The organism is Hydrogenophaga bisanensis, from assembly GCF_042665135.1.
Lineage (GTDB): Bacteria > Pseudomonadota > Gammaproteobacteria > Burkholderiales > Burkholderiaceae_C > Hydrogenophaga > Hydrogenophaga bisanensis.
Genome location: NZ_JBHTBX010000002.1, coordinates 139,110 through 248,634 on the forward strand (window position 1 = coordinate 139,110; position 109,525 = coordinate 248,634).

Consider the following 109,525-nt stretch of genomic DNA (forward strand, 5'->3'; position numbering starts at 1 on the left):
CAGGTGTGCCGGACTCGACGTCGTCAGCGGTGACCGACACATCCGTGGAGGCATTGTCCAGCGCGGGAAGCTCGGTCGTGAGAGGTTCTTGAATCACAGGCTCCTGCACGACAGGCTCCAGCACGGCCACCGCCTCCACCACCCCCGCCCCGTCGATAGGTGTGCCGGACTCGACGTCGTCAGCGGTGACCGACACATCCGTGGAGGCATTGTCCAGCGCGGGAAGCTCGGTCGTGAGAGGTTCTTGAATCACAGGCTCCTGCACGACAGGCTCCAGCACGGCCGCTGCTTCCACGACAGCCGCACCGTCGAACATGAAGCGCTGTTCCAGCGCCATGGGTGAAGCCTTGCGCCGGACCAGGCGGCTGGCCTGTGCCACCGCAGACAGGGGCGAAGGGGCGTTGTCGTGGAGGTTCTTTTTCATGGCTGTCTCAGTTGTTCGTTGCGTTGGGGACGATCACGCGTCCGCTCATGCCGGCAATCAGTTCGGGGAATCGTCCGTCGATGGCGGCCGCCACCTTCACGGATTGGCTGACCGGATCCACGCGCGCGCCAATGCGGGTGAAGCGCGCGGGGTAGGTCTTCTGTGTCTCGTCGATCTGGACCTGCAGCGGTCCGCCCGCCTTGAGCCAGACCAGCCAGCGCGAAGGCACCAGGAACTCCAGCTCCAGCACGCTGTCGTCGATGATGTCCAGCAGGGCTTGGCCGGGCTGCACGTACTGCTGCTCTCGCACTTTCTGCTCGGTCACGCGGCCGGCAAAGGGTGCGCTCACGTTGCACTTGCTCAGCACCGCCTGGTTGGCGCCCACCTCGGCCCGGGCCTTGCCGCGTGCGGATCGGGCCAGCTCCACCTCCAGCTGTCCACCGGCATTGAGCTCCACCAGTCGCTCGTTGGTCTTGAGGGACTGCTCGGCCCCTTCAAGCTCGGCCTTGGCCTTGGCCAGCTGCGCCTGCTGCAGGGTGCAGTCAAAGCTCACCAGCAGCTGCCCCGCCTTGAAGGCGCTGCCTTCGGTCACCGGCAGGCGGCTGATCTTGGCGCCGATTTCCGCCGCCACCGTGGTGTAGCGGCGTGGCGTCAGCTGGGCGCGGATCTCGCGTTCGGCGCTGCCGCCACGGGCGGCGGCGTCGGCCGGGGCCACCACGGGCGCAGGGCCTTTGGGGGCCGCCGTGCTCTGGGCTTGCGCCGCACCGGCACCCAGCAGTGACAGCAGCAATGGCAGCAGGCTCAAGCGAACAGGAAGCTGGGTGTTCATTTATTTGCCCGCTTTCAGACTTTGCCAGGGGTTGCTCTGGCCTTTGACCTGGGTCGTCAGGTCTTTCAGGCTCAGCTCGTCGGTGCTGCCGATGCGAGGCTCAATGCCCAGTTGGGCCAGCAGGCGGTGCTCGGCCACCTGCACCTGGGCCATGGCCTGGTAGCGGCGCAGCAGGCTGAGAATGGCGGCGGTGTCGTTGCTCACGCGCTCGAGCTTGCTGCCGGCCTGCACGCTTTCGCGCACCCGCATCAGTTCGCTGATGCGTTTGTCGGTGGCATATACCTCTTCGGCGCGGTTGAACTGGCTGCGGGCATTGATCAGCTGCAGGCGCGCCAGGTGCAGCTGGGTCAGCACGGCCATCTGGGTGGCCATGCGGCGCTGATCGGCCAGCGCCACACCAGCCTCGGCCAGCTTGACCTGCATTGGCCCGGTCAGCAGGTTCATGAAGTTGAACGACAGCTGCAGGCCGGTTTCACGCCAGTTGTTGTTGACCAGGTACTTGTCCGAGTCGTAGTTGAAGCTGTAGTTGAAGCTCAGGTTGGGAAACATGCGCAGCATGGCTTTGCGCGTTTCTTCCTGGGCCACGCGGGCGTTGTAGTGCTGCTCGCGCAGCTCGGCGTTGTTGCGCAGCGCCACTTCTTCCAGCTTCTCGATGGGGGCACTGGTGGCGGTGCTGGAGTCGTTGCCGACGGGCGACTCGGCAATCGGGATCGGCTGGCCCAGTGGAGCGTTGATCAGCGAGGCCAGGTCCACCTGGGCCGACAGCAGCTCCTGGTTGATGGCTTCCAGCAGGCGCAGGTTTTCCAGCAGCTGGCGCTGATAGCGCAGGGCGTCCACGGGGTTGCGGGTGCGCTCCTGCTCCAGCTTGCGCGAGTCAGCCAGGGCTTCCTCGGCCATCTTGATGGTGTTGGCGACATCGTCCCGCAGCTTCTGGGCGCTGGCGGCACGCCAGTAGGCGGTGCGCACATCCTGCATCAGCAGGTGCATGGCGCGGCGACGCTTTTCCGCAGCGATGTAGACGCGGTTGGTCTGCTGGCGGGTGTTGTAGTAGCCCACCCCGAAGTCCAGCAGGTTGAAGGTCACACCCAGGTCGGACAGCTGGTGCGAACGCTCCTGGGAGATGAACCCCACCTCGGAAATCTCGCCGGTTTCCGGGTTCAGGCTCTGGCTGATCCGGTCATTGCTGCGCGATTGCGATTGCAGACGGGCCGCCAGCTGGGGCAACATGTCGTAGCGGGTGACGTCCAGCTGTTTGAGGGCCAGGGTCTCTTCCATCAGCCGGGCGCGACGGTCCAGGTTGTATTTCAGTGCCCGGGCCATGGCTTCGTCCAGGGTCAACGGTCCCTTGATGGGCTCGACGTCCTTGCGCATGGCGGCCTTGTCGGCCTGGTTGACCTGGTCGATGTCTGCCTCGGACATGGCTGGCGGCGTCATGGTGGAGCAGGCCGACAGGCTCAGGACCGCCGCAGCCAGCAGCGAAGAGGTCAGAAGCGTCAGGCGGGGGGTGCGTGCGGTGGTCATGGAAAGGTCCTTATGGATGCAGTGGCTGGATCGCCTCGGTGCGAGACTCAAGACAGGCGGATGGCGGTCGATGCTCAGGAGACTGCTTTTCAATACACGCAAGCAGCTGTTGTCGAACAACCATTGGTTTGGATATTAAAGTGACAGAACTAACAAAGATAATCAAAGCTAAAGAAATTCTATGAGATATGTGATTCGAATCACACTCCAGAAGAATTTGTTGCTTTGGCTGTGGCTGCTGCTCTGTCTGGTATCACCGACCGGGACATTGGCTGGCACGGTGGACCATGTGGTCGCCAGGCACCGTGTGCTGACCACAGAGCCCAGCTTCGATACCCGGGCGCTCGCTGATGCACCGGTCGTTCCCATGAACAAGGTGTTGTCGGCAGGCTACGGCGCAGAGCCCGTCTGGGTGCGGTTGAGCATCGACCCCGGACTGACGCCGGGCTTGATGAACGAGCGGTTGCTGTTGCGCGTGCGGCCTGGCTACCTCGATGAGATCCTGCTGTTTGATCCCGCCTCAGCCTCGCAGCCGACGGGCGTCACCGGCGACCGCCACCCGCTCGGCTGGCAGGCGGTGCCATCGGCGGTTTTCAATGTGGCCCTGGATGCCAGTCGGCAGCCGCGGGACGTGTGGGTGCGAGTGACCACCAAGACCGCGCGCACCGCGCATTTCGAGGTGGTGCGTGAAAGCGATCTGCACAAGCTCGATGCCCAGGCCATGCTCTGGTCGGGCCTGTACCTTGGCTGCCTGGTGATCTTTGCGATCTGGGGCGCCGCACAGCTGCTGGTGCGCCGCGATGCCCTGACCCTGAGCTTTGTGGGTTTCCAGCTGGCCTCTGCCGCTTATGGCGCGTGCATTCTGGGTTATGTGCGCCTGCTGGTGGACCTGGACGACGCGGCCGCGGTGGTGGATGTGGTGACGGTGATCATGGTGCTGGTGGCGGTTTTCATGTCGATTTTGTTCAACACGGTGCTGCTCAGGGAGATGCATGCCCCCCGAAGCGGCCTGCGGATCATGGAGGGCATCCTCGCGCTGTTCCCCGTGTTGCTCCTGATGCTGCTGGGAGGGCTGGGCATGCAGGCGCTGCAGGTCAACATGATGATTGTGCTGCTGGCGCCCGTGGTGGCGTGGGTGATTGCGCTCAAATCCCGGCGGGGCATCAGCGGTGTGTCGCGTGCGCAGGCGCCGGGCGAACGGTGGATCGCGGTCGGCTACTTCTCGGTCTCCATGGTGCTGACCAGCCTCGCGGCCTTGCCCGGGCTAGGGGTGATCGAAGGGCCGCTGATCTCCCTTCACGTGATCATGCTCCATGGGCTGGTGACGGGTTTTCTCATGCTGGCCATGCTCCTTTACCGTATCTACCGCTTGCTGCAGCAACGTGAGCTGCTGGCCGTGGAGGCGGCCTTCAACCGCCAGCGGGCCCAGCGCGAGCGGGCCCACCGGGAAGACCAGCAGAAGTTGCTGTCGATGCTGGCCCACGAACTCAAGACGCCTCTGGCCACCCTGCGGATGCTGATGGGCTCCATCGGTCTGCCGGCGCGTGGTCATCGCGCAGCCGAGCGGGCTGTACAGGACATGAACCAGGTGATCGAGCGTTGTCTGCAGGCGGGGCAGCTCGATGATGATGCGCTGCGGCCGCAGCGCCAGCCGGTCCAGGTGGATGCCCTCATCCGCGAGGTGGTGTCCAGCTTGCCGGAACGAGGGCTGGTTCGTGTCTCAGGCGAAGGCTCGGCGCCGGTGGTCAGCACCGACCCGCAGCTGCTGGCCGTGGTGATCCGAAACCTGCTGGACAACGCGCTGAAGTATGGCCCCTCTGATGCCCCTGTCGAAGTGTTCTGGCAGGCCAGCGCCGGGGACGAAGGACCGGCGATGCATGTCGATGTTCGCAACGAGGTCGGTTTGTCCGGCAAGCCGGTGGCGGACAAGGTCTTCACCAAATACTATCGGCATCCGCAAGCCCAGCGCCGGACTGGTTCAGGGCTCGGTCTTTATCTCGTCCAGGGACTGGTGTCGAATCTGGGGGGGGGTGTCAGTTACCGTGACGAGGGGACACACGTCAAATTCCGGGTAACGTTGCCCATGGTGGGCTCAGGAGCAGGGTCATGAGGGTGTTGCTGGTGGAAGACCACGACGATTTGCGCGAGGCCACGCTGGGGGTACTGGACGCCAACGGTTTTGTGGCCCAGGGCATTGCGTCGGCGGAAGAGTTCGATGACCTGCTGCAGCACCAGCGTCCGCAGCTGTACGTGATTGACCTGAACCTGCCCGGGGAGGATGGCCTTTCGTTGACGCGACGCATCCGCGCGGCCCAGCCTTTGGCCGGTATCGTCATGACCACCGCCCGTACCCAGGTCACGGATCGGGTTCTGGGTTATGAGTCGGGAGCCGACATCTACCTGCCCAAGCCAGTGCATCCGGCCGAGCTCGTGGCAGCGTTGCGGTCGCTGGCTGGGCGGCTGGTGCCCCGCGCCGGCGATCCGGAAGACGGCGCGGTGCTGGAGTCCCAGACCCGCATCCTGCGTGGCAGCCGTGGCGCGGTGCGGCTGTCGGAGTCCGAACAGCGCCTGCTTTCAGCCCTGGCGAGCGCCAAGCACGGCATGCTCGAGCGCTGGCAGGTGGCCATCCACATGGGCTCGGCAGAGGCCGACATCAGCAAGGACAGCCTGCAGAACCGGATTTCCCAGCTGCGCAAGAAGATGGTCCAGAGCCTGGGTGAGGGGGAGCACATCCGCTCGGTCCGCAAGGAAGGCTACAAGCTCTGCGTGAACCTGCAGCTGCGCTGACGGGCGAGGACCCAAAAAAAAGCGGACCCTGTTGCCAAGGTCCGCTTTCTTGTCTGGTGGCGATAGGTGGACTTGAACCACCGACATCAGCATTATGAATGCTGCGCTCTAACCAACTGAGCTATATCGCCGAAGACGCGCATTATAGCAGGAAAAATTACGGGGTATCAAGCATGCTTGAAGTTGGCCGCCCGCTTGTTGACGAAGGCGTCCATCCCTTCTTTCTGGTCTTCGGTGGCAAACAGCGCATGGAACAGGCGCCGCTCGAACATCACGCCGTCGGCCAGCGTGCCTTCGTAGGCGCGGTTGACGCATTCCTTGGCCGCCATCACGGCCATTTGCGAGAACTGGCTGATCTGCAGCGCGGCCCCCAGGGCTTCGTCCATCAGCTTGTCCAGGGGCACCACCCGGCTGACCAGGCCCGAACGCTCGGCCTCGGACGCGTCCATCATCCGGCCGGTCAGGGCCAGGTCCATGGCCTTGGCCTTGCCCACCGCGCGCGGCAGGCGCTGGGTGCCACCGGCGCCGGGGATGATGCCCAGCTTGATCTCGGGTTGGCCAAACTTGGCGTTGTCGGCGGCGATGATGAAGTCGCACATCATGGCCAGTTCGCAGCCACCGCCCAGGGCAAAGCCGCTGACGGCCGCGATGATGGGCTTGCGGATGCTGCGGATGGTTTCCCAGTTGCGGGTGATGTAGTCGCCCTTGTACACATCGGCAAAGCTGTAGGTGGCCATGGCGCCGATGTCGGCCCCGGCGGCAAACGCCTTCTCGCTGCCGGTGATGATCATGCAGCCGATGCCGTCATCGGCGTCGAAGGCCTTGAGCGCGGCCCCCAGCTCGTTCATCAGCTGGTCGTTGAGGGCATTGAGCTGCTTGGGTCGGTTGAGGGTCACGATGCCGACGCGGCCTTCGGTGCGCACCTGGATCAGTTCGGGGGTGGAGGTCTCGCTCATGGTGTGTCCTGCGTGGAGGGGATGAATTGACGTACACGTCAACTATAGCCGCAGCGGTGCCCCTGACGGCGACACCCAACCAAGGGAAAACATTAACCGACCCATCGGTCGGTTAATGGTAAATTGCGCCCATCACCCGAACACAGGCGCCACATCTTGATGGCCCGAGGAGACATTTGCCCATGAACGCCCCCGCTGCGGGCGGCACCGTGCTGTATGAAGAGCGCGGCGCTGTTGCCCTGGTCACCCTCAATCGCCCCGAGGCGCTCAACAGCTTCACCCGCCAGATGCACCGCGACATGTGGGCCGTGCTGGACCAGGCCGAAGCCAATCCGGTGATCCGGGCACTGGTCATTACCGGTGCCGGGCGCGGTTTTTGCGCCGGTGCCGACCTGGCCGAGTTTGACTTCGAGCCGGGGCCGGACCTGATCCAGCGTGCCGACCCCGGCCCGGTCATCGACCAGGCATTCAACCCGACGGCACGCCGCATCCAGTCGCTGCGCTTTCCGGTGCTTGCGGCCGTCAACGGCGTGGCCGCCGGTGCGGGCGCTTCGCTGGCCATGACCTGCGACATCGCCATCGCCGCACCGGGCGCCAGTTTCATTCAGGCATTCAGCAAGATCGGGCTGATTCCGGATGCCGGCGGCAGCTGGTTCCTGGTCGAGCGTCTGGGTCTGGCGCGCGCCATGGCCCTGGCCATGACGGGCGACAAGTTGCCCGCGGCGCAGGCCAAGGAGTGGGGCATGATCTGGGACGTGCAGGACGACCCGCTGGCGGCCGCGCTGGCCATGGCCGAGAAGCTGGCCGTCATGCCGACCAAAGCCCTGGTGGCCACGCGTGCGCTGCTGCGCGACGCGTCCACCCGCACGCTCAATGAACAGCTGGACGCCGAGCGAGACACCCAGTCGGCTCTGGGCCGTACGCATGATTACATTGAAGGTGTGATGGCTTTTCGCCAGAAGCGCCCGGCGCAGTTCAAGGGGGAATGAACGTGAGTCCTCAGGAGCGGGCCCAGCGCGTGGGCGAGACCATGTTTTCGGTGGACGTGGCCAGCAAGGACACCATGGGGATGGAGCTGGTGTCGGTGGCACCAGGCCGCGCGGTGCTGCGCATGATGGTCAAGCCGCTGCACCTCAATGGCCACCAGATTTGCCATGGCGGGTTCATCTTTACCCTGGCCGATTCCACCTTCGCGTTTGCCTGCAACAGCCACAACCGCAATGCGGTGGCCGCGGGCTGCAGCATCGAGTTCCTCAAGCCGGCACATGCCGGTGACGTTCTCACCTGCGAAGGCGTGGAGCAGACCCTTCAGGGTCGTCACGGCATCTACGACATGAAGGTCACCAACCAGAAGGGTGAGGTGGTGGCCATGTTCCGGGGCAAGAGCGCTGTCATTCCGGGGCAGATCTTTCCTGAAGAGGTGCAGGCATGAGCCACTTACCCCTGGAGCCGATCGAGAAGGCCAGCGTCGACGAACTGCGGGCGCTGCAGCTCAAGCGCCTGCAGGCGACGTTGCGCCACGCCTATCAGAACTCACCCGTGTACCGGCGCAAGTTCGACGAGGCTGGTGTACACCCTGACGAATGCAAGTCGCTGAGCGACCTTGCGAAGTTCCCGTTCACCACCAAGAAGGACCTGCGCGACAGCTACCCCTTCGGCATGTTTGCGGTGCCGAGGGAAAAGTGCGCGCGCATCCACGCCAGCAGCGGCACCACCGGCAAGCCGACGGTGGTGGGCTACACGCTCAGGGACATCGAGACCTGGTCCACGGTGGTGGCGCGCAGCATCCGTGCCAGTGGCGCCAAGCCCGGCGACATGGTGCATGTGAGCTACGGTTACGGCCTGTTCACCGGGGGCCTGGGTGCGCACTACGGCGCCGAGAAGCTGGGCCTGACGGTGGTGCCCTTTGGTGGCGGGCAGACCGAGCGTCAGGTGCAGCTGATCCAGGACTTTCGGCCCGACATCATCATGGTCACGCCCAGCTACATGCTGGCCATTGCCGACGAGTTCGAGCGTCAGGGCATCGATCCGCGCGAGAGCAGCCTGCGCATCGGCATCTTCGGGGCCGAGCCCTGGACCAACGACATGCGGGTGGCCATCGAGGCCCGGATGGACATCGACGCGGTGGACATCTACGGCCTGTCGGAGGTGATGGGGCCTGGTGTGGCCAACGAGTGCGTCGAGACCAAGGACGGCCCGACCATCTGGGAAGACCACTTCTACCCCGAGATCATCAACCCCGAGACTGGCGAGCCGGTGGCCGATGGCGAGCTCGGCGAACTGGTGTTCACCAGTCTGACCAAGGAAGCGCTGCCCATCATCCGCTACCGCACGCGCGACCTCACGCGCCTGCTGCCGGGCACCGCGCGCACCATGCGGCGCATGGAGAAGATCACCGGTCGCAGCGACGACATGATGATCGTGCGCGGCGTCAATGTATTCCCGACCCAGATTGAGGAGCTGATTCTCAAGCGGCCGGAACTGACGGCGCATTACCAGTGCATCCTGACCCGTGAAGGCCCGATGGACAACCTGACGGTGGCTATCGAGACCCGACCCGGCCTGGCGCCCGACAGCATCGAGGCGCGTGCGGCCGCTGAACTGCTGCGGCACGAGGTGAAGGTGTATGTGGGCAGCAGCGTCGAGGTGGAGCTGCGGGCCGAAGGCGGCGTCGAGCGCAGCCAGGGCAAGGCCAAGCGCGTCGTGGACCTGCGCCAGCGCTGAGAGGCCCACCCACCTGGGGTGCTGGCCTTCTGGTGTCAGTCGGAGGTGATTTCCTCCGAGGGTGCGCTGCGCCGCTGGCGCAGCCGCCGCTCGGCCACCATGGCCGAGAGGAAGCCATGCAGCCACTGCAGGTTCATCGGCTTGGGCGCGAGCACGGCGGTGTCGGGCAGGCCGCCGTGCTGCTCGATTTCCTCGGGGCCCAGGGCCGTCATGGCCACGATGACCAGTGACGAGAACCCAGGCTGGCCGCTGAGTGTGCGCAGCAGATCGAAGCCGTCCACGCCAGGCATGCGCAGATCGGTCAGAAGAAGGTGCGGCTTGATCTGACCGATGTCCAGCAAGGCTTTGACCGCCGAGGGCAGGCAGGTCACCTCAATCGGCAGCATCCATTTCTCGATCGCGGTCTGGATCACCTGAAGGGTCGCCAGATCGTCATCGACGACCAGCACACGCAGGGACTCTTCTTCATGGTCGCCCGAGGGCAACGTCTTGCCCTGGCGCTCCAGGTACTGCGTGATCGAGTCCACCGAAATCCGGCGGTGCCCACCGCTGGTTTTCCAGGCCTCGAGCTTGCCCTGCTCGACCAGGCTCTGGACGGTGCCCACCGATAGGCCGAGCAACCGGGCTGCTTCAAACGTGCCGCAATATCTTGTCATGCGATTCTCCAAACGCTCTGGAACCGCAATGTATCATCATTTTTAATAGTTTTGTCTTGAAAATGATGTGTCGTGTCGACAGCTGGCCTCGGCAGCCGCCAGCTCCTCCACCAGGGCCGAGTTCTGCTGCGTGACCGAGTCCATGTGGCTGACGGCCTGATTGATCTGGTGGATGCCTTGCGACTGCTCCCGGGCAGCGGTGGTGATTTCTCCGATCAGCGCATTGACCTGCTGGACGGTGCCGACCATGGTCCGGATGGTGTCGCCGGTCTGGTGCACCTGTTGCGTTCCGGCTTCCACTTTGTTGCGCGAGTCCTCGATCAGCGCCTTGATCTCCTGGGCGGCGGTCAGTGTGCGCTGGGCCAGGTGCCGCACCTCTCCCGCCACCACCGCAAAGCCTTTGCCTTACTCGCCCGCGCGGGCCGCCTCGACCGCCGCATTGAGGGCCAGGATGTTCGTCTGGAAGGAGATGCTGTCGATCACGCCAATGATCTCGCCGATGCGGTGCGAGGACTGGTTGATGCCGTCCATGGTGTGCACCAGGCGGGTGACGGCGGTGGCGCAGTCCGATGCCGCATCGCTGGCATGCACCGACAGCCGCGACGCCTCCTGGGCCGACTGGGCCGTGTTCTCGATGGTGCTGTTGATCTCGTCCATGGCGGCGGCCGTCTCCTCGAGGCTGCTGGCCTGGGCTTCGGTGCGTGCCGCCAGGTCCTGGTTACCCGAGGCGATCTGGCCCGAAGCCACCTGAACGTGGTCCACTTCGGCCTGTACGTCGGAGACGACCGCCCGGAGATTGACCTGCAACTGGTTGAGCGCCGCGGCCAGCTGGGCCAGTTCCCCCGCACGCGAGGTGTCGTAGGGTTCGGAGAGTTCGCCGGCCGCCATCCGGTGGGCCATATGAGTCAGTCCGGCCAGGCACTGGCCAGCTTGCCAATGCCCCATGAAGCGCCCATCAGGACCGCGCCCAAGGCCAGCAACTGGCGCCGCAGGTTGAAATGCAGACGCGCCTGCAACTGACCGCGCCAGCCGGTTCTGACCACCTCGCCACGGGCGAGGGCGATGCCCGGATGGTCGCTCTGGGCATCGGCCCGCATGCGCTCGTACAAGGCCTCGGCCGATTCGATCTGTTCGCGGCGTGGCTTGGTCCTCACCGACATGTAGCCGATGACCTGCCCGCGCTACATCACGGGGCTCGCATTGGCCTGCACCCAGTAGTGGTCACCGTTCTTGCGGCGGTTCTTGACGATGCCGGTCCAGGGGTGACCTTGCTGCAAGGTGTCCCACATGTCGCGGAATGCCTCGGCGGGCATGTCCGGATGACGGATCAGGTTGTGCAGTTCACCGACCAGTTCTTCCCGCGCGTAGCCGCTGACCGCGATGAATGCCGGGTTGCAATACGTGATCCGGCCTTGCAGGTCGGTGGTGGAGACGAGGGTGACCGAGTCGGGAAACTCGAACTCCTGCTGGGTCACGGGCAGGTTCAGGCGCATGGCGTCACGGATGTGGGGTGGCGGACAAAACCAGTGAGTGCATATCGGCCACGGAACCCGCATCTGAACGGATGCGACCAAAAAAAACGGCCCACCAAAGTGGGCCGGAAGCTTGTGTTGTGTACAAGCACAGGGGAACGAGATGCATGCATCCCGCACCCACAATGTAGTCGGATCTGGTGTTTGTGTCAACTATCTGAAAAAAATATTTGCCTGTTATTTTTGATGGTTGATGGATGGCGTGACGCCTGCCGACGTGGCAACCCGCTCAGTCACCGAGCCAGTGGCGCAGGCGGGCTGCGTCGGTTATCCCCAGTTTCAGGGCGGTCACCCCAGCCGTTCTCTCGACCGTACAGCGCAAAAGGCGGCGATCGCGGGCCACAAGCGCCACGAACCTCGACGCCTGACCGATCAGGCTGTTCAGTTCGTCCAGCTTGCTCAGGCGCCAGGCCTGGGCCGTCTGGCCCCGGCGCGCCGGCGTCAGTTCGACCCCGATCCATTCGTCGCCCGCTGCCAGTCCGGCGGCTTCGGCGGCTCCGCCGCGCAGGACGGTCTTGATCTGGATGCTGCCCCCGCTGTCGGTGGTCCTCAGTCCGAGCTGTTGCGCCAGGGGCGCCTGCTCCTCGTCGACCTTCGCACCGAAGGCCGCCAGCAGACTGCCCACCGGCAGGTCGTCCGTGCCGTGTACCCACTGGGTGAGTTCGTTCTCGAAGGAACGCCCGCCGACGCGCCGCATCGCGATCGCCATGTCCTTCTCGCGAATGGGGCCGCCATTCGACCGACGCCAGAGTTCGCGCATCACCTCGTCCAGGCTGCCATCACCCTCCAGCCGCAGCGTCAGGTCAAGGCACAGCGCCACCAGCGAACCCTTGGTGTAGTAGCTCACGGTGGCGTTGGGGGTGTTCTCGCCGACCCGGTAGTACTTGACCCAGGCGTCAAAGCTGGCCTGGGCCACGCTCTGAACCTGGCGCCCGGGCGTCTGCAGCACCTGGTTGGCCGTTCGTCCCACCAGTTGCAGGTAGGTGCCCGTGTCGATCAGCCCTGCCCGTCGCAGGAACAGGTCGTCGTAGTAGCTGGTGAATCCCTCGAAGAACCACAGCAGCTCGGTGTAGTTCTCACGGTCGTAGTCGTAGCGGGCGAACTCGGCCGGCCGCAGGCGTTTGACGTTCCAGGTGTGGAAGTACTCGTGGCTGATCAGTCCCAGCAGGGTGGTGTAGCCGTCGGTGGCCTTCAGGGGCGTCTGCTTGCTGCCTTTGGGCGTGGCCCGGGGCAGATCGCTGCGCTGGCAGATCAGGGCGGTGGAGTTCCGGTGCTCCAGTCCACCATAGCCATCGGCCGTCGCATGCAGCATGAACACGTAGCGCTCGAAGGGCGGGCGCTGCTCGCCGTGCCAGAAACGGATCTGTTCCTCGCAGATGCGACGGGTGTCCTGCAGCAGGCGCTGGCCGTCGAACGATGCCGGCGCCCCGCTGACCACGAAGCGGTGGGGCACACCACCCGCGGTGAACTCGCCGCTCCAGAACGGGCCCATCTCCACCGGGGCATCCACCAGTTCGTCGTAATGGGCCGCTGCGTAGCGTCCCCAGCCTCGGTCATCCACGTCTTGCGGCGTCAGGCCGGTGGCCACCTGCCAGGATGCGGGCAGGTCGCCGGCGTCCAGGGTCAGCGCGTGCGGCTGGTCTTCCTGACCGACCACCCGCAGGCACAGGCTGGTGCCGTTGAAAAAGCCGCGCTGGCTGTCCAGCCAGGCCGTGCGCACCGACGCATCCAGGGCATAGATCTCGTAATCCAGCTCCAGGGGCTGACCCGGGTCGGCCTCGACCACCCAGCTGTGTTTGTCGACCTGCTTCAGGGGGGCAGGCATCCCCGCCTGGGTGGCGCGCAGGTGCTGCAGGTGCTGGGAAAACTCGCGCACCAGGTAGCTGCCCGGAATCCACACCGGCAGGCTCAGGCGCTGGCGCCGGGCCGGTGCCGCCACCGACAGTCGCACGGTGAACAGGTGGTTCTGGGGCCGGGGCGCCTGGACCCGGTAGTGGACGGCTGCGGCAGCAGCCGCACGGTGGCGGCGGGGTCGGGTGGGGGTCATGATGGCGGGGCGGTGGGGGTCAGAGCGCACCAGCGCCCAGGAAGCAGCTGAGGCTGGCCACAGTGGTCAGGCGAAAGCGCATGGTCAGCCAGGGCGTGAGACCGGCGCGGACAAACAGCCGGCGGTCCACCAGGTAGCAGACGATGAGCACCAGGCCCAGCCAGACCAGACTGGCGTAGGGCGGCATCAGCACCCCGGGCCAGGCGAGCAGCGAGGGCATGACACCCCACAGGAAGTGCACACCGAGTCCATCGCGCCGGCCAGCCTGCAGCCAGCCAATGCCCCAGTGGATGCCACCCAGAAAGGACAGGATCAGTCCGGCGTAGGCCGCCAGGGCCACCGAGACGAAGACCTGCGGTTCACCCTGCAGCAACCAGAGCAGCAGGGCCAGTCCCACGAACGGGATCAGGCCGGCGTAGCCCAGACGCTGGATCAGGGTCGTGTCGGGGTGGACGGGATCTTCGGGCGAGGGGGTGTTCATGCGTCAGGGTTGGGCTTCGGCCAGCAGCTTCTCGATGCGCTCCTGCGGAATGGCGCCGGGGACGCGGTTGCCGTTGGCAAAAATCAGGGTAGGGGTGCCGGTGATGCGCATCTTCTTGCCGAACTCGACATTGCGGACCAGGGCCGAGGCGTCGCAGTTGGCCGCCGGCGGGGTAACGTCGCGCACCATCCAGTCCAGGAAAGCCTTGCCCTTGTCCTTGGCGCACCAGATGTGGCGCGACTTGTCGGCCGAATCCTGGCTGAGGATGGGGTAGAGGAACACATGCACCGTCACGTTGTCCACCTTGGCCAGGTCACGCTCAAAGCGCTTGCAGTAGCCACAGTTGGGGTCTTCGAACACCGCCACCTTGCGCTTGCCGTTGCCACGCACGATGGTGAACGCATCCTTGAGGGGCAGGTCCTTGAACTCGATGGCGGTGAGCTTTTCGACGCGCTGCTCGGTCAGGTCGACACGGGCCTTGGTATCGATCAAATTGCCCTGGATGATGAAGTTGCCGCCGGCATCGGTGTAGAAGATCTCGCTCTGGTTGATGCGGACCTCGTACAGGCCGTCCATCGGGGTCTTCGTGACCTCGTCGATCTTGGGCAAATTCGGCAGGCGTTCGGCCAGGTTCTTGCGGATGGCGGCTTCCTGGGCCAGGGCCCCCAGGGACAGGCTGGCGATCAGGGCCAGCAGGGAGCTTTTCAGGAGTCGTTTCATCGTGGGTTCATCCAAAAGGGATCAGGGGTTGGCAGAGGCGCGGCCCATGGCCTGACGCACCAGCCAGTGTTTGAGCGGGCCCAGGCGGTCCACACCGCTCATGCCCCAGTTGCGCAAGGTCTGCAGGCGGCTGTCACCGGGCTGGAACAGGCCGAACAGGGTGTCGGTCAGCCAACCCATGGACTGCACATCGGCCTGGCGGGCGCGCTCGTAGCGCCGCAACAGCTTCAGGTCGCCCACGCTGCGCCAGTATTCACGCTCGTGCAGCACGCGCGCCAGTTCGCCCACGTCGCCCAGCCCCACGTTCAGGCCCTGGCCCGCCAGTGGGTGCATGGCGTGCGCGGCGTCGCCGGCCAATGCCACGCCACCGCGATCGGTGGCTGCGATCCAGCGCCGGGCCCGGGCCAGTTCCAGCGGCCAGGCCTGGGCTGGACCCTGAAGGGTCATGGCGCCCAGGGCATGGCCACAGCGTTCCTGAACCGCCGTCGCCAGGGCCTGAGGTGGTTCGTTGAGCCACCGGTCGGCCTGCGCTGTCTCCAGTGACCACACCAGCGCCACCGAGTTCCCCTGCGCACCACCCAGCGGCAGCAGGGCCATGATTTCGCCCTGGCTGAACCATTGGCGGGCCACGCCGCCGTGCGGCTGCTCGCAGTCCAGGCGCGCCGCCAGGGCTTTGTGGGGGTAGGGGCGGGTGTCGTAGTCGATGCCCAGCTCCTGGCGCGTCTGGCTGCGCCGGCCTTCGCAGATGACGGTCAGGGGGGCTTGCGCGGGCGCTTCTTCCAGCAACTCGATACCGGCCTGGAAATGCACGGCATGGGCCAGGCGCTGCTCCAGGGCAGGGACGTCCACGATCCAGGTCAGCGCCTCGGTGCCCTGCTGGGCGGCCGAAAAATGCAGCGTGCCACCATGATCACCATGCACCTCCATCGCGGTCACTGGCGTGACCGAGGGAGTCAGCTCGGCATCGTGTCCGGGGTTCAGCCCCCCGTCGCCGGGCCAGGCACGCACCGATTGCAACAGAGCGCGGGCGTCGCTGTTGATGGCGTAGGCCCGGACGTCCGGTGTGCCTGGTGTCGCGCGCGGTGGTTTGACCAGGGCCACCTTCAGGCGGTCGCGCGCCAGCAGGAGGGCCAGGGTCTGGCCAACGATGCCGGCGCCACGCACGATGACGTCGGGCCGGCGGCCACTGCCGGAGCGGGAAGGACTGGGGTTCATGGGGGGATTTTAGGAGCAGGGCACAATCGGTCGGCTTGACCCGCGCCAAATACCGATCTGTGTGCGTGGGGCCATCCGCCGATTTCCCTCTTTCATCTTCTGTGCCATGTCCGCCGACCTGCAAGCCACCATCGCCCAGCTCTGGATCTACCCTGTCAAGTCCTGCGCCGGCGTGCCCATGACGGAGGCCGAACTGACCCCCACCGGCTTGGCCTGGGACCGCGCCTGGATGGTGGTCGACGATGAGGGCGAGTTTGTCACCCAGCGCGAGTTGCCGCGCATGGCCCTGGTCCAGCCGTCCTTCAAGCTCGGTCAGCTGGTGTTGCGGGCCCCGGGCATGCTGGCGCTTCACCTGTCGCTTGAGGCGGCCGAATGGCCCGTCAAGGTGCGGGTGTGGGACGACGTGGTCGAGGTCTGGGACATGGGTGATGTCGCGGCCCAGTGGTTCAGCGATTTTCTGGGTCCTGATGCGCCGGCCGACCTCAAACGCCTGCGCCTGGTCCGTTTCGATCCCGAGGTGCGCCGCCTGTGCAGCACGAAGTGGACCGGCGGGCGCGAGTCGGTCACGCAGTTTGCCGACGGCTTCGGTGTGCTGGTCACGAGCACCGCGTCGATCGACGATCTGAACAAACGCCTTTCCGCAGCCGGGCAGGCTGCGGTGGATCAACGGCGCTTCCGGCCCAACATCGTGCTGGGCGGTGTTGAGGCGCACGATGAGGACCGCATCGGCGCCTGGCGGATCGACACCGGGGATGGCGAGGCCCTGCTGGAGAACGTCAAACCCTGCGCCCGCTGTCCGATACCGAATGTCGATCCCGACACGGCGGCCTCGTCGCCGGTTGTCGGCGATGCCCTGCAGGCCTACCGCCAGGATGGCCGCGTGAATGGCGCGATCACCTTCGGCATGAACGCCATCGTGCTCGAGGGCGATGGTCTGATCCTTCGCGTGGGCCAGCAGGTGACGGCCGACTGGGCCTTCGACTGACCAATGGAACGAATGTGCGGCCAGTGTTGGCCCGGATCTAAAATGGTCGGTTAGCCATCAAAAATGTAGTCACCACCATGAGTCTCAAGTGCGGCATCGTCGGCCTGCCCAATGTCGGCAAATCCACCCTGTTCAACGCCCTGACCAAGGCGGGCATCGCGGCCGAGAACTATCCGTTCTGCACCATCGAGCCCAACGTGGGCGTGGTCGAGGTGCCCGATCCGCGGCTGCAGCAGCTGGCCGAGATCATCAAGCCCGAGCGCATCGTCCCGGCCATCGTCGAGTTCGTGGACATTGCCGGCCTGGTGGCGGGTGCTTCCAAGGGTGAAGGTCTGGGCAACCAGTTCCTGGCCCACATCCGCGAGACCGACGCCATCGTCAACGTGGTGCGTTGCTTCGAGGACCCGAACGTGATCCACGTGGCCAACAAGGTCGACCCCATCGCGGACATCGAGGTCATCCAGACCGAGCTGTGCCTGGCCGACCTGGGCACGGTCGACAAGGCCCTGCAGCGTTACACCAAGGCCGCCAAGAGCGGCAACGACAAGGAAGCCGCCGCGCTGGTGGTCCTGCTGACCAAGGTCCAGGCGGTGCTCAACGAAGGCAAGCCCGTGCGCACCCTGGCGCTGGGCGAGCAGGAACAGGCCTTGCTCAAGCCGCTGTGTCTGATCACCGCCAAGCCCGCCATGTTCGTCGGCAACGTGGCCGAGGACGGCTTCGAGAACAACCCCTTCCTCGACCGCCTGAAGGAATACGCCGCCGCGCAGAACGCGCCGGTGGTGGCCATCTGCGCCAAGATCGAGGCCGAACTGTCCGAAATGGACGACGCCGACCGGCTGGAATTCCTAAAGGAACTTGGCCAGGACGAACCGGGCCTGAACCGCCTGATCCGCGCCGGCTTCAAGCTGCTGGGCCTGCAGACCTATTTCACCGCCGGCGTGAAGGAAGTGCGCGCCTGGACCATCCACATTGGCGACACCGCGCCGCAGGCCGCAGGCGTCATCCATGGCGACTTCGAGCGCGGCTTCATCCGCGCCCAGACCATCGCCTTTGACGACTACATCGCATTCAAGGGCGAGCAGGGCGCCAAGGACGCGGGCAAGATGCGCGCCGAAGGCAAGGAATACGTCGTCAAGGATGGCGACGTGATGAACTTCCTGTTCAACGTCTGACCCATGAGCGAGCCCGCCGGTCAGGACCCCGAGCGCCTGGCGCGGCGTGTGGCCGCCCTGGTTCCCTGCTCCCGCGCCGAGGCCGAGCGTTTCATCACCGGCGGATGGGTGCGTGTCGATGGTGAGGTGGTGGACCGGCCCGAGGCCAGGGTTCATTCGTTCCAGCAGGTGGCGCTGGACCCCGATGCCTCGGCCGAGCCATTGCCCCCGGTCACGCTGCTGTGGCACAAACCCGCAGGCGTGGCCTTGCCTGAAGGTCTGCATCTGCCCACGGCCCTTGCCCTGACCTGGCTGGATGCCGGGCACCGCTGGCCTGCCGACCGGCCCGGCGGAGCATTGCCCCGTGCGCAGTTGCACCGCCTGCAACCCCTGATGCCCTTGGCCATGGACGCCTCGGGACTGATGGTCTTCAGCCAGCACCCGGCCATCTCCCGGCGCCTGGTCGAAGGCATGGCCGACCTGGAGCAGGAGTGGCTGATTGATCTGGCCGTGGATACCGCTTTGCCTTCGGCCGAACAGAAGCAGGACTGGCTGGCGCGCCTCAACCGGCCCCAGGGTCCGCAGGCTCTGCGCTTGCCGCCGCTGCGGGCCAGCTGGCAGAGCGACTCACGCCTGCGTCTGGCCCTCAAGGGCTGGACGTCGGCCAATTTGCTGCGGCACCTGCAGTTGCTGGCCCTGCCGCTGGCGGCGGTCCGTCGCCAGCGCATCGGCCGTGTCGGCATGGCCGGTCTGGCACCGGGTCAGTGGCGTCAGCTCGGCATGGGCGAGCGCTTCTGAAGGCGGGCCGCCCAGACGCTCAGCAGCATCGCTCCGATCATCAGCACCAGACCCCAGGCATGCAGCTGCTGCATGCCCCCTTGGGCAATGAGCACGCCACCCAGCGCCGCGCCCATGGCCTGACCGCCGTAGATGGCCGAGGTGTTCAGGGCGACCGTGGCGGGTGCCAGCACGGGTGACATCTGCACCAGCCGCGCCTGCTGGGCCGAGTTGGCCGAAAAGCAGCCCAGCGCCCACGGCACCACCACCAGCGCCTGAAGCCAGATGGCATGCGTGCCCAGGGGCCACAGCACCAGACTCAGCGCCATCAGGCCCAGGGTGATCAGCACGGCGCGTGGAGCGCCGATGCGGTCGATCCGCCGCGAGACCAGCATGTTGCCCGCCAGGCCGAATGCCCCGAACCACAGGAACAGCAGCGAGATCGGGTCCGCTCCCATCCCCAGCACCTGCTGCAGATAAGGGGCGAAGTAGGAGAACAGGGTGAACTGCCCGAAGGCCGATACCAGGGTGACCACCACCGCCAGCATCAGCGGTGCCGAGCCCAGGGCCCGCCCCCACGCCTGGCGGTTGAGCGGGGCGGGCCGGATGCCCCGGGGCAATGCCCGCCATACCCAGCCGGCGCACAGCAGGGCCAGCAGCGCCACCAGGCCGAAGGCCCAGCGCCATCCCAGGTGACCACCGATCCAGGCCGACATCGGCATGCCCAGCACCGAGGCCACCGACCAGCCCAGGAACACGAAGGTGATGGCACGCCCCCGCTGTTGCTCGGGCACCAGCAGGCCGATGCTGGCCGCCGCCTGCGGGGTGAAGATGGCTGGGGGAATCACCGCCAGCACGCGCAGGGCCAGCAGCCAGCCATAACTGGGGGCCAGTGCGCTCAGGCCCATGAACAGCGCATACCACAGCAGCGACAGGGTCAGCAGGCGCCGGCGGTCCCAGCCAGCCACCAGGGTGGCGAACAGCGGCGCGCCGATGCCCATGATGATGGCGGCCGCCGTGATCAGCTGACCCGCCTGCGGAATCGACACCGACAACGATGTGCTGATGTCATTGAGCGTGCCCGGCACCGCCATCACGCCGGTGCCGATGACGAAGTTGCCAGCCATCAGCGCCCAGAGCGGGCGGGGCAGGGGCTTGTGGGCATGTCGGTGTGGCATGCGCTGAGTATCAGCTTGGTCGGCCCGCGAGGCTCAGAACGGGAGTCCCCCAGGGAACACCCAGAGCAGTGCCGAGGTCATGGTCAGGTAGCGCAGAAATTTGCCGATGGCCATGTAGAGCACGCAGGGCCAGAACGGAAACTTCAGCCACCCGGCCACCGCGCAGAGCGGGTCGCCCACGGCGGGCAACCAGGACAGCAGGCAGGCCTTGGGGCCGAAACGCTCCAGCCATCGCAAGGCCCGAAGTTCCGTCGGCTTGCCGTGCCGGACGCGGTCCACCGCCCGGTGTGCGCCCACGCCCATCAGCCAGCTGATGGCACCACCCGCGGTGTTTCCCGCCGTCGCCACCAGAATGGCCGGCCAGAACAGCTCGGGATTGAGCTTGACCAGCCCGAAAACGGCAGGCTCCGATCCCATGGGCAGCAGTGTGGCCGACACCAGCGACACCACGAACACGGTGCTCAGGCCCACCTCGGGCAGGGCCAGGAGTTGCATCAGGGACGTGAACCAGTCGGGCATCGGGCAGGCAGTGGGGGCGAAGTCAAATGCAAGAGCATATCGTCTGCTGAAAAAACAGGCAGATACAATGCCCATCCCGCGCGGCCTCTTCGGGTCGCTCCCGCCACCCTCGTCGCCCACCCGAGTCCAACGCCGCGCCATGCAACTGGGTCCCTACACCCTGTCGAACGCCCTGTTTGTTGCGCCCATGGCGGGTGTGACCGATCGGCCGTTCCGCAAGCTGTGCAAGCGGTTGGGTGCCGGCTACGCGGTCAGCGAGATGGTGACCAGCCGGCCCGACCTGCAGGACAGCCTCAAGACCTCGCGCCGTGCCGATCACAGCGGTGAACCCGGGCCGATTGCGGTGCAGATCGCCGGCACCGACGCCGCGATGATGGCCGATGCCGCCCGCTACAACATCGACCGCGGCGCTCAGATCATCGACATCAACATGGGTTGCCCGGCCAAGAAGGTCTGCAACAAGTGGGCTGGCTCGGCCCTGATGCAGGACGAGGCGCTGGCCATCGGCATCGTCGAGGCGGTGGTGGCGGCCTGCGTCCCGCATGGGGTGCCGGTCACCCTCAAGATGCGCACGGGATGGTGCAACACCGGAAAAAACGCGCCGCTGCTCGCCCGGGCGGCCGAATCCGCCGGCATCCAGATGCTGACCATTCATGGGCGAACCCGCGAGCAGGGTTACAGCGGCGTGGCCGAGCACCAGACCGTGGCCCACATCAAGAGCCTGCTGCGCATTCCGGTGGTGGCCAACGGTGACATCGACTCGCCACGCAAAGCGGCCGAGGTGCTGCGTCAGACCGGTGCCGACGCGCTGATGATCGGGCGGGCCGCCCAGGGCCGTCCCTGGATCTTCCGCGAGATCTCGCATTTCCTGGCCACGGGCCGTGAGTTGCCCGCGCCTGGTCTGACCGATGTCAAGGCCTGGCTGCTCGATCACCTGGAAGATCATTACCACCTGTACGGCGAATACACCGGCGTGCGCAGCGCGCGAAAGCACCTGGCCTGGTATGCGCGGGCGCTGCCCGTGCCTGCCGCCGAAGCCGAGGCCTTCCGCCGGCGCATCAACCTGCTGACCCGTTGTGATGAGCAGCAGGCCTGCGTCCGCGACACGCTGGACGCCTGGGCTGCCGGGGAGCGGCTCGCTCCGACGAATCAACAAGAAGACCATTGGAAGCTCGCTGCATGAGCCAGACCAACAACCTGCACGACTGCGTGCGTGCCAGCCTGGAGGCGTATTTTCGCGACCTCGACGGCACCGATCCCGCCGATCTCCATGACATGCTGGTCAAGGCGGTCGAGCGCCCCTTGCTCGAAGTGGTGATGGAGCAATCCCAGCACAACCAGTCGCGCGCCGCGCAATGGTTGGGGCTCAACCGCAACACGTTGCGCAAGAAGCTGCTCGAGCACAAACTGATCGACTGATGCCGATCACCCGTTTTTCAAACCTCACGACCTTTTTCCATGCGCGCACTTCTCTCCGTCTCCGACAAGACCGGCATCGTCGAATTCGCCCAGGCCCTGCACGGCCTCGGTGTGACCCTTCTGTCCACCGGCGGCACCGCCAAGCTGCTGGCCGACAAGGGCTTGCCGGTCACCGAAGTGGCCGAGGTCACGAACTTTCCTGAAATGCTCGACGGCCGCGTCAAGACCCTGCATCCCAAGGTGCACGGCGGCCTGCTGGCCCGCCGCGATGTTCCTGAGCACATGGCCGCGCTGAAGGAACACGGCATTGAGACCATCGACCTGCTGGTGGTCAACCTCTACCCGTTCGAGGCAACGGTGGCCAAGGCCGGGTGCACGCTGGCTGACGCGATCGAGAACATCGACATCGGCGGCCCGGCCATGGTGCGCAGCGCCGCCAAGAACTGGAAGGACGTGGGTGTGGTCACCGACGCCGGCCAGTACGCCGCCGTGATCGCCGAACTCAAGGCCAGCGGCAAGCTGAGCGACAAGCTGCGCTTCGCGCTGTCGGTCGCCGCCTTCAACCGCATCGCCCAGTACGACGGCGCCATCAGCGACTACCTGTCGTCGGTGACGTTCGAGGAAGAGAAGCTGAGCGAGAGCTACGTGCCGTCGCGCAACCTGTTCCCCGGCCAGTCCAACGGCCAGTTCATCAAGGTGCAGGACCTGCGCTACGGCGAGAACAGCCACCAGCAGGCCGCGCTGTACCGCGACCTGTACCCGGCACCCGGCTCACTGGTTACGGGCGTTCAACTGCAGGGCAAGGAACTGTCCTACAACAACATCGCCGACGCCGATGCCGCCTGGGAGTGTGTCAAGAGCTTCGAGGCACCCGCCTGCGTGATCGTCAAGCACGCCAACCCTTGCGGTGTGGCGGTCGGCAAGGATGCGCACGAGGCCTATGCCAAGGCCTTCCAGACCGACCCGACCAGCGCCTTCGGAGGCATCATCGCCTTCAACCGCACGGTGGACAAAGCCGCGGCCGAGGCGGTGGTCAAGCAGTTCGTCGAGGTGCTGATGGCGCCCGACTTCACCGCCGAGGCGCTGGCCATCTTCCAGCCCAAGGTCAATGTGCGCCTGATGAAGATCGCGCTGCCCCAGGGCGGCGCCAGCGCCTGGGACCAGGGCCGCAACGCCATGGACGCCAAGCGCGTGGGCTCGGGCCTGCTGCTGCAGACCGCCGACAACCACGAGCTGGCGCTGGCCGACCTGAAGGTCGTCACCGTCAAGCAGCCGACACCGGAAGAACTGCAGGACCTGCTGTTCGCCTGGAAGGTGGCCAAGTACGTCAAGTCCAACGCCATCGTGTTTTGCAAGAACGGCATGACCATGGGCGTGGGCGCCGGCCAGATGAGCCGCCTGGACTCGGCCCGTATCGCCAGCATCAAGGCCGAGGCCGCCAAGCTGTCGCTGCAGGGCACGGTGGTGGCGAGCGATGCCTTCTTCCCGTTCCGTGACGGTCTGGACGTGGTGGTGGACGCAGGCGCCACCTGCGTGGCCCAGCCGGGCGGTTCGATGCGCGATCAGGAAGTCATCGACGCGGCCAACGAGCGCGGTGTGGCGATGGTGTTCACCGGTGTGCGCCACTTCCGCCACTGACCTTCTCGTTTCCTGCACAAAAGGGGCTCCTGGTGAGCCCCTTTCTTCTGACCTTCTGATGTGGGCGGGCGCGCAAACAAAAACGGCCGGAGGAAAACCCCGGCCGTTTCATGCAGGCAGGAGATGATCAGGCCAGCTGCCTGAACACCTCGCGCGCCGCCGCCACGGTGGCCGCAATGTCGTCCGCGGTGTGCGCCGCGCTCACGAACCCGGCTTCATACAAGGCCGGCGCGATGTATACGCCGCGGTCCAGCAGACCGTGGAACAGGGTGTTGAACTTCGCGCCCTCGGTCTTCATCACGGTGGCGTAGTTCTGCGGCAGTTCGGGCATCAGGAAGAAGCCGAACATGCCACCCTGGCAGTCCACGCTGAACGGCACTCCCTCGGCGTCCGCTGCGGCCTTCAGGCCATCGACCAGCGAACGCGTGCTGGCCGACAGGGCTTCAAAGAAACCGGGCTTCTGGATTTCCCTGAGCGTGGCCAGACCGCAGGCGGTGGCCACCGGGTTGCCGGACAGCGTTCCCGCCTGATAGACGCCACCCAGCGGTGCCAGCTGCTCCATCACCGCGCGCTTGCCACCGAAGGCCGCCAGCGGCATGCCACCGCCGATCACCTTGCCCATCACCGTCATGTCCGGCTCGAAGCCGGGAATCAGCGAGGCGTAGTGCCCTTGCGCGCTGCCCAGGCCGACGCGGAAGCCGGTCATCACTTCGTCGAACACGAACAGCGCGCCGTGCTGTGTGCACAGCTCGCGGATGCGTTTGACAAACGGCACGCTGGCGCGCACGAAATTCATGTTGCCGGCGATCGGCTCAATCATCACGCAGGCGATGTCCGAACCCTGCTGCGCGAACGCGGCTTCGATCTGCTCGACATTGTTGTATTCCAGAACCAGGGTGTGCTGCACCACCTCGGGCGGCACGCCAGCGCTGGTGGGGTTGCCGAAGGTCGCCAGACCCGAGCCGGCCTTCACCAGCAGTGCGTCGGCGTGGCCGTGGTAGCAGCCTTCAAACTTGATGATGGTCTTGCGGCCCGTGGCGCCTCGGGCCAGCCGGATGGCGCTCATGCCCGCTTCGGTGCCCGAGCTGACCAGGCGCACCATCTCCAGGCTGGGCACCAGCTTGATGATTTCCTCGGCCAGCTCGATCTCCCGTTCGGTGGGGGCGCCAAACGAGAAACCGTCCAGCGCGGCCTTCTGCACCGCCTCGAGCACCGCAGGATGGCCGTGGCCCAGAATCATCGGCCCCCAGGAGCCGATGTAGTCGATGTACTTCTGGCCGTTGGCATCCCAGAAATAGGCGCCCTGCGCGCGCTGCACGAAACGGGGTGTGCCGCCGACCGCGCGGAAGGCGCGCACCGGAGAGTTCACCCCGCCCGGGATGCGTTGCTTGGCTCGTTCAAACAGGTCGAGATTGCGATCACTCATGATGGGCTTGTTCAGTGCTTGGTGGTGTCCAGGGGAAAGTCGTTGGCGTCCAGCGTGCTGTCACCGGCATCGGGACTGCTTTCTGTCGAGGGGGGCTCGTCCTCCTCCTCGCCGTCATGCGCCCAGAACAGGCGGTCCGGCACGGCATGGCCCATGCCCGGCTGAAAACCCGCGTCCAGACACTGGTCCAGGTAGGTCAGCGCCTCGGCGCAGGCGGCCTGCAGGTCGCAGCCCCCGGCGATCAGCGCACACAGTGCGGCAGACAGGGTGTCGCCGGCACCACAGAAAGTGGCCTCAAAGCGCTCATAGCGCGCCGACGCAAGCACTTCCTCGGGGCTGGCCAGGTGGCTCTCCAGGTACTGGTCGGCGGCATTGAAGCCGGTCACCAGGGTATAGGGCACGCCGTGAACGGCTGCGGCACGGGCCACTTCCCGAGCGTTCGGCAGGCGATCCCCCTCCCAGTCGGGTAGCAGCCATCGGCACAGCGTGCTGTGATTGCCCACCAGCACGGTGGTCTGGGGGAGCAGCAGCTCGGTGACGGCGTCCAGGTAGTTGTCAATGGCCAGTTCGTCCCACCAGGACAGGTCGGGCATGTAGGTGATCACCGGCACTTCGCTGTAGTCGCTGGTGATGCCCGCGATGGCGCCCAGGTTCTCGGGGGTGCCGGCAAACCCCACCTTGAAGGCGCGCACCGGCATGTCCTCCAGCGCGCAGCGCGCCTGATCGGTCACCGCCTCCTCATCGAAGGCGATGTGATCATGCACTTCGGAGGTGTCGCGCACATAGCTGCCGGTGACCACCGACAGCACATGCACCGAGGCGCTGGACATGGCGGTCAGGTCGGCGCTCAGCCCGCCGGCGCCGCTGGGGTCGTTGGTGTTGAACACCATCACGCAGGGCAGCGACTCTCCGCGGGTGACGGAAGGCTCTGGGGGCAGAAGGGACGAAGGGGTGTCGGACATGGTCAGCCGGCGGGCTGGACGGCCCGGTTGGCGCAGCGCGGGAAGCCGAGCCGATGGATGAGGGTAAAACCGGTGGTGAACGGGCGCATTGACCCCACGGTCGCTCTATACAATCGCCGCATTCTATCTGTCAGAGACCCCTTTCAACATGAGCGAAAGCAAGACCTGGATGTGCCTGATCTGCGGCTGGATCTACGACGAGGCTGCCGGTGATCCCGAGCACGGCATTGCGCCAGGCACTGCCTGGGCCGATGTGCCCATGAACTGGACTTGTCCGGAATGTGGCGCCCGCAAGGACGACTTTGAAATGGTCCAGATCTGACCCTGGCGCACAGGCCTTGCGGATCGGGGCGGTGGTATCCTGCCGGTAATGAGTAATGAGCCGGTCTTACCCGGTGTCCATCGAAAGTGTGGAGGACGCATTCGTGAGCACAGCACCCACCCTCAAGGTACTGGTCGTCGATGACAGCAACACCATTCGCCGCAGTGCGGAGATTTTTCTCAAGCAGGGCGGTCACGATGTCCTGCTGGCCGATGACGGCTTCGATGCCCTGGCCAAGATCAACGACTACCAGCCCGATCTGGTGTTCTGCGACATCCTGATGCCCCGCCTCGACGGCTACCAGACCTGTGCAATCATCAAACGCAATTCGCGTTTCGCCGACATTCCCGTGGTGATGCTGTCTTCCAAGGATGGCGTGTTCGACAAGGCCCGCGGGCGCATGGTCGGCTCCCAGGAATACCTCACCAAACCCTTCACCAAGGACCAGCTGCTGCAGGCCGTGCAGCAGTTTGGCGTTCACCACCACCACGGAGCAGAGTGATGCCCATCCAGAAAGTGCTTGTTGTCGACGATTCCAAAACCGAACTCATGGTTTTGTCGGATCTGTTGGGAAAAAATGGCTACACCGTGCGCACCGCCGAGAATGCGGAAGAAGCCTTTCGTCGGCTCAGCGAGGAAAAGCCGGATCTGATCCTGATGGACGTGGTGATGCCCGGTCAGAATGGCTTTCAGTTGACCCGGGCGATTGCCAGGGACCCTCAGTATTCCAGCATCCCGATCGTCATGTGCACCAGCAAGAACCAGGAGACCGACCGCGTCTGGGGTATGCGTCAAGGTGCTCGCGACTACGTCACCAAACCGGTGGACGCCGAGGAGCTGAGTTCCAAGATCAAGGCATTGGGCTGACCATCCGGTCTGACCGAGCCCACCTCGCCCCAGCATGGCCAACCGACAATCACTCAAGGAACTGCAGGAACGCCTGGCCAGGCGGCTGACCGCCGCCCGGACCGAGGCGGCTACCGTGTCCTGGTTGGCGGTGGAAGCCGGCAATCACCGGTTTCTTCTGCCTCTCGTTCAATCCGGCGAGATCTTCCCCTGGTCGTCGGTCCAGGCGGTTCCCTATACCAAGACCTGGTACCTGGGGGTGGCGAACCTGCGTGGCGGCCTCAACGGGGTCATTGATCTGGCCGGACTGGTGACCGGGCAACCGTCTTCTGCCGACCGTGTCACCTCCGAATCGCGACTGGTCAGTTTGCACTCTGCGCTGGGTGTGAATGCCGTGCTCTGGATTGACCGCCTGCTGGGGCTGCGCAATCCGTCGAGTTTTTCGTCCGTGGGTGAGCGTCCCGCGGACGCTCCCGCTTACGTGACCCGTGTGCTGTTTGACGCGCAAGGCCTTGCCTGGCAGGAACTCGACCTGCAGCAACTGGCCGGCGAACCCGAGTTTCTGGCGATTGCCGCCTGATTCCCGGGGTCGGCTGGCGCGCATCAGTTTCGGGAGATCGTGGCGCGGGCCTGTCCATCGACATTCCCGTGCCACTTTTGGTTTTTCTGTTGGAAGGTAATTTCATGGCCATCTTCGATAGCATCCAGGCATTGATCAAGAAGAAGGATTCCCGCAGCGACGAGCTGGACATCACCCAGTCGTCCGAGCAGGACATTGCCCGGCTCGCTGCTGAACGCCTGGCGCCGGCGCCGGGAGAGGATGGCTACGCCGAAAGCCAGCTGTTGACCACCAACGAAGAGCACATGGCCAAGGCCGGGCTCGTCGACATTCCCTTGCTGGGTCGCAAGTCGGCCGCCCAGCACCAGCGGACCCTGACCCTGATGCTGGGTGCTGGCATCCTGGTGCTCGGTGGCACCACCCTTTATGTGCTGAGTCAGACCGACAAGGTGAGCCAGCAGGTGGCCGCCACCGGTCAGGCGCTGATGCAGTCGCAGCGACTGGCAAAGAGCGTGTCCCAGGCGCTGGTGGGCAGTCCCAGTGCCTTCCCCGAGGTGCGCGAGAGCTCCGATGTGCTGGCGCGCACGGCTCGCGGTCTCAAGAACGGAGATGACCAGCTGGGTATCGCTGCCTTGGGCGGTGGGCTGGTGGTCACGCTCGATGAGGTTCTGCCCAAGGCCGAGCAGGCCGAGGCCAACGCCAAGGCCGTGCTGGCCCAGGAAAAGATCCTGACCCAGGTGGGCGATGCCCTGCGAACCATCAACCGGCAGTCTTCCGACCTGCTGGAGATCGCCGAGACCGTGTCCTCGCTCAAGCTGCAGCAGAACGCGGCGGCGTCCGAGCTGTCCGCCGCCGGTCAGCTGGTGATGCTGACCCAGCGTATCGGTAAATCGGCCAACGAGTTCCTGACGATGGAAGGCGTGAGCCCCGAAGCGGTGTTCCTGCTGGGCAAGGACCTGAACACCTTCAAGGAAGTGGCCGAAGGTCTGCTCAAGGGCAGCGAGGAACTTCGCCTGTCACCTGCGCGTGACGAGCAGGTCAAGGAGCGCCTGGGTGCGCTGCTCGCCCTGTATGAACAGACCCGCACCGAAGCCGGTGCCATTCTGGGCAACCTCCAGGGTCTGGTGTCTGCCCGTGAAGCGCAGACCAACATCATTGCCGACAGCGAACCTCTGCGCCTGAGCCTGCAGAAGTTGCAGGGCGACCTGTCCCAGCAAACCGGCATTGGTGGCGGGCAGCTGGCCGTCCTGCTGCTGTCGGCCCTGTTCTCGCTGGTCTGTGGTGCCGGGTTGGCCTTCGTGCAGCTGCAGGACAGCCGCCAGCGTCAGCGGGTCGCCGAACTGCAGCGACTGGCCGCCGAGCAGCAGGAGCAGGATGCCAAGCGCGTCAATGATGCCAACCAGGCGGCCATTCTTCGCTTGATGAACGAACTGCAGATGGTGGCCGAAGGTGACCTGACCCAGGAAGCCACCGTGACCGAAGACATCACCGGTGCCATTGCCGACTCGGTGAACTACACGGTGGAAGAGCTTCGTTCTCTGGTGGGCAACGTGCAGGCGACGGCCACCCGCGTGGCTCAGACGACCTCTGCGGTGGAAAGCACCTCGACCGAGCTGCTGGCGGCCTCCAACGAACAGCTGCGCGAGATTCGCGAGACCGGCCAGTCGGTGGTGGACATGGCCCAACGCATCAACCAGGTGTCCTCGCAGGCGCAGGAATCTGCCCAGGTGGCCCGGGTCTCTCTGCAGGCCGCCGAGTCCGGTCTTCAGGCGGTGCAGGATGCCATCGGCGGTATGAATGCCATCCGTGACCAGATCCAGGAAACCTCCAAGCGGATCAAGCGTCTGGGTGAATCCTCGCAGGAGATCGGTGAAATCACCGAGCTGATTTCCGACATTACCGAGCAGACGAACGTGCTGGCTCTGAACGCCGCCATCCAGGCCGCTTCGGCCGGTGAAGCTGGCCGGGGCTTCTCGGTGGTGGCGGAAGAGGTGCAGCGACTGGCTGAACGCTCTGCCGACGCCACCCGGCAGATTGCCGCACTGGTGAAGGCCATTCAGACCGACACGCAGGACGCGGTGGCCGCCATGGAGCGGTCCACCCAGGGTGTGGTTGAGGGGGCCAAGCTGTCGGACAACGCCGGTACCGCACTGTCGGAAATCGACCGCGTGTCGCGCCGACTGGCTGAGCTGATTGAGCAGATTTCTGACGCTGCGCTCCGGGAAGCCGAGTCGGCCAACGAAGTGGCCGGCAACATCCAGCACATCTTTGCGGTGACCGAACAGACCGGTGAAGGTACCCGTTCCACCGCCCAGCAGGTGCGTGAACTCTCGGCCATGGCCGAGGAACTGCGCCAGTCGGTGTCGCGGTTCAAGATCGCCTGATTTCCACTGTCCGAGTTCTCACGTGCACAGATAGCGCTTCATCATGCTCGATACCACACCAGGCAGTTTGCAGCCGGAAGCTCCGCTCACCGACCTTGGTCCGCTGGCCTGGGTGTTCGACGAGTTGCGCAAGTCCCTCGAAGGCGCGAACAAGTCGATTCGTCGTTTTGTCCGGGAGTCCGACCAGTCGCGTCGCGATGACCTTGAGGCGGTCGATCCTGCTCCTTTGCGGGTGGCTCGCCAGCAGTTGCACCAGGCGGTAGGCGCCCTGGAGATGGTGGGCCTGGCCGCGCCCGCACAGGTGCTGCGCGCCATGGAGTCGGCGGTCAACCGGTTTGTGCAGAAGCCGCAGACCTGTACCGAAGAGACGGCCGCCAAGGTGGAGAAGGCGGGCTTTGCGCTGGTGGAGTACCTGGAACTGGTGCTCAGCAACAAGCCGGTGCATCCGGTCGCCCTGTTTGCTCAGTACCGGGATGTCCAGGAGATCACGGGCGCCGAACGCGTTCACCCGGCCGACCTCTGGCCCTTCGAAACCCGTGGCCTCGACATCGGCGCCCCAGCGTCGGGCAGTGCCTTGCAGGTCGATGCCCGTTTGCGCTCCCTGATGGACCGTCTGGTGCTGCTGGTGGTGAAGTCCCACAGCCCGGCAGCGGCCTTGCAGCTGGCGCGTTTGTCCGGCAACCTCGCCACCATGGCGGGCGGTGGGCGAGTGACCACCTTCTGGCGGGTGGCCGCTGCCTACTTCGAGGCGGTCGGACTGAATCTGCTGTCCGGCGATGTGTACGCCAAGCGGGCAGCGTCCCGCATTCTGCTGCAGTACGCCGCGTTCTCGCAGGGGCAGACCCAGGTCTCCGAGACGCTGTTGCACGATCTGCTGTTCTTCTGCTCACAGGCCGACCCCGGCGACAGGCCCACCCAGCATCTCAAGGCGGTGCGTGATGCATTCAACCTCGCGTCCCTGCGGCCCGTGGACTACACGCAGGCCACCTTGGGCCGCTACGACCCTGCGTTGCTGCTGCAGGCACGCAAGCGCATCAATGCCGCCAAGGAGTCGTGGTCGCTCTACGCGGGGGGAGATGCCAGCCGGGGTCGTCAGGTCACCGATCAGTTCGGGCTGATTGCCGACTCGCTGCTCAAGCTGCTGCCGGGCAGCACACTTCTGGCACAGACCCTGGTGCGTGCCGTCGAGCAGGGAGTCCGTGACACCAACGGCGTCCAGCCCGAGTTGGCGATGGAAGTGGCCACCACGACGCTGTACCTGGAGGCTGCCTTTGAGGATTTCGATCCCTCCGATCCCGAGTTGACGGAACGCACCAAGGCCCTGGCGATGCGTCTGGACCGACTTCTATCGGGTGGTGCGGCGCAGCCGCTGGAACCCTGGATGGAGCAGCTCTATCGCCGGGTGAGTGACCGCCAGACGCTTGGCAGCGTGGTCGGGGAGCTGAAGGTGTCTCTGGCAGAAGCCGAGAAGTCTCTCGATCAGTTCTTCCGCAACCCGGTGGAAAAAGCGGGGCTGCATGTCGCGCTCAACCAGCTCTCCCAGATGCGGGGTGTGCTGTCGGTGCTGGGCTTGGACCAGGCGGTGCAGGCTGTCGGCCGCATGCGCCAGGTCATCGATCAGATGATCGACACGGATGTGGACGAAACCCAGGCGCGGCAGGCCGGCACATTCGGCCAGCTGGGCGACAACCTCAGCGCCCTGAGTTTCCTGGTCGACATGCTGAACTATCAGCCGGCCCTGGCCAAGAAGGTGTTCACTTTCGACGAGGACAAGGGTGAGCTGATTCCCCTCATGGGTCGCAACCAGCCGGTCGCGACCGCCTTCGAACCGGCGCAGCAGGATGCCCAGGCGATCAGCGCTGGCGTGCAGCGTGTGGTCACCGAGGTTCAGGAAGGTGTGGATCTGGCGTTGCTCAGTGAGCAGTTGGAGCAGATCGCTGACCAGGCCTCGCTGGCTGAACAGCCAGGGGTTGCCAAGGCCGCCCGGGAGGCTGCCCAAGCCGTGGTGGGTGAGGATGGCGCTGCGGGTGCCCAGGCCTTGGTGGATCTGAGTCAGGCCATGGCCGCGCCCGTCCCTGTGCCTGCCCCCACCGCTGCAGCGGTGGCGACCGACGACGAACTCGACGGCGACCTGCTGGATGTTTTCCTGGAGGAGGCCGCCGAGGTGGTGGCCAACGGCAAGGAGGCGGTGACGTTGCTGAGGGACTCCCCCGCCGAGCTGGAGCACCAGACGACCTTGCGGCGTGCCTTCCACACGCTCAAGGGCAGTTCCCGCATGGTCGGGCTCAACGAGTTCGGCGAAGCTGCCTGGGCGATGGAACAGCTGCTCAATGCCTTGCTGGCCGAGCAGCGTCCGGCGGTCCCAGGGCTGCTGGATCTGGCGGCTGACGCGCTGGATGCCTTCGGTGCCTGGACGTCCGACATCGCTGCCGGCCAGGCGTCGGCCTGGAGGGCGCAGCCTTTCAAGGCCAGTGCCGAGGCCTGGCGGGATCAGGGCGTATGGCAACCTGTGGGACGGCCCGAACCTCAAGACACGGCGCCCGTTGCCGAGTCTCCGATGGTGCCGCCCGCGGAATCGCAGGACAGCCTGGTGTTGCCTCAGGAGACCGTGGAGCCCGCGTTCCCCGAGTTCGCCGACACCACCTCGCTGGAGGTTGGCGGACCGGTGGAGACGGTGGAACTCGATTTGCCCGCCGAGCCGTTGCTGGCGGACATCGATTTCTCCAGCCTGGGCGTCGCCTCCGACAAGGCACAGGATCTGGCCACGCCGTCGCAGGCTCTGGACGTGTCCGAGCAGGTGCCGGCCGAGCCCGACGAGTTGCCGTCCATGTTCGACGAACTCGCCATGGACATGGCGTTGCCCGTGGATGAAGCCGACCAGCCGCTTCCGCCGACGCCGGCCACTGCCGATGCGGTCGAGACACCGTTGCCGGAGGTGGCTGATCTGGCATCGCTGCTCGATGCCGATGAGGCACTGCCTGACGTGGCGTTGCCGGATGAGGTCATCGAGGAACCGGTCGTGCCTTTGCTGGCGGAGGAGGAGCCGCCTCTGCCGTCGATCGTGACGCAGGAAGCCGAGTTGCCGACGATCGATGAAACGGTTGCAGACACCGCCGCACCGGCAACCGATTTGCTTGAGTCTGCCGACGACGCGGTCAAGGTGATCGGTCCGCTGCGCATCGGCATCAAGCTCTACAACGTGTACCTCAACGAGGCGGACGAGTGGTCGCGCCGCCTGTGCACGGGACTGGCGGAGTGGGCGCTGGAATACCACGAACCCGTGCACGACCAGGCCGAAGCGCTGGCTCACTCGCTGGCCGGGAGTTCCGCCACGGTGGGCTTCCAGCCCCTGTCGGACATTGCACGGGCCCTGGAGCACGCCATTGGCGCGGTGTCCTCGCATCAGGAGGCCGGCTATCCGGCGACCGAGGCGCAGGCGCGCCTTTTCGTCGAGGCCTCAGAGGAAATCCGACGCCTGCTGCATCAGTTCGCCGCAGGCTTCTACAAGGAGCCCAGCGCAGAACTCCTGGCGGCGCTCTTCGAGGTGGTGCATGCGCCTTTGCCGGCAGAGCCACCGGCGGTGGCTGCGGACGAGGTGTCCGCCGAGTCCGAGGGTCTGGAGCTTGATGAGACGGACTTGCAGGCATTCGAGCCGGAGGCATCCTCTGAACCGGTGGTGGCCGACATCGCGCCCTTTGAGCCGGTGCGCGCCGCTCAGGATCCCATCACGGAATGGGCCACCCTGTCCGAAGCGTCGGCCGCGGGTGTGCAGGACATCGACGATGACATCGACGTGGTGGACACCATCGATGTCGATCTGTTCCCCATCTTCGAGGAAGAAGCGCTCGAGCTTCTGCCCCAGCTGGGCGGTGCTCTTCGGCAGTGGGCGGCACGACCCGACAATGCGGGGGCCCGCTCGGAAGTGCTGCGGGCCTTGCATACCCTCAAGGGCAGTGCGCGTCTGGCCGGTGCCCTGCGTCTGGGTGAAATGGTGCACCGCATGGAAACCGATGCGGAGCGACTGGGCAGTGAAGGGTTGACATCGGCCGCGATTGAGCCGTTGCTGCAGGCTTACGACGCCGTTCTGGTGCGTTTCGAGACGCTGCGCAACGCGGAACACCAGGCGCCCACTGACGTGGTCCAGCGTGCTCCCGAGGAGCCGGTGGCAGCGGAGGCGGCGGTGTCTGTCGATGCCACGGCTGGTTCGATCGAACCGGCCGCAGTCACCGAGTCTGCCACACCGGTCCCGGCACCTGTACAGCCTCTGACCGGCCTGTCTTTGCCTGCTGCGCCTGTGCTGATCCAGGGCAAGGCCGGCGCAGCGGTCAGGGTGCGGCCGGAGCTGCTGGACCGGCTGGTCACCCAGACCGGTGAAGTCATGATCAGCCGCTCGCGCATGGAAGCCGAGCTGCTGACGCTGCGGGGCTCATTGAAGGACCTCACGGGCAACCTGGACCGCCTGCGCCAGCAGCTGCGCGACATGGAACTGCAGGCCGAATCCCAGATGCAGTCGCGCTTGGCTCAAGCGAAGGACACGAACCAGGCGTTCGATCCGCTGGAGTTCGACCGGTTCACCCGGGTCCAGGAACTCACGCGCATGATGGCCGAGTCGGTCAACGACGTGGCCACGGTGCAGCGCAACCTCCAGCGGGCGGTGGAAGCCACTGAAGACAGTCTCGTGGCCCAGGCGCGCCAGACCCGGGAACTGCAGCGTGACCTGTTGCGCACCCGCATGGTGGAGTTCGAGGGCATCTCCGAGCGCCTGTACCGCGTGGTGCGTCAGGCGGCCAAGGAAACGGGCAAGCAGGTGCGGCTGGACATCATCGGCGGTGCCATTGAAATGGACCGCGGTGTGCTGGACCGGATGACCGGCGCCTTCGAGCACCTGCTGCGCAACTGCATCGTTCACGGGATTGAATCGCCGGATGTGCGTCTGGCTGCCGGCAAACCGGCCGAAGGTCATATCGAGGTCCGCCTGTCGCAGGAGCTCAATGACGTGTCGGTGGTGTTCCAGGACGACGGTGCAGGCCTGGATCTGGACCGCCTGAGGGAAAAGGCGGTGGCACAGGGGTACGTCACTGCGGGCACACCGATCAGCGACGAAGACGCTGCCCAGCTGATCTACATGCCAGGGCTCAGCACAGCTGGCGAAGTCACTTCTCTCGCCGGTCGGGGCGTCGGCATGGACGTGGTCCGCAACGACGTGGTGGCCTTGGGTGGCCGTGTGGAAACCGAAACGCATCGCGGTCAGGGTGTGCGCTTCACGCTGGTGCTGCCGCTGACCACCGCGGTCACGCAGGTGGTGATGCTGCGGGCGGGTGATCTGACCCTGGGCGTCCCCTCCAACCTGGTGGAACTGGTGCGCCGTGTATCGCCCGACGAGCTGGCCGCGGCCTATGCCAGCGGCATGCTGCGCGCCGGCAGTGAGGAAGTGCCTTTCTACTGGGCGGGCGCCTTGTTGCAGTCCTCCACGCAGTCGACCGAGTCCAAGAGCCGGACGCTGCCGGTGGTCATCTTCCGAAGCGCCGCACAGCGGGTGGCCATGCACGTCGACGAAGTGCTGGGCAACCAGGAAGTGGTGGTGAAGAACCTTGGCCCGCAACTGTCACGTTTGCCCGGCCTGGCTGGCATGTCTGTGCTGGCTTCCGGTGCCGTGGCGCTGATTTACAACCCGGTGGCGCTGGCGACCGTCTATGGAGCGCAAGTGCGCGAGTGGGTGGCGGCACATCAGCACCTACCCACGCCCGGTTCCGAGGCGCCCAGCGTCGAAGAGGTCGCGCCGGTGGTCAACAGCGTGCCGCTTGTGCTGGTGGTGGACGATTCGATCACCGTGCGCCGCGTGACCCAGCGTCTTCTGCAACGCGAAGGCTACCGGGTGATGCTGGCGGCCGATGGTCTGCAGGCGCTGGAGCGCCTGCAACAGGAGCGGCCGACGGTGGTTCTGTCCGACATCGAGATGCCCCGCATGGATGGTTTCGACCTGGTGCGCAACATCCGCAACGATGTCCGCCTGGCCGACCTGCCGGTGATCATGATCACATCGCGCATTGCCGAGAAGCACCGCGAACATGCGCGTGAGCTGGGGGTTGATCACTACCTGGGCAAGCCCTATTCGGAAGACGAACTGCTGGCGTTGATTGCCCACTACGCCAAGGCAGCCGCCGAGGTCTGACCGGCTTCCGGTTGACCACTTGACCGTCAAAAGACCCCGGCAGATTGCCGGGGTCTTTTCATTCCATGTTCAGCCGGGCAGGGCGCCGGGCTTCTTGACGACGGCGTAGCGCTGCAGTGTGCGCTCCCTGGCCTCGGCATGGTCGACCACAGGCCGCGGGTAGGTGCTCCCGAGGGTGACGCCCCCGGCCAGCAGTTCGAGTTCCCGCGCCTGCCAGGGGGCGTGAATGCAGTTGTCGGGCAGGCCGGCCAGCTGGGGCAGGTAGCGCCGGATGAAGCGGCCTTGCGGATCGAACTTCTCGCTCTGGCTGACCGGATTGAAGATACGGAAGTAGGGTTGGGCGTCACAACCGCTGGAGCTGGCCCACTGCCATCCCCCGTTGTTGGCCGCTAGGTCGTAGTCGATCAGATGGTCGGCGAAGTACTGCTCGCCCCAGTGCCAGTGCAGTCCCAGGTCTTTCACCAGGAAACTGGCCACCACCATGCGCAGACGGTTGTGCATGTAGCCGGTCTGGTTGATCTGGGCCATGGCAGCGTCCACGATGGGATAGCCGGTGCGGCCCTCACACCACGCCGCGAACAGTTCTTTGGCATGCTTGCCGTGCTCGAAGCGGATGCGGTCGTACTCGGGTTTGAAGGCCCGTTCGACCACGTGGGGGTGGTTGGCGAGGATCTGGTGATAGAAGTCCCGCCAGATCAGCTCAGACAGCCAGACACTGGCCCCCTGGATGCCCTGCAGATGCATCTGCCACGCCACGGCGGCGACCTGGCGTATCGAGATCGTGCCAAAGCGCAGGTGCACGCTCAGGTAGCTGGGCCCCTTGATGGCGGGGAAATCCCGTGCCTCATGGTAACGGTCGATGCGCTCGACAAAGCTCTCGAACAGGCGATGAGCTCCGCTGGCGCCAGTGGGCAGCGCCATGGCAGACAGGTTGGTCGGTTCGAAATCGATGTCCGATAACCGCGGCACCGGGTGATTCCATTCCCCGCCAGGCGGCCCAGGCAAGGGCGCCAGCGCAGCCCCCAATGCCTCGACGGGCCAAGGCTTGAGATGCTCTTCCCGGATCTGTTTGAGCCAGGCGTTCTTGTAGGGGGTGAACACGCCGAATACGCCCCCCGCCTGCGTCAGCACCTCGCGACGCTCGAACACGACATGGTCTTTGTGGCCGTGGAACATGATCCCGGCGTGCGCGAGGGCGCCCAGCACGTGGGCGTCCCGGTGTTTGGCAGCGGGATCGTCATCGTGGTTGGCGAAGACGGCCTGCACCCCCAGGCGGGCGGCCACCGCCGGAATCTCGTCCCGGGCCCGGGCGTGTCGCACGATCAAGCCGGTGTCAGGATGGCCGTGAGCCTGTCCGATGGCACGCAGGCGCTGGTCCAGTTCCACCAGGGACTCGCGGATGAACTCGACCCGGCGGTCGGCGGTCAGGCCGCGTTCGACCAGTGGATCCAGGATCTCGGTGTCGAAGACGAACACGCACCAGACCTGCCGGCAGGACTTGAGCGCGTGGTGCAGTGCCGCGTTGTCCTCGGCGCGCAGGTCACGCCGGAACCACATCAGGCCTCTGTCGTAGGTGTTCATGCGGGTGAGCCGGGGGCGGCGGCTTAAAATCAAAAGATGTCTGCCGATTTTGCTCCCACCAACCTGACCGATCATTTCCTGATAGCGATGCCCGGTCTCGGTGATGAGCTATTCGGACGCAGCGTGGTCTACATGTGCGAGCACAGCGACCGCGGCGCCCTGGGCCTGATCATCAACAAGCCGGCCGATATCCACCTGCCCGACCTGTTCGGCAAACTGGAACTTCCCTTCGAGCGCCAGGACCTCCAGCACACGCCGGTGTTCCAGGGCGGGCCGGTGCAGACCGAACGCGGTTTCGTCCTGCACGAAGCCGTGCCTGGCGCGGAAGGCGAATCGGTCTATGCCTCCACCATGACCATTCCCGGTGGCCTGGAGATGACCACCTCTCGCGATGTGCTCGAAGCCATGTCTGGTGGCGCCGGTCCACGCCGGGTCTTCATCACGCTGGGCTATTCCTCATGGGGCAAGGGCCAGCTGGAATCCGAGATCGGGGAAAACAGCTGGCTCACGGTGCAGGCCGACCATTCGTTGATCTTCGATATCCCGGTGGAAGAGCGTTACCAGAAGGCGATGGCCCTGCTGGGTCTTCAGCCCTGGATGCTGTCGCCCGACGCGGGGCATGCGTGAGCGCGATGCCTGCCATGACGGAACCACAGGACGTCGCCACAGGATGCGAGCGCTTTCTGGCCTTCGACTTCGGCCTGAAACGCACCGGCGTGGCCAGCGGCAACCGGCTGACCCGAACCGCCACCCCCCAGCCCACCATCGCGGCCGAGGGGGATGCCCGCTTTCTCCGCATCGCCGACCGGGTCCGTGAGTGGCAGCCGGATGCGCTGGTGGTCGGTGTGCCGTTTCATCCCGATGGGCAGGCGCACGAAAATACCCAGCGGGCCCGCAAGTTCGCCCGCCAGCTGCGCGGCCGTTTGGGTCTGCCCGTGTTCGAGGTGGACGAGCGATACAGCACCACCGAGGCCCACAGCCTGGGCGCGCGGGACGCGGACGCCGCGTCGGCCTGCATCATCCTAGAACAGTTCCTGAGGCAACTGCCATGACCATTGCGCAAACCCATTTCCAGGATGCCCTGCACATCGATGCGGAGCAGCTTTACCAGACCCTGCTGCGCGGTGTTCGCGGGCTGATGGCCAGCGCCGACGGCCCGCTTCAGCTGGCCGGTATCACCTCCGGTGGTGCGTGGCTGGTCGAACGCCTGCAGCGTGACCTGAATCTGGCGGGCGAGGCTGGCGTGATCTCCTCGTCCATGCACCGCGACGACTTTGCCCGGCGCGGGGTGGCCGTGACCGCGCAGACGCGCCTGCCTTTCGATGTCGACGGTGCCCATGTGCTGCTGGTGGACGACGTGCTCTACACCGGTCGTACCCTGCGGGCGGTGCTCAACGAGCTGTTCGACTACGGCCGCCCGGCTTCGGTGAAACTGGCGGTACTGGTCGATCGGGGTGGGCGGGAACTGCCCATCGAGGCCGATTTTGCGGCCGCCCGGGTGACGTTGCCGGCGAGCCAGTCGCTGGAGCTGGCCCGGGATGACGGCGGCCGCCTTCGTTTTGCGGTGGAGACCCGCTCATGATCAATCCCAAGAACCCCCAGCTCAACAAGAACGGTGAACTGGTTCACCTGCTCTCGACCGAGGGCCTGTCCCGCGCGATCCTGACGCAGATCCTGGACACGGCGTCGAACTTCGTGAGCGTGAGCGACCGTGAGGTCAAGAAGGTCCCCCTGCTGCGCGGCAAGAGCGTGTTCAACCTGTTCTTCGAGAACAGCACCCGCACCCGCACCACCTTCGACATCGCCGCGACCCGACTGTCCGCCGACGTCTACACGCTGGACATCGCGCGCAGCTCCACTGCGAAGGGCGAGTCGCTGCTGGACACCATCGCCAACCTCTCGGCCATGGCGGCCGACATCTTCGTGGTGCGCCACAGCGAATCGGGCGCGCCCTACCTGATCGCCCAGCACGTGGCGCCCCATGTGCATGTGGTCAACGCCGGCGACGGCCGCCACGCGCACCCGACGCAGGGTCTGCTGGACATGTACACCATCCGGCACTACAAGAAGGACTTCACCAACCTGTCGGTGGCCATCGTGGGCGACGTGCTGCACTCGCGGGTGGCCCGTTCGGACATCCATGCACTGACCACTCTGGGTTGCCCGGACGTGCGCGTGGTGGGGCCTCGCACCCTGGTGCCCAGCGACCTGTCCCACATGGGTGTTCGGGTCTGCCACACGCTGGAAGAGGGCATCAAGGATTGTGACGTGGTGATCACCTTGCGCCTGCAGAACGAGCGCATGAGTGGTGCCCTGCTGCCTTCCAGCCAGGAATACTTCAAGAGCTTCGGTCTGACGACCGAGCGCCTGCGCTGGGCCAAGCCCGATGCCATCGTGATGCACCCGGGGCCGATCAACCGAGGGGTCGAGATCGACTCCGCCGTGGCCGATGGCCCGCAGAGCGTGATCCTGCCGCAGGTGACCTTCGGGATTGCGGTGCGGATGGCAGTGATGAGCATTGTTGCGGGGAATGTGGCATGAAGATCCTGATCCAGAATGGTCGCGTGATGGACCCGGCGACGGGGCGCGACGAGCTGGCCGATGTGGCCATCGCGGCCGGGCGCATCATCGCGATTGGCAAGGTGGCCCATGATTTCCACCCCAACCGGACCATCGACGCGACCGGCTGTGTCGTGGCCCCGGGTCTGGTTGATCTGGCGGTGCGCCTGCGCGAGCCTGGTCAGGAGCATGCGGGCATGCTCGAGAGCGAGATGGCGGCGGCGGTGGCCGGTGGTGTGACATCGCTGGTCTGCCCGCCGGACACCGATCCGGTGCTGGATGAGCCCGGACTGGTCGATATGCTCAAGTTCCGGGCGGAAAAGCTGCACCAGGCGCGCGTGTTCCCGCTCGGAGCGCTGACCCGTGGCCTCAAGGGCGAAGTGCTGACCGAGATGGCCGAGCTGACCGAGTCGGGCTGCATCGGATTCGGGCAGGCCGAGGTGCCGATCGTCAACGTGCAGGTACTCCAGCGTGCGCTGCAGTATGCGGCGACCTTTGGCTACACCGTGTGGCTGCGGCCGCAGGATTTCTGGCTGGGCAAAGGGGTGGCGGCCAGCGGCGCGCTGGCCACGCGCCTGGGGCTCTCGGGCGTTCCGGTCGCCGCCGAGACGATTGCCTTGCACACCCTGTTCGAGTTGCTGCGTGGCATCCACGGCGCCAGCCGGGCGGCGGGTGAGAAGGGCGTGCGCGTTCACCTGTGCCGCATCAGCAGTGCCGCCGGACTCGACCTGGTCCGGCAGGCCAAGGCGGAAGGCCTGCCGGTCACCTGTGACGTGAGCGTGCACAACCTGCACCTGACCGAAATGGACATCGGCTACTACGACAGCCGCACGCGCCTGCAGCCGCCGTTGCGTCAGCAGCGCGACCGCCAGGCCCTGAGGCAGGGTTTGGCCGACGGCACCATCGATGCACTGGTGTCCGACCACAACCCGGTCGATGCGGATGCCAAGGTGCTGCCCTTCGCCGAGGCGGAGCCGGGAGCAACGGCGGTGGAGTTGTTGCTGGGGTTGGCCGCCAAGTGGGCACAGCAGGAGGGCCTGGGCCTGATGCAGGCGCTGGCGGCGGTCACCACGGGACCGCAGAAGGTACTGGGCAGCAGCCTGGGCACCCTTCAGGCCAGCGTCGGCCAGATCGCCGAGGGCGGTGTCGCGGACCTGTGCGTCTTCGATCCGAACGGCTCCTGGCAGGTGTTGCCCGCCGGACTGCGCAGCCAGGGCAAGCACACGCCTTTCGAGGGGCATGAACTGCCGGTCCGTGTGCGGACCACCCTGGTGGGCGGGCAGATTGCCTGGCAAGCCGCCCACGCGTGAAAGTTCTGCGTGCAGCCTGGCGTGCCCTGCGCGCCCTGGCCCATGTGCTGCGTGGCCTCTGGATCATCCGGACCGAGTTCGGCCGGCTGACGCCCGATGCTTGCGCGCTGCTGGTGCGTGAGTGGTCGCGCGGCATGCTGCGCATCATGGGGGTGGCGCTGGAGGTCAGGGGCTCGGCGCCCACCGGCGGTCCGATGCTGCTGCTGGCCAACCACATCTCCTGGCTGGATATCCTGGTCATGAATGCGGCCTGCCCGGTGCGCTTTGTCTCCAAGGCCGATGTGAAGCATTGGCCGGTGCTGGGCGCGCTCATCACCGGCGCGGGCACCATCCTGATCGAGCGCGAGAGCCGCCGGGACGCGATGCGGGTGGTGCACCAGATGGCCGAACACCTCAAGGCGCGGGATCTCATAGCTGTGTTTCCGGAGGGCACGACCGGGGATGGTCGCAGCCTCTTGCCCTTTCATGCCAACCTGCTGCAGGCCGCCATTTCCACCCATGCTCCGCTGCTGCCGGTCGCATTGCGTTTTGTCGATGGCGATGGCCGCATCAGTGATGCGCCGCTGTTTGTCGGAGACACCACCTTGCTGGCGTCCATCTGGTCCACCCTGCGTGCCGATGGCCTCACGGCGCGGGTGACCTACGGGCACCCCGAACTGGCTGAGGGCCGCGACCGTCGCAGCCTGGCCAGGGACATGCAGCAGGCGGTGCAGGCGCTGCTCGATCAGTCGGTCTCGTAGTCGGCTGCCCGTGGGGGCCAGACTGCCCGGACGTACTCGGCGGTGAAACCCGGGAACAGGGCGACGATCTTGCCTCCCTCCATCCGGTACCAGCTTCGGCATTGGGCCCAGACCGACCCTCCCAGGCGCTGCTGCAGCGCCCGGTTGTGCTCGGTCATGACCTCTGGTCTCACGGCGATCCAGCGCTGGCCTGCTTGCCTGACCCGCTGCATGCAGGCGATGGCGTGCCGCACTTCGGGTTCGATGTACAGCAGTGTGGAGGTGTGACCGGTGGCCGTGTTGGGGCCGAGCATCAGGAACAGGTTGGGGAAGCCCGCCACGCTGATGCCGTGGTAGGCCTGCGGTCCCTGCGACCACGCCTGGCGCAAAGTCTGGCCACCCAGGCCGGTGACCTGAACGGACGACAGCAGCTGTACCGTATCGAAGCCGGTGGCGCACACCAGCACGTCCACCGGTCGCTCGCGGCCGTCGGTGGTGACGATGCCGCGCGGGGTGATGCGCTCGATGCCGGTGGTCACCAGTTCCACATGGGGCCGGGTCAGCGCCGGATAGAAGTCGTTGGAATAGATGATGCGCTTGCACCCCAGCGGATAGGTCGGGGTGAGCGCGTCCCGCAGCGCCGGATCGGGCACCTGGCGGTCCCGGTGCAGCGCCGCGGTCTTGAGCATGCCGCGCCGCGCCACCGTGCCCTCGTCAAAGCCCCGTCGCCCCCACTCCAGGACCTGCGTCCAGGCCCAGCGTGTGAAGACGGCATAGGGCGGCAGCCGCGCCAGCAGGTGGTCGAGCCACCCGTAGCGGCGGTCCAACCGGGGCAGCACCCAGTTGGCGGTGCGCTGGAACACATGCAACCGCGCGGCCTGCGCGGCGATCGGCGGCACCAGCTGCGACGCGGTGGAGCCGGTGCCGATGACGGCGACTCGACGTCCCGCCAAGGGGGTGCGGTGGTTCCAGCGTGCCGAATGCAGGCGGTCACCGGCAAAGCTGTCCAGTCCGGGGATGCCGGGCCAGCGGGGCTGGTTCAGCGGGCCGGTGCTGCACACAAAGAACCGTGCGCGCAAGGTGTCACCGCGCGCGGTCCTCAGGTGCCAGTGGCCGGTGGTGTCGTCAAAGCGGGCTTCGGTCAGTTCTGTGCCCAGGCGCGTGCGTGCGCCCAGGTGGTGCCGGTCGGCCAGGGCTTGCGCATAGCGCTGGATTTCGGGTGCCGATGCAAATCGCCGTGACCAGCGCGGGTTGGGCGCGAACGAGAACGCGTACACCGGCGAGGGCACATCCACATGGGCGCCCGGGTAGGTGTTGTCCCACCAGGTGCCGCCCACCCCCGGCTGCTTCTCCAGCATGACCCAGTCGCGGATGCCTGCCCGGTTCAGGCCGATGCCCATGCACACGCCGGACATGCCGGCGCCCATGATGACCACCTCGTGCTCGCTATGGCGTGGGGCGGTCACTGCGTCCAGACGCTGGCGCGCGAAGTGGCACAGCCGCGCGATGGCCTCGTCGGCACTGCGCAGCGCCCCGCCGTGCAGCTGGAACACATGCCAGCGCCGTTCGGTGATCTCGCAGCGGCTGGTCACGCCGGCGGATTGCAGCGCTTCGTGAAGGGCCAGTGCCTGGCCGTGGAGCATCTCGTCGGTGGCGGCCTGGATCAGCACTGGTGGCAGGTCGCGCAGATCGGCCTTCAGCGGCGAGGTCACCCAGACGCGTTGATCCGGTGGGCTCGCCAGGTAGTACGCCGCACAGGCCTGCGCCCAGGCAGCGCTGAGCATGGCTTCTCCCGGTGGCTCTGGCGGCAGCGTGTCCGGTGCCATGTCGGCCCATGGGGACAGCAGCATCAGGCCGGCAGGCTGCTCCTCACCCGCCTCACGCAGGGCCAAGGTCAGCGACAGGGCCAGTCCGCCACCGGCCGAATCCCCGGCAACCACGACCGGTCCCCGTTGGCGCAGGGCCCGGTAGGCGGCCAGGGCATCGTCCAGCGCCGCAGGGAAAGGGTGTTCCGGCGCCAGGCGGTAGTCGGCCGCAAAGACAGGCACACCCGTGCCCTGTGCCAGCCGCGCCGTGAGCGCGCGGTGGGTGGCCGGGCTGCCCACGCAGTAGGCTCCGCCATGCAGATACAGCAGGGTGCCGGCGCGCACCGCCGGCACATCGCCATGGCGCAACCATTGACCGGGCACGCCGCCAGCGTCACCCGGGTTGATGCTCACCGAACGCGGCACCAGCGAGATGCGGGCCAGCGCGGACAGCCAGCGGCGTTGAAAGACGATGGACCAGCGCGGCGAGAACACAGGCTTGAGCAGGGTGCGCAAGGTGGTGCGCAACGCGGCGGCCACCAGGGCTTCCAGCCAGCCGGCGGGGCGATAGGTCTCCATGGGCGACGACTCCTGCGGTGAACGCTGCGGCGATGGTGCCACAGGAAGCCGGGGGCCGGTATCAGCCCTTGGCCGCCCGTGCGCGCTGCATCAGCAGATCGGTGTTGGTCTTGCGGTCGGCATTGACCTTGACCACGCTGGGCCGCTCCCCGACCGCCTTGAGATAGTCGCGCACCGGCAGATCGACCAGGAAGTCGCGGCCATAGATGATCTTGGTGGCTCCCGATACCAGTGGCAGGTGGACGATGGCGGCGCAGTCCGCCAGGGTGAAGTGGTCACCGGCCACGTACGGTGAGAACTTGGCCAGCTTCGCAAACGCCGCGATGTTCTTTTCTAGCTGCTGGGCCGTTTTCTCCTTGGCGCTGTCGCTGACCTTGCCGCCGAAAAAGGCCTCAGGGTAGAGGTTGCGTGCCACCAGTTCCAGGTGCAGCTCAAGGTAGCGCAGCAGCTCGCGTACCTTGGCGGCCGCAAACGGGTCGGCGGGCAGCAAGGCCGGCTGCGGGTACTTGGCCTCGATGTACTCCAGCATGACGGTGGACTCGCACAGCGCGCCCTCGTCGGTCTTGAGATACGGCACCTTGCCCAGCGGGCTGGCCGCCAGGTCGGTCTCGCCGACCCAGGCCAGCTCCTCGCTGAACGGCACGTCCTTTTCGAGCAGGGCGAGCTTGACCTTGTTGTAGTAGTTGCTGGCAGCGAAACCGCAAAGGGTGATCATGGGTGTCTCCTGAGGAATGATCGGCCAATGTTAGGTCGTGCGGCGTGCATCCGGTGGTCGCAAAGATGACGCGCTGCTACACTGCGGGGATGACGTTCCTGCGCCTGTACCGACGCTTCGGTGCCTGGCTGGCCATCCTGGCCTTGCTGGCAGGTGCGCTGTCGCCCACGCTGGCACAGGCCATGGTGACCGGATCCGACCGCGCCGACTGGCTCGAAGTCTGCAGCGTCAGCGGCATGGTGTGGGTCAAGGCCGATACCGGCGAGGTGTCCGATCACCAGCCCGACGACGGGCAGCCCGTCGGCAGTGCGGTCCAGCACTGTCCCTGGTGCACCCTGCACGGAGCGGGCGCTGGCCTTCCCCCCGTGGATCCTCCTGCGCTCACCCTGGGCGAGCGAGCCACCGATCTCCCCCCGGCCTTCTACCGCGCCCCCGTGGGCGCCACCGTCTGGGCGAGCGCCCACTCACGCGCACCACCGCTGACCGCCTGAAACCCCGCCGTGGAGCGTCCTTTCGAGGGCGCTCCGTTTCTGGTCCTGTTTCAGGAGGCGTCGTGCCTCATTCACCGATTCATCCCTTTGCATCTGCCTGTGCGGCACGCGGGCCGTCGCGCAGGCGTTTGCTGATGGCCCTGGCGGCCGCCAGCAGCCTGTCACTGATGGCCTGTGATGGCCCGGTCAGCAGCGGGTCGTCCTTCAAGGGCATCGACATCACCGGCGCCGACTACGCGCGCGGCTTTACCCTGACCGACTTTCATGGGCAGGCTCGATCGCTGGCGGACTTCCGCGGCAAGGTGGTGATGCTGTATTTCGGCTTCGTCCAGTGCCCGGACGTCTGTCCGACGGCGCTGACCCGTGCCGCCGCCGTGATGCAACAGCTTGGCCCCCTGGCGACCGATTTGCAGGTCATCTTCATCACGGTCGATCCGGAGCGGGACACCCCGGACCTGCTGCGCGAGTACCTGGCGTCCTTTCATCCCTCGTTTCTGGCGCTGACGGGCAGCGCCGACCAGATCAAGGCCGCGGCCGACGAGTTCAGGGTCTATTTCAAGAAGGTCCCTACCGGCAGCAGCTACACCATGGACCACACCGCGCTGTCCTATCTGTTTGACCGGCAGGGGCGCATCCGCGTCGTCTTGCGTCACGAACAGACCGCCGACGACTACGCCGCCGACATTCGCCAGCTGCTGGCGATGCCGTCTGCCTGATTTTTTTACCAACCCAAGGAGTTCATCATGAAAAAACTGATCATCACCGGCCTGCTGGCCATGACCACCGCCGCCTGGGCACAGACCACCGTGAAAGTTGAGGATGCCTGGGTGCGCGGCACCGTGTCCACCCAGAAGGCCACCGGCGCGTTCATGCGCCTGACCCCGTCGGCCAATGCCCGTCTGGTGGAGGCCCAGTCCCCGGTGGCCGGCGTCGTCGAGATCCATGAAATGGCCATGGAGAAGGACGTGATGAAGATGCGCCAGATTCCGGGGCTGGACCTGGCCGCAGGTCGCACGATGGAGCTCAAGCCCGGTGGCTACCACGTGATGCTGATGGACCTCAAGCAGCAGCTCAAGGGCGGTGACACCGTGCCCCTGACCCTGGTGTTCGAGGACGACGCCAAGAAGCGTTTCACCCAGGAACTCAAGGTGCCCGTGACGGCCCTGGGCGGTGGCAACGCGCCGGCGCCCATGAAACACGACATGGGTCATGGTGCCCACAAGCATTGATCCGCGATCACCGAAGCAGGAGCACCGCATGAAATTCATTGGACTCACCCGCGTATCGACGCTGCTGTTGGCCCTGGCGCTGACGACCGGCCACAGCCTGGCCAAAGGCGTTCCCGGCGACGGTGCCATTCCCGTCGTGGAACTGATGCCTCTGACCATGAAGCACGAGGCCGACCTGCAGTTGTCGGACCAACAGATCCAGGCGCTGGCCGACTACCGCAAGCAGGCCATGCCTGGCCGTGTGGCGATCCAGAAGAAGATCATCGACCTGCGCGGCCAGTTGCGCCTGGCCATGCTGGAGAACCGGCCTCAGGCCGATCGTGAGGCCTTGATGGCGCAGATTGCCGAGGCCGAGGTGGCCCATTTCGAAGGTCGCAACCGATGCGTGGAGCAGCTGCGAAAGACCTTGAGTGCCGAGCAGTTCGCGCAGCTGACCAAGCTGTATCTGCAAGGCCTTCGCTGAGGCAAGGCTACGTCCCAGGTCGCCTGTTCCACGAGCCCGTGCGGGGCCGACGGTTCAGTTTGTGATGAGGAGAGGGTGGTGAATACGAGTTTGATGGTGGAATGGAATGCCTGCGAAGAGCAGGCCGGTATCTTCAAGTCCGGCGACTTCGGGGGCGTCTGGCGGGTACTGGATGGCGTCGTGCGCATGGACCGGGAGTCGGGACCCTTGCGCCTGCCCGTGCAGCTGGCGTTGCCCGGTGATCTGGTGGGTGTGGAGGCCCTGTGCGACATGCCTTACCAGTTCTCTGCCTCGGCCTTCACCCCCTGTCGGCTGGAGCGGGTCGTGGTGCGGGACGAGGCCCATCGTCAGGCCCTGCTGCGCCAGGCCCTGCTCCAGCAGCAGAGCCGGAGCCAGGACATGGTCAACCTGCGCACCGGCAGCGTGGCGCAGCGCATGGGGCATCTGCTTGGATTGCTCGGGCTGCCGTGGCAGGGTTTGAAGCAGGAGTCGGTGGGCGCCAGCGACGCCGTCCGCAACGCGTTGCCCTCGTTGCTGGAGTTGTCCGAGATGGTTGATGCCAAGCGGGAGACCGTGTGCCGGGCCTTGGCCCAGTTGCTTCCGCCCAGAACCCGCCGGGGTGCTGCGTCGCCGCAGCTTCGCATCGCCGCCTGAGCCCTCTGCGCTTTCATCCGGGATGCCCCGCAGGGCAACCCGCTGCCCTGCGGGCAGCAGACCTGTCTCAGCGCACCGCCACGCCCGGTGCAGGCGGCGCGCTGCGGCTGCCGCCCCGCTCGAAGGTAACCACGTGGTCCACCTCGGCGCGGATGCCGATCCATTCGCCCACCTCGTGGTTGTGGTGGGACGGCACGTGGGTCATCAGGGTCTCGCCGCTGCCCAGGCGCAGCGTGTAGAGGAACTCCGAACCACGGAATGCCTTGCGCACGATCTGCGCCTTCACCGGCGCGTTGTCGTCGTGGACGATGTCATCGGCCCGCAGCAGCACATCGCACAGGCCGGAGTCGTAGGCGGAGGGCAGGGGGCATTCCTCGATGTCCTGCAGCGCCCCCAGCGGTGTCTGCACCGAGACCTCGCCACCATCCAACCGGATCTGGGCCGGGGCGAACACGCCGTGCCCGATAAACTCGGCCACAAAGCGGGTGGCCGGGCGGTGGTAGAGGGCGTAGGCGTCATCCCACTGGTGCAGTCGGCCCTCGTGCATCACGCCGATCAGGTCGCCGATGGCAAAGGCTTCCAGCTGGTCGTGCGTCACGAACAGGGCGGTGGCGTTGGCGGCCTTCAGAATGGCGCGCACCTCGTGCGCCAGGCGTTCCCGCAGATCGACATCGAGGTTGGAGAAGGGCTCGTCGAGCAGGAGCAGGCGCGGCTGGGGTGCCAGTGCGCGCGCCAGCGCCACGCGCTGCTGCTGACCGCCCGAGAGTTCGTGGGGGTAGCGCCGCTGCAGACCGTCCAGCCCCACCAGGCGAAGCACCTCGGCGATGCGGGCCTCGCGCTGGTTGCGCGGCAGCTGCGCGATCCCGAAGCCCACATTGCGGCCGACATCCAGATGGGGAAACAGCGCGTAGTCCTGGAACACCATGCCGATGCGCCGGCGCTCGGCGGGCAGGTGGTGCTGGCCGTCACTGACCGTTTCACCCCCCAGGACGATGCGCCCTGCGCTGGCGCGCTCCAGTCCGGCGACCGCGCGAAGCAGTGTGGTCTTGCCGCAGCCCGACGGCCCGATGAGCACGCCGATCTCGCCCGCGCGCAGGCCCAGGGTGACATCGTCCACGGCCGCCTGGGCCTGTCCGGGGTAGCGAACGCTGAGCTTGGAGACGTCGAGGAACATAACTGCCATTGTAGATAACTACAATTCTCATTTCATGCCTTTGTCCCACGTCCGTTTTTCATGCCCGCCCGCCTGTTCCAGTCGCTGCTGATCCTGCTGGCGCTGCTGCTGGTGCTGCCCGTGCTGGCCTTGGCCGGGGCGTGGCTGCAGTTCGATCACACATCGGCGCAGGTCTTGCGCGAGATGGCAGACACGGTCCTGCCCGCCTACACCGGTACCTCGCTGATCCTGTGCCTGAGCGTGGCCGCGGGCGTCGCGGTCGTGGGCATGGGCACCGCCAGTGCGGTGACCCTGTTCGATTTTCCCGGGCGGCGGCATTTCGAATGGGCGCTGCTGCTGCCCCTGGCCATGCCCGCCTACGTCGTGGCCTATGCCTACACCGACTTCCTGCAGTTCAGCGGTCCGCTGCAGACCTGGATCCGCGAGGCCTTCGGTGTCCGGGGACGCGTGTTCCCCGAAATCCGCAACACGCCCGGTGCCGTCTGGGTCTTCACCTTCTCGCTGTACCCGTACGTCTACCTGCTGGCCCGTACCGCGCTGGCCGAACGGGCGTCGCAGCTGATGGAGGCCGCCCGGCTGCTGGGCGCTCCCATGGGACGACGCATCCGCGAAGTCGCGCTGCCGCTGGCCCGGCCGGCCGTGGCCGCCGGTGTGGCCCTGGCGCTGATGGAGACGCTGGCCGATTTCGGTGTGGCCAGCTATTTCGGCGTCCAGACCTTCACGGCCGGGATCTACAAGGCCTGGCTGGTGATGGACAACCGGGTGGCAGCGGCCCAGCTGGCCACCATGCTGCTGGCTCTGGTCGCCCTGCTTTTGTGGCTGGAACACCGGGCGCAACAGCGCATGCGCTTTGCCGCCCTGCGGGGGCAACGGGCTGGCAGCGCCGAGGCCCAGCCTGTCCGGCTGCATGGCCGTCGGGCCTGGCTGGCCTGGCTGGTGTGTGCGGTGCCCATCCTGGCTGGATTTGTCCTGCCGGTGGCGTTCATGGTGCGCCCCCTGGTGGGCGGCTGGGACGAACTGCCCTGGACCATGTTCGTGCAATGGTCGGTCAACAGTGTCCGGCTGGCGGGCCTGTCCGCACTGCTGGCCACGCTGCTGGCCTTGGCCATGGCTTATGCCCTGCGCATGCGGCCGGGCTGGATCACGCGGGGCGTGGTGCAGCTCACCGGGCTGGGTTATGCGGTGCCTGGGGCGGTGATCGTCGTCGGCCTGCTCCTGCCGGTGGGCTGGGTTCAGGCGGTGCAGCCGGATTCTTCGCTGGGCTACTGGATCACCGCCACCGCCATCGGGATCGTCTGGGCCTACCTGGTGCGCTTCACGGCGGTGGCCCTGCAGTCTGTCCAGAGCGGCTACGCGCGCGTGCCGGTCAGCCTGGACGATTCCGCCCGCATGCTGGGCAGCACCGGGCTGGCCTTGGCCAGGCGGGTGCACTGGCCGCTGCTGCGCCGCTCGACCGCCGCCGCGGCACTGCTGGTGTTCGTCGACGTGATGAAAGAACTGCCCGCCACGCTGGTGCTGCGGCCGTTCAACAGCGACACCCTGGCCGTCGTGGCCTACCAGCTGGCACGCGATGAACGGCTGGGCGAGGCCGCGCTGCCTGCGTTGACCCTGGTGGTCGTGGGGCTGGTGCCGGTGATCCTGCTCTCGCGCACCTTGCGTCAGCGCTGACGCCTTCGTGACAAAGTAGTAGGAAATCCGAAATCTGGGTGGCCGAAACCCTGCTTTTTGCCTCAAGCCCATGGGACTTGCGCCGATATCTTTAACAAATACTAACGATATCTGGAGCGTTCGATGGCGGTGGCACGTAAAGGCATGCGGGTGGTGAATTGGGGAATCTGGCGGCCCGCAGCCCGCCTGATGCAGCGGGTCCGGTTTCCGGGCAAGATGGCCTTGACCACCGTGCCGGCCGCCTTGGCCATGCTCTTTTTGCTGGGGCTGTTCGTCTCGGCAGAGCGTGAGGATCTGGTGTTCACCGCCCGGGAACGGCAGGGCGCTGCCTATGCGGGCGCGGTCCTGTCGGCCATGGAGGCGTCGGACCGTTGGCGTTACGAAGCCCGCATGGCCGCGTTTGGCGAACCCGGCACGCAGGCCGACAGCGCCCGGCAGGCGTACGAGCAGGCCCATCAGCGCATCGCGGCCTTGCAGGCGGTTCATGGGCAGGACCTGAGCACCGCTGCGGCTTGGGCACGGGTGGAGGAGTCTGCTGCCGCCTCCCGCACCAGTACCGCGGCATCCGCGGAGCAGGTCTACGCGTCCATGAACGCATTGGCTGAGCATCTCACGGTATTGCTGGGCGTGGTGACGGATCACTCGGGGTTGTCGGTGGACCCGGAACTCGATACCCATCACCTGATCAGTCTGGCTCTGGAGCGTCTGCCGGACGTCACCCGACGCACGGGTGAGCTGCGGGGCCTGGCCGGGACGGCATTGCGCGCTGGACGGGCCGAATCTGCGCTCTTCCAGCGGCTGACCGAAGCTCGGGCACTGCTGGCGGCGGATCTGGATCGGGCTCAGGATGATCTGGAGAAGATTGCCTCGCATCGTGGTGCCAGCATCGTGGCCGTTCCGGCTGCTGCCTTGGCCGAAACCCGCACCTATCTCTCGACGCTGCGCCAGACGGTTCCTGCTGCCGACGCGGTTCAGGGCGATGCGCGCGCCTTCATCGAGCAGGCCAACAGGACGCTCGGACAGCAGTACGCCGCCATGACAGATGGTCTGGCCAAACTCGATGGCTTGCTGGCCGCCCGTGAACAGCGGCTGATGCGGGAGTTGTGGTCTGCCCTGGCGGCCGTGGCGATCTGCATGGTGCTCATCGTGTTCCTGGCCATGGGTTTCTACCGGGCCATGCACGGTGGATTCAAGTCGCTGCGTCGTCACCTGATGCGGGTGGCCATGGGTGATCTGCGCGAGGACATCGACGCACGCGGCAGGGACGAGATCAGCGACCTGATGCGGGAAATCGCCTTCATGCAGGACTCGCTGCGCCAGACCGTGAGTCAAGTGCAGGAGGCCAGCGACACCGTGGTGCAGGCCAGTGTCGAAATTGCCAGCGGCACGCAGGATCTGTCGACACGCACCGAAGCCACCGCGGCGGCGCTGGAGGAATCCTCCGCGGCGCTGGAGCAGACCAGTTCGTCGGTGGCGCACACCGCCGCGTCGGCCCGTCAGGCGTCGGAAATTGCGGTCGACAACGCTTCCGTGGCCCAGCGTGGTGGCCAGGTCATGCAGGACGTGGTGAAGACCATGGAACGCATCCAGCATTCGTCGCGCAAGATCCACGACATCATCGGCGTGATCGACGGCATTGCCTTCCAGACCAACATCCTGGCCCTGAATGCGGCCGTCGAGGCTGCGCGTGCGGGTGAGCAGGGACGCGGTTTCGCTGTGGTCGCGGGCGAGGTGCGCAGCCTGGCGCAGCGCAGCGCCGAGGCCGCCAAGGAGATCAAGGGCTTGATTGCCGGCAGCGTCACCGAGGTGGAAGGTGGCATGGCCGTGGTGCAGAGCGCCGGCAAGACCATGACCGAAATTGTCAGCCACGCCGACCAGGTTCGACAGCTTCTGCAGCAGGTGGCCGATGGCACCCACGAACAGAGCATGGGCATCGGACAGGTGGGGCAGGCGGTGCAGGACCTGGACCGCAACACCCAGGCCAACGCCGCCCTGGTGGAAGAAACGGCCGCTGCCGCCACGTCGCAGCGGCAGGCGGCGGTGCGCATGGCGGCCCAGGTCGACGAGTTTCGCCTGCCAGGTCAACGAAATGGTGGTGCCAGCCTGGTGGAGGGCGTTGATGTGGACGCTTTCATTGATGCACACCGCCTCTGGAAGGTCAAGTTGCGAGACGCCATCGAAGCTCACGAAAAGGTCGACGTGGGTACCCTGTCCCGAGATGACTGCTGCGCGCTGGGTAAGTGGATCTACGGGGAGGGTCAGAGCCTGGCCTCGCGGCCGAGCTTCTCGGAGCTGATCGAGCGCCACAAGCGATTCCATCAGGTCGCGGGGCAGGTGGGTGAGCTGGTGAACCGTCGCGCCTACCGCGAAGCCACCGATGCGCTGGCGCCCGGCACACCGTTCTCGAACGCCACCACGGATGTCGTCATGGTGCTGTCGTCGGCCAAACGCCTGGGTTTCTGAGTTCAGCGGATCTCGTCGATCGACACCTTCTTGTCGGTGACCACCGGTGTGATCAGGCCATACCCCTGGTTCTGCCAGTGGACCAGTTCGGTCATGGCCGACGGCGTGACCTCGACGAAGGGCTGCATGTCGGCCGGGGTGTAGCCGTAGTCCTTGAGGGCCAGGCCACAGACCTTGAACTTCACGCCCTGATCGGCGTAGAAGCGCATCCGCTGGACGATGTCCTCATACCGGCTCTCGTTCTTGCGGGCCACGGTCACCAGTTCGGTGCCGTGCAGCACGACGATGACGCTCATGTCCTCGTTGAAGAGGCTGTACGGTGCTTCCATCAGCGGGTTCACAAAGGAACGCAGCCAGTACAGGGCGGCACCCATCTTCGCCGGGTGGTCCAGATAGATGTCGAACAGCGCTTTGGGTCGCTGGTAGGGGGTCTGCACCACCGCGGCCTGCGCCAGCGCCACCGTGGGCGCACCGGCCAGCGTCAGAAGCAGCAACAGGCTGGGTGCAGATGTCAGGCGCATGGCATGTCTCCTGTGATCGGGATGAACGTGCCGCCTGCAGGTGGACCAACAGGAACCGCACGTCTTGGGCTAGAGCGTTGATTTACAAAGGGTGTCAGCTGTGGGCAAAATGATTGTGCCCCCAAAAATGCCCCCAGACTTGCAAGGATGCCCCGCCATGAAGCTGACAGACGCCAAGCTGAGAACACTCACCACCGCCGGCAAGCATTTTGACGGCGGGGGCCTGTACCTGGAAGTGACCCTGGCCGGTGGCCGGTACTGGCGCCTGAAGTACCGCCACGGCGGAAAAGAGAAGCGGCTGGCCCTGGGGGTGTACCCCGAGGTGACGCTGGCCGACGCCCGCAAGGGGCGCGATCGGGCACGCGAAGAGCTGGCGGCCGGCAATGACCCGGGCGAGCTGCGCAAGGCGGCGAAGGTGAAGGCCACACACGAGGCCGTCAACACCCTGCAGGCCGTGGCCGAAGCATGGATGCAGCACCAGGCGCAACGCTGGGACGCTGTGACGGCCGAACGCATCCGGGCATCGCTGGCGGCCGATGTGTTCACCGTCCTGGGGGCACGCCCGCTGGCCAGCATCCGGCCGGGCGAGGTCATGGCCGTGGTGAAAAAGATTGAGGCACGCGGGGCAGGCGACCAGGCCGGCCGCGTCCTGCAGCGCATCAAGGCTGTGTACCGATGGGCCGTGACGCATGAGCGGATCGAATCGAATCCCATGCTCGACCTGGTGCCATCGGAGATCCTCAAGCCGCGGCAGGTGAACCACCGTGCGGCCTTGTCAGATCGCGACCTACCCGAGTTCCTGGGCAAGCTGGACGCATACGAGGGCGACCCGCACACAGTTAACGCCTTGCGCCTGCTGATGTTGACCGCCACCCGGCCCGGTGAAGTGCGCGGCGCCCGCTGGGCTGAGTTTGACCAGGACGCGGCCCTGTGGATCATCCCGGCCGAACGCATGAAGATGCGCACCGAACACCGGGTGCCCTTGAGCCGGCAGGCCCTGGACGTGCTGCGCACCATGCAGGGCTTGAGCGGTGGCCGTGACCTGGTGTTCCCTTCGCCCTTCTACCCGTCCAAGCCACTGAGCGAAAACACCTTCAATTCGGCGCTGGCCCGCATGGGGTTCAAGAACGCCGCTACCGCCCACGGCTTTCGCGCCCTGTTCTCGACCGTAGCCAATGAGACCGGGTGGAACCCGGATGTGATCGAGCGCCAGCTGGCACACAAGGAACGCAACGGGGTGCGGGCGGCCTACCACCGCAGCACCTACATGCAGGACCGTGAACGCCTGATGCAGTGGTGGGCGGACTACCTGGACGGGCGCAAGGCCGGCAATGTGGTCAAGCTTCCTCAGCGGGCCGCCTGAACCACGGCCGTGCGGCTTTCGGCGCCACCATTCCCGGCCGAACACCGGGAACACCGGGAACAGATCGGCGAAACCCAGCATTCATGCGGGTTTGCGTGGGATAGGGTACCGGGAACAGACCGGGAACACATAGGGAACAGAACGGGAACACTCACACATCCACACAGTCCGGCCCACTTCGTCCCCGCACCTTGCCCACCGGCTGCGCCCGCCTGCACACTTCGCCGGAAAGCGGCGCGATGGCATTTCCCCTGGTGCCACCTATCGAGGCGCGGGACACGTGAAAACCGCCACACCCAGCGGCGCACGAGCTGGTCATACAAGGAGTACCAAGGATGAACGGAATGACACCCACACACTTTGAACTAGCAAGCCGGGCAAACGCCCGTGCATTAGCACAGGAGGGCGTTGCATGCCTGGCGATGGCTTTCAACCACTTGGAACGGGCTGACGTGGCGCACCGCTACAGCGACGCTGTGCAGTCACGTTTTCGTGAGCTGGCTACCGAACTGGTGAGGCTTGTAGAGCTTGGAGAAATCGAAGCGAACCCGGCCCACGCGCTGCATTTGAAAGTGAGGGCAGCGCACGGCGACGAGGCGCTGCAGGCTGTGATTCGACGGGTATCCAGAAAAACCCCCGTAAAAGGGCGATGAAAACCGCCACACCCAGCGGCGGCAAGAGCTGGGGAAAAAAAGGCGGCGGGGCCTGGTGTTGCGACCACCGGCCCCGCCTGACCACAATCAAAACGGAGCTTTGACAATGGCTATTGCCGAATCTACCCGACCCCGAGGCGGTCGGCGCATTTCATCCAAGGCACGAGAGCTGGTGCCCTGCTACCGGGCAGGCGACGGGCCGGCATCCTTTCGTCATGGTGTGCCCGAGCATGAGCGCAGCGTGATTGATGCGGCCTTGGCGATCTTGAGCCGCTACCGCCCACGGCTTTCGCGCCCTGTTCGACAGCCCGCACGCGATTCGCGATTTCCTGCGGTTACACCTGGGGATGGAAAAAATCGAGGTGTTCGCGGTGCTGTACCTTGACAGCCAAAACCGCGCCATTGCCTTTGAAACGCCCTTCAATGGAACCCTGGCGCAAACCAGCGTGTACCCGCGTGAAATCGCGCGGGCCGCCCTTGAACACAATGCGGCGGCTGTGATCCTGGCGCATAACCACCCCAGCGGGGCAGCCCGTCCGAGCCGGGCCGATGAAGCCCTGACGCGGAGCCTCAAGGCCGCACTGTCGCTGGTTGATGTGCGCGTGTTGGATCATTTCATTGTGACGGGCCGGGAATGTGTATCCATGGCCGAAATGGGGCTTGTCTAGCCCACCCAACCAAGTTTTGCCACGCCTAGCCCGAGGCTGATCCCCGAGGGCGAAAAGCCGGAATCCTTCACCGGCCTGGCGCTGGCACCCCATGAAGGCCGCACCTTGAAGGGGGCGCGATGAAAAAAATGAAACATCGAGTTGCGCAAGAGTTCGCCGATCCAACCATCACCGAAGAATTCGACACACTAGATCGATGGCGGACGTTTGCCGCTGAGGCCGTCGAAGCAATGAAAGGCTTTGAGGTTCCGAGGTTTTCAGCGGACTCCATGGAGGTTCGGCGCGACGACCATGATGCGCGTGTTTCAGCACTCAAGCTTGCCGCCGAGAGGGTGAGCAACCAAGCAACAAAGGCACTCACATCAGAAATCAACCAACATGTCGTCGATGAATGGAGCGACGCTGTTCGCGACTTTGTCTCAGCTTCCGAGGCTGTTTTTTGTGCTGAAACGTGGGCGTGGATAGCGCTTCGCATGAAGCTGGAAGATATCTTGAAGGACCCACGTATTGAGTTCAATCCTGAGGTTGTGAGGTTCGTGGGTTCAATGCTTGACCTAGTGAAATCGGCTTCTGGACACTCGGACTACCGTACGGTGCTGCTGCCTCTGGAAACTCAATTCAAGAGGGAGCAGGCAAGCCGCAGTGCGTCAAGTAAGAATGCAGCCGAGAGAGAGTGGGTCAGACGCGAATGGAGAAACAGAAGCGACAAGGGCCAAAGCAAAGCGTCCTTTGCCCGCCAGCACGCGCAGCTTGTCAAGGCCAAATTTGGTACTGATGTGACCTCTGAGCAGATCGCACGGGAATGGTTACCCAAGGGTCGAGTGAATGCCTGACATGTGGTTTGCACGCAAGCCCAGGAGTTAGCGAGCAGAGCACCGGCCTTGCTAGCTGGCCACATTTACCGTAACGCACCAAACGGGAAACATCAGGACTCCAACAAACAACGGAGTCCCGAGCATGACCCAAATTGCAACCGCAAAGCCTGAAAAGCTGTTGCGTCTCCCCGAGGTCGAGAACCTGACCGGCCTCAAAAAATCCAGCATCTATGCCGGCATGAAGGCCGGCACCTTCCCGCACTGCATTCGCCTGTCCACTCGTGCAGTGGCTTGGCCGGAATCGAGGATTGCCACCTGGCAAGCTCAACGGCAGCAAGCGGGGGGCGGCCGTGATTGATGCCTTGACAGCATTCCGATTGAGACGTCAGTGTCAAGCGTCTGGCAGTGAACCCCTGGAACTCAACTGCCATGACTGAGCCTGGCTCTCAAATTGCGGCTTTGCAGCGGCATTCTGAAGAACAGCAGCGTGCCTTCGTGCTTTCGCACCTCCGTAGCTACGGACCGGCGTTTGGGCATGAGTTGGCCTCCCACTGCCTGACGACGAATCCAGCTGCACGAGTTGCTGAGTTGAATGCGGAAGGCTACCGCATTGAAACCTTGCGGAGCTATCGCCGACTTCCTGATGGTTCAGATGGGTGGGCGATGTTGTACGTGCTGAGGGTCAAGTGCATCAAGACCGGGGCAGAGATCACTGCGCCAGTTCCCTTTGGTGCTGGGCCGGTACTCGAGAGGTGGAACTCATGAAGGAGACCCAACCCGTACCTCTTCCAGACGACCGGGCTACACAGGCAGCACGTGTGGCGGACTACCTTGAAGCCTACCCGTACAGCACACAGAAGGAAATCGACACAGCCTGCGACACCGGATGCATATCCAAGGTGCTGTCTGACATGCCGCGTGCTGAGCTTCCTGGTATGGGCTATTTGCTTGCCTACGGCTGGCGTGAGCAACTGTGTGCCTCCGGCAGTCGAAAGCGAAAGGTGCGCACTTATGCACTTCTGACTCGGCCCCAAAGCCGACAGCAAGACCTGTTCGACCGAACATGACTCAACGGGTGCAGATATGAGCCAACAAGCCAATCGCGAAAAAAAAGAGCATCTGATGTGGGCTGTTCGCAGGCTTACAGACAAGGACTGCAAGGGCCACCGGACGAGTCTTCTCCCGACTGGACTTCTAGATACGGGGTTCCAGGTGATCGTGCTGAGGAAGGTGGTCGACGGTAAGGAAATCGAGATGTCCCTGCCAGGCGTCCTTCGAGTCCGAGACTGGTTTTCAGGCCGCCTTTTAGCCATGTCCTGCGCACCAAATTGGCTGCACCCATTGGATGAGCCTGATCTGGTCAGCATCAGTCCCTTCTTGATTGATGACACAGCCAATCGCCTTGAGTCGATGGCGTCGGCGTTGGCTTGCGTCTCAAGTCGCTCGGGAGCCAATGCGTTGAAAGGATCAAGGTGGCTGCGCACTGCTGGACCGGCCGTGTTTTCTGCTCTGAAGGGCAGGCGAGATGGCCTGCTTGAACTTGACGAGCAGACATTGCGGCAGATCTCCAAAGGTGGGGATGCGATGTAGGAGCAATCCCTACTCCGTCGTGCTTTTCGCAGCGGTTGCGAATAGCGCAAGAACAAAACGATTGAGGTGAAAAAATGGGTATCAAGCCAGTAGAAATTCAGATCAATGCCATTGATGAGACGAAGAAGGGCTTCGACTCTGCATCAAAGAGGCTGGACGATCTGGCGAGCAAGCTTGAAGGCGGGCTCAAGGGTGAGGCTCTCAGCGCAGGTGAGGCGCTCAGGGCTCTTGGTGATCAACTTCAGACCGTTCAGCGAGTGGCTATCGCAGCTCTGGGAGGGGGATTCGCAGGTCAGCTGATTGCTGACCTGAACGAAACAGCAGAAGCATTCGCCGCGGTGTCGGATCGGGTCAAGCTGGCCGTCGGGGATACCGGATCATTTGACCAGGCATTGGAGGGGGTGCAGGAGGTCGCGCTGGCCACCAACAGCGAGCTTCAGGCAACAGGTGACCTGTTTGCAAAGCTTAACCAGGTTGGACAGCAACTCGGCCGAACTCAGGAACAGGCGTTGGCGCTGACCCAGTCAATCAACCAGGCTGTTCAGCTGTCTGGCGGATCCGCTGAGTCAGCCAGGGCGGCCATTACACAGTTGGTGCAGGGACTCAATGGCGGGGTGTTGCGGGGTGATGAGTTCAACAGCGTCATGGAGCAAAGCCCGCGCCTGGCTAAGGCACTTGCCGATGGGTTGGGCAAAACCACCGGGGAGTTGAGAAAGCTGGCCGAGCAGGGCGCACTGACCAGCGAAGTAGTCATCGGCGCACTTGAAGGCCAGGCGCAGACCCTGAACAACGAGTTCGAGAAGCTGAGCGGAAAGCCATCCCAGGCACTGCAAAACCTGAGCACCGCGTGGACCGTCTATGTAGGCAATGCAGACAAGGCAACCGGGGCCAGCAAGGCTGCAGCTGACGCAATCAACTTGCTTGCCAAGAACTTGGACACCATCGTTGGGTTGCTATTGGATGCGGGGCAGGCCGTGTCGGCTTTTGTGGCCTTGCGGCTCGCGCAGCATTTCCTCTCTGTTGGAACTGCAGCCAAGACAGCAGCTGTGAGCCTGACCGCCAGCACTGCGGCCATGAATGCTGCGAGTGCATCTGCAGCAGCCGCTGGCGCCAACGTAGGTCGGATGGCAACGATCCTTGGTGGTTTGAAGACGCTTTCACTGTTGGGCGTGGTCACCAATATCCAGGACATCGGAACATGGCTGGGTGAGTCTGCCGCCAAGCTGGCTGGCTACAAAGACATGACCGAGGAGCTGGCCCGAGAAGAGAGGATTGCAGCCGAAATCAGTGCAGAAAACGCACGCCAGAAAGCTGCGCTCGCACAGGCAACTCAGCTTGCCATGGAAGCCGCAAGGGGCCTGACGCCGGAGGCCAGGGCTCTCGTGACTGAGTTTGACAAGATGCGAGAGGCCGGCAAAGGGGCGGGCGATGCCCTAGCTGATCTTTCGAAGAAGGCCAACCTGCAGGACGCGACGGGCATCGAGACGTTCATGGTGGCGCTTCGAGATCTTGCTGTGCAAGGCAAGGCGAGTGGTGATCAGATCCGGGAGGCTCTTGCCGGCGCCCTGAAAGGTGAGGACCTGGCTCGATTCGAGGTCATGGCGAAGACTGCGCTGTCAGGTGCCAGGAACGAGGCAGAGCTGCTCAATCTGGCGCTGGATGCAAGTCTGCGAGAAGCTATCCGCCGCAGTGGCGCTGACTTCGCAACGATCAGCGGCGGCATGAGCCAGGCCGCCACCCAGGCGGTCAACGATACAGATCTCATCATTCGCAACCTTGACCGCCTCAGCGATCAAGGTGTCGATACCGCTGCAGCGCTCACGGCAAGTCTTGGCAAAGGCATCAAGACGGCTGACAGTCAGGCTGCCTTGCAGGCAGTTCGGCAGCAAATTGAAGGCCTGCGGAACGTCCTTGGTGATCGTGTCACGAATGGATTGCTTCAGCAGCTGGAGGAGCAGACAGAGCGTGTGAAATCGAAGGTGAGCGATGTCGAGTCCGCCTTCAAGCGCTTGGGCATTCGCACAAAAGAGGAGCTGCAGAAAAGCGCCGATGAGACCAAGTCAGCATACGAGACCATCCTGAATAGTGGCCAGGCCACGGCTGACGGCCTGCAGAGGGCGTTCATGCGATACGCACAGGCGGCCATCGAGGCCAACGGAGGGGTGGTGTCCGAGTCATTGAAGGTCGAGGCAGCGATGCGCGGTCTTCAGATCCAGACAGACAGCACAGGGAACACCATCATTCGTTCCATGCGCGACGCCTCGGATGCCACCAGGGATGCCGCTCGATCTGCAGATGCAGCATCTAGCGCGTACACCAGGATGGCCGATGCAGCTGAGGCAGTGGCCCGTATCAATGAAAAGTACAGTCGTCCCGAGGGTGGCAGCGTCATCGGTGGGACGCGTGAAGAGCGCCTTGCCGGTCAGAACGCGGTTGATAACAGTCTGGTCTTCCAACTTCGTGACAAGCTGGATGCTGGCCTTTTGGGTGCAGAGGACGCAACTGCGCTTAGGGCAGCCATTGAGGCCATCAGGCAAAACCAGGCGGTGGATCGCAGCGTTGACCGGATGAACCCGGGCGCCTTCAGCCTGGCAGGAATGGCCGACAGGAACGAGTGGGCAGCGGTTTTGGAGCGCTTTGAACAGGCCCTTAGCAGAGTGTCTGGTGGTGTGTCTGGTGTTGCAGGTTTTGGTACGGGCCCGACGCGTCGGAGCTCAAGTGTTCGTACTGTGGAACTGAACCTCAAAGTCAACGGGCAAGACAATCGCGCCGAAATGTCTGAGGATGCCGCGGAGACGGTCATTCGTTCCCTGGAAGAGGCTTCCAGGAGGGCTGGTCGCTGATGCCCGCGAACAGCACGCCAGATCTGCTGAGGCGGGCACTGGAGCACATACCCGCCAACATGCCTCGTGACGAGTGGGCGCGGGTGGGTATGGCCATCAAGAGCGAATATCCAGACGGCACAGGCTTCGACCTGTTCGACCAATGGAGCGCCAGCGACCCGGACCGCTATGACCGCAAGGCGGTGCAATCCACCTGGCGAAGCATCAAGGCGGGCGGCGGTGTCGGGGTGGCCACGCTGTTGCATCTAGCGAAGGAACACGGTTTCACGCTGCCCAAGACAGGGCAGGCACCGGCCGCGCCATCGGCGGCGGAGCTGGCCGAACGCGATCGCCAGAGAGCAGAGCGTCAGCGGCAGGAGCAGGCCGAACGACTGGCCGCGCAGGAAGGCGCAGCGGCGGAAGCCCTGAGCCTGTGGGAGGGCAACGGCCGGGACGTGAGCGACCCCGAGCAAGCGCCCTACCTGGTGCGCAAGGGTGTGGGTGCCTACGGTGTGCGCTTCACGCATCCGGGCACGCTGTTGGTACCCCTGCGGGACGCGGCCGGCAAGCTGTGGAACGTGCAACAGATCGCGCCAGCCAAACCGGCCAGCGGCGCCCCTGAAAAGCTGTTCCTCAAGGGGGGGCGCAAGTCGGGGCTGTGGCACATGGTGGGCGAGCTGGCCAGCGGCGACGGCGGCACCGATACCACCTGCCCGGCTGTGCTGTTGATTGCCGAGGGCTACGCCACGGCCGCCACCTTGCATGAAGCCACGGGCTACCCGGTGGCGGTGGCCTTTGATGCGGGCAACCTGCAACACGTGGCCCGCGCCCTGCGGCAGCAACACCCGGCCGCCTTGCTGGTGCTGTGTGGTGACGACGATCAAGCGACCGAGGCGCAGAGCGGCACGAACCCCGGCCGGCAGAAAGCCACGGCAGCGGCGCAGGCGGTGCGGGGCCTGGCTGTGTTCCCCGAGGGCTTGCCCCCTGGTGGGTCGGACTTCAATGACCTGGCCGCACACGTCAACGCGGAACACGGCGACGGGGCCGGCCTTGAGGCGGTGCGGCGCCTGTTGTTGGCAGCCATTGAAGCCCACACGGCTGCGCAGGCGAACGCACAAACTGCGAAGGCCAGCAAGGCAAGGGGGATGCAAGGGCAGCCCAAGAAAAGCGGCGCCAGCGGCACGCCTGCGGGCGACGGTGCCCCGGCCGAACTGCGCCCCGATTGGGACCGCTTCACGGTGTCCGATGCCGGGGTGTTCTACAACGGTGTGGACAGGGAGGGCAAACCGACCGCGCCCGTTTGGGTGTGCAGCCGTTTGGACGTGCAAGCCCACACACGGGACCAAGACGGCAACGGCTGGGGCTACCTGCTGACCTTTGCCGACCCGCTGGGGCGCCGCAAACAATGGGCGATGCCTTCGAGGATGCTGGCCACCGATGGGGCGGAATATCGGGGCGTGCTGTTGGGCCTGGGCTTGCGCATCGCCACCAGCCCGGCCGCCCGGAACCTGTTGACGCAGTACATCCAAACCCGAGAGCCTGAGGATTACGCCACGTGTACCGACCGCGTGGGCTGGCACCCCAGCGGCGACCGCCTGGCCTTCGTGCTGCCACACGAAACCATCGGCGACGACGCGGAGCGGATCGTGTTTCAGACCGAGGCCGCGCAGGAAAACACTTTCCGCGTGAAGGGCACGCCCGAGCAATGGCGGCAGCGGGTGGCGGCCCTGTGTGTGGGTAACTCGCGCCTGGCCTTTGCAGTGTCGGCCGCCTTCGCCGGCCCGCTGTTGCGCATGGCTGGGGTAGAGAGCGGCGGCTTTCATTTCCGGGGCGACAGTTCAAGCGGCAAGACCACAGCATTGAAGGTGGCGGCTAGCGTGTACGGTGGCCCGTCCTACCTGCAGCGGTGGCGCACCACGGACAACGCCCTAGAAGCCATCGCGGCGCAACACTGCGACGGGCTGCTGATCTTGGATGAACTGGCGCAGGTTGACCCTAAGACGGCCGGCGAATGCGCTTACATGCTGGCCAATGAACAGAGCAAGGCCCGAGCGACACGCACGGGCACGCCCCGCGCCCGGCTGGCCTGGCGCCTTCTGTTCCTCAGTGCGGGCGAACTGGGGCTAGCTGACCACATGGCCGAAGGCATGAAGCGGGCACGCACCGGGCAGGAAGTGCGTATGGCGGACATACCCGCCGACGCGGGCCGGGGCATGGGCGCATTCGAGAACCTTCACGACCGGGAAGGCGGCGCCGACTTTGCGCGGCACATCACGGGGCAGGCGGGCAGTGTGTACGGCGCCACCGGCCGCGCCTGGCTGCAGCACCTGACCGAACACACGGACGGACTCAAGGCCCGCATTCGGGACGCGGCGGCCCGGCTGGCTGCGCAGATCGTGCCCGAGGCTGCAGGCGGGCAGGTTGAACGGGTGGGCGCCCGCTTTGCCCTGGTGGGCGCAGCCGGCGAACTGGCCACGGCGGCGGGCCTGACCGGCTGGCCCGAGGGTGAAGCGCAACGGGCCGCCCGTGAATGCTTCAACGCCTGGCTGGCTGCCCGTGGCGGCACTGGCAATGGCGAAGTGTCGGCCATGCTGCGACAAGTGCGGCGCTTCCTTGAGGCGCACGGCGAAGGCCGCTTCACGTGGTGGCACCGGGCAGCGGATGACCACAACAGCAAGACGCTACACCGGGCCGGCTTCCGGCGCATGGTGAATGACCGGGGCGAGCCGATCAAGACCAACAGCGACCACCTGAGCGAGTACGGCGACCGGATGCCCGCCACGATGGGGGAAAGTGTCTCGGTCGAATACTTCGTGCTGACCGAGGTTTTTCGGTCCGAGGTGTGCCATGGCTTTGACCCTCAGACCGTGGCCCGCGTGCTCTTGGAGCATGAATGTCTGATCCGCAAGGATGCCGACCGCTTCACCATCAAGGAGCGGCTGCCCGCCATGGCGCCGACATGGTGCTATCGCATTGCACCCCGCATCTTCGAGTTGGACCTTTGATGGCGACTGAACGCGGCGAGCGGGTCACCAGTTTGACCATAAGGCAGTACCAAGGACCCTGGAAGAGGAGGTGCGTCATGTAGTGACATGCCCACCATTGAAGTGAAGGCGCGAGTCCGGTGCGAACGCGCTGGCAATTCATAAATATCCACCCATAACGCCTACCAAGGAAAAAATGATGAAACAGAAAACTGCCCAAGCGTTTGACCTATCGGCCATCGCTTTGCTTCCCCAATTTCAAGATCTGCTGCGCAAGCAGCACGCAGACAAGCTTGCAGCCGAAGAGCGCGACCGCTGCGCATGTCTTGATGAACTCGCTGCCTTGGAATCCAAAAAAAAGATGGCCGAAGCGCAGCTTGATAAGGAAAATCAGGGCCTACAGGAGATCCTAGAGACACTTCAAAGGAAGCGCCAACAGGTTGGCACGGCGGAGCGTGCTTGCATCGAGCTTGCAAGTCGTTGGCAGAACGCCAGCCAGCGGCTGTCAATGGACCATGGCGAGGGTCACCTGAGCACGGCACTCATGAGGATGCATACCGCCATTGAACTTCAGCGGCGTGTAGTGGCCAGCTTCGAGGGATTGATATATCAACGCACACCTTGGGGCACTATGCGCGAGGACGCGAAAAAGAAGACAGAGCACACAGCTGCTTTCCAACGCCTGGCAGATCTTCATGCCATTGACGATCAACTGCGATCCTTGGTTCGCAAGAGGTGTGCGCCAACACAGCTTGTTGCCGAGGTTGATGCCTTGATGGAGAAGGCAGGACTTGGCATGGACAAGAGTGAATCGGAAGAGCAGGCTGCGGCTTGACCGAGGTATGAGGTGCGGAGTCGGGCCAGATTGCCCGACCGTTCACCAGTTCACCTATCGGATGGATACAAGTCCCACTGTTGACGTGGCCTGCAGCTGTGTTCTGAAACGTGGACAGTGCCGCCGGTAAGGCGGGGGTGGACGGCTTCATTTTGCGCCTGGCTGCAGCACCTGACCGAACACACGGACGGACTCAAGGCCCGCATTCGGGACGCGGCGGCCCGGCTGGCTGCGCAGATCGTGCCCGAGGCTGCAGGCGGGCAGGTTGAACGGGTGGGCGCCCGCTTTGCCCTGGTGGGCGCAGCCGGCGAACTGGCCACGGCGGCGGGCCTGACCGGCTGGCCCGAGGGTGAAGCGCAACGGGCCGCCCGTGAATGCTTCAACGCCTGGCTGGCTGCCCGTGGCGGCACTGGCAATGGCGAAGTGTCGGCCATGCTGCGACAAGTGCGGCGCTTCCTTGAGGCGCACGGCGAAGGCCGCTTCACGTGGTGGCACCGGGCAGCGGATGACCACAACAGCAAGACGCTACACCGGGCCGGCTTCCGGCGCATGGTGAATGACCGGGGCGAGCCGATCAAGACCAACAGCGACCACCTGAGCGAGTACGGCGACCGGATGCCCGCCACGATGGGGGAAAGTGTCTCGGTCGAATACTTCGTGCTGACCGAGGTTTTTCGGTCCGAGGTGTGCCATGGCTTTGACCCTCAGACCGTGGCCCGCGTGCTCTTGGAGCATGAATGTCTGATCCGCAAGGATGCCGACCGCTTCACCATCAAGGAGCGGCTGCCCGCCATGGCGCCGACATGGTGCTATCGCATTGCACCCCGCATCTTTGATGCTTGATGTGTGACCGCCCCGGCCGCCCTGGCTGTTCACCAGTTCACCCCAGCGGTGAACGCCTGACCGGGTTTTGACCTGGCCAGCAGGCCACACCCGGCCGGGCAAGCGGGGCCGCCGATGGGCGGCGGTGGCGGGGCTACCTTTTGCGCTGGAATCCCAAGGGCTAGCCCCCGTGCGTGGGTCCTTCCTGGCGTGATTGCGTGCGGGTCATTCGCAGCCCGCCGGGTGTGTAGGCAGCCGGGGCAAAACATAGTGAACTGAACCGCCCGATACTCCCCTACCTTGGGGGGTATGTGGCTGGGTAAGCGTCCGCCCGCGCGACTGGCTGCGACCATGGCCGGCAGACCTGGCCAGCGAAGCGCCGCACTTGGGCGGACGGCACTGGAATCATTTGTTCCCGGTGTTCCCGGCATTTTTGGGTTTGTTCCCGGCGCTTCCGGGAACAGAAAAGCCCAATAACGACAAAGGGTTACGTGCGTTTTTTGGGTTTGTTCCCGGTGTTCCCGGTATTTTGAGGCGACCCCCGGAAGGAAACCGGGCAAAGGTTCGCCCTGGCCTTGCCTGGTGCGGGTGCTTTCGGCGGGTGCGGGTGAGTTTCCTGCCGCCTTTGTCGGGAGTGTTTTGCCACCGGGCAGCCTGCCCGCCCTGGTGCGGGTCATTCGCGGCGCGTGGTTGGACTGTTGCACTGGCAGGCCGTAGGGGGTTGACCGGACACCCCCCGATGTGGGTCCTTCCTGGCCTGATCACATGCGGGTCATTCGCGGCGCGTGGTCGGACTGTTGCGTGACCTTGCCCAGGGGGGTTAACTGAAGGTGGGCAAGGTGGGGTGCAATAGCTTTGGCATCGGCAACGTGCCCCCAATCTTGGAAACCATGCCCCCAAAAATGCCCCCATCTGCCCCCGGATGTTGGTAGACTATCCAGCACGCTAGCGCACTACGCCAAGGGTTCTACAGAGGGGAAAACAAAAAAAGCCGGAAGGCTTTGGACCTTTCCGACTTTGCATGTGGTACCACCAACAGGAATCGAACCTGTATCTAGCGCTTAGGAGGCGCTCGTTCTATCCATTGAACTATGGCGGCGTACCGGACCGTGATTGTATGACGACGGACGCCCCCGCCCGGTTCACTTGGAGAGCATGCGCATGGCGTCTTCCAGACCCTTGAGGGTCAGCGGATACATGCGCTGGCCCATGAGCTGCTGGATGATGCTGATGCTCTGGCGGTACTGCCACACACCTTGCGGTTCCGGGTTGATCCAGGCGAATTTCGGGTAGGCGTGCGTCAGCCGCTGCAGCCACTCGGCGCCGGCCTCCTCGTTGCTGTATTCGACACTGCCGCCAGGTTGCAGGATCTCGTAGGGGCTCATGGTGGCGTCGCCCACGAAGATCAGCTTGTAGTCCTTGTTGTACTTGCGGATGATGTCCCAGGTCGGGAATTTCTCGGCAAAGCGGCGGCGGTTGTTCTTCCACACGAAGTCGTAGACGCAGTTGTGGAAGTAATAGAACTCCAGGTGCTTGAACTCGCTCTTGACGGCCGAAAACAGCTCTTCGACCCGGGCGATGTGCTCGTCCATGGTGCCGCCCACGTCCATCAGCAGCAGCACCTTCACGTTGTTGTGCCGCTCCGGAATCATCTTGATGTCCAGCCAGCCGGCGTTGGCCGCGGTCGAACGGATCGTGTCGGGCAGGTCCAGCTCCAGCTCGTTCCCCTCGCGCGCGAATTTGCGCAGGCGCCTTAGCGCGACCTTGATGTTGCGGGTGCCCAGCTCCAGGTTGTCGTCGTAATCGCGGTAGGCCCGCTGGTCCCAGACCTTGACGGCCGACTTGTTGCCACCCTTGCCGCCGATGCGGATGCCCTGAGGGTTGTGTCCGCCGTGGCCGAAGGGCGAAGTGCCGCCGGTACCGATCCACTTGCTGCCGCCCTCGTGACGCTCCTTCTGCTCCTCTAGGCGCTTTTTCAGCGTCTCCATCAGCTCGTCCCAGTCCATCTTGGGCGCGTTGGCCTTCTGCTCCTCGGACAGGAGGCGCTCCATCTCCTTGCGCAGCCAGTCGGCCGGGATGGGTTTGCTGAAGTCCGCGATCATCTCCACGCCCTTGAAGTAGGCGGCGAAGGCGCGGTCGAACTTGTCGAAGTGGCGCTCGTCCTTGACCAGCGCGGTGCGCGCCAGGTAGTAGAAGTCGTCCATGCTGCAGGCGTCCGGGTTGGTCGGTCCGACGACGTCGGCCTTGAGCGCCTCCAGCAGGGTGAGGTACTCCTTGACCGACACGGGCAGCTTGGCCGCGCGCAACGTGTAGAAGAAATCGATCAGCATCGTGATCCTCCGTTCAGGCGTGCCGGCTTCGCAGGTACAGCAGCTGCGCGCGCGCTTCGGGCCATTCGCCAGCGGTCATGCTGTACATCACCGTGTCGCGCACCGTGCCGTCCCGGCGCAGGGCATGACCCCGGATCACGCCGTCCTTCTTCGCCCCCAGTCGCTCGATGGCGCGCTGCGACGCGAAGTTGAAGTTGTCGGTGCGCCAGCCCACCACCGCGCAGCCCAGGGTATCGAAGGCGTGACCCATCATGAGCAGCTTGCAGGTGGTGTTGACATGACTGCGTTGCACACTGCGGGCGTACCAGGTCCAGCCGATCTCGACGCGCCGCACGGCCGGGAGAATGTCGTGGTAGCTGGTGCTGCCCACGATGCGCCCGGATGTCTCGTCGAAGACGGCAAACGCAAAACGATGACCTTCGGCCCGCATTTGCAGGGCGGTGTCGATGTAGGCGCGGGTGTTCTCGGGTTCCGGTACCGAGGTGACCCGGATTTTCCACAGTTCACCGTCAGCGGCGGCGGCGCGCAGCCCGTCCTCGTGCGCTGGCGACAGCGGCTCCAGCCGCACGCCGTGGTCCTGCAGAACGACGGGTTGCACGAACATCACCGGTTCCTCTGGTTCATGAAGACGAGCTTTTCAAAGAGTGTCGTGTCTTGCTCGTTTTTCAGCAGCGCACCTACCAAGGGCGGAATCGAGACCTTGTTGTCGGCACTCTGCAGGGCTTGCAGCGGAATGTCCTCGGCCATCAGCAGCTTGAGCCAGTCGATCAGCTCGGAAGTCGACGGCTTCTTCTTGAGGCCCGGCAGGTTGCGCACGTCATAGAAGGTCTTCATGGCCACCGCCAGCAGTTCGTCCTTCAGGCCGGGAAAGTGCACCTCCACGATTTTCTTCATCGTGTCCGCGTCGGGGAACTTGATGTAGTGGAAGAAGCAGCGGCGCAGGAACGCGTCGGGCAGTTCCTTTTCGTTGTTCGAGGTGATGAACACCAGTGGCCGGTGCTTGGCCTTGATGAGCTCACGCGTCTCATAGCAGTAGAACTCCATGCGATCGAGTTCGCGCAGCAGGTCGTTCGGGAATTCGATGTCGGCCTTGTCGATCTCGTCGATCAGCAGTGCCACCGGACGGTCCGCGGTGAACGCCTGCCAGAGCACGCCCTGCACGATGTAGTTGCGGATGTCCTTGACCCGCTCGGCGCTGTCGGTGGTGTTGAGCTGGCTGTCGCGCAGGCGGCTGACCGCGTCGTATTCGTAGAGGCCCTGCTGGGCCTTGGTGGTGCTCTTGATGTGCCACTGCAGCAGCGGCATGTCCAGCGCCTGGGCCACCTCTTCGGCGAGCATGGTCTTGCCGGTGCCGGGCTCACCCTTGACCAGCAGCGGGCGCTTGAGCGTGATGGCGGCGTTCACCGCCAGCATCAGGTCCTGGGTGGCGACGTAGTTCTGCGAACCTTGGAATTTCATGGAGCTACCTGGGTGGGTGGAAGGCCGACACAGCCGTGGGCCTAGGGTATTCAATAAGTCAGCACTGATAACCGAGTCTATATAATCGACGGTTGATTTTTATCAATCGACCTCTTCATTGTGCTTGCAATATGAATCAACTGTTGCCCACGATTGCCCGTACCGTTGTCGCCGCTGCGACGCTCTTCGCCGCGGTTGCGTCGGCTCATGCCCAGGGTGATGTGGAGGCCGGCAAGAAGAAGGCCGAGATGTGCATCGGCTGCCATGGCATCCCCGGTTACCAGAACAGCTTCCCCGAGATCCACAAGGTGCCCAAGATCTCGGGCCAGTCCGACAAGTACATCGTCTCGGCCCTGACCGCCTACAAGAAGGGCGAGCGCAAGCACCCGACCATGCGCGGCATCGCCGGTTCGCTGACCGACCAGGACATGGCCGATCTGGGTGCCTTCTACGCTTCCCACGCCGACAAGGCCGCCGCCGAAACGCCCAAGGCCCCGAACGAGGTGGTCAAGGCCCTGCTGGAAAAGGGTGCCTGCGCGTCCTGCCACGGTGCCAACTTCAGCAAGCCGATCGATCCCAGCTATCCCAAGCTTGGTGGTCAGCACGCCGACTACCTGTTCGTCGCGCTGAAGGCCTACACGGTCGAAGGCAACAACATGGTGGGTCGTTCCAATGGCATCATGGCAGGCATCGCCAAGCAGTACAAACCGTCTGAGATGCGTGAGATCGCCAAGTACCTGAGCACGCTCGACGGCGAACTCAAGACGGTGCCGCAGTCGCGTTTCCGCTGACCTGTTGCCTTGCTGTGGAAAAGCCGCTCACCGAGCGGCTTTTTTTGTATCTGACGTGTGACGCGTCAGTCCGCCGTGGCGCGGCGCCGCACGGCGTCGATGTAGGCCTGGCCGTCCGGTGGTCGGCCACTGCGCTGGCTCTCCCAGATCATCCGGCCCAGGCAATCCATCACCTCGTGGTGGGCGGCATGCAGATCCCCCCGGCGGGCCGTGAGCAGTTCCACCGCCTGACGGATGCCCGGTGGCTGATCGATGCTGCACTGCTCGCTGATCGACAGGTGCATGGACAGGTGCAGGAACGGGTTCTCTGCACTCGCGTTCTGTTCACCCATGCGGGCCAGGGCAGTGTCCACATCGCTGAGGTGGCCGTGGTATTCGGGATGCTCTCCAATCCATTGCGCCACCAGCAGTTCCATGGCGTCCATGGGTTGCCCTTGACGCTGCTTGTCGTACACGGCGCAGAAGAAGCGGCGCACATCGGCCTGGGAGGGAGAGAACATAAATGCATTATCCTGCATGTTTTCGCCGACAATCGGCATTCGAGATCATCACAGCGTGAACTCGGTTCACGCCCCACAATCATCCCGGAGACACGATCATGCCCCAAGCCTTCATCTGCGACGCCATCCGCACCCCCATCGGCCGCTACGGCGGCGCCCTGAGCAGTGTCCGCACCGACGACCTGGGCGCGGTACCGCTCAAGGCACTGATGGCGCGCAACCCCTCGGTGGACTGGACGGCCGTCACCGACGTGATTTTCGGCTGCGCCAACCAGGCCGGCGAGGACAACCGCAACGTCGCCCACATGAGCAGCCTGCTGGCGGGTCTGCCGCTGGAGGTGCCCGGCGCCACCATCAACCGCCTGTGTGGCTCGGGTCTGGATGCGGTGGGCACCGCCGCCCGCGCCATCAAGGCCGGTGAAGCCACGCTGATGATTGCCGGCGGCGTCGAGAGCATGAGCCGCGCACCGTTTGTCATGCCCAAGGCCGAGAGTGCCTTCAGCCGCAGCAACGCGGTTTACGACACCACCATCGGCTGGCGCTTCGTCAACAAGCTGATGAAGGAAAAATACGGCGTCGACTCCATGCCCGAGACGGCCGAGAACGTGGCGGTGGAGTTCAAGATCGAGCGCGACGCCCAGGACCGCATGGCCCTGGCCAGCCAGATGAAGGCCGTGGCCGCCATTCAGGCCGGCCACCTCGCGCGCGAGATCTGTCCGGTCACCATCCCGCAGAAGAAGGGTGATCCGATCGTTGTCGACAACGACGAGCATCCGCGCGCCACCAGCCTGGAAGCGCTGGCCAAGCTCAAGGGAGTGGTCCGGCCCGACGGCAGTGTGACCGCCGGCAACGCCAGCGGCGTCAACGACGGTGCCTGCGCGCTGCTGCTGGCCGATGAAGCGAGTGCGACGAAGCACGGCCTGACCCCAAGGGCCCGCATCGTGGGCATGGCCACGGCCGGGGTGGCCCCGCGCATCATGGGCATCGGCCCGGCGCCGGCCACGCAGAAAGTGCTGGCCCTGACCGGGTTGACATTGGCGCAGATGGATGTGATCGAACTCAACGAAGCCTTTGCGGCGCAGGGACTGGCGGTGCTGCGCCTGCTGGGGCTGAAGGACGATGACGAGCGCGTCAACGCCTGGGGCGGCGCGATCGCCCTGGGCCACCCGCTGGGCGCCAGCGGCGCCCGCCTGGCCACCACGGCGGTCAACCGCCTGCACAGCACCGGTGGACGCTACGCCCTGTGCACCATGTGCATCGGCGTGGGGCAGGGCATTGCGATGGTGATCGAGCGAGTCTGATCCGCGCAGTGGCGGAGCGTGGGGGCGAGCGATCTGCCGCCGGGCCGCCCCAAGGCAGATCAGCCCTCTCGGGGGGCAGCGACCCGCGTAGCGGCGGAGCGTGGGGGCTTTGCCTATGCCTTCCAGGCGGGGAGCTGCCAGTTGCGCCAGAGCGCCAGCCCCCGCAGCCCCGCGGTGACAGTCACGCAGGCCGCCAGCGCCACCCAGCCGTCGGTCCCAAGGTGCCACAGGCCCACATAGACCCAGGCACCGGCAAACGCACACAGCGCGTAAGGCCGGTGGTCGTGGAAGGCGGTCGGGATCTCGTTGCACACCACGTCCCGCAGCACACCGCCGAACACGCCGGTGATCAGGCCCATCAGCACCGCCACCAGCGCCGGCAGTTCGAGCATCAGTGACTGGTGCACCCCGGTGGCCACAAACAGGCCCAGGCCCAGCGCATCGGGCCACTGGATGGCGCGCTCGGTCACCGCAAAGTGGCGCTGGCGAAGGAACAGCATCGCCAGCACGCACAGCGCCAGCACACCCCACAGCATCTCGACGTGGCGCACCCAGAAAAACGGGCGCTGGTCCAGCAGCAGGTCGCGCAGGGTGCCGCCACCAAACGCGGCCAGGAAGCCGACCACGCAGACGCCCACCGCGTCCAGCCGCTTGCGGGCGCCTTCCAGGATGCCAGACAGCGCAAAGGCGGCCGTACCCGCGATCTCGACCAGCAGGCGCAGGGTTTCACCCCACAATGGCATTTGTTGCATGCACCGCATTGTCCATGGGCTTCGACTTTCCGCTGATCACCGATCCGTACTTCTATCTGGTCGCCGTGCCGGCGGTCATCCTGCTGGGGATCAGCAAGAGCGGTTTTGGTGCCGGCTTCGGCTCGCTGGCCGTCCCGATGATGGCGCTGGCCGTGACCGTGCCCCAGGCGGCGGCCATTCTGATGCCGGTGTTGCTGGTCATGGACCTCATGGGCATGGCGGCCTTCCGCCAGCATGTGGACCGGGCCCTGCTGCGCTTCCTCCTGCCCTTCGGTCTGGCCGGTGTGCTCTTTGGCGCGCTCCTGTTCAAGCTGCTGGATGCCCGCCTGGTGGCGGGCATCGTGGGGGTGGTGACCTTGTTGTTCCTGGCCCAGCGCCTGCTGTTTCCACCCAAGGCCGACCACCCGCCGCCGCCGCGCTGGCTGGGCGCCCTGCTGACCGCCATCTCCGGCTTCACCAGCTTCATTGCGCACGCCGGCGGTCCCCCCATCAACGTGTATGTGATTCCCCTGCGCCTGAGTCCCGTGCTGTTCACCGGCACCATGGCCTTCTTCTTTTTCTTCATCAACCTGAGCAAGTGGGTGCCCTATGCCTGGCTGGGGCTGCTGGACTGGCGCAACATGGCCACGTCGGTGGCGCTGTTGCCGTTTGCGCCCCTCGGTGTGTGGATCGGGGTGCGGATCGCGCACCGGATCGACCCGGCGCTGTTCTACCGGCTGGTCTATGCCGGCATGTTCCTGACCGGCTGCAAGCTGGTCTGGGATGCCTGGCGCTAAGATGGGCACTGTCTGATGACTTGATCAGGAGGCGGGTATGCCAGTGGTGGTGGTGGCCAATCCCAAAGGGGGCGTGGGCAAGTCCACGCTGTCGACCAATGTGGCGGGTTACTACGCCAGCCAGGGCCATGCGGTGATGCTGGGGGATGCCGACCGGCAACAGTCCTCCCGCCTGTGGCTGGGGCTGCGTCCTGCATCCTTGCCGCCGATCCGCACCTGGGAAGTGGGCAGCGACTTCGTGGCGCGCGCACCGCGCGACGTGTCCCACGTGGTGCTCGATACCCCGGCGGGTCTGCATGGCTGGCGCTTCAAGGACGTTCTCAAGATGGCCGACAAGGTGCTGATCCCCCTGCAACCGAGCATCTTCGACATCTACGCGACCCGGGCTTTTCTGGATGAGTTGGCCGACAGCAAGCACGGCGCTGGGCTGGACGTGGGCATCGTCGGCATGCGGGTGGATGCCCGCACCATCGCGGCCGACAAGCTGCACGAATTTGTGTCCGGTCTCGGATGGCCCGTGCTGGGCTACCTGCGGGACACCCAGAACTACATCCACCTGGCTGCCCGCGGGCTCACCCTGTTTGACGTGGCGCCGTCGCGGGTCGAGAAGGACCTGCAGCAATGGCAGGACATCTGCCGCTGGCTAGATGCCTGACGCTGTCGCCGGGCCGACACTGTCGCACCTGCGGCACCGCTAGAGTGGCACCGCATGAAGACCTTCCAATCTTTGGCCGAACTGGCCGCCTGTGTGGGCCAGGACGTGGCCGTCAGCGACTGGGTGACCATCACCCAGGAACGCATCAACGGGTTTGCCGACGTCACCGGCGATCACCAGTGGATCCATGTCGATGCCGAGCGTGCGAAAGCAGGGCCCTTTGGTGCGCCGATCGCGCACGGGTACCTGACCTTGTCGCTGTTGCCGGTGTTTTTCGACTCCGCGTTGGCGGTTCAGGGGGTGCGCATGGGCGTCAACTACGGCCTGAACAAGGTGCGTTTTCCCGCACCGGTGCCGGTGAACAGTCGCCTGCGGGGGTGTTTGCACCTCATGGCGGCCGAGCCGCTGGAGGGCAATGGGTACCAGTTCATCTGGCGATTGAGTGTCGAGCGCGAAGGCAGCGACCGTCCGGTGTGCGTGGCCGAGGCGCTGGTGCGCCAGTACCCCTGATGTCCGGCGGCGTGTCCCTTACCTGATGCGGGTGAGCTGGCTGGGCGCAATCCAGCCCTGAAACACCGACATCACCCGGTTGATGCGCTCGGCAGCGATGCTCTGGCTGTGCTGCTGGGAGATCAGCTGGTACGCCTCGTTGCGCAGCAACCAGAGTTCCTGCACCCGGCGCGCGCGGTCCACCTGGTGCCGCAAGCGGTCGACAGGAAGGCCTTCGCAATCTTCCACGCACTTGAGCAGGGCACTTCGGATGGTCTGCAGGTCCTTGAGGGTCGCCATGCGGCGGGGGGTGGCGTGCGGCTGCAAGGCCACGCGAAACAGTCGGTCAATGACGGTGATCAATGGAGACTCCCTGCGATCGGTGTGACCGCGTGATGGGACTGGCCTGATCGGTTGGGTCGTGGCCAGTGGTTGATCGAACAGGTGGAAATTGTGCTCCCGTGGTTGCCAGCATGGTGGGGTGGGGCCTCCAGGGGGCAGGTGACTTGTGTCACGGCTGCACGGCTGAAAAGTGGTTCTGCCGCCACGCCTCAAAGGCAATGACCGCCACCGCATTGGACAGGTTCAGGCTGCGCTGGCCGGCACGCATGGGCAACTTCAGTTGCTGCACGGGCGGGATGGCGTCACGCACCGCATCGGGCAGACCCTGGCTCTCGGAGCCGAAAACGAACCAGTCGCCGGGCCGGAAGGCCACGTCATGGGCAATCCTCGTAGCGCGGGTGGTCAGGGCAAACAGCCGGCCGGGGGCCGGTTGCTCCTGTTCGATCAGCGCCTGCCATGACCCATGGCGGCGAACCTGAGCGTACTCATGGTAATCAAGGCCGGCGCGCCGCATCTGCTTGTCATCCATGGAAAAACCCAGCGGCTCGACCAGATGCAGATGACAGCCGGTGTTCGCACACAGGCGAATCACATTGCCCGTGTTGGGCGGTATTTCCGGAGCAACCAGAACGATGTGGAACATGGCGGCGCGTCTGCGGGGACTTTCGCTGTCCTGGCCGCCGTTTCAACGGTCTTTCGGCCCCTCTCCCTTGGCTGCGCGGATGATACTGCCTGAATGAGTTTGGATTACCGCGCAGTTGTCATGCATGCGGCATCCTTCACGGATGGTCGGCCTTCAGGGTGTTCTGGCCAGCACGGCGGCCGACACCGACGTGGCCCCGGCCGCCAACAGGGCGTGTGCCGCCTTCTGCAGCGTCGCACCGGTGGTGACCACATCATCGACCAGCATCACATGGGCACCGCGCAGGCCTTTCACGAACTGAGGCGCCACCGCAAATGCGCGGTCCAGGTTGTCCAGCCGCTGACGCCGGTTGAGGGTGTGCTGGTCCGGCAACCCGCCGCGCCGGGTCATGGCCAGCGGACGGCCCTTGCCCCGGAGTGTCGGGTGCCAGCCGACCAGACGCCGGGCCAGCTCCCACGACTGGTTGTAGCCACGCTGCGCCAGGCGATCGAGCGACAGCGGGATCGGGACCACGAGATCGCATCGGGCGGCCAGTTGACCCAGACCCGCGGCCGAGGCCAGCACCGCCGCCAGTGCGGGTGCCAGACCGCAGTCCCCGGAGAACTTGAAGCGCGTGATGAGCCGGTCCCAGGGGTAGCCGTAGTCCACGGCCGTGACGATGGTGGATATGGCACCGTCGGCCACGGACGGGGCATGACCCTCGGGTGGGACGAAGGTCTGCAGACAGGGGGCGCAAACGGGGCCGCCGGGCCACCTGCCACAGACCTGGCAGGCAGACGCTCCGAAGCGAATTCCTGCGGGCATGCGGGTGATCATGCGGCCAATATACTGGCGGCCCGTGTCCATTTTTGCGCCTGCCATCGTGTCCATCCCCCGTCCTGATGAAGTCCCGGTGCCAGGTCTTGATCAGACCGCTGCACGGCGCTGGATGGCCCGCGTCCCGGCGGCCAGCCCCTGGCTGCACGAGGAGGTCGCGCGGCGCATGGCGCAGCGGCTTCAATGGTTCCGGCAGCAGCCCGCCAACTGGCTGCATTGGGAGCCGGCCAATGGCGGATTGGAGGCGCACAGACTGCTGCTGCAGCAGATGCCACAGGCCCAGGCCAGCATCTGGTCCGGGCAAGCGGCGGTGGCGGCGCTGCTGCAGCCGACCGGGCCGCGTCGGTCCTGGCTGCCTTCCGGTTGGGGACGCAGTCGCCAGGCCGTGCTGGCGATCGAGCCTCCGGCCCCGACCGACATGTTGTGGGCCAACATGTGCCTGCACCTGCAGGCTCACCCTCAGACCCTGCTGCGCCAGTGGCAGGGCCTGGTCCGACCCCAAGGGTTCCTGATGTTCTCCTGCCTGGGGCCGGACAGCCTGCGGGAGTTGCATCGGCTGTACGCTGACCTGGGCTGGCACGCGCCTTCGCACCCCTTCACCGACATGCACGACTGGGGTGACATGCTGGTGCAGGCCGGATTTGCCGAGCCGGTCATGGACATGGAGCGCATCGTTCTGACCTGGTCGACCGCGCAGGCCATGCTCGACGAATTGCGCGACACCGGGCGCAACCTGCATGCCGCGCGGCCCGCCGGGCTGCGCGGCCGCGCCTGGCGACAAACACTGATCCAGGCCATCGAAGAGCGGATGCCCCGCAGCACCGATGGCAGGCTGCAGCTGACCTTCGAGATCATCTACGGTCACGCCTATCAGGGGGAACCCCGCCGCAAGGATCCCTCCCGGGTGCCGCTGGACGACATGCGTGCCATGCTTCGGCGGCCACGGGGCTGACGCGCACCAGTCTCCCGATACCTCGGTCGGCTATGCGGCCATGCCGGCGCCGCGAGGCCGCTACAATTGACATAAATCAAATTGACATAAGTCAAACTCTCCAGGGCATTTTCCCTGTCGCGCCGGTCCTTGTGGCCGGCGTTTCCTTGACCGGTGGTTCGGGAATGAGTGTCAGTGTCGACGGATACCGGATGGCCCATGCCACCGACAACGGTCTGCAATGGACCCTGCGCCGCAACTGCTCGGTGACGCCCGCGCAGTTGTGGTGGACTTACGGGTTGCTATGTGCGGTGTCGCTGGCGGTGGCTGGATTTTTCTGGTGGCAGGGGGCGACCCTGGTGCTGCCGTTTGCGGCGCTTGAATTGCTGGCAGTGGGAGTGGCCTTCCTCTTCTACGCACGGCACGCGGTGGACCGGGAGCAGATCCGGGTCTCCCCCGGCCTGCTGGTGGTGGAGCGGGAGGTGGCGGGTCGGGTGTCGCGCAGCGAGTTTCCCGGTCCGTGGGTGGAAATTGCCCTGTCCCGCGAGGCCGGGCAGCTGGTCGAGGTCCGTTCGGGTGTCCGGTCAGAGCGCGTGGGGCGTTACCTGCGCGCTGATCTGCGTCCGGCGCTGGCAAGGGAGCTTCGCCGGGCGTTGGCGTATGGGTGAGTTTGTGGGTTATCCCTGAAAGGATGCCCTGGGAAAGTTTGGTCTAATTGGATTGATATAAATCAATACTTATATTTGAGGCGTACAACCGTGAGCACGACGATGAAAGAGGGTCAATCCCTGCGATCCCGCCTGAAGGCCCTGCGCGCCACCACGACCGCCGCGGCCCTTGGCGCGGGTGTCTGGCTGGAGGTGGCGGCACAGCAGGCCGTGAACGACCTGCCGGGCGGACCGGCGGTGAACCAGCTGAACTTCCACCCCCCGGTCACCAAGATCGCGGAGGAACAGCACTGGCTGCACTGGTTCATGCTGATCATCTGCACGGTGATCTTCGTGCTCGTGTTCGGGGTGATGTTCTATTCCATCCTCAAGCACCGCAAGTCGGTGGGCCACAAGTCGCAGGAACTGGCCGAGCCGATCTGGGTGGAGCTGGGCTGGACCATCGTGCCGCTGCTGATCGTCATCGGCATGGCGCTGCCGGCGACCAAGGTGCTGGTGGCCCAGAAGGACACCACCAACAGCGACCTGACCATCAAGGCCACGGGCATGCAGTGGAAGTGGGGCTACGACTACATCAAGGGTGAAGGCGAGGGCATCGGCTTCCTGTCCACACTGGACAACAGCCACCGTGTCATGTCCAACAGCGGCAAGCCCGAGGCGGTGGATGACTACCTGCTCAAGGTCGACAACCCGCTGGTCGTGCCGGTCGGCAAGAAGGTCCGCATCATCACCACCGCCAACGACGTGATCCACGCCTGGATGGTGCCGGCGTTCGGCGTCAAGCAGGACGCCATCCCCGGTTTCGTGCGCGACACCTGGTTCCGTGCCGAAAAGACCGGCGATTTCTACGGCCAGTGCGCCGAGCTGTGTGGCAAGGAGCACGCCTACATGCCGATCCATGTGAAGGTGGTGACCGCCGAGGAATACACCAAGTGGGTTGATGAGAAGAAGAAGGCCATGGCCGCAGCGGCGGATGACCCGAACAAGGTGTGGACGCTGACCGACCTGGTCAAGCGCGGCGAGTCCGTCTATGCCGCCAACTGCGCCGCCTGCCACCAGGCCAACGGCAAGGGTGCCGGCCCGATCAAGCCGCTGGACGGCTCGGCCATCGTGACCGATGCCGATCACCTGAAGATGACCGAGATCATGCTCAACGGCGCTGCCGGTGGAGCCATGCCTGCCTGGAAACAGCTGTCCGACACCGAGCTGGCGGCAGTCATGACCTACGCCAAGAACAGCTGGTCCAACCAGACCCAGCAGATCGTGCAGCCCGCCCAGGTGGTGGCCGCGCGCAAGTGAGCGGGTTGAGACCCACCAGGAATTCGAGTTTCAAAGGAAAACGACATGAGTGCAGTTCTTGACCATCACGACGCGCACGATCACGACCACCACCACGCGCCGGCTGGCTGGCGCCGCTGGGTGTTCGCCACCAACCACAAGGACATCGGTACCCTGTACCTGCTGTTCTCGTTCGCCATGCTCATGGTCGGCGGCGTGCTGGCGCTGGGTATCCGCGCCGAGCTGTTCCAGCCCGGCCTGCAACTGGTGAATCCTGAGCTGTTCAACCAGCTGACCACCATGCACGGCATCATCATGGTGTTCGGTGCGATCATGCCGGCCTTCGTGGGTTTCGCGAACTGGATGCTGCCGCTGCAGATCGGTGCCTCCGACATGGCCTTTGCCCGGATGAACAACTTCAGCTTCTGGCTGATGATTCCGGCGGCCGTGATCATCGTGCTGTCGTTCTTCATGCCCGGTGGCGCACCGGCTGCCGGCTGGACGCTGTACGCGCCGCTGACCCTGCAGATGGGTCCCTCGATGGATGCAGCCATCTTCGCGATGCACATCCTGGGTGCCTCGTCGATCATGGGCTCGATCAACATCATCGTGACCATCCTCAACATGCGTGCCCCCGGCATGACGTTGATGAAGATGCCGATGTTCGCCTGGACCTGGCTGATCACCGCCTACCTGCTGATCGCCGTGATGCCTGTGCTGGCCGGCGCCATCACCATGACGCTGACCGACCGCCACTTCGGCACCAGCTTCTTCAACCCGGCCGGTGGCGGTGACCCGGTGATGTACCAGCACATCTTCTGGTTCTTCGGTCACCCCGAGGTCTACATCATGATCCTGCCCGCGTTCGGCATCGTCAGCCACGTGGTCTCGACCTTCTCGCGCAAGAAGCTGTTCGGCTACGCCTCCATGGTGTACGCCACCGGATCCATCGCCATCCTGTCCTTCGTCGTGTGGGCGCACCACATGTTCACCACCGGCATGCCGGTGACGGGTCAGCTGTTCTTCATGTACAGCACGATGCTGATCGCCGTGCCCACGGGCGTGAAGATCTTCAATTGGATCGCCACCATGTGGAAGGGTTCGATGACTTTCGAAACCCCGATGCTGTGGGCTGTCGGCTTCATCTTCGTGTTCACCATGGGTGGCTTCACGGGTCTGATGCTGTCCATGGCGCCCATCGACATCAACTTCCAGGACACCTACTATGTCGTGGCGCACTTCCACTACGTGCTGGTGGCCGGTTCGCTGTTCGCCATGTTTGCCGGCGTGTACTACTGGCTGCCCAAATGGACCGGCGTGATGTACAGCGAGACGCGCGGCAAGCTGCACTTCTGGTGGTCGATGATTTCCTTCAACGTCACCTTCTTCCCGATGCACTTCCTGGGCTTGGCCGGCATGCCCCGCCGCTACGCCGACTACCCGATGCAGTTCGCCGACTTCAACATGATCGCGTCGGTGGGTGCCTTCTTCTTCGGCTTTGCGCAGGTGTACTTCTTCCTGTTCGTGGTGCTGCCCGCCATGCGCGGCAAGGGCCAGCCTGCCCCGCAGAAGCCCTGGGAAGGTGCGGTTGGTCTGGAGTGGGAAGTGCCTTCGCCCGCCCCGCATCACACCTTTGAAAACCCGCCCAAGCTGGACGCCACCGCGACCCGCGTGATCGGCTGAGGTGGTACCGATGAACGAAGAGATGCGCCGCAAGAACGTCCGCCTGGGCCTGATCCTGGCCTCGGTGGCGGCGGCGTTCCTGATCGGATTTGTGGCCAAGCTGGCCTTGCTGGGCGGCTGACGCCGGACGGCACGGAAGCGACGACGCACCATGGGAATCCAACGCGAGAACTGGAAGATGGTTGGCAAGCTCAGCGTGATTGCGCTGGGCATGTTCGGCTTCGGCTATGCGCTGGTGCCGATCTATCGCCACATCTGTGAGGCCTTGGGCATCAACGTGCTGGCCATCTCGGAGCGTCAGGTGCCCGGCCTGTCCAAGGCCGACCCTCTGAACACGCAGGTCGACCGGTCTCGCAAGATCACGGTGGAGTTCGACACCAATGTGCGTGGTCCCTGGGATTTCAAGCCCGCCGTTCGCCACATCGAGGTGCATCCGGGTGAACTGACCACGGTGGTCTACGAGTTCCAGAACATCCAGAACCGGACCATGGCGGCGCAGGCCATTCCCAGCTACGCGCCCAAGCAGTCGGCAGCCCACTTCAACAAGCTCGAGTGCTTCTGCTTCACGCAGTACACCCTCGCACCGGGTGAGAAGAAGGAGTGGCCGGTGGCGTTTGTCATCGATCCCAAGTTGCCCAAGGACGTCACCACCATCACCCTGTCCTACACGTTCTTCGAAGTCGGTGGCAAGACGCCAGCGGCTCCCGGCGCGACGGTGGGGCAGGTGCCCGCGGTGTCCAGCAAGTCCGGAGCGGTCTGATGAACGAGCCGTTGCATCGCCGCAAGGGTTCCCTGCCCGCCACCGTGAAGGCCGTGCTGTGGGGTTTCCTGGGGGTGCGTCGCCAGGCCGATTACCAGAAGGACATCGCCCAGCTCAATCCGCTGCACATCATTGCGGTCGGTGTGGTGATGGCTTTTCTGTTCGTGCTGGCCCTGATCCTGATCGTCAACTGGGTGGCCGGATGATCCCCGGCGCCCGAAACAAGCAATCAATACAAGCGAAAGCAAACTAGGAGTGAGCATGTCCGCAGCAACCCATGGCTCGACGCCGTATTACTACGTCCCCGGGCTCTCGCGCCATCCGGCGCTCTCCGCCTTCGGGCTGTTTTTCGTGATCCTGGGCGCAGGCCAGTGGATCAATGGCAGCGAGTGGGGCAAATGGTCGCTGGTCTTTGGTCTGGTCTTCTGGCTGGTGATCCTGTTCCAGTGGTTCAGCGACGCCATCAGCGAAAGCGAAGGCGGCATGTACGGGCGCAAGATCGACATCTCCTACCGCTGGAGCATGAGCTGGTTCATCTTCTCGGAGGTGATGTTCTTCGGTGCCTTCTTCACCGCCCTGTGGTGGGCCCGCGTGCAGTCGGTGCCGAACCTTGGCAACATCGAGAATGCGCTGATCTGGCCGGACTTCACCTCGGTGTGGCCCAGCCTGCAGGCCGGCGCCACCGCGTCGCCTGGCAACATCGTCGAGCCCTTCCAGACGGTGGGCCCGTTCTGGCTGCCCACCATCAACACCGCGCTGCTGCTGACCTCGGGCGTGACGCTGACCATTGCGCACCACGCCCTGCAGGCGGGCAACCGTGCCAAGACCATCGCCTTCATGTGGATGACGGTGCTGCTGGGCGTGATCTTCCTGTTCGTCCAGGGCTACGAGTACTACCACGCCTATGTGGATCTGAACCTCAAGCTCAACTCGGGCATCTTCGGTTCCACCTTCTTCATGCTGACCGGCTTCCACGGCTTCCACGTGTTTGTCGGCATGCTGATGCTGCTGTTCATCACGCTGCGCCTGCAGAAGGGCCACTTCACCAAGGACCGTCACTTCGGTTTCGAAGGCGCCGCCTGGTACTGGCACTTCGTGGACGTGGTCTGGCTGGGCCTGTACATCCTGGTTTACTGGATGTGAGTGTCTGATGGACCTAAAAAAAAAGCGCCCTCGGGCGCTTTTCTGTTTGTGAGGGTGGACCTAAGGTGTCGCGATCACCGCAGGGTGTTCAGCGCTGAAGCGGGAGACCGGTGGGCTGTATCCAGCCCATGAAATAGCTGATCAGCACGATGACAAACAGCAGGATGGAAAATCCCACCCGAAACGCCAGTGCTTTGGCCATGCGACCACGCCTGGCATCGCTGCCGGCGTCCCCCGCATCCTCCTGGGTGCTGCCGCCCCGCATCATGAAGACCAGAGCGGCTCCCAGACTGCCGATGATGGCGACAAACGCGGCAATGACAAGGTATTTCATGCACACGATTATCGAGGCGATGTCTGCCAGTCATGCGCACCGTTGAGGCAAATCCTCCCCGTGGGCTGAGGTTCTGGATCGTGACCCTGGCTTGCCTGGTCACGATGGGGGTGACCGCGTCGCTGGGGATCTGGCAACTGGGTCGCGCTGACCAGAAGATGGGCTTGCAGAACGCCATCGACCGCCAGATGGCCCTCCCCCCGCTGGATGTCGATGGCCTGCTGGGCACGTCCCCTCTGGATGGGGTCATCCACCGGTCTGCGCGCTTGCGCGGGACCTGGGAGGACCGGGCCACGGTCTTTCTGGACAACCGGTCGATGGGCGGTCAGGCAGGTTTTCATGTGGTCACGCCGTTGAGGCTGGCCGGCTCCGATGCCCGGGTGCTGGTGGTCAGGGGCTGGGTACCCAGAGACTTTCAGGACCGGACCCGAGTGCCCCGCGTTCCCACCCCGGAGGGCGAGGTTCTGCTTGAAGGACGGCTGGCACCACCGCCGTCCAGGTATTACGAGCTGGGTGACCCGGGGCAGGGAGTCATCCGGCAAAATATCGAGGTGGCAGCGTTCTCCCGGGAAACCGGACTGGCGTTGCTGGATCTGTCCCTGCTGCAGACCGGCGAGACCGACGACGGTCTGCGCCGGGAGTGGCCCAAGATCGCTGCCGATGTGCACAAGCACTACGGCTACGCGGCCCAATGGTTTGGTTTGTGTGCCCTCGCGGGCATTCTCTATGTCTGGTTCCAATTCATCCAACCCCGACGCCGCCGGCGGACGACGTGACGAGCTGCTCACGATGACGGTGCACTCCCTGCCTGCACCCGGTGAGGTGGCTGCCGCGGATGCGGCACGCACCCGCAGCGGCCGCTGGAAGATGCTGCTGATGCTGCTGGTGGCGGCCTCGCCGGTCATTGCGTCCTATTTCACCTACTATGTGATCCGACCCGAGGGGCGGCGCAACTATGGCGAGTTGATCGACCCGCAACGTCCGCTCCCTGCCTGGCAAGGCGTGGATGCCCAGGGCCAGTCCGTGCCGCTCAGCAGCCTGCGCGATCAGTGGCTGCTCGTCAGTGTGGCCGACAGCAGTTGTACCGAACTCTGCCGCAACCACCTCTATCTGCAGCGACAGATGCGGGAGGCGCTGGGCAAGGAGAAGGACCGGCTGGACTGGGTCTGGTTGCGTACCGGTGAGGGCGACATTCCCGAGGACATCCGTGCGGGTGTGTCCGCGGCCAAGGTGCTGAAGGTCAATGAAGCGGATCTGGCCGGATGGCTGGTACCTGCGCCCGGTCAGCGGCTGCAGGACCACCTCTACGTGGTCGACCCGATCGGCAACTGGATGATGCGCTTTCCTGCCCAGGTCGATCCCAAGCAAGCGCGCCGGGACATCGAACGCCTGTTGCGGGCGTCGGCGTTCTGGGACCGTCCGGGCCGTCCGGGCGACCCGTCCTGAGCGGAGGAGCCGACGTGGACAGCACGCCGTTGTACGACTGGGCACCGGTGGCGCGCCTCATGCTGCTGGGCGTCGTCCTGGCCATGGGACCGCTGGCCTGGATCTGGCTGCGCAACCGACAGGCCGCGCCGGCGCAGCGCCTGAAGGCGCTGACCCTGCTCACCCTGTTCCTGACCTTTGACCTGGTGTTGTTTGGCGCGTTCACGCGGCTGACCGACTCGGGGCTGGGCTGTCCGGACTGGCCCGGTTGCTACGGCAGCGCCAGTCCCCTGGGGGCCCATCAGGAGATCCGTGAAGCCCAGACGGCGATGCCCACCGGGCCCGTCACCTTCTCCAAGGCGTGGATCGAGATGATCCACCGCTATCTGGCCACCGCCGTCGGTGTCCTCATCATCGTGATGACCGCCGTGAGCTGGCTGGAGCGCCGGCGCCTGGCCATCTCGCCATGGTGGCCCACCGTCACCCTCATCTGGGTCTGTCTGCAGGGAGCGTTCGGTGCCCTGACGGTCACCATGAAGCTGTTTCCGGCCATCGTGACCATGCACCTGCTGGGCGGGCTGATCCTGTTGGCCCTGCTCAGGGCGCAGTCCGTCTGGCTCGGGGCAGGGGCTGCCGGTGTCGGCTCGGCGGCCAACGTGCCTCGTCTGGCGATTTGGCTTGTGTTCGGTCTGCTCTGGTGCCAGGTGGCCCTGGGTGGATGGGTGAGCACCAACTATGCGGTCCTGGCCTGCCGCGACTTCCCGACCTGCCAGGGCAGCTGGTGGCCCGCCATGGACTTCCTGCGGGGCTTCGAGTTCTGGCGTGAACTGGGTGAAAGCCGGTCTGGCGACGCCATCCCGTTTGCCGCGCTGACCGCCATCCACTACACCCATCGCCTGTTTGCCTATGTGGTGCTGCTGGCCCTGGGATGGCTGGCGTGGCGTCTGTGGACGCAGCCCGAAACCCGCGGCGTTGCCCGCTGGGTGCTGATCCTGGCCGCCTGGCAATTGCTGACCGGCGTCTCGAACGTGGTGCTGGAGTGGCCGCTGCTGGCGGCGGTGTCCCACACCGGCGGTGCTGCTGGCCTGGTGATCGTGCTCACCGGTGTGCTGGTCGCCGCGCGTCGGGCCGATACCTCCCGCGTACCATTTACCTCTTCCACCGTTTCCCGTCCCGTCTGATGAGTACTGCCCCACTGGCCGCGCCCATGCCCAATGCCTGGCGCCAGTTCTATGCCCTGACCAAGCCCCGGGTGGTGCAGCTGATCGTGTTCTGCGCGCTGATCGGCATGGTGCTGGCGGTTCCCGGTCTGCCTGACTTCCAGGAAGTGGGGGTGGCTTTGCTGGCCTGCCTGGGCATCTGGCTGGTGGCCGGCGCCGCGGCCGCCTTCAATTGTGTGGTCGAGCAGCGCATCGATGCCAAGATGCGTCGCACCGCCTGGCGACCGACGGCCAAGGGCGAGCTGTCCAACCTCCAGACCCTGAGCTTTTCGGCCGCGCTGTGTGCGGCGGGTTCGCTCATCCTGTACGTCTGGGTCAACCCGCTGACCATGTGGCTGACCTTTGCCACCTTCGTCGGCTACGCCGTGATCTACACCGTGGTGCTCAAGCCGCTGACACCGCAGAACATCGTGATCGGTGGCGCTTCCGGTGCCATGCCGCCGGTGCTGGGCTGGGCGGCGATGACCGGCGAGGTGTCGCCCGAGTCGCTGATCCTGTGCCTGATCATCTTCCTGTGGACGCCGCCGCACTTCTGGGCGCTGGCGCTGTACCGGGTGGAGGACTACCGCAAGTCTGGCTTGCCCATGCTGCCGGTGACGCACGGGTCGGAATTCACCCGGCTGCAGATCCTGCTTTACACCTTCATCCTGTTCGCCGCGTGCCTGATGCCCTTTATGCTGCGCATGAGCGGCTGGTTCTACCTGGTGGCGGCCGTTTTGCTCAATGCGGGCTTCTGTGCCTATGCCTTTGCGCTCTGGCGTGACTACTCGGACGCGCTCGCCCGCAAGACTTTCCGTTTCTCGTTGATCCACCTGTCGCTGCTGTTTGCCGCCATGCTGGTCGACCACTACCTGCCCCGAGGGCCGTTCTGACATGACCGATCGCACGCTTTCTTTCGCACGCCGTGCCTGGCTGGGGCTGGCCCTGGCCTGTGGTGCGCTGGCCCTGTCGGGCTGTTCCGAGCGCAGCGGGGATGGACAGAGCGCCGGTGGCTTCAGCGGCATCGACATCACCGGCGCCGACTACGCGACCACGCTGAACCTGCCGGACCACAATGGCCAGCAGCGGACCCTGGCCGACTTCAAGGGCAAGGTCGTGGTGATCTTCTTCGGCTTCACACAGTGCCCGGATGTCTGCCCGACCTCGCTGACGGAGATGGCCGAAGCCAAGCGGCTGCTGGGCGCGGATGGCGAGCGCCTGCAAGGCCTGTTCGTCAGTGTGGATCCGGAGCGTGACAAGCCCGAGGTCATGCGCGAGTACATGGGCAGTTTCGACCCCAGCTTCCTGGCGATGCACGCCTCGCCCGAGGTGCTGCCCGACGTGGCCAAGCACTTCCGCATCTATTACAAGAAAGTGCCGGGCCAGACCGAGACCAGCTACACCATGGATCACTCCGCCGGCAGCTACATTTACGACACGCAGGGCCGGGTGCGCCTGTACCACCGCTATGGCAGCGGAGCACCGGCACTGGCGGCGGACGTGAAGAAACTGCTGGCCGAGGCTCGCTGAGGCCAGGCACCCACCGGGTGGGTGCCGGTCAACGATCAGTCGACCTTGGCGCCGCTGATCTTCACCAGCCGCTGGTACTTGGTGCGCTCCTGCTTGAGGAACGCATCGAAGGCTTCCGGCGTGCTCGGCGCGGGATCGGCCAGCAGGTTGGCAAATCGTGCCTTGACCTCCGGTGAGCGCAGGGCCTCGGTGAACGCGGTGTTGAGTCGGCGCACGGTGTCGGCGGGTGTCCCGGCTGGCGCAATCAGGCCCCACCAGGTGTCGATCTCAAAGCCGGGCAGGGTTTCGGCCATGGCAGGCACATCGGGCAGCACGCTGCTGCGCTGGGCGGTGGTGACAGCCAGGGCGCGCAGCTTGCCCGCTCGGATGTTGGCTGCTGCGGTGGCCAGGTTGTCGATGTTGTAGTCCACCTGGCCCGAGAGCAGGGCCAGCTGGGCCGGGTTGCCGCCGTTGTAGGGGATGTGCACCGCGAAGATGCCGGCCTGATGCTTGAGCAGTTCGCCGGCCAGATGACCCGCGCTGCCGTTGCCGCCCGACCCGTAGTTGAGCTTGCCCGGGTTGGCTTTGGCGTAGGCGATCAGGTCGGACAGGGAACGGATGTTCAGGCGCTGCGCGGTGTCGGCGTTCATGACCAGCACATTGGGCACACGCAGCATCTGCGTGATCGGTGCGAAGTCCTTGGCCGGGTCATACGGGAGCTTGCTGAACAGCCAGGGGTTGATGCCGTGCGAGGCAGTGGTGGCGATGCCCAGCGTCAGCCCGTCCGGTGCGGCCTTGGCCACGGCACTGACGCCGATGTTGCCGCCTGCGCCGGGGCGGTTCTCGACGATGACCGTCCCCAGCGAGCCCTTGACGGCTTCGGCCAGCACCCGGGCGGTGACGTCGATCGGACCGCCGGCACCAAAGGGCACCACGATGCGGGTGACCTTGTCGGACTGTGCGAGGGCAGGGGCAGCCATCAGGGCCGCAGCGGCCAGGGCCAGGAGTTGTCGGCGGGTGTTCACAGCTTGTCTTTCGCAGAGGTGAAGGAATCGGCAAAGAAGGCCTCGTCGGGCAGGCCGGCGGTGGTGTAGTCGCGCCGGGCCGACTCCACCACGATGGGCGCACCGCAGGCATAGACCTCGTGGCCCGAGAGATCCGGGACGTCCTGCAGCACCGCCTGGTGCACGAAGCCGGTGCGCCCGCTCCAGCCGTCTTCGGGCAGGGCATCGGAGATCACCGGCACATAGCGCAGGTGGGGCATGGCCGCGAGCTGCTCGCGAATCCAGGCGTCCTGGTAAAGGTCGGCCGGACGCCGGCCACCCCAGTAGAGGGTGGCCGGACGGGTGATGCCCTTGTGCTGCATGTGTTCGATGAGCGCCTTGATCGGCGCGAAGCCGGTGCCCGAGGCCAGCAGGATGATGGGTTTGCTGCTGTCCTCCCGCAGGTAGAAGCTGCCGTAGGGGCCTTCGATCCGCAGGATTTCCTTTTCCTTCATGGCACCGAAGACGTGGTCGGTGAACTTGCCGCCGGGCATGTGTCGGATGTGCAGTTCGATGCCGGGCTGTGTGGCCTGCGTGTGGGGGGCGTTGGCCATCGAATAGCTGCGCCGGTCTCCGTCGCGCAACAGGAATTCGACATACTGGCCGGCGTGGTACTGGAAGGCATCCGCCGCGGGCAGTTGCAGCTTCATGACGATCACATCGTGCGAAACACGTTCCAGGCTGTTGACGCGCACCGGCATTTTCTTGATCGGGAAGGCGCCGGCCTCCGTCACCTGGCGCGATTCGATGACCACGTCGGACTGCGCGGTGCCGCAGCAGGTCAGCACGTAGCCGGCCGCTTCCTCGTCGGCGCTCAGCGCCTTGGCCTGGTGCGGCCCGTGGGTGACCTGACCGGACACCAGCTTGCACTTGCAGGAGCCGCACGCGCCGTCCTTGCAGCCATAGGGCAGGCCGATACCCTGACGGATGCCGGCGGCCAGCAGGGTTTCATCGGTGGTGGCGCTGAAGGTGCGGCCGCTGGGTTCGACGGTGATGGTGAATGTCATACTGGCAGGTGATTGGGGCGGCAGGCACCGGCGGTGCCCGTCGCGAACAGCAAACGCAAATTGTCTCAAATATCCTCTGACATGGGTCTCATTGGTGCTTTGCCGGCCAGGTTCCGGCGCGAACGCGTGCTGATCGTCGGTTGCGGTGACGTCGGGCAGCGGGTGGTGCGGGAGCTGGGCCACGGCCGCCGGCTGCAACTGCTGGCGCTGACGTCCACGCCTGAGCGGCGCCCGGGTCTGCGCCAGCGCGGCGTCCGCCCCCTGCTGGGGAATCTGGACGATCCGAAGTCGCTGGCCCGCCTGGCCGGCGTCGCGACCCGGGTGCTGCACCTGGCACCGCCGCCCTCGCAGGACCTGGCTGACTGGCGACGCGATCCGCGCACCCGCGCCCTGTTGCGGGCGCTGGCATTGCGAACCCATCCGGCCACCCTGGTCTACGGATCCACCAGCGGGGTGTACGGGGATCGTCAGGGGCAGTGGGTGGGGGAACACGCGACCGTCTCCCCGCAGACCCCGCGCGCGTGGCGGCGGGTGGACGCCGAGCAGCAGGTGCACTGGTTCGGTCGCCGTCATGGGGTGAGGACCACGGTCCTGCGCATTCCGGGCATCTATGCGCCCGACCGGGAAGGCGGCACGCCGCGCGATCGGCTGCTTCGCGGCACGCCCGTGTTGCGCCCCGAAGACGATGTCTACACCAACCACATCCACGCCGATGATCTGGCGCGGGCCTGTGCCCGGGCATTGTGGATGGCCCGCCCCCAGCGCAACCTGCACGTGAGCGACGACTCGGACCTGCGCATGGGGGATTACTTTGATCTGGCGGCCGATCTCTATGGGCTGCCCAGGCCACCCCGCATTGCACGGGATGCGGCATCTGCCGAGTTGCCGCTGATGCTGCTGAGCTTCATGAGCGAGTCGCGGCGCCTGCGCAATGACCGGATCAAGCACGAATTGCGTTTGCGTTTGCGCTACCCCACGGTCAGCGAGGGCCTGCGCGGCCTGGGTCATCCACCCGCCGAAAAACCGTAGCCACCCAGCACCCAGCCCAGATAGGCGACATAGGCCGCCAGCAGCAGTGCGCCGGCCCAAGGCTGGACCCGGGCGGCCCTTCGTCCGGGGCGCCAGGCCAGAACGACCAGGGCCAGCGTGAGGCCGGCCATGGCGGGCAGATCCCGGTGCAGTGCGGCGTATTCGATCCCCACAGGGGTCAGCAGCACCGCCAGCCCCACCACCGCCAGCAGGTTGAACAGGCTGGCCCCCACCACATGACCGAGCACGAGATCGGACATGCCACGCCGGATCAGGGCCACACAGGCCACCAGTTCCGGCAGGGCCGTGCCCGCCGCCATGGCGGTCAGACCCACCAGCCACTCACCGGCACCGAGCCAGTGGGCCATGTCGGCCGCTGCCCAGACCAGCAGGCGGGCACTGGCGGCCAGAACGATGACACCCAGCGCGATCCACGCCCAGGCCCGCCAGGCCGGCATCGCCAGTGCCTGTGCGCCCTGGGCCGCCTCATTCGGCAACGGGTCATGGGGACTGCGCCGGATCTGGCGGACGGTCCACCCCAGCAACAGGCTGAAGGCCACCAGAAGACCCAGACCGTCCCACCGGCTGAGTTCGCGATCCAGTGCCAGCAGGGCGGTCAGGCCGATGGCCACCGCGAGCACCATCAGTTCCCGGGTTACCAGACCCGAGCGCACCACCAGCGGCCCGGCCAGGGCGGCGCTGCCCACGATCAGCGACAGCAGCACCATGTTGGCCCCCCATGCGGTTCCCACGGCCAGCGAGGGGGATTCGGCCAGGGCCGCCACCACGCCGACCGCCAGTTCCGGCGCAGCCGCGCCGAAGCCTCCCACCAGCAGACCCACCAGGCGCGGCGACATGCCACTGTGGGCGGCCGCCGCGACCGTGCCATCGACCAGGCGGTCAGCACTCCAGGTGAGCAGGGCCAGGGCCAGGAAGAAGGCGACAACCGAATAGATCATGGCGCGTGAGGACGATGTGCGCGGATTGTGACAGGACGACGGGGGCGGTCATCCGGGCACAATAGGCAGGATCTCCTTGCACGCCATGCCCCTGCGACATCCGCCCTTGCCCCAACGTCTGCCGTCTGCTTCTCTGGCGGTTCGCCTGGCGCTGGCACTGGGGGCATCGGTCCTCATCCTGGCGGCCCTGTGGTGGTGGCGCCCGGCGCTGTTGCTGCCTGGTACCCGAGGCCTGGTGATGGAGGGAGGGGATCCGTACCTGCGTGCCCTCATGCGCACCATCTCGGCCAGCGAATCCAATGTGCTGCGCCCTTATCACGTGGTGCATGGCGGCGATTCGGTGGTGTCGCTGGATCAGCACCCCAACCGCTGCGAGTCGATCGGCGGGGGGCCGAACCGGGGCAATTGTTCCACCGCTGCCGGTCGTTACCAGTTGCTGTACGGCACCTGGCTGGAGCTGGCCGCCAAGCATCACCCGGACCACACGGACGACCCGCTCGACGCCACTCGCCTGAGCTTTGCGCCGCGCTATCAGGACCTGGTGGTGCATGCCTGGCTGGCCGATCCGCGGGCCTGGGGCGGCATGGATGTGGCGCAACAGCTCAGGCAGGGCCGGGTGCAGCCGGTGCTGCGGCGTCTTTCGTCGGCATGGACCAGTCTGGGTTACGGCATCGAGAGCAACCGCATGTCGCGGCAGCTGCCGCGCATCTACCAGGACCTCTTGCGCGAAGAACTGGCGCGGGCCGGTGTGGATCCGGCGGATGCGGCGCCCAAAAGAAAGGACCGCGCGGCCGATGCCGGGCGGTCCTGACCTGGTGCCGGAGGCCGGACTCGAACCGGCACACCATCTCTGGCGGGGGATTTTGAATCCCCTGCGTCTACCGATTTCGCCACTCCGGCAGGTAGGGAAGTCGCAAATTATGGCACAGTGGCGGGCATGAACTATCCCACCATCGAAGACGCCATCGGCCGCACGCCGCTGGTGGCCCTGCAGCGCATCGGGGCCGAAGCCAACCGCGTTCGCGGCAACGTCATCCTGGGCAAGCTGGAAGGCAACAACCCGGCCGGCTCCGTCAAGGACCGCCCGGCGCTGTCCATGATCCAGCGGGCGCAGGAGCGTGGTGACATCCAGCCCGGTGACACGCTGATCGAGGCGACGTCGGGCAACACGGGCATCGCCCTGGCCATGGCGGCGGCCATCAAGGGCTACCGCATGGTGCTGATCATGCCGGAGGACCTGTCCATTGAGCGCGCCCAGACCATGAAGGCTTTCGGTGCCGAACTGATCCTCACGCCCAAGAGCGGGGGCATGGAGTACGCACGCGACCTGGCCGACAAGATGGAGAAGGAGGGCAAGGGACGCGTGCTGGACCAGTTTGCCAATGCCGACAACCCGCGCATCCACTACGAGACGACCGGACCGGAGCTGTGGGAGCAGACCGGTGGGCGCATCACCCACTTTGTCAGCGCCATGGGCACCACCGGCACCATCACCGGCGTCTCGCGGTTCCTCAAGGAAAAGAATCCGGCGATCCGCATCGTGGGTGCCCAGCCCAGCGAAGGTTCGCGCATTCCCGGCATCCGCAAGTGGCCGCAGGAGTACCTGCCCAAGATCTACGACCCGTCCGGCGTGGATGAGCTGGTCTACGTGAGCCAGGCCGACGCCGAGGACATGTGCCGCCGCCTGGCCCGCGAGGAGGGCATCTTCGCGGGCATCTCGGCTGCGGGTGCCTGCTGGGTGGCCCAGCAGATCGCAGCGACGGCAGAGAATGCCACGATCGCCTTCATCGTCTGCGATCGGGGGGACCGGTACCTGTCCACCGGCGTGTTTCCGGCCTGATGCAGACAGCCGCCTACCGATTCTGTCCGCTGTGCGGCCACGGGCTGGCCCTCTCGGGTCGGGAGGAGGACGGCGGCTGGAAGCAGCGCTGGCGCTGCACCGCGTGCGATTTCACCCACTGGAACAACCCGACACCGGTGCTGGCGGCGATTGTCGAGCTCGATGGCAAGGTGCTCCTGGCCCGCAACGCGGCCTGGCAGCAGCGCATGTTCGCGCTGATCACCGGGTTCATGGAGGCGGGCGAAACGCCCGAAGAGGGCATTCGGCGGGAAATTGCCGAGGAGACCGGGCTGGTGACCGACAGCTTGGAACTGGTGGGGGTGCACGATTTTCAGCGCATGAATCAGGTGGTGATCACCTATCACGCCCGTGCCCACGGTGAAGTCAGGCTGTCTCCGGAGCTTGCCGAGTACCGCCTGTTCGAGCCCGCTCAGATCCGATGCTGGCGCGCCGGGACGGGGCTGGCCCTGGCCGACTGGCTGCGCCGTCGGGGGATCGAGCCGGTGTTCATGGAGCCAGCGCCGACCGCGGGGACCTGAAGCCCCCAATGGACCGCGAGCCGCGGCGGGCCTTTAGAATCTCGATTCCACAGGAACCTTCGCCATGAACGCCCACAAAGAACTGGATGCCCGCGGGCTCAACTGCCCCCTGCCGATTCTCAAAGCCAAGAAAGCCCTGGCGGACATGCACAGTGGTGAGCTGCTCAAGGTGATTGCCACGGATGCCGGCTCGGTGCGGGACTTCCAGGCGTTTGCCAAGCAAACCGGCAACGAGCTGGTCGAACAACAGACCGTGGACGGCGATTTCATCACGATCCTCAAACGCCGCTGAGCGCTTGATCACCGCCAGGGTTGCCGACCAAGGAACGCGAATGGATGTCCTGCTGGTCGAACCACTGGTGTCGGACGCCCTGCTGTGGCTGCAGGAGCGGTATGAGGTGAGCTACCAGCCCGAGCTGGCCGATGATCCGATCGCGCTGCGCAATGCCAGCTACAAGACGCGGGCCATCGTCCTGCCGCCACACGTGATCGTGTCGCAGCAGTTTCTGGACTTCTCGCCGTGCCTGCAGGTGGTGGCCCGCATGCAGATCTCCAGCGACAACACCGATGTGGAAGCCTGCCAGCGCCGCGGCATCCGTCTGGTGCAGGCCCGCAGCGCCACCGTCCGGTCGAATGCCGAGTACATCCTGTATGGGCTGCTGATGCTGTACCGGCGCGGCATGGTCAGCGCCCTGCTGGGGCGAAAGATTTCCCAGGTGCGCATGGGACGGGAACTGGCGGGCAGCACGGTCGGGTTGCTGGGGCTCGCCCCGGTGGCCCACACCCTGGCGCCCATGCTCAAGGGGCTGGGTGTTCGCCTGCTGGGCTACGATCCCGCCGTGCACCATGCCGCGCCGCTGTGGCAACGTCTGGGTGTGGAGCCGGTAACGGTCCAGCAGTTGCTCGCCCGTTCGGATGCGGTGTCCCTGCAGGTGGTGTATGCCTCGCGGTTCAAGGGCTGGATCAACGAGCGACTGCTCAATCACTGCAAGCCCGGACAGCTCTGGGTGGGTGTTAGCCGGGGTGCCTTGTTCGATCCCGAGGCGCTGGCGCTGGCCTTGACCGATGGACGCATCGATGCCTGCCTGCTGGACGGCGCCAGCCCCCAGTTTGCGGCGGAAGGCACCCCGTTGTACGGGATCCCGAACCTGCACCTGACGCCCCGACTGGGCTCCCACACCCGGGAAGCCAAGCTGCGGGCGAGCTGGTACGTGGCCCATCGGATTCATGAAACCCTGTCGCCCGCATCGGTGCAGTCAGAGGCCAGGGTCAGCGATTTCCCGGTCTCTGACGGGCTGGAAGGCGCAGACAGCCAGTTGGGCGATCCCCAGGCGGTGACGCCGTCCCAGTGGGGGAACCTGCGGCTGCACGCCCGCTGAGCCAGGATGTCTGGCTCGGCGCCAGCTCCCACCGGCGCCGAGCCAAGCACATTCAGACCAAGCGCGCCAGTTGCTCGCGCACCTTGGCCAGCGTGGCGCCGAAGTCGGCGACGCGCTTCTTCTCCTGCTCGATGACCGCCGGCGGCGCCTTGGCCACGAAGGCTTCGTTGGACAGCTTGCCGTTGGCCTTCGCGATTTCGCCCTCTAGCCGTGCAGCCTCCTTGGTCAGACGGGCCTTCTCGGCGGCGACGTCGATTTCCATGAACAGGCACAGGCGGGCCTCGCCAACCACCGCCACGGGGGCGGCCTGCGCGGCTGTGGCCCAGCTGGCCTCGTCGTCGAACACCTTCACTTCGGCCAGCTTGGCCAGGCCTTGCAGCACGGCGGCGTAGCGGCTCATGAAGTCGGCATCGCCGACCACATACATCGGCAGGCGGGTGGCGGGCGACACGTTGAGTTCACCGCGCAGCGTGCGGCAGGCGTCCACCAGGCTCTTGAGCTTGGCGACCTCGGCCTCGGCGGCCTCGTCGATGCGCTCCGGCTGGCTGACCGGGTAGGCGGCGATGCTCACGGATTCACCCGCTCGCCCGGCGACCGGGGCGACCTTTTGCCACAACTCTTCGGTGATGAAGGGAATGATGGGATGGGCCAGGCGCAGGATGGTCTCCAGCGTGCGGATCAGGGTGCGGCGGGTGGCGCGCTGCTGCGGGGCCTCGCCGGTCTGGATCTGCACCTTGGCGATTTCCAGGTACCAGTCACAGAACTCGTTCCAGACGAAGTCGTAGAGGGCATTGGCCACGTTGTCCAGCCGGTACTCGGCAAAGCCCTGGGCCACGGCCGCTTCCACGCGCTGCAACTGCGAGACGATCCAGCGGTCGGCATGGCTGAACGTCAGGTAGCCGTGCGCCTTGCCGCCGACGGTGCAGTCGGCCTTGGTGTGCTCCATCAGGCCGCAGTCGTGGCCCTCGCAGTTCATCAGCACGAAACGGGTGGCGTTCCAGAGCTTGTTGCAGAAGTTGCGGTAGCCTTCGCAGCGCTTGCTGTCGAAGTTGATGCTGCGGCCCAGCGAGGCCAGCGCGGCGAAGGTGAAGCGCAGTGCGTCGGCGCCGTAGGCCGGGATACCGTCAGGGAATTCCTTTTCGGTCTGCTTGCGCACCTTGGGCGCGGTCTCGGGCTTGCGCAGACCGGTGGTGCGCTTGACCAGCAGCGGCTCCAGCGCAATGCCGTCGATCAGGTCCACCGGGTCGAGCACGTTGCCTTCGGACTTGCTCATCTTCTGGCCCTGCGCGTCGCGCACCAGACCGTGGATGTAGACGTCCTTGAACGGTACGCGGCCCGTGAAGTGGGTGGTCATCATGATCATCCTGGCCACCCAGAAGAAGATGATGTCGTAGCCCGTGACCAGCACGCTGCTGGGCAGGTAGAGGTTGTAGTCGTCGGTAGCGGCTTCGCTCTGATCTGGCCAGCCCATGGTGGAGAAGGGCACCAGCGCCGAGGAATACCAGGTGTCGAGCACGTCCGGGTCGCGGGTGAGTGTCTTGCCCGCGCCGGCCAGGGCCTGCGCTTCTGCCTCATTGCGCGCCACGTAGACCTGGCCCTGTTCGTCGTACCAGGCGGGGATCTGGTGGCCCCACCAGAGCTGGCGGGAGATACACCAGTCCTGGATGTTGTTCATCCACTGGTTGTAGGTGTTGACCCAGTTCTCGGGCACGAACTTCACCTGGCCGCTGGCCACGGCGTCGATGGCTTTCTGGGCGATGCTCTTGCCGGTCGGGTCCTGGTCGCTGACCTTGCTCATGGCCACGAACCACTGGTCGGTCAGCATGGGCTCGACCACCTGGCCGGTGCGGGCGCAGCGCGGGACCATCAGCTTGTGTTTTTTGACCTCGACCAGCAGGCCGGCGGCTTCGAGGTCGGCCACCACCTGCTTGCGCGCGACGAAGCGGTCCAGGCCGCGGTACTTCTCGGGCGCGTTGTCGTTGATGGTGGCGTTGAGGTGCAGCACCCCGATGATGGGCAGCTGGTGGCGCTGGCCGACGGCGTAGTCGTTGGCGTCGTGGGCGGGCGTGACCTTGACCACGCCGGTGCCGAATTCTCGGTCCACGTATTCGTCGGCGATCACCGGAATTTCGCGCTCGCACAGCGGCAGCTTCACGTACTGGCCGATCAGGTGGCGGTAGCGCTCGTCCTCGGGGTGGACCATCACGGCCACGTCACCCAGCAGGGTCTCGGGTCGGGTGGTGGCCACCGTCAGGTGGCCGCTGCCGTTGACCAGCGGGTAGGCGATGTGCCAGAGCGAGCCGTCTTCCTCTTCGCTTTCCACCTCCAGGTCGGACACGGCCGACATCAGCACCGGGTCCCAGTTGACCAGGCGCTTGCCGCGGTAGATCAGGCCCTGCTGGTAGAGCTTGACGAAGGTCTCGGTCACCACGGTCGAGAGCTTCTCGTCCATGGTGAAGTACTCGCGGCTCCAGTCCACGCTGTCGCCCATGCGGCGCATCTGTGTGGTGATGGTGTTGCCCGACTGCTCCTTCCACTCCCAGACCTTGGCGACAAAGTTCTGGCGGCCCAGGTCGTGGCGGCTGATCTTCTGTTCCTGCAGCTGGCGCTCGACCACGATCTGGGTCGCGATGCCGGCGTGGTCGGTGCCGGGAATCCAGGCGGTGTTGAAGCCGCTCATGCGGTGGTAACGCGTGAGCGAGTCCATGATGGTCTGGTTGAACGCGTGGCCCATGTGCAGCGTGCCCGTCACGTTGGGCGGCGGCAGCTGGATGGCGAAGTTCTTCCCGGCCGCGGCCGCTTCGGCGCTGGGGGCCGAGGTGCCCCGGAACCCGGCAACGCCGTAGCCGCGCTTTTCCCATTCGGGACCCCAGTGGGCTTCGAGCGCGGCGGGCTCGAAGGACTTGGACAGGGACTGCAGGCCGGGTTGCTCGGGTGGCTGGGACATGGTCGTTCAGGGGGTGGGGATCTGGCTCGGGACCGACCGGGCTGGAGCGGTCGCGCAAACCTTCGATTTTACGGGGGCCGGGTCAGAGTGAACGGCCTGCCCAGGCATTCCAGCTGGCATCAGGTTCGCAGGTGATGGAGAGTGCCTGCCCGCTGACCGGATGGGTCAGTGCCAGTCCGGTGGCATGCAGCCAGAGCCGCTGGTGACCGAGCCAGGCTGCCAGGGCCCGGTTCAAGGGCCCCTTGCCGTGCGTGGAGTCGCCGATGATGGGGTGGGCCATGTGCTTGAGGTGCCGCCGGATCTGGTGCCGCCGCCCGGTCAGGGGGTGCAACTCGACCAGGGCGCAGCGCGTGCTGGCAAAGCCGCTGTGGGGCACCGGCAATGCATGCCGGGCGAGGGTTCTGAACCGGGTTTGCGCGGGCTGGACTTCCTCGCGTCCGGTGCGCATGTCGTCGGGCATGCGGCGCAGCGGGTGGTCGATCAGCCCCTCGTCCGCTGGCCACCCGCGCACGATGGCCAGGTAGGTCTTGCGGATGCCTTCCCCCGTCTGGAACGACTCGCCCAGGCGGCGGGCGGTGAGGGCATCCAGCGCGAACAGCAGCACACCGCTGGTGCCCTTGTCCAGCCGGTGCACGGGCCAGACGGGCTGGCCGATCTGGTCCCGCAGCATCTGCATGGCAAACCGGGTCTCGCCCGCATCCAGGCCGGTGCGGTGCACCAGCAATCCGGGAGGCTTGTCGATGGCCACCAGGTGATCGTCCTGGAAGAGAAGTCGGAGCATGGCCTCCGATTGTGCGGGAGTGTCGCAGGTACACTTTCCACGCAGGGGGGCTGACGGGCAGGCAATGCCGGGCCTGACATCAGCACCATCCGAGGATCGAACCATGCGAGGCCACTTTTTTCTGCCCGTTCTGACAGCCCTGAGCCTGTTGCTGACCGCCTGCGGCAAGCAGGGCGTCGAGCTGGGAGAGGGGGGCTCTGTGGTCAAGGGGTCGGCCGGTCCTGCGGGGGCCAGTCAGGCGGCCGCCGAATTGCGCACCTGCACCGAGCCGGTGGCGGTGGTGTCGCTGATGGAGAACCCCAATGGCTATGTGGGCATCGGCCGGGGAGGACTGCCCGATTCCCCGTTGCCCTTGGTGCGTGTGATCATGCAGCAAAGCGGCTGCTTCCGGATTGTCGACCGGCATTCCGGACTCAAGGCGACCGTGCGTGAGCATGAGCTCAAGGAAGACGGCATCCTTCGGCAGGATGACACCACGGTCCGCAAGGGCCGGGGCATCGTGGCCCAGTACACGCTGGTGCCCAGCCTGACCTTTTCCGAGCAGGATGCCGGCCGACAGATCGGGGGCATCCTGGCGCAGATTCCCGGGCTGAACGTGCTGGCCGGTGCGGCCGAAAATGTCAAGCTCAAGGAGGCGCAGGTGGTGCTGCTGTTGACCGACAACGAAACCACCGAACAGTTGTCGGCGGCCACCGGCGCAGCCCGCAGCACCGATCTGGGCATCGGCGGTCTGGTCATCGGCAAGGCGGGTGGTGCCGGCGGCATGGGCTGGAGCAACACCAATGAAGCCAAGGTCATCGCTGCGGCATTCCTGGATGCGCACAATCACCTGGTCAATGAGGTGCAGCGACTGGTTGCCAAGCCGCTGCCCGAAGCCGTGCCCACCCGTCCGGCAGCGCCGGCGGCGGGCAAATCCTGAATTCGATTCCACCCAATCTGTCCGATGCTGTTCGTGATCTCTCCGGCCAAGGCGCTCGACTACGAGACCCCGCCGCACGTCAAGACCCACACCCAGCCGCTGTTCGTGCCACAGGCCAGCGAACTGATCGATGTCCTCAAGGCCAAGTCGCCCCAGGAGGTGGCCAGCCTGATGGATCTGTCCGATCAGCTGGCCGGCCTGAACGTGGCTCGCTATCAGGCCTGGGCGCCGACCTTCAGTGCCCGCAACTCGAAGCAGGCCGTGCTGGCGTTTGATGGCGACGTCTATGGCGGGCTGGACGCCCGGTCGCTGCCGGCCGAGGACCTGGACTGGCTGCAGCAGCATCTGTGCATCCTCAGTGGCCTGTATGGGGTGTTGCGACCGCTGGACTGGATGCAACCATACCGACTGGAGATGGGTACCCGGCTGGCCACGGCCAAGGGGCGAAACCTGTATCAGTTCTGGGGCAGCCAGATCGCCGACTACCTGAACCAGCGGGCGGCGGCCGATCGCACGCCGGTGGTGGTCAACCTGGCCAGTGAAGAGTATTTCAAGGCGGTGGACCTCAAGGCGCTCAAACCCCGCGTCGTGTCCTGTGTGTTCGAAGAACGCAAGGGTGATGGCTACAAGATCATCAGCTTCATGGCCAAGCGGGCGCGTGGCCTGATGATTCGCTACGCGACGGCGATCCGCGCGGAGCATGTCGAACAGCTGCAGGGCTTCGATCTGGAGGGCTACCGCTACGTGCCGTCGGTATCCAGTCCTGACCGTCTGGTGTTCCGGCGCGAGGGCAAAGGCTGATCAGGAGGGCAAGATGCGCCAGTCTGTGACACCCGAACTGCGCCAGTGGATCATTGAGCAGGCGCAGGCCGGATTTGCACCCGAAGCGGTGGTCGAGGCCATGAAAGCCTCGGGCTGGGACGAGACGGTGGCGATCGAGGCGCTGGAGACCACCTTGCGGGACCATTTGCAGGGTCTGTCGTCGGGGCAGTCGGTCCAGCCACTGCCCGGTGGCGGGTCGCCGGTGCCCGACGTCCGGCTGGAGGGTTCGCCGCGCGAAGTCGACCTGGGTGACCGGGTGGTGCAAATCCTGGTGTCGCTGCGCCAGCCTCGCCTGGTGGTGCTGGGCAACCTGCTGGCCCAGGACGAGTGTGATCAGCTGATCGAACTGGCCAGACCCCGCATGGCCCGGTCGATGACCGTACAGACCCGCACCGGCGGCCAGGAAACCAACCCGGACCGCACCAGCAACGGCATGTTCTTCAACCGGGGTGAGCATCCCCTGGTGGCGGCGATCGAATCGCGGATTGCCCGGCTGGTGGGCTGGCCGGCCTCCCATGGCGAGGGCATCCAGGTGCTCAACTACCGGGAAGGGGCCGAGTACAAGCCCCACTACGACTACTTCGATCCGGCCGAGCCGGGCACGCCCACCATTCTCAAGCGGGGTGGCCAGCGGGTGGCCACGCTGGTGATGTACCTCAATGATCCGGCGCAGGGTGGTGGCACCACTTTTCCGGACATCGGGCTGGAAGTGGCACCCCAGAAGGGCAACGCGGTCTTCTTCAGCTACGATCGTCCCCATCCCTCCACTCGGACCCTGCACGGCGGTGCGCCGGTGCTGGCGGGCGAGAAATGGGTGGCCACCAAGTGGCTGCGCCAGCGCGAATTCAACTGAGCACCAACATGCACACCCCTGAGCAGTCCCAGCTGGGCAAGGTCTCGGCTTACGCCGACCAGTACGACCCGTCCCTGCTGTTTCCCCTGCCGCGCGAACCCAAGCGGCGCGAAATCGGCATCACCGGCAGCGTGCCCTTCATGGGGGCCGACATGTGGACCGCCTTCGAGCTGAGCTGGCTCAACCTGCGCGGAAAACCGCAGGTGGCCATCGCGCACATCACCGTGCCTGCCGACAGCACCCACATCGTCGAGAGCAAATCGTTCAAGCTTTACCTCAACAGCTTCAACAACAGCCGCTTTGACAACGCGGACGCCGTGCGGGACGCGATCCGCCGTGATGTCAGCGCCGCCGTGTGGCACGGTGGTCCGGTCCAGACCACGGTGGGTGTGCGCGTGCTGGAGCCGGTGATGTTTGACGTCGAGCACATTCAGCCGCTGGAAGGCCTGCTGCTGGACCGTCTGGATGTGGAGTGCTCGGTGTACCAGCCCGACCCAGGCCTGCTGCACAGCGCTCAGGGCGAACAGCCGGTCACCGAGATGCTGGTCAGTCACCTGCTCAAGAGCAACTGCCTGGTCACGGGGCAGCCCGACTGGGGCTCGGTCCAGATCAGCTACACCGGTCCGCAAATCGATCAGGCCGGTCTGCTGCAGTACATCGTGAGCTTTCGCAACCACAACGAGTTCCATGAGCAGTGCGTCGAGCGCATCTACATGGACATCATGGCGCGCTGCAAGCCGACGCGCCTGTCGGTGTACGCGCGCTACACCCGACGTGGTGGGCTGGACATCAACCCCTGGCGCACCAGCCACCCGCAACTGCCCCCCGGCAACGTGCGCACCGCCCGCCAGTGAGGCGGTAGTGCCCCGGCTTCAGAGCATTTTCTGGATCAGGGCACCCTTGAACAGCACCGGGCCGGTGGGGCCGCGCTCGCTGGGCACGCCGCCTTGCGGTTCCAGGCTGACGGCCAGGGCGGGGACGTTCTGCACATCGCCTTCACCAGCGGCCAGCTGCAGCAGGCGCTCCCGTGTCAGTACGCCCAGTGAGCGCGGTGCAGACCCAGGGGGCAGCGCCCACAGCTGGAGCGACTTGTCCGACGCCTCCTGATACCCGCCGACCCGTTGCAGGGTCAGTCGCTGGTTGTTCGGGTCAAAGGTGACCAGCATGGCGGGACCGGCCTGATCGTCATTGAGCACAGCCACGTACTCGACCTGAGGCGCGGTCTGCAGCCGGGTCTGAAGGTCCTGCACCTGTGCGCCCAGATCTTCACGTATCTGTCCTGCGGTGACGATGGCCAGCACCGTGGCCAACGCTCCCGCACCGGCAGCGCCACGCCAGAGCAGCAGGCTTCTGAACCAGCCTCCCTGCTGTTTCGGAACGGTCAGCCTGGCCTGTTGCGTGGCATTCCGCTCGCGCTCGGCGCGCACCAGGTTGTCGATCCGTGTCCAGACGGCCGGCGGCGGAGATGTCTCCCGCTGCAGCTCGGTCATGCCTGCCACGCGGCTTTCCCACAGCAGGGCAGCGGCGCGCACCGGTGCCTGCTCTCGGGCCAGAGCCTCGAAACGGCGACGTGCCCCGCCCCGCAGTGTGCCCAGGGCCCACGCCGCAGCCAGACGGTCCAGTAGTTCGGGGTGCCGGTGGATGTTCATGTCGAGATCATCCTCAGGCGTAGCGGGCCATGCACTGGCGCAGGTGGTCCAGACCGCGACGGATCCAGGTCTTGACCGTGCCCAGGGGTAGCCGCAGCTGTTCGGCCAGCTCGCTGTGGCTCAGATCCCGAAGGTAGGCCAGGCTGACGGCCTGCCTCTGCCGATGCTCCAGCCGATCCAGGCACTGGTGCAGCGCCCAGGCCTGCTGGCTGGCCAGGCTGGTGTTCATGGGGTCGGGGGCGTCGCCTTCCAGTGTGTCGGCCAGATGCTCGTCGATTTCCTCGGTCAGGTGCTCGCGCTCGGCCTTGCGTCGGCGCAGGAGGTCGAGCGATCGCGATCGGACCATCAGACCCAGCCAGGCCATCGGCGGGCTGAGGGTGGCCCGATAGTCGGCCGCCGAGCGCCACACCTGCAGGAAGGTGTCCTGCAGCGCGTCCTCGGCCCATTCGGGCTTGCCCAGCACCTTCAGGGCCAGTCCGTACAACTTCGATGAGGTCAGGTCGTACAGCGACCGCAGGGCCGCCTGATCCTGCTGGGCGACCCGGTCGATCAGGGTCATGAGTTCGGCATTGCGATCTTCGAGCATTCGATGATTGTGTCGCAGTTCCAGCCGACCCAGATCTGGGGTTTTCATGACCTTGGTACCCGATGGACATATGCCGACACCCGTTCATGGCCTGCGCCGCCGCGGCGTGATCTGGGTTGGAATCGAGGTCACTGTGAGGGCCTGGACCGTCACGTCGACCGGTGCGGCATCGACCAGCTGGTCGGCGTGCCAGACCCGGATGCGGGCCGGCCCTTCCGGCACATCCTGCAGACGCATCACGCCCTGGGCGTCGGTCTTCCCGTGCCAGGGCGAGTCGGTCACGAAGACCGCGCCCCGCATCGAACTGTGCAGATGGCAGCCCAGCTGGAAGGGGCCGGCGCGGTCCATCAGTACTGTCTGTGAAGCAGGCTCACCCTGACCGCTGTGACCGGCCAGGCGCATTTCAAAGCCGCGGGCCGAGTCACCCTGTGCCAGGTTTCCGAGAGGAATGCCGCGCACGTGATGGTCCCAGCCATCCCGGTTGGTGAACCGCAAGGTGGAGCCACGGGTGACCACGGCGACCGCGGGAATGAACTGCATGCGCTGCTGGTCGATGGTGACCGGTGCGGAGGCCGGGCTGGCGGCCTTGGGATTGCCGACCGGTTCGACGATCACCACGGCGTCGACCAGAGGCTGACCGTCACGAGAGCTTACGTCGACCTGAAGGACACCAGCGCTGGCGGTGACTGAAGCGAGGCTGGCGGCCAGCCAGGCGGTGAAGGAGATGCGATGTGTCATGAACCAGGTTCCTTGAGGGTCATGGGGCGCCGTGTGGTACCCCTTCCCGATTACGCGTCATGTCAAGCCACGGATGTCTCCGGGAAATGTCCTTGCATGTCTTAGGGGATTTCTGAATCCGAAGCAGGTAGGCCGCGCGTATTCCAGACGTCCGGATCAACCAAGCTGCTTTTTCATACCCCTTCAAGGATTACCCATGATCGACCTGAACTCTCCCCAATCCATTCTCCAGGCGCGGCGTTCGCTCATCACCCGTGGTGCCACGCTGTCGGCGTCTGCGATGCTGCTGCTGGCGGGCAAGGATGCCCTGGCGCAGGGTATGAAGGCCGACACCGCCAAGGATGTTGGCATCCTGAATGTGGCGCTGGGCCTGGAGCACGAAGCCATCAATGCGTACCAGCTGGGCGCGGGCAGTGGCCTGTTGCAGAAGCCGGTGCTGGATGTGGCGGTGCAGTTCCAGGGGCACCACAAGACGCACCGGGACGCGCTGGTGGCCACCATTCGCAAGCTGGGTGGAACGCCGGTGGCGGAGAAGTCGCTCGATGAGTACGCCAAGGCGCTCAATGCAGCGGCGCTCAAGAACCAGGGCGATGTGCTGGACCTGGCGGCGCGGCTGGAGCTGGGAGCCACCAACGCTTACCTGAGCGTGATCCCGGCGATGGCCGACCGTGAACTGGCCAAGGTGGCCGCCCGCCTGGCGGCCGACGAGACCATGCACTTCACGGTGCTGACCAGTGCGCTGGGCCGACCCCTGCCCCCGGGGGCGCTGTCCTTCGGCGCGTGAGCAACTGACACCTGCCTGTTCCCTGCCCGGCATCGGGTGGGGTACCTCTTTATTCATCATTCACACAAGAACGGAGAAACTCCATGCCCAGACCAAACGGTTTTCACCCAGAGGCCGCCCACCGGTGCCTTGCCGCCATTCTGTTGGCCGCCACCGCTGCGGCCCCCGTCATGGCCGACACCGGCAAACTCCGGTTGACCGGCGGCGTCAGCACGATCGAAGGTGCCGCTGGCGGTGGGATATCCCCCTGGGCGGTGATCGGCGGCCCAGGGGCGGAGGGGCAGCTGGGTTTGGCCGCTCATGTGAGCAGGGCCGAAACCCAGGACTACGGCTTGACCGCCTACGGTGTCACAGCTGGTATCAATGACCGGCTGGAGGTGTCGTTCGGTCACCAGGATTTCGATACAGGCATCACGGGAACCGCCTTGGGTCTGCCCGGTCTTCATCTGAAGATGGATGTGGTGGGTGCGAAGCTGCGTGTGGCGGGCGATGCCATTCTGGATAGCGACACGCTCATGCCGCAGATCGCGGTGGGCGTTCAGGCCAAGCGGCTGCAGTCCAGCGGTCTCGACGCGACATTGACGGCCCTGGGTGCCAAGCGGGACGGTGTGGACTTCTACGTCAGTGCTACCAAGCTGTTTCTGGCGCAAGGGATCCTGGTAAACGGTACCTTGCGGGCGACCAAGGCCAACCAGAACGGATTGCTCGGTTTCGGCGCGAAGCTGGGCGGCGCATCCGACGACTACGAGCTCATGCCCGAGTTCTCTGTGGCCTATCTGCTGCGCAAGGATCTGGCGGTGGGCTTCGAGTACCGCGGCATGCCAGACAAACTGCTCAAGGCGGGCAGGGCGGCGGGCTTGGGCGAAGGACTCAAGGCCAACGACTGGAAGGACTTTTTCGTGGCCTGGGCACCCAGCAAGAACGTCTCGTTGACCGCTGCGTACGTCGACCTGGGGCGGGTGGTGCCTGCCACCACCAAGGGCAAGCGCCAGACGGGCGTTTACGTGTCTGCCCAGTTTGCGTTTTGACCAATGAGGATATCGACGATGAAACTTAACCACAAGCAAGTATTGGCCCTGACGGCCCTGTCCTTGACCTGCACTCTGTCATTTGGCCAGAGCACACCGGCCAGTGCCTATCCCGTCCAGCCCGCCCCGGGTCTCTATCAGGCGGTGGGGGAGAAGACCGGTATTCGGGCGCTGATGGACGACTTCGTTGTACGTCTCAAGGCCGATAGCCGCATTGGCGACCAGTTCAAGGACACCAATGCCGAGAACCTGGCCAGCCAGCTGACCGATCAGGTCTGCCAGCTTGCCGGGGGCCCTTGTGTGTACAAGGGCCCTGACATGAAGACGGCCCACGAAGGCATGGAGATCACCCGTGCGCACTTCAATGCGCTGGTCGAGGTGCTTCAGGTCAGCATGGATGCCAAGGGTATTTCCTTCCAGCGCCAGAACCAGATCCTTGCCCTGCTCGCGCCCATGCACCGCGACACGGTCACCGTTCGCTGATTCCCTCATCTTCACCACCAAGGAGTGTTTCATGATCACCGTTCTCAAGATGAGCCTGGCCGTCTCCGGCCTGATGGTTTTGGCCGCCTGCGCCAGTTCGACAGGCAGCTCGAAGCCGACCTATTCGCAGACCATGCTGCCGGATGCCGTGAAGGTGCCTGCCGGGCACCGCGTGGCGATGGAAACCGTCGGCGTGGGTCAGATCACCTACGAATGCCGGGCCAAAAAGGATGCTGCTGGCCAGTTTGAATGGGTGTTTGCCGGGCCCGACGCCAAGCTGAACGACCGCCAAGGCAAGCAGGTGGGCAGGTACTACGGGCCTCCGGCCACCTGGGAGAGTCAGGATGGCTCGAAGCTGACCGCCACCCAGCTGGCGGTCGCTCCGGCAGGTGCCGGCAATATCCCGCTGCAGCTGGTCAAGGCCAACCCGGCCATGGGCTCGGGGGTCATGCAGGGCGTGACCTACATACAGCGGGTGGCCACCCGGGGCGGTGTGGCGCCGTCCAGCGTCTGCTCGGCCACCAACATGGGCAGCAAGCAGATCGTCAACTACCAGGCCGACTACATTTTCTGGAAGGCGGCCTGATCAGGCCGACCGGCAGAAGCCTTCGAGCAGGTTGACCGCGTTGGTACCGACTTCGGCCACCGCATAGCCGCCCTCGAAGGTGAACACCGTGGGCAGCCCGGCTGCCGCCAGCATGCGGCCCACGGTGTCGTAGTCGCCACTGCCGAGGGTGAAACCCGAGATCGGGTCACCCTCGAAGGTGTCCAGCCCCATGGGCACCACCAGCGCCTGGGCGTCAAAGGCCTCCACCGCGTCCAACGCCCTTTCCAGCGCCGCGCACCAGTCCTTGAAACCGGTACCCCGCGGCAGCGGCAGGTTCAGGTTGAAACCCACACCGGCGCCGTCGCCGCGCTCATCGGCATGGCCGAGGAAGAAGGGGTATTCGGTGGAAGGGTCCCCGTGGATGGACACCGTCAGCACGTCCGCTCGCTCGTAGAAGATGGTCTGGGTGCCATTGCCGTGGTGGTAATCCACATCTAGCACCGCCACCCGGGTCATGCCGGCATCTCGAAGTGCCTGCGCAGCAATGGCGGCGTTGTTCAGGAAGCAGTAGCCGCCGAAGAAATCGGGCCCGGCATGATGGCCCGGCGGACGCGTGAGCGCGAACGCAGCGCGATCACCCGCCAACACCGAACGGGTGGCCGCCACGGCGCAGGCCGCCCCCATGCGGGCAGCCGCCCAGGTACCGGCCATCAGGGGCGAGCCCGAATCGAACGAGAACAGGCCCAGGCGTGCCGCAAAGTTGGCTGGCAGCACGTCGTTGCGAAAGCCGTGCCGGTTGGGCAGTGGCCAGACCGAAGGCAGGGCGTCCCGCTGCGCGTTCGCCGGGTCCATCGCCACCCATTCGTCCCAGGCACCGGCCAGGAAGCGGGTGTACCGCTCGGCATGCACGCGGGCAATGGCGGCATCGAGTGCCGCGTCATCGACTTCGGGTGTGAACAGTTCGCCCTGCGAGCGGCGTTGAAGTTCGGCCAGTACGTAGTCCAGCCGTGCGGGCACCTCATGGCAGGGCACCATGCGGCCGCGGAACATTTCTTCCCGTCCCTGGTGCAGGGCGTGTAGGGGGTTGTGGAAAGTC

Annotated in this window: 109 protein-coding genes, 3 tRNA genes and 2 pseudogenes (1 of these 114 running past the window's edge); 74 read left to right on the forward strand and 40 right to left on the reverse strand. The window is 65.3% G+C overall.

The genetic code is table 11. The features are described from left to right. From ACFQNJ_RS03295 to ACFQNJ_RS03305, 3 genes are all read right to left on the reverse strand, one after another. Window positions 1-424 (reverse strand): hypothetical protein (locus ACFQNJ_RS03295; RefSeq protein WP_382253811.1); only part of this gene is annotated, 424 nt, incomplete at its 3' end. A 7-nt stretch (window positions 425-431) separates the two neighbouring features. Beyond that, the gene (locus ACFQNJ_RS03300) at window positions 432-1,253 is read right to left on the reverse strand and encodes an efflux RND transporter periplasmic adaptor subunit (protein ID WP_382253812.1); all 822 of its coding nucleotides are present in this window, start codon (window positions 1,251-1,253) and stop codon (window positions 432-434) included. Further along, on the reverse strand, window positions 1,254-2,774 hold the full coding sequence (locus ACFQNJ_RS03305; RefSeq protein WP_382253814.1) for a TolC family protein: 1,521 nt from the start codon (window positions 2,772-2,774) through the stop codon (window positions 1,254-1,256). 217 nt (window positions 2,775-2,991) lie between these two features. Between ACFQNJ_RS03305 and ACFQNJ_RS03310 the strand changes: the two genes are divergently transcribed. Together ACFQNJ_RS03310 and ACFQNJ_RS03315 are read left to right on the forward strand one after the other, a co-directional pair. Continuing rightward, window positions 2,992-4,884: a sensor histidine kinase gene (locus tag ACFQNJ_RS03310; RefSeq protein ID WP_382253816.1), complete on the forward strand. Its 1,893-nt coding sequence runs from the start codon at window positions 2,992-2,994 to the stop codon at window positions 4,882-4,884. After that, on the forward strand, window positions 4,881-5,561 hold the full coding sequence (locus ACFQNJ_RS03315; protein ID WP_382253818.1) for a response regulator transcription factor: 681 nt from the start codon (window positions 4,881-4,883) through the stop codon (window positions 5,559-5,561). Before ACFQNJ_RS03310 ends, ACFQNJ_RS03315 begins: the two co-directional genes overlap by 4 nt. Window positions 5,562-5,615: 54 nt before the next feature. On the opposite strand, the gene ACFQNJ_RS03320 is transcribed toward ACFQNJ_RS03315, so the two are convergent. Both ACFQNJ_RS03320 and ACFQNJ_RS03325 read right to left on the reverse strand, forming a co-directional pair. Further along, window positions 5,616-5,692, reverse strand: a tRNA-Met gene (locus ACFQNJ_RS03320). A 36-nt stretch (window positions 5,693-5,728) separates the two neighbouring features. Continuing rightward, complete coding sequence (locus ACFQNJ_RS03325; RefSeq protein WP_382253820.1) at window positions 5,729-6,517, reverse strand: enoyl-CoA hydratase; 789 nt, start codon at window positions 6,515-6,517, stop codon at window positions 5,729-5,731. A 182-nt stretch (window positions 6,518-6,699) separates the two neighbouring features. Between ACFQNJ_RS03325 and ACFQNJ_RS03330 the strand changes: the two genes are divergently transcribed. The 3 genes from ACFQNJ_RS03330 to paaK are packed head-to-tail and all read left to right on the forward strand — an operon-like array spanning window position 6,700 to window position 9,241. Further along, window positions 6,700-7,506 (forward strand): enoyl-CoA hydratase-related protein, encoded by an 807-nt coding sequence (locus tag ACFQNJ_RS03330; protein WP_382253822.1) that lies wholly within the window; start codon window positions 6,700-6,702, stop codon window positions 7,504-7,506. Window positions 7,507-7,547: 41 nt separating this feature from the next. Next, complete coding sequence (paaI, locus tag ACFQNJ_RS03335; RefSeq protein WP_382254595.1) at window positions 7,548-7,949, forward strand: hydroxyphenylacetyl-CoA thioesterase PaaI; 402 nt, start codon at window positions 7,548-7,550, stop codon at window positions 7,947-7,949. Continuing rightward, entirely contained in the window at window positions 7,946-9,241 is a 1,296-nt protein-coding gene (gene paaK, locus ACFQNJ_RS03340; protein ID WP_382253824.1) for a phenylacetate--CoA ligase PaaK, read from the forward strand. The genes paaI and paaK overlap by 4 nt, the downstream gene beginning before the upstream one ends. Before the next feature lie 35 nt (window positions 9,242-9,276). Here the strand turns inward: paaK and ACFQNJ_RS03345 are convergent, their stop codons facing one another. The 6 genes and pseudogenes from ACFQNJ_RS03345 to ACFQNJ_RS03380 all read right to left on the reverse strand — a co-directional run bounded on the left by ACFQNJ_RS03345 (window position 9,277) and on the right by ACFQNJ_RS03380 (window position 15,892). After that, window positions 9,277-9,897: a helix-turn-helix domain-containing protein gene (locus ACFQNJ_RS03345; RefSeq protein WP_382253826.1), complete on the reverse strand. Its 621-nt coding sequence runs from the start codon at window positions 9,895-9,897 to the stop codon at window positions 9,277-9,279. A gap of 42 nt (window positions 9,898-9,939) precedes the next feature. Further along, window positions 9,940-11,390: pseudogene (locus ACFQNJ_RS19360) on the reverse strand (methyl-accepting chemotaxis protein). 268 nt (window positions 11,391-11,658) lie between these two features. Continuing rightward, window positions 11,659-13,476, reverse strand: a complete 1,818-nt coding sequence (locus ACFQNJ_RS03365) for a M61 family metallopeptidase (protein WP_382253832.1) — start codon at window positions 13,474-13,476, stop codon at window positions 11,659-11,661. A gap of 19 nt (window positions 13,477-13,495) precedes the next feature. Beyond that, the gene (locus tag ACFQNJ_RS03370; RefSeq protein WP_382253833.1) at window positions 13,496-13,957 is read right to left on the reverse strand and encodes a DUF3429 domain-containing protein; all 462 of its coding nucleotides are present in this window, start codon (window positions 13,955-13,957) and stop codon (window positions 13,496-13,498) included. Window positions 13,958-13,960: 3 nt separating this feature from the next. Beyond that, window positions 13,961-14,677: a DsbC family protein gene (locus ACFQNJ_RS03375; protein WP_382253834.1), complete on the reverse strand. Its 717-nt coding sequence runs from the start codon at window positions 14,675-14,677 to the stop codon at window positions 13,961-13,963. A gap of 21 nt (window positions 14,678-14,698) precedes the next feature. Further along, a complete protein-coding gene (locus ACFQNJ_RS03380) occupies window positions 14,699-15,892 on the reverse strand; it encodes an FAD-dependent monooxygenase (RefSeq protein ID WP_382253836.1) in 1,194 nt (397 codons plus the stop codon). A 106-nt stretch (window positions 15,893-15,998) separates the two neighbouring features. On the opposite strand from ACFQNJ_RS03380, the gene ACFQNJ_RS03385 reads away from it, so the two are divergent. The 3 genes from ACFQNJ_RS03385 to ACFQNJ_RS03395 all read left to right on the forward strand — a co-directional run bounded on the left by ACFQNJ_RS03385 (window position 15,999) and on the right by ACFQNJ_RS03395 (window position 18,826). Further along, the gene (locus ACFQNJ_RS03385) at window positions 15,999-16,877 is read left to right on the forward strand and encodes an MOSC domain-containing protein (protein ID WP_382253838.1); all 879 of its coding nucleotides are present in this window, start codon (window positions 15,999-16,001) and stop codon (window positions 16,875-16,877) included. Between the two features lie 77 nt (window positions 16,878-16,954). Beyond that, window positions 16,955-18,049 carry a redox-regulated ATPase YchF gene (gene ychF, locus ACFQNJ_RS03390; RefSeq protein ID WP_382253839.1) on the forward strand — a complete coding sequence of 365 codons (1,095 nt, stop codon included), beginning with the start codon at window positions 16,955-16,957 and terminating at the stop codon, window positions 18,047-18,049. 3 nt (window positions 18,050-18,052) lie between these two features. Next, entirely contained in the window at window positions 18,053-18,826 is a 774-nt protein-coding gene (locus ACFQNJ_RS03395) for an RNA pseudouridine synthase (protein WP_382253841.1), read from the forward strand. Here the strand turns inward: ACFQNJ_RS03395 and ACFQNJ_RS03400 are convergent. Continuing rightward, window positions 18,799-19,983 carry an MFS transporter gene (locus ACFQNJ_RS03400; protein WP_382253842.1) on the reverse strand — a complete coding sequence of 395 codons (1,185 nt, stop codon included), beginning with the start codon at window positions 19,981-19,983 and terminating at the stop codon, window positions 18,799-18,801. The genes ACFQNJ_RS03395 and ACFQNJ_RS03400 overlap by 28 nt on opposite strands. Before the next feature lie 33 nt (window positions 19,984-20,016). Beyond that, on the reverse strand, window positions 20,017-20,502 hold the full coding sequence (locus ACFQNJ_RS03405) for a YqaA family protein (RefSeq protein ID WP_382253843.1): 486 nt from the start codon (window positions 20,500-20,502) through the stop codon (window positions 20,017-20,019). Between the two features lie 139 nt (window positions 20,503-20,641). Here ACFQNJ_RS03405 and dusB point away from each other — a divergent pair, with 139 nt between their 5' ends. From dusB to purH, 3 genes are read left to right on the forward strand one after another with little or no spacing between them, the layout of a single operon-like run. Further along, the gene (gene dusB / locus ACFQNJ_RS03410; RefSeq protein WP_382253845.1) at window positions 20,642-21,685 is read left to right on the forward strand and encodes a tRNA dihydrouridine synthase DusB; all 1,044 of its coding nucleotides are present in this window, start codon (window positions 20,642-20,644) and stop codon (window positions 21,683-21,685) included. Next, window positions 21,682-21,921, forward strand: coding sequence for a helix-turn-helix domain-containing protein (locus ACFQNJ_RS03415; RefSeq protein ID WP_374642663.1), 240 nt, complete (start codon window positions 21,682-21,684; stop codon window positions 21,919-21,921). The genes dusB and ACFQNJ_RS03415 overlap by 4 nt, the downstream gene beginning before the upstream one ends. Window positions 21,922-21,960: 39 nt before the next feature. Further along, a complete protein-coding gene (gene purH, locus ACFQNJ_RS03420) occupies window positions 21,961-23,559 on the forward strand; it encodes a bifunctional phosphoribosylaminoimidazolecarboxamide formyltransferase/IMP cyclohydrolase (RefSeq protein WP_382253847.1) in 1,599 nt (532 codons plus the stop codon). A 127-nt stretch (window positions 23,560-23,686) separates the two neighbouring features. Here purH and hemL read toward each other — a convergent pair whose 3' ends face one another. Together hemL and thiD are read right to left on the reverse strand one after the other, a co-directional pair. Further along, window positions 23,687-24,985 (reverse strand): glutamate-1-semialdehyde 2,1-aminomutase, encoded by a 1,299-nt coding sequence (hemL, locus tag ACFQNJ_RS03425; RefSeq protein ID WP_382253849.1) that lies wholly within the window; start codon window positions 24,983-24,985, stop codon window positions 23,687-23,689. An 11-nt stretch (window positions 24,986-24,996) separates the two neighbouring features. Beyond that, window positions 24,997-25,947 (reverse strand): bifunctional hydroxymethylpyrimidine kinase/phosphomethylpyrimidine kinase, encoded by a 951-nt coding sequence (gene thiD / locus ACFQNJ_RS03430; protein WP_382253850.1) that lies wholly within the window; start codon window positions 25,945-25,947, stop codon window positions 24,997-24,999. A gap of 169 nt (window positions 25,948-26,116) precedes the next feature. Between thiD and ACFQNJ_RS03435 the strand changes: the two genes are divergently transcribed. From ACFQNJ_RS03435 to ACFQNJ_RS03460, 6 genes are all read left to right on the forward strand, one after another. Next, a complete protein-coding gene (locus ACFQNJ_RS03435) occupies window positions 26,117-26,269 on the forward strand; it encodes a rubredoxin (protein ID WP_382254598.1) in 153 nt (50 codons plus the stop codon). A gap of 55 nt (window positions 26,270-26,324) precedes the next feature. Then, window positions 26,325-26,771, forward strand: a complete 447-nt coding sequence (locus tag ACFQNJ_RS03440) for a response regulator (RefSeq protein WP_382253851.1) — start codon at window positions 26,325-26,327, stop codon at window positions 26,769-26,771. Beyond that, window positions 26,771-27,136, forward strand: a complete 366-nt coding sequence (locus ACFQNJ_RS03445; RefSeq protein WP_382253853.1) for a response regulator — start codon at window positions 26,771-26,773, stop codon at window positions 27,134-27,136. The genes ACFQNJ_RS03440 and ACFQNJ_RS03445 overlap by 1 nt, the downstream gene beginning before the upstream one ends. A 34-nt stretch (window positions 27,137-27,170) precedes the next feature. Beyond that, window positions 27,171-27,695: a chemotaxis protein CheW gene (locus tag ACFQNJ_RS03450; protein ID WP_374642675.1), complete on the forward strand. Its 525-nt coding sequence runs from the start codon at window positions 27,171-27,173 to the stop codon at window positions 27,693-27,695. Window positions 27,696-27,799: 104 nt separating this feature from the next. Beyond that, window positions 27,800-30,058, forward strand: coding sequence for a methyl-accepting chemotaxis protein (locus ACFQNJ_RS03455; protein ID WP_374642676.1), 2,259 nt, complete (start codon window positions 27,800-27,802; stop codon window positions 30,056-30,058). 43 nt (window positions 30,059-30,101) lie between these two features. Then, window positions 30,102-36,230, forward strand: a complete 6,129-nt coding sequence (locus ACFQNJ_RS03460; RefSeq protein WP_382253855.1) for a hybrid sensor histidine kinase/response regulator — start codon at window positions 30,102-30,104, stop codon at window positions 36,228-36,230. A 69-nt stretch (window positions 36,231-36,299) separates the two neighbouring features. Here ACFQNJ_RS03460 and ACFQNJ_RS03465 read toward each other — a convergent pair whose 3' ends face one another. Continuing rightward, window positions 36,300-37,811 (reverse strand): cryptochrome/photolyase family protein, encoded by a 1,512-nt coding sequence (locus ACFQNJ_RS03465; RefSeq protein WP_382253857.1) that lies wholly within the window; start codon window positions 37,809-37,811, stop codon window positions 36,300-36,302. Between the two features lie 36 nt (window positions 37,812-37,847). Here ACFQNJ_RS03465 and ACFQNJ_RS03470 point away from each other — a divergent pair, with 36 nt between their 5' ends. Genes ACFQNJ_RS03470 through ACFQNJ_RS03495 form a run of 6 tightly spaced genes read left to right on the forward strand, consistent with a single transcriptional unit; the run spans window position 37,848 to window position 42,420 of the window. Next, entirely contained in the window at window positions 37,848-38,438 is a 591-nt protein-coding gene (locus tag ACFQNJ_RS03470) for a YqgE/AlgH family protein (RefSeq protein WP_382253858.1), read from the forward strand. 5 nt (window positions 38,439-38,443) lie between these two features. Then, on the forward strand, window positions 38,444-38,863 hold the full coding sequence (ruvX, locus tag ACFQNJ_RS03475) for a Holliday junction resolvase RuvX (protein WP_382254600.1): 420 nt from the start codon (window positions 38,444-38,446) through the stop codon (window positions 38,861-38,863). Continuing rightward, on the forward strand, window positions 38,860-39,393 hold the full coding sequence (gene pyrR, locus ACFQNJ_RS03480; protein ID WP_382253859.1) for a bifunctional pyr operon transcriptional regulator/uracil phosphoribosyltransferase PyrR: 534 nt from the start codon (window positions 38,860-38,862) through the stop codon (window positions 39,391-39,393). The genes ruvX and pyrR overlap by 4 nt, the downstream gene beginning before the upstream one ends. Beyond that, on the forward strand, window positions 39,390-40,352 hold the full coding sequence (locus ACFQNJ_RS03485) for an aspartate carbamoyltransferase catalytic subunit (RefSeq protein ID WP_382253860.1): 963 nt from the start codon (window positions 39,390-39,392) through the stop codon (window positions 40,350-40,352). Before pyrR ends, ACFQNJ_RS03485 begins: the two co-directional genes overlap by 4 nt. Further along, window positions 40,349-41,680, forward strand: a complete 1,332-nt coding sequence (locus ACFQNJ_RS03490) for a dihydroorotase (protein WP_382253861.1) — start codon at window positions 40,349-40,351, stop codon at window positions 41,678-41,680. Before ACFQNJ_RS03485 ends, ACFQNJ_RS03490 begins: the two co-directional genes overlap by 4 nt. Continuing rightward, window positions 41,677-42,420 carry a lysophospholipid acyltransferase family protein gene (locus ACFQNJ_RS03495; RefSeq protein WP_382253863.1) on the forward strand — a complete coding sequence of 248 codons (744 nt, stop codon included), beginning with the start codon at window positions 41,677-41,679 and terminating at the stop codon, window positions 42,418-42,420. Before ACFQNJ_RS03490 ends, ACFQNJ_RS03495 begins: the two co-directional genes overlap by 4 nt. Here ACFQNJ_RS03495 and ACFQNJ_RS03500 read toward each other — a convergent pair. After that, complete coding sequence (locus ACFQNJ_RS03500; protein ID WP_382253865.1) at window positions 42,405-44,783, reverse strand: alpha/beta hydrolase fold domain-containing protein; 2,379 nt, start codon at window positions 44,781-44,783, stop codon at window positions 42,405-42,407. The two genes, ACFQNJ_RS03495 and ACFQNJ_RS03500, sit on opposite strands and share 16 nt — an antisense overlap. Window positions 44,784-44,844: 61 nt before the next feature. Then, complete coding sequence (locus tag ACFQNJ_RS03505) at window positions 44,845-45,498, reverse strand: glutathione S-transferase (RefSeq protein ID WP_382253867.1); 654 nt, start codon at window positions 45,496-45,498, stop codon at window positions 44,845-44,847. An 89-nt stretch (window positions 45,499-45,587) separates the two neighbouring features. On the opposite strand from ACFQNJ_RS03505, the gene ACFQNJ_RS03510 reads away from it, so the two are divergent. From ACFQNJ_RS03510 to ACFQNJ_RS03530, 5 genes are all read left to right on the forward strand, one after another. Continuing rightward, the gene (locus tag ACFQNJ_RS03510) at window positions 45,588-45,989 is read left to right on the forward strand and encodes a DUF2946 domain-containing protein (protein WP_382253868.1); all 402 of its coding nucleotides are present in this window, start codon (window positions 45,588-45,590) and stop codon (window positions 45,987-45,989) included. 134 nt (window positions 45,990-46,123) lie between these two features. After that, a complete protein-coding gene (locus ACFQNJ_RS03515) occupies window positions 46,124-46,705 on the forward strand; it encodes an SCO family protein (RefSeq protein WP_382253869.1) in 582 nt (193 codons plus the stop codon). A 27-nt stretch (window positions 46,706-46,732) separates the two neighbouring features. Next, a complete protein-coding gene (locus tag ACFQNJ_RS03520; protein ID WP_382253870.1) occupies window positions 46,733-47,218 on the forward strand; it encodes a copper chaperone PCu(A)C in 486 nt (161 codons plus the stop codon). A 28-nt stretch (window positions 47,219-47,246) separates the two neighbouring features. Continuing rightward, window positions 47,247-47,681: a hypothetical protein gene (locus ACFQNJ_RS03525; protein WP_382253872.1), complete on the forward strand. Its 435-nt coding sequence runs from the start codon at window positions 47,247-47,249 to the stop codon at window positions 47,679-47,681. A 78-nt stretch (window positions 47,682-47,759) separates the two neighbouring features. Beyond that, window positions 47,760-48,335: a cyclic nucleotide-binding domain-containing protein gene (locus tag ACFQNJ_RS03530; RefSeq protein ID WP_382253874.1), complete on the forward strand. Its 576-nt coding sequence runs from the start codon at window positions 47,760-47,762 to the stop codon at window positions 48,333-48,335. A 67-nt stretch (window positions 48,336-48,402) separates the two neighbouring features. Here ACFQNJ_RS03530 and ACFQNJ_RS03535 read toward each other — a convergent pair whose 3' ends face one another. After that, window positions 48,403-49,509 (reverse strand): ABC transporter ATP-binding protein, encoded by a 1,107-nt coding sequence (locus tag ACFQNJ_RS03535; protein ID WP_374641208.1) that lies wholly within the window; start codon window positions 49,507-49,509, stop codon window positions 48,403-48,405. Between the two features lie 60 nt (window positions 49,510-49,569). Here ACFQNJ_RS03535 and ACFQNJ_RS03540 point away from each other — a divergent pair, with 60 nt between their 5' ends. Both ACFQNJ_RS03540 and ACFQNJ_RS03545 read left to right on the forward strand, forming a co-directional pair. Beyond that, window positions 49,570-51,177, forward strand: coding sequence for an ABC transporter permease (locus ACFQNJ_RS03540; RefSeq protein WP_382253877.1), 1,608 nt, complete (start codon window positions 49,570-49,572; stop codon window positions 51,175-51,177). A 123-nt stretch (window positions 51,178-51,300) separates the two neighbouring features. Then, entirely contained in the window at window positions 51,301-53,640 is a 2,340-nt protein-coding gene (locus ACFQNJ_RS03545) for a methyl-accepting chemotaxis protein (RefSeq protein WP_382253879.1), read from the forward strand. Between the two features lie 2 nt (window positions 53,641-53,642). Here the strand turns inward: ACFQNJ_RS03545 and ACFQNJ_RS03550 are convergent, their stop codons facing one another. Continuing rightward, window positions 53,643-54,161 (reverse strand): DsrE family protein, encoded by a 519-nt coding sequence (locus ACFQNJ_RS03550; protein ID WP_382253881.1) that lies wholly within the window; start codon window positions 54,159-54,161, stop codon window positions 53,643-53,645. A gap of 157 nt (window positions 54,162-54,318) precedes the next feature. Here ACFQNJ_RS03550 and ACFQNJ_RS03555 point away from each other — a divergent pair, with 157 nt between their 5' ends. From ACFQNJ_RS03555 to ACFQNJ_RS03610, 12 genes and pseudogenes are all read left to right on the forward strand, one after another. Next, a complete protein-coding gene (locus ACFQNJ_RS03555) occupies window positions 54,319-55,524 on the forward strand; it encodes a tyrosine-type recombinase/integrase (RefSeq protein ID WP_382253883.1) in 1,206 nt (401 codons plus the stop codon). Window positions 55,525-55,859: 335 nt separating this feature from the next. Further along, window positions 55,860-56,177 (forward strand): hypothetical protein, encoded by a 318-nt coding sequence (locus ACFQNJ_RS03560; protein ID WP_382253884.1) that lies wholly within the window; start codon window positions 55,860-55,862, stop codon window positions 56,175-56,177. Between the two features lie 290 nt (window positions 56,178-56,467). Further along, window positions 56,468-56,845: pseudogene (locus tag ACFQNJ_RS03565) on the forward strand (JAB domain-containing protein); the annotation flags it as partial. A gap of 119 nt (window positions 56,846-56,964) precedes the next feature. Beyond that, entirely contained in the window at window positions 56,965-57,678 is a 714-nt protein-coding gene (locus ACFQNJ_RS03570) for a hypothetical protein (protein WP_382253885.1), read from the forward strand. Between the two features lie 124 nt (window positions 57,679-57,802). Then, window positions 57,803-58,018: a helix-turn-helix transcriptional regulator gene (locus ACFQNJ_RS03575; protein WP_382253887.1), complete on the forward strand. Its 216-nt coding sequence runs from the start codon at window positions 57,803-57,805 to the stop codon at window positions 58,016-58,018. A gap of 71 nt (window positions 58,019-58,089) precedes the next feature. Further along, window positions 58,090-58,425 carry a helix-turn-helix domain-containing protein gene (locus ACFQNJ_RS03580; protein WP_382253888.1) on the forward strand — a complete coding sequence of 112 codons (336 nt, stop codon included), beginning with the start codon at window positions 58,090-58,092 and terminating at the stop codon, window positions 58,423-58,425. Beyond that, the gene (locus tag ACFQNJ_RS03585) at window positions 58,422-58,727 is read left to right on the forward strand and encodes a hypothetical protein (protein ID WP_382253889.1); all 306 of its coding nucleotides are present in this window, start codon (window positions 58,422-58,424) and stop codon (window positions 58,725-58,727) included. The genes ACFQNJ_RS03580 and ACFQNJ_RS03585 overlap by 4 nt, the downstream gene beginning before the upstream one ends. A 16-nt stretch (window positions 58,728-58,743) precedes the next feature. Continuing rightward, window positions 58,744-59,250, forward strand: coding sequence for a hypothetical protein (locus tag ACFQNJ_RS03590; RefSeq protein ID WP_382253890.1), 507 nt, complete (start codon window positions 58,744-58,746; stop codon window positions 59,248-59,250). Window positions 59,251-59,324: 74 nt separating this feature from the next. Then, window positions 59,325-62,093, forward strand: a complete 2,769-nt coding sequence (locus ACFQNJ_RS03595) for a tape measure protein (RefSeq protein WP_382253892.1) — start codon at window positions 59,325-59,327, stop codon at window positions 62,091-62,093. After that, window positions 62,093-65,077 (forward strand): DUF927 domain-containing protein, encoded by a 2,985-nt coding sequence (locus ACFQNJ_RS03600; RefSeq protein ID WP_382253894.1) that lies wholly within the window; start codon window positions 62,093-62,095, stop codon window positions 65,075-65,077. The genes ACFQNJ_RS03595 and ACFQNJ_RS03600 overlap by 1 nt, the downstream gene beginning before the upstream one ends. Window positions 65,078-65,255: 178 nt before the next feature. Further along, a complete protein-coding gene (locus ACFQNJ_RS03605) occupies window positions 65,256-65,891 on the forward strand; it encodes a hypothetical protein (RefSeq protein WP_382253896.1) in 636 nt (211 codons plus the stop codon). A gap of 117 nt (window positions 65,892-66,008) precedes the next feature. Further along, a complete protein-coding gene (locus ACFQNJ_RS03610; protein ID WP_382253898.1) occupies window positions 66,009-66,734 on the forward strand; it encodes a hypothetical protein in 726 nt (241 codons plus the stop codon). Window positions 66,735-67,737: 1,003 nt separating this feature from the next. Here ACFQNJ_RS03610 and ACFQNJ_RS03615 read toward each other — a convergent pair. The 4 genes from ACFQNJ_RS03615 to ACFQNJ_RS03630 all read right to left on the reverse strand — a co-directional run bounded on the left by ACFQNJ_RS03615 (window position 67,738) and on the right by ACFQNJ_RS03630 (window position 70,501). After that, window positions 67,738-67,812: transfer RNA gene (locus ACFQNJ_RS03615), tRNA-Arg, on the reverse strand. Window positions 67,813-67,855: 43 nt separating this feature from the next. Continuing rightward, window positions 67,856-69,043, reverse strand: coding sequence for a vWA domain-containing protein (locus ACFQNJ_RS03620; protein WP_374641204.1), 1,188 nt, complete (start codon window positions 69,041-69,043; stop codon window positions 67,856-67,858). 13 nt (window positions 69,044-69,056) lie between these two features. Continuing rightward, window positions 69,057-69,650, reverse strand: coding sequence for a GNAT family N-acetyltransferase (locus tag ACFQNJ_RS03625; protein WP_374641203.1), 594 nt, complete (start codon window positions 69,648-69,650; stop codon window positions 69,057-69,059). Next, on the reverse strand, window positions 69,647-70,501 hold the full coding sequence (locus ACFQNJ_RS03630; RefSeq protein ID WP_374641202.1) for an AAA family ATPase: 855 nt from the start codon (window positions 70,499-70,501) through the stop codon (window positions 69,647-69,649). The genes ACFQNJ_RS03625 and ACFQNJ_RS03630 overlap by 4 nt, the downstream gene beginning before the upstream one ends. Window positions 70,502-70,632: 131 nt before the next feature. Between ACFQNJ_RS03630 and ACFQNJ_RS03635 the strand changes: the two genes are divergently transcribed. Next, window positions 70,633-71,292, forward strand: coding sequence for a c-type cytochrome (locus ACFQNJ_RS03635; protein WP_382253900.1), 660 nt, complete (start codon window positions 70,633-70,635; stop codon window positions 71,290-71,292). A 65-nt stretch (window positions 71,293-71,357) separates the two neighbouring features. Here the strand turns inward: ACFQNJ_RS03635 and ACFQNJ_RS03640 are convergent, their stop codons facing one another. Further along, window positions 71,358-71,792 (reverse strand): DUF1841 family protein, encoded by a 435-nt coding sequence (locus tag ACFQNJ_RS03640; RefSeq protein ID WP_382253902.1) that lies wholly within the window; start codon window positions 71,790-71,792, stop codon window positions 71,358-71,360. Between the two features lie 98 nt (window positions 71,793-71,890). Here ACFQNJ_RS03640 and pcaF point away from each other — a divergent pair, with 98 nt between their 5' ends. Beyond that, the gene (gene pcaF, locus ACFQNJ_RS03645; RefSeq protein ID WP_382253904.1) at window positions 71,891-73,093 is read left to right on the forward strand and encodes a 3-oxoadipyl-CoA thiolase; all 1,203 of its coding nucleotides are present in this window, start codon (window positions 71,891-71,893) and stop codon (window positions 73,091-73,093) included. A 113-nt stretch (window positions 73,094-73,206) separates the two neighbouring features. Here the strand turns inward: pcaF and ACFQNJ_RS03650 are convergent, their stop codons facing one another. Further along, window positions 73,207-73,845 (reverse strand): trimeric intracellular cation channel family protein, encoded by a 639-nt coding sequence (locus tag ACFQNJ_RS03650; RefSeq protein WP_374641198.1) that lies wholly within the window; start codon window positions 73,843-73,845, stop codon window positions 73,207-73,209. A 14-nt stretch (window positions 73,846-73,859) separates the two neighbouring features. Here ACFQNJ_RS03650 and ACFQNJ_RS03655 point away from each other — a divergent pair, with 14 nt between their 5' ends. The 3 genes from ACFQNJ_RS03655 to ACFQNJ_RS03665 are packed head-to-tail and all read left to right on the forward strand — an operon-like array spanning window position 73,860 to window position 75,786. Continuing rightward, window positions 73,860-74,621: a sulfite exporter TauE/SafE family protein gene (locus ACFQNJ_RS03655; RefSeq protein WP_382253905.1), complete on the forward strand. Its 762-nt coding sequence runs from the start codon at window positions 73,860-73,862 to the stop codon at window positions 74,619-74,621. Window positions 74,622-74,658: 37 nt separating this feature from the next. Next, window positions 74,659-75,276 (forward strand): nucleotide-binding protein, encoded by a 618-nt coding sequence (locus ACFQNJ_RS03660; RefSeq protein ID WP_382253906.1) that lies wholly within the window; start codon window positions 74,659-74,661, stop codon window positions 75,274-75,276. 54 nt (window positions 75,277-75,330) lie between these two features. Continuing rightward, the gene (locus tag ACFQNJ_RS03665) at window positions 75,331-75,786 is read left to right on the forward strand and encodes a MaoC family dehydratase (RefSeq protein WP_382253908.1); all 456 of its coding nucleotides are present in this window, start codon (window positions 75,331-75,333) and stop codon (window positions 75,784-75,786) included. 18 nt (window positions 75,787-75,804) lie between these two features. Here ACFQNJ_RS03665 and ACFQNJ_RS03670 read toward each other — a convergent pair whose 3' ends face one another. The 3 genes from ACFQNJ_RS03670 to ACFQNJ_RS03680 form a co-directional block, all read right to left on the reverse strand. Continuing rightward, window positions 75,805-76,128, reverse strand: a complete 324-nt coding sequence (locus ACFQNJ_RS03670; RefSeq protein ID WP_374641194.1) for a hypothetical protein — start codon at window positions 76,126-76,128, stop codon at window positions 75,805-75,807. Between the two features lie 148 nt (window positions 76,129-76,276). Next, a complete protein-coding gene (gene trmL / locus ACFQNJ_RS03675) occupies window positions 76,277-76,750 on the reverse strand; it encodes a tRNA (uridine(34)/cytosine(34)/5-carboxymethylaminomethyluridine(34)-2'-O)-methyltransferase TrmL (RefSeq protein ID WP_382253910.1) in 474 nt (157 codons plus the stop codon). A 153-nt stretch (window positions 76,751-76,903) separates the two neighbouring features. Beyond that, window positions 76,904-77,554 carry a ComF family protein gene (locus ACFQNJ_RS03680; RefSeq protein WP_382253912.1) on the reverse strand — a complete coding sequence of 217 codons (651 nt, stop codon included), beginning with the start codon at window positions 77,552-77,554 and terminating at the stop codon, window positions 76,904-76,906. A 124-nt stretch (window positions 77,555-77,678) separates the two neighbouring features. Here ACFQNJ_RS03680 and ACFQNJ_RS03685 point away from each other — a divergent pair, with 124 nt between their 5' ends. The 8 genes from ACFQNJ_RS03685 to ACFQNJ_RS03720 all read left to right on the forward strand — a co-directional run bounded on the left by ACFQNJ_RS03685 (window position 77,679) and on the right by ACFQNJ_RS03720 (window position 84,029). Further along, complete coding sequence (locus tag ACFQNJ_RS03685; protein ID WP_382254603.1) at window positions 77,679-78,518, forward strand: class I SAM-dependent methyltransferase; 840 nt, start codon at window positions 77,679-77,681, stop codon at window positions 78,516-78,518. A 191-nt stretch (window positions 78,519-78,709) separates the two neighbouring features. Then, window positions 78,710-79,165, forward strand: coding sequence for a DUF2244 domain-containing protein (locus ACFQNJ_RS03690; RefSeq protein ID WP_382253913.1), 456 nt, complete (start codon window positions 78,710-78,712; stop codon window positions 79,163-79,165). Between the two features lie 102 nt (window positions 79,166-79,267). Then, window positions 79,268-80,464, forward strand: coding sequence for a cytochrome c oxidase subunit II (coxB, locus tag ACFQNJ_RS03695; RefSeq protein ID WP_382254605.1), 1,197 nt, complete (start codon window positions 79,268-79,270; stop codon window positions 80,462-80,464). Window positions 80,465-80,509: 45 nt separating this feature from the next. Continuing rightward, window positions 80,510-82,126, forward strand: coding sequence for a cytochrome c oxidase subunit I (gene ctaD / locus ACFQNJ_RS03700; protein WP_374641190.1), 1,617 nt, complete (start codon window positions 80,510-80,512; stop codon window positions 82,124-82,126). 10 nt (window positions 82,127-82,136) lie between these two features. Then, window positions 82,137-82,247 carry a cytochrome oxidase small assembly protein gene (locus tag ACFQNJ_RS03705; protein ID WP_374641189.1) on the forward strand — a complete coding sequence of 37 codons (111 nt, stop codon included), beginning with the start codon at window positions 82,137-82,139 and terminating at the stop codon, window positions 82,245-82,247. Window positions 82,248-82,277: 30 nt separating this feature from the next. Further along, window positions 82,278-82,886: a cytochrome c oxidase assembly protein gene (locus tag ACFQNJ_RS03710; RefSeq protein WP_374641188.1), complete on the forward strand. Its 609-nt coding sequence runs from the start codon at window positions 82,278-82,280 to the stop codon at window positions 82,884-82,886. Beyond that, complete coding sequence (locus tag ACFQNJ_RS03715; RefSeq protein WP_374641187.1) at window positions 82,886-83,092, forward strand: DUF2970 domain-containing protein; 207 nt, start codon at window positions 82,886-82,888, stop codon at window positions 83,090-83,092. The genes ACFQNJ_RS03710 and ACFQNJ_RS03715 overlap by 1 nt, the downstream gene beginning before the upstream one ends. A gap of 55 nt (window positions 83,093-83,147) precedes the next feature. Continuing rightward, window positions 83,148-84,029, forward strand: coding sequence for a cytochrome c oxidase subunit 3 (locus ACFQNJ_RS03720; protein ID WP_374641186.1), 882 nt, complete (start codon window positions 83,148-83,150; stop codon window positions 84,027-84,029). A gap of 88 nt (window positions 84,030-84,117) precedes the next feature. Here ACFQNJ_RS03720 and ACFQNJ_RS03725 read toward each other — a convergent pair whose 3' ends face one another. Beyond that, window positions 84,118-84,363, reverse strand: a complete 246-nt coding sequence (locus ACFQNJ_RS03725; RefSeq protein WP_374641185.1) for a twin transmembrane helix small protein — start codon at window positions 84,361-84,363, stop codon at window positions 84,118-84,120. Between the two features lie 32 nt (window positions 84,364-84,395). Here ACFQNJ_RS03725 and ACFQNJ_RS03730 point away from each other — a divergent pair, with 32 nt between their 5' ends. Genes ACFQNJ_RS03730 through ACFQNJ_RS03750 form a run of 5 tightly spaced genes read left to right on the forward strand, consistent with a single transcriptional unit; the run spans window position 84,396 to window position 88,517 of the window. Continuing rightward, the gene (locus ACFQNJ_RS03730) at window positions 84,396-85,139 is read left to right on the forward strand and encodes an SURF1 family protein (protein WP_382253916.1); all 744 of its coding nucleotides are present in this window, start codon (window positions 84,396-84,398) and stop codon (window positions 85,137-85,139) included. After that, window positions 85,090-85,809, forward strand: a complete 720-nt coding sequence (locus ACFQNJ_RS03735) for an SCO family protein (RefSeq protein ID WP_382253917.1) — start codon at window positions 85,090-85,092, stop codon at window positions 85,807-85,809. The genes ACFQNJ_RS03730 and ACFQNJ_RS03735 overlap by 50 nt, the downstream gene beginning before the upstream one ends. A gap of 14 nt (window positions 85,810-85,823) precedes the next feature. Beyond that, window positions 85,824-86,969: a COX15/CtaA family protein gene (locus tag ACFQNJ_RS03740; protein WP_382253918.1), complete on the forward strand. Its 1,146-nt coding sequence runs from the start codon at window positions 85,824-85,826 to the stop codon at window positions 86,967-86,969. Beyond that, window positions 86,969-87,880: a heme o synthase gene (gene cyoE, locus ACFQNJ_RS03745; RefSeq protein ID WP_382253920.1), complete on the forward strand. Its 912-nt coding sequence runs from the start codon at window positions 86,969-86,971 to the stop codon at window positions 87,878-87,880. The genes ACFQNJ_RS03740 and cyoE overlap by 1 nt, the downstream gene beginning before the upstream one ends. Before the next feature lies 1 nt (window position 87,881). Then, a complete protein-coding gene (locus ACFQNJ_RS03750) occupies window positions 87,882-88,517 on the forward strand; it encodes an SCO family protein (RefSeq protein WP_382253922.1) in 636 nt (211 codons plus the stop codon). A 35-nt stretch (window positions 88,518-88,552) separates the two neighbouring features. Here ACFQNJ_RS03750 and ACFQNJ_RS03755 read toward each other — a convergent pair whose 3' ends face one another. Together ACFQNJ_RS03755 and ACFQNJ_RS03760 are read right to left on the reverse strand one after the other, a co-directional pair. After that, window positions 88,553-89,476, reverse strand: a complete 924-nt coding sequence (locus ACFQNJ_RS03755) for a Bug family tripartite tricarboxylate transporter substrate binding protein (RefSeq protein ID WP_382254608.1) — start codon at window positions 89,474-89,476, stop codon at window positions 88,553-88,555. 41 nt (window positions 89,477-89,517) lie between these two features. Then, a complete protein-coding gene (locus tag ACFQNJ_RS03760) occupies window positions 89,518-90,546 on the reverse strand; it encodes a CDP-6-deoxy-delta-3,4-glucoseen reductase (RefSeq protein ID WP_382253923.1) in 1,029 nt (342 codons plus the stop codon). A gap of 81 nt (window positions 90,547-90,627) precedes the next feature. Here ACFQNJ_RS03760 and ACFQNJ_RS03765 point away from each other — a divergent pair, with 81 nt between their 5' ends. Continuing rightward, entirely contained in the window at window positions 90,628-91,575 is a 948-nt protein-coding gene (locus tag ACFQNJ_RS03765; RefSeq protein WP_382253925.1) for an NAD-dependent epimerase/dehydratase family protein, read from the forward strand. Here the strand turns inward: ACFQNJ_RS03765 and ACFQNJ_RS03770 are convergent. Then, window positions 91,551-92,534, reverse strand: a complete 984-nt coding sequence (locus ACFQNJ_RS03770; RefSeq protein ID WP_382253927.1) for a calcium/sodium antiporter — start codon at window positions 92,532-92,534, stop codon at window positions 91,551-91,553. The two genes, ACFQNJ_RS03765 and ACFQNJ_RS03770, sit on opposite strands and share 25 nt — an antisense overlap. 85 nt (window positions 92,535-92,619) lie before the next feature. Between ACFQNJ_RS03770 and ACFQNJ_RS03775 the strand changes: the two genes are divergently transcribed. Then, a complete protein-coding gene (locus tag ACFQNJ_RS03775; protein WP_382253929.1) occupies window positions 92,620-93,345 on the forward strand; it encodes a glycoside hydrolase family 24 protein in 726 nt (241 codons plus the stop codon). A gap of 2 nt (window positions 93,346-93,347) precedes the next feature. On the opposite strand, the gene ACFQNJ_RS03780 is transcribed toward ACFQNJ_RS03775, so the two are convergent. Beyond that, window positions 93,348-93,434, reverse strand: a tRNA-Leu gene (locus ACFQNJ_RS03780). A gap of 37 nt (window positions 93,435-93,471) precedes the next feature. On the opposite strand from ACFQNJ_RS03780, the gene cysM reads away from it, so the two are divergent. The 4 genes from cysM (at window position 93,472) to ACFQNJ_RS03800 (ending at window position 96,292) form a co-directional block, all read left to right on the forward strand. Then, window positions 93,472-94,374: a cysteine synthase CysM gene (gene cysM, locus ACFQNJ_RS03785; RefSeq protein ID WP_374641174.1), complete on the forward strand. Its 903-nt coding sequence runs from the start codon at window positions 93,472-93,474 to the stop codon at window positions 94,372-94,374. Beyond that, window positions 94,374-94,913, forward strand: a complete 540-nt coding sequence (locus ACFQNJ_RS03790) for an NUDIX domain-containing protein (protein ID WP_374641173.1) — start codon at window positions 94,374-94,376, stop codon at window positions 94,911-94,913. Before cysM ends, ACFQNJ_RS03790 begins: the two co-directional genes overlap by 1 nt. A 64-nt stretch (window positions 94,914-94,977) precedes the next feature. Then, window positions 94,978-95,205, forward strand: coding sequence for a sulfurtransferase TusA family protein (locus tag ACFQNJ_RS03795; protein WP_374641172.1), 228 nt, complete (start codon window positions 94,978-94,980; stop codon window positions 95,203-95,205). Between the two features lie 40 nt (window positions 95,206-95,245). Next, window positions 95,246-96,292: an NAD(P)-dependent oxidoreductase gene (locus tag ACFQNJ_RS03800; RefSeq protein ID WP_382253930.1), complete on the forward strand. Its 1,047-nt coding sequence runs from the start codon at window positions 95,246-95,248 to the stop codon at window positions 96,290-96,292. Between the two features lie 52 nt (window positions 96,293-96,344). On the opposite strand, the gene ACFQNJ_RS03805 is transcribed toward ACFQNJ_RS03800, so the two are convergent. Together ACFQNJ_RS03805 and ACFQNJ_RS03810 are read right to left on the reverse strand one after the other, a co-directional pair. Beyond that, window positions 96,345-99,239 (reverse strand): valine--tRNA ligase, encoded by a 2,895-nt coding sequence (locus ACFQNJ_RS03805; protein WP_382253931.1) that lies wholly within the window; start codon window positions 99,237-99,239, stop codon window positions 96,345-96,347. A gap of 82 nt (window positions 99,240-99,321) precedes the next feature. Next, on the reverse strand, window positions 99,322-100,020 hold the full coding sequence (locus ACFQNJ_RS03810) for a pseudouridine synthase (protein WP_382253932.1): 699 nt from the start codon (window positions 100,018-100,020) through the stop codon (window positions 99,322-99,324). Window positions 100,021-100,123: 103 nt separating this feature from the next. Between ACFQNJ_RS03810 and ACFQNJ_RS03815 the strand changes: the two genes are divergently transcribed. The 4 genes from ACFQNJ_RS03815 to queF are packed head-to-tail and all read left to right on the forward strand — an operon-like array spanning window position 100,124 to window position 103,468. After that, window positions 100,124-100,939, forward strand: coding sequence for a CsgG/HfaB family protein (locus ACFQNJ_RS03815; RefSeq protein ID WP_374641168.1), 816 nt, complete (start codon window positions 100,124-100,126; stop codon window positions 100,937-100,939). A 24-nt stretch (window positions 100,940-100,963) separates the two neighbouring features. Continuing rightward, complete coding sequence (gene yaaA / locus ACFQNJ_RS03820; protein ID WP_382253933.1) at window positions 100,964-101,740, forward strand: peroxide stress protein YaaA; 777 nt, start codon at window positions 100,964-100,966, stop codon at window positions 101,738-101,740. Window positions 101,741-101,753: 13 nt separating this feature from the next. Further along, window positions 101,754-102,614 (forward strand): 2OG-Fe(II) oxygenase, encoded by an 861-nt coding sequence (locus ACFQNJ_RS03825; RefSeq protein ID WP_382253935.1) that lies wholly within the window; start codon window positions 101,754-101,756, stop codon window positions 102,612-102,614. Between the two features lie 8 nt (window positions 102,615-102,622). After that, on the forward strand, window positions 102,623-103,468 hold the full coding sequence (gene queF / locus ACFQNJ_RS03830; RefSeq protein WP_382253936.1) for an NADPH-dependent 7-cyano-7-deazaguanine reductase QueF: 846 nt from the start codon (window positions 102,623-102,625) through the stop codon (window positions 103,466-103,468). Window positions 103,469-103,486: 18 nt separating this feature from the next. On the opposite strand, the gene ACFQNJ_RS03835 is transcribed toward queF, so the two are convergent. The 3 genes from ACFQNJ_RS03835 to ACFQNJ_RS03845 all read right to left on the reverse strand — a co-directional run bounded on the left by ACFQNJ_RS03835 (window position 103,487) and on the right by ACFQNJ_RS03845 (window position 105,587). Beyond that, entirely contained in the window at window positions 103,487-104,263 is a 777-nt protein-coding gene (locus tag ACFQNJ_RS03835; RefSeq protein ID WP_382253937.1) for an anti-sigma factor, read from the reverse strand. 13 nt (window positions 104,264-104,276) lie between these two features. Further along, the gene (locus ACFQNJ_RS03840) at window positions 104,277-104,849 is read right to left on the reverse strand and encodes a sigma-70 family RNA polymerase sigma factor (RefSeq protein WP_382253938.1); all 573 of its coding nucleotides are present in this window, start codon (window positions 104,847-104,849) and stop codon (window positions 104,277-104,279) included. Window positions 104,850-104,933: 84 nt separating this feature from the next. Continuing rightward, a complete protein-coding gene (locus ACFQNJ_RS03845; RefSeq protein ID WP_382253939.1) occupies window positions 104,934-105,587 on the reverse strand; it encodes a cupredoxin domain-containing protein in 654 nt (217 codons plus the stop codon). 196 nt (window positions 105,588-105,783) lie between these two features. Here ACFQNJ_RS03845 and ACFQNJ_RS03850 point away from each other — a divergent pair, with 196 nt between their 5' ends. From ACFQNJ_RS03850 to ACFQNJ_RS03865, 4 genes are all read left to right on the forward strand, one after another. Then, window positions 105,784-106,371 (forward strand): ferritin-like domain-containing protein, encoded by a 588-nt coding sequence (locus ACFQNJ_RS03850; protein WP_382253940.1) that lies wholly within the window; start codon window positions 105,784-105,786, stop codon window positions 106,369-106,371. An 83-nt stretch (window positions 106,372-106,454) separates the two neighbouring features. Further along, a complete protein-coding gene (locus ACFQNJ_RS03855; RefSeq protein WP_382253942.1) occupies window positions 106,455-107,399 on the forward strand; it encodes a DUF3034 family protein in 945 nt (314 codons plus the stop codon). 18 nt (window positions 107,400-107,417) lie between these two features. After that, window positions 107,418-107,882: a group I truncated hemoglobin gene (locus ACFQNJ_RS03860; protein ID WP_382253944.1), complete on the forward strand. Its 465-nt coding sequence runs from the start codon at window positions 107,418-107,420 to the stop codon at window positions 107,880-107,882. A gap of 73 nt (window positions 107,883-107,955) precedes the next feature. Then, window positions 107,956-108,468: a DUF3455 domain-containing protein gene (locus tag ACFQNJ_RS03865; RefSeq protein WP_382254612.1), complete on the forward strand. Its 513-nt coding sequence runs from the start codon at window positions 107,956-107,958 to the stop codon at window positions 108,466-108,468. On the opposite strand, the gene ACFQNJ_RS03870 is transcribed toward ACFQNJ_RS03865, so the two are convergent. Next, window positions 108,469-109,525, reverse strand: the 3' portion of a protein-coding gene (locus ACFQNJ_RS03870) for a histone deacetylase family protein (RefSeq protein ID WP_382253946.1). 5 nt of this gene lie beyond the right edge of the window; only the last 1,057 of its 1,062 coding nucleotides appear in the window; its start codon lies beyond the right edge, outside the window — the gene reads right to left on this strand; it ends in the stop codon at window positions 108,469-108,471. It lies immediately after the preceding gene.

Bases quoted from the DNA above. Each gene is read 5' to 3' on its own strand.
- ACFQNJ_RS03300 (WP_382253812.1), bottom strand. From the start codon at position 1,253: ATGAACACCCAGCTTCCTGTTCGCTTGAGCCTGCTGCCATTGCTGCTG.
- ACFQNJ_RS03305 (WP_382253814.1), bottom strand. From the start codon at position 2,774: ATGACCACCGCACGCACCCCCCGCCTGACGCTTCTGACCTCTTCGCTG.
- ACFQNJ_RS03315 (WP_382253818.1), top strand. From the start codon at position 4,881: ATGAGGGTGTTGCTGGTGGAAGACCACGACGATTTGCGCGAGGCCACG.
- ACFQNJ_RS03325 (WP_382253820.1), bottom strand. From the start codon at position 6,517: ATGAGCGAGACCTCCACCCCCGAACTGATCCAGGTGCGCACCGAAGGC.
- ACFQNJ_RS03330 (WP_382253822.1), top strand. From the start codon at position 6,700: ATGAACGCCCCCGCTGCGGGCGGCACCGTGCTGTATGAAGAGCGCGGC.
- paaI (WP_382254595.1), top strand. From the start codon at position 7,548: ATGTTTTCGGTGGACGTGGCCAGCAAGGACACCATGGGGATGGAGCTG.
- paaK (WP_382253824.1), top strand. From the start codon at position 7,946: ATGAGCCACTTACCCCTGGAGCCGATCGAGAAGGCCAGCGTCGACGAA.
- ACFQNJ_RS03345 (WP_382253826.1), bottom strand. From the start codon at position 9,897: ATGACAAGATATTGCGGCACGTTTGAAGCAGCCCGGTTGCTCGGCCTA.
- ACFQNJ_RS03365 (WP_382253832.1), bottom strand. From the start codon at position 13,476: ATGACCCCCACCCGACCCCGCCGCCACCGTGCGGCTGCTGCCGCAGCC.
- ACFQNJ_RS03370 (WP_382253833.1), bottom strand. From the start codon at position 13,957: ATGAACACCCCCTCGCCCGAAGATCCCGTCCACCCCGACACGACCCTG.
- ACFQNJ_RS03375 (WP_382253834.1), bottom strand. From the start codon at position 14,677: ATGAAACGACTCCTGAAAAGCTCCCTGCTGGCCCTGATCGCCAGCCTG.
- ACFQNJ_RS03380 (WP_382253836.1), bottom strand. From the start codon at position 15,892: ATGAACCCCAGTCCTTCCCGCTCCGGCAGTGGCCGCCGGCCCGACGTC.
- ACFQNJ_RS03385 (WP_382253838.1), top strand. From the start codon at position 15,999: ATGTCCGCCGACCTGCAAGCCACCATCGCCCAGCTCTGGATCTACCCT.
- ychF (WP_382253839.1), top strand. From the start codon at position 16,955: ATGAGTCTCAAGTGCGGCATCGTCGGCCTGCCCAATGTCGGCAAATCC.
- ACFQNJ_RS03395 (WP_382253841.1), top strand. From the start codon at position 18,053: ATGAGCGAGCCCGCCGGTCAGGACCCCGAGCGCCTGGCGCGGCGTGTG.
- ACFQNJ_RS03400 (WP_382253842.1), bottom strand. From the start codon at position 19,983: ATGCCACACCGACATGCCCACAAGCCCCTGCCCCGCCCGCTCTGGGCG.
- ACFQNJ_RS03405 (WP_382253843.1), bottom strand. From the start codon at position 20,502: ATGCCCGACTGGTTCACGTCCCTGATGCAACTCCTGGCCCTGCCCGAG.
- dusB (WP_382253845.1), top strand. From the start codon at position 20,642: ATGCAACTGGGTCCCTACACCCTGTCGAACGCCCTGTTTGTTGCGCCC.
- ACFQNJ_RS03415 (WP_374642663.1), top strand. From the start codon at position 21,682: ATGAGCCAGACCAACAACCTGCACGACTGCGTGCGTGCCAGCCTGGAG.
- purH (WP_382253847.1), top strand. From the start codon at position 21,961: ATGCGCGCACTTCTCTCCGTCTCCGACAAGACCGGCATCGTCGAATTC.
- hemL (WP_382253849.1), bottom strand. From the start codon at position 24,985: ATGAGTGATCGCAATCTCGACCTGTTTGAACGAGCCAAGCAACGCATC.
- thiD (WP_382253850.1), bottom strand. From the start codon at position 25,947: ATGTCCGACACCCCTTCGTCCCTTCTGCCCCCAGAGCCTTCCGTCACC.
- ACFQNJ_RS03435 (WP_382254598.1), top strand. From the start codon at position 26,117: ATGTGCCTGATCTGCGGCTGGATCTACGACGAGGCTGCCGGTGATCCC.
- ACFQNJ_RS03440 (WP_382253851.1), top strand. From the start codon at position 26,325: ATGAGCCGGTCTTACCCGGTGTCCATCGAAAGTGTGGAGGACGCATTC.
- ACFQNJ_RS03445 (WP_382253853.1), top strand. From the start codon at position 26,771: ATGCCCATCCAGAAAGTGCTTGTTGTCGACGATTCCAAAACCGAACTC.
- ACFQNJ_RS03450 (WP_374642675.1), top strand. From the start codon at position 27,171: ATGGCCAACCGACAATCACTCAAGGAACTGCAGGAACGCCTGGCCAGG.
- ACFQNJ_RS03455 (WP_374642676.1), top strand. From the start codon at position 27,800: ATGGCCATCTTCGATAGCATCCAGGCATTGATCAAGAAGAAGGATTCC.
- ACFQNJ_RS03460 (WP_382253855.1), top strand. From the start codon at position 30,102: ATGCTCGATACCACACCAGGCAGTTTGCAGCCGGAAGCTCCGCTCACC.
- ACFQNJ_RS03465 (WP_382253857.1), bottom strand. From the start codon at position 37,811: ATGAACACCTACGACAGAGGCCTGATGTGGTTCCGGCGTGACCTGCGC.
- ACFQNJ_RS03470 (WP_382253858.1), top strand. From the start codon at position 37,848: ATGTCTGCCGATTTTGCTCCCACCAACCTGACCGATCATTTCCTGATA.
- ruvX (WP_382254600.1), top strand. From the start codon at position 38,444: ATGCCTGCCATGACGGAACCACAGGACGTCGCCACAGGATGCGAGCGC.
- pyrR (WP_382253859.1), top strand. From the start codon at position 38,860: ATGACCATTGCGCAAACCCATTTCCAGGATGCCCTGCACATCGATGCG.
- ACFQNJ_RS03485 (WP_382253860.1), top strand. From the start codon at position 39,390: ATGATCAATCCCAAGAACCCCCAGCTCAACAAGAACGGTGAACTGGTT.
- ACFQNJ_RS03490 (WP_382253861.1), top strand. From the start codon at position 40,349: ATGAAGATCCTGATCCAGAATGGTCGCGTGATGGACCCGGCGACGGGG.
- ACFQNJ_RS03500 (WP_382253865.1), bottom strand. From the start codon at position 44,783: ATGGAGACCTATCGCCCCGCCGGCTGGCTGGAAGCCCTGGTGGCCGCC.
- ACFQNJ_RS03505 (WP_382253867.1), bottom strand. From the start codon at position 45,498: ATGATCACCCTTTGCGGTTTCGCTGCCAGCAACTACTACAACAAGGTC.
- ACFQNJ_RS03510 (WP_382253868.1), top strand. From the start codon at position 45,588: ATGACGTTCCTGCGCCTGTACCGACGCTTCGGTGCCTGGCTGGCCATC.
- ACFQNJ_RS03515 (WP_382253869.1), top strand. From the start codon at position 46,124: ATGGCCCTGGCGGCCGCCAGCAGCCTGTCACTGATGGCCTGTGATGGC.
- ACFQNJ_RS03520 (WP_382253870.1), top strand. From the start codon at position 46,733: ATGAAAAAACTGATCATCACCGGCCTGCTGGCCATGACCACCGCCGCC.
- ACFQNJ_RS03525 (WP_382253872.1), top strand. From the start codon at position 47,247: ATGAAATTCATTGGACTCACCCGCGTATCGACGCTGCTGTTGGCCCTG.
- ACFQNJ_RS03535 (WP_374641208.1), bottom strand. From the start codon at position 49,509: ATGTTCCTCGACGTCTCCAAGCTCAGCGTTCGCTACCCCGGACAGGCC.
- ACFQNJ_RS03540 (WP_382253877.1), top strand. From the start codon at position 49,570: ATGCCCGCCCGCCTGTTCCAGTCGCTGCTGATCCTGCTGGCGCTGCTG.
- ACFQNJ_RS03545 (WP_382253879.1), top strand. From the start codon at position 51,301: ATGGCGGTGGCACGTAAAGGCATGCGGGTGGTGAATTGGGGAATCTGG.
- ACFQNJ_RS03550 (WP_382253881.1), bottom strand. From the start codon at position 54,161: ATGCGCCTGACATCTGCACCCAGCCTGTTGCTGCTTCTGACGCTGGCC.
- ACFQNJ_RS03555 (WP_382253883.1), top strand. From the start codon at position 54,319: ATGAAGCTGACAGACGCCAAGCTGAGAACACTCACCACCGCCGGCAAG.
- ACFQNJ_RS03560 (WP_382253884.1), top strand. From the start codon at position 55,860: ATGAACGGAATGACACCCACACACTTTGAACTAGCAAGCCGGGCAAAC.
- ACFQNJ_RS03570 (WP_382253885.1), top strand. From the start codon at position 56,965: ATGAAAAAAATGAAACATCGAGTTGCGCAAGAGTTCGCCGATCCAACC.
- ACFQNJ_RS03575 (WP_382253887.1), top strand. From the start codon at position 57,803: ATGACCCAAATTGCAACCGCAAAGCCTGAAAAGCTGTTGCGTCTCCCC.
- ACFQNJ_RS03580 (WP_382253888.1), top strand. From the start codon at position 58,090: ATGACTGAGCCTGGCTCTCAAATTGCGGCTTTGCAGCGGCATTCTGAA.
- ACFQNJ_RS03585 (WP_382253889.1), top strand. From the start codon at position 58,422: ATGAAGGAGACCCAACCCGTACCTCTTCCAGACGACCGGGCTACACAG.
- ACFQNJ_RS03590 (WP_382253890.1), top strand. From the start codon at position 58,744: ATGAGCCAACAAGCCAATCGCGAAAAAAAAGAGCATCTGATGTGGGCT.
- ACFQNJ_RS03595 (WP_382253892.1), top strand. From the start codon at position 59,325: ATGGGTATCAAGCCAGTAGAAATTCAGATCAATGCCATTGATGAGACG.
- ACFQNJ_RS03600 (WP_382253894.1), top strand. From the start codon at position 62,093: ATGCCCGCGAACAGCACGCCAGATCTGCTGAGGCGGGCACTGGAGCAC.
- ACFQNJ_RS03605 (WP_382253896.1), top strand. From the start codon at position 65,256: ATGAAACAGAAAACTGCCCAAGCGTTTGACCTATCGGCCATCGCTTTG.
- ACFQNJ_RS03620 (WP_374641204.1), bottom strand. From the start codon at position 69,043: ATGCTGATCGATTTCTTCTACACGTTGCGCGCGGCCAAGCTGCCCGTG.
- ACFQNJ_RS03630 (WP_374641202.1), bottom strand. From the start codon at position 70,501: ATGAAATTCCAAGGTTCGCAGAACTACGTCGCCACCCAGGACCTGATG.
- ACFQNJ_RS03635 (WP_382253900.1), top strand. From the start codon at position 70,633: ATGAATCAACTGTTGCCCACGATTGCCCGTACCGTTGTCGCCGCTGCG.
- ACFQNJ_RS03640 (WP_382253902.1), bottom strand. From the start codon at position 71,792: ATGTTCTCTCCCTCCCAGGCCGATGTGCGCCGCTTCTTCTGCGCCGTG.
- pcaF (WP_382253904.1), top strand. From the start codon at position 71,891: ATGCCCCAAGCCTTCATCTGCGACGCCATCCGCACCCCCATCGGCCGC.
- ACFQNJ_RS03650 (WP_374641198.1), bottom strand. From the start codon at position 73,845: ATGCAACAAATGCCATTGTGGGGTGAAACCCTGCGCCTGCTGGTCGAG.
- ACFQNJ_RS03655 (WP_382253905.1), top strand. From the start codon at position 73,860: ATGGGCTTCGACTTTCCGCTGATCACCGATCCGTACTTCTATCTGGTC.
- ACFQNJ_RS03660 (WP_382253906.1), top strand. From the start codon at position 74,659: ATGCCAGTGGTGGTGGTGGCCAATCCCAAAGGGGGCGTGGGCAAGTCC.
- ACFQNJ_RS03665 (WP_382253908.1), top strand. From the start codon at position 75,331: ATGAAGACCTTCCAATCTTTGGCCGAACTGGCCGCCTGTGTGGGCCAG.
- trmL (WP_382253910.1), bottom strand. From the start codon at position 76,750: ATGTTCCACATCGTTCTGGTTGCTCCGGAAATACCGCCCAACACGGGC.
- ACFQNJ_RS03680 (WP_382253912.1), bottom strand. From the start codon at position 77,554: ATGCCCGCAGGAATTCGCTTCGGAGCGTCTGCCTGCCAGGTCTGTGGC.
- ACFQNJ_RS03685 (WP_382254603.1), top strand. From the start codon at position 77,679: ATGGCCCGCGTCCCGGCGGCCAGCCCCTGGCTGCACGAGGAGGTCGCG.
- ACFQNJ_RS03690 (WP_382253913.1), top strand. From the start codon at position 78,710: ATGGCCCATGCCACCGACAACGGTCTGCAATGGACCCTGCGCCGCAAC.
- coxB (WP_382254605.1), top strand. From the start codon at position 79,268: ATGAAAGAGGGTCAATCCCTGCGATCCCGCCTGAAGGCCCTGCGCGCC.
- ctaD (WP_374641190.1), top strand. From the start codon at position 80,510: ATGAGTGCAGTTCTTGACCATCACGACGCGCACGATCACGACCACCAC.
- ACFQNJ_RS03705 (WP_374641189.1), top strand. From the start codon at position 82,137: ATGAACGAAGAGATGCGCCGCAAGAACGTCCGCCTGGGCCTGATCCTG.
- ACFQNJ_RS03710 (WP_374641188.1), top strand. From the start codon at position 82,278: ATGGGAATCCAACGCGAGAACTGGAAGATGGTTGGCAAGCTCAGCGTG.
- ACFQNJ_RS03715 (WP_374641187.1), top strand. From the start codon at position 82,886: ATGAACGAGCCGTTGCATCGCCGCAAGGGTTCCCTGCCCGCCACCGTG.
- ACFQNJ_RS03720 (WP_374641186.1), top strand. From the start codon at position 83,148: ATGTCCGCAGCAACCCATGGCTCGACGCCGTATTACTACGTCCCCGGG.
- ACFQNJ_RS03725 (WP_374641185.1), bottom strand. From the start codon at position 84,363: ATGAAATACCTTGTCATTGCCGCGTTTGTCGCCATCATCGGCAGTCTG.
- ACFQNJ_RS03730 (WP_382253916.1), top strand. From the start codon at position 84,396: ATGCGCACCGTTGAGGCAAATCCTCCCCGTGGGCTGAGGTTCTGGATC.
- ACFQNJ_RS03735 (WP_382253917.1), top strand. From the start codon at position 85,090: ATGTCTGGTTCCAATTCATCCAACCCCGACGCCGCCGGCGGACGACGT.
- cyoE (WP_382253920.1), top strand. From the start codon at position 86,969: ATGAGTACTGCCCCACTGGCCGCGCCCATGCCCAATGCCTGGCGCCAG.
- ACFQNJ_RS03750 (WP_382253922.1), top strand. From the start codon at position 87,882: ATGACCGATCGCACGCTTTCTTTCGCACGCCGTGCCTGGCTGGGGCTG.
- ACFQNJ_RS03755 (WP_382254608.1), bottom strand. From the start codon at position 89,476: ATGGCTGCCCCTGCCCTCGCACAGTCCGACAAGGTCACCCGCATCGTG.
- ACFQNJ_RS03760 (WP_382253923.1), bottom strand. From the start codon at position 90,546: ATGACATTCACCATCACCGTCGAACCCAGCGGCCGCACCTTCAGCGCC.
- ACFQNJ_RS03765 (WP_382253925.1), top strand. From the start codon at position 90,628: ATGGGTCTCATTGGTGCTTTGCCGGCCAGGTTCCGGCGCGAACGCGTG.
- ACFQNJ_RS03770 (WP_382253927.1), bottom strand. From the start codon at position 92,534: ATGATCTATTCGGTTGTCGCCTTCTTCCTGGCCCTGGCCCTGCTCACC.
- ACFQNJ_RS03775 (WP_382253929.1), top strand. From the start codon at position 92,620: ATGCCCCTGCGACATCCGCCCTTGCCCCAACGTCTGCCGTCTGCTTCT.
- cysM (WP_374641174.1), top strand. From the start codon at position 93,472: ATGAACTATCCCACCATCGAAGACGCCATCGGCCGCACGCCGCTGGTG.
- ACFQNJ_RS03790 (WP_374641173.1), top strand. From the start codon at position 94,374: ATGCAGACAGCCGCCTACCGATTCTGTCCGCTGTGCGGCCACGGGCTG.
- ACFQNJ_RS03795 (WP_374641172.1), top strand. From the start codon at position 94,978: ATGAACGCCCACAAAGAACTGGATGCCCGCGGGCTCAACTGCCCCCTG.
- ACFQNJ_RS03800 (WP_382253930.1), top strand. From the start codon at position 95,246: ATGGATGTCCTGCTGGTCGAACCACTGGTGTCGGACGCCCTGCTGTGG.
- ACFQNJ_RS03805 (WP_382253931.1), bottom strand. From the start codon at position 99,239: ATGTCCCAGCCACCCGAGCAACCCGGCCTGCAGTCCCTGTCCAAGTCC.
- ACFQNJ_RS03810 (WP_382253932.1), bottom strand. From the start codon at position 100,020: ATGCTCCGACTTCTCTTCCAGGACGATCACCTGGTGGCCATCGACAAG.
- ACFQNJ_RS03815 (WP_374641168.1), top strand. From the start codon at position 100,124: ATGCGAGGCCACTTTTTTCTGCCCGTTCTGACAGCCCTGAGCCTGTTG.
- yaaA (WP_382253933.1), top strand. From the start codon at position 100,964: ATGCTGTTCGTGATCTCTCCGGCCAAGGCGCTCGACTACGAGACCCCG.
- ACFQNJ_RS03825 (WP_382253935.1), top strand. From the start codon at position 101,754: ATGCGCCAGTCTGTGACACCCGAACTGCGCCAGTGGATCATTGAGCAG.
- queF (WP_382253936.1), top strand. From the start codon at position 102,623: ATGCACACCCCTGAGCAGTCCCAGCTGGGCAAGGTCTCGGCTTACGCC.
- ACFQNJ_RS03835 (WP_382253937.1), bottom strand. From the start codon at position 104,263: ATGAACATCCACCGGCACCCCGAACTACTGGACCGTCTGGCTGCGGCG.
- ACFQNJ_RS03840 (WP_382253938.1), bottom strand. From the start codon at position 104,849: ATGCTCGAAGATCGCAATGCCGAACTCATGACCCTGATCGACCGGGTC.
- ACFQNJ_RS03845 (WP_382253939.1), bottom strand. From the start codon at position 105,587: ATGACACATCGCATCTCCTTCACCGCCTGGCTGGCCGCCAGCCTCGCT.
- ACFQNJ_RS03850 (WP_382253940.1), top strand. From the start codon at position 105,784: ATGATCGACCTGAACTCTCCCCAATCCATTCTCCAGGCGCGGCGTTCG.
- ACFQNJ_RS03855 (WP_382253942.1), top strand. From the start codon at position 106,455: ATGCCCAGACCAAACGGTTTTCACCCAGAGGCCGCCCACCGGTGCCTT.
- ACFQNJ_RS03860 (WP_382253944.1), top strand. From the start codon at position 107,418: ATGAAACTTAACCACAAGCAAGTATTGGCCCTGACGGCCCTGTCCTTG.
- ACFQNJ_RS03865 (WP_382254612.1), top strand. From the start codon at position 107,956: ATGGTTTTGGCCGCCTGCGCCAGTTCGACAGGCAGCTCGAAGCCGACC.